The organism is Roseibium sp. (genome assembly GCF_048261595.1).
Taxonomy (GTDB): Bacteria; Pseudomonadota; Alphaproteobacteria; order Rhizobiales; family Stappiaceae; genus Roseibium.
Window position 1 is genome coordinate 53,062 of record NZ_JBLXFW010000005.1, and the last position, 113,506, is coordinate 166,567.

The following is a 113,506-nucleotide window of genomic DNA, read 5'->3' on the forward strand; positions in this document are numbered from 1 at the left end:
ACGCTTGCTGACAAGGCCATGGCTGCGCTGAAAAGACTAACCGAAACAGTAAGTTAATTGCCAGGCTCTGACATGTATTGTGGTTTTTGCGTCGAGCCGGATGCAGTTTGCGACACATCCGGCGTTGAAATTTGCGCCGCACCATCCCATTCCTAGAAAGAGACGAAGTGGGGTAACGGAATGGAACGGGCAAGACGCCGATTGGCGGCCGTCATGTGTGCTGACGTGGCGCACTACTCCCAGCTCATGGAGCGGGACGAGGACGGGACACTGGACCGGCTGAAAGCCTATCGTGCCATCATGAGCGGGCTGACGGAGCGCCACCAGGGCCGTATCGTCAATACCTGGGGCGATGCCGTCATCATCGAGTTTTCCAGCGTCATCGAAGCGGTCCAGTGTGCGGTCGATATCCAGCAGGAATTGTCCGTTCGCAACGCAGATCTCAATCCTGACGAGCGGATGGACTTCCGCATCGGGATCAATCTCGGCGACATCATGGTCGAGGGCGACGACATCTATGGGGATGGCGTCAACATCGCAGCCCGGCTTCAGGAATTGGCGCCGACAGGCGGCATCATGCTCAGCCAGTCGGTCCATGACCAGGTCCGTTCCAAGCTCGCTCTCGGCTTCGACAGTGCTGGGCTCCAGACAATCAAGAATGTCAGCGAGCCGGTCGAGGCATACCGCGTGCGGCTGGACGGCCGGAATGCACCGGAAGACCAGGTGTCGGCGGAAATTCCGCGCCGTGCCCGCAGCCACCATGGCCTTGAGGCGGACACTCATGCGGTTGCCAGCGGTTTCGAGCAGGCACGCGCCTGGCTGCGCCGTCAGCCGAGACGTATCAGGGCCTGCGTGCTTTTCATCTTCGGCTTTTTCCTGCTCAATCTTGTCACCAGCGGCCTGTCGACGCTTTGGTTCATCTGGCCTTCGTTGCCGTTTGCGATTGCGCTCGTCTGGCATCTGGTCGTCGGCTCGAACCGCACTATGGTTTCCGATCATCCGAGCGGCCCGGAATGATATGAAGAACGGGATTTCGTTGCCGAACTGATAACTCTTTTTCGCGTACAACATGCCATGGAATTTGCGACAAGCGTCCGCTTCGCATACACATGGGTGAGAACCTGCCGGCGTTGAGCCGGCGCATAGTCAATGGAGCCAATCCTGCGCATGAAAAACTATTCAACAACGGTGCCCGCCCGCCTCGACGACGAGGAAGACGAGAAAGCCAAGAGCCAGCCGTCGATCCAGGTCGACAAGCATCTGTTCGAGGCGCGCACCGTTCTGATTACCGGTCCTGTAACACAGGACATGGCCCGGGACGTCTGCGCGCGCCTGCTGGCACTTGCTCAGGTTTCCAACGATCCGATCACCGTGATCGTGTCTTCGCCGGGCGGCCACGTCGAGTCGGGCGACATGATCCACGACACGATCAAGTTCATTTCCCCGGAAGTCCGTATCCTGGGCATGGGCTGGGTCGCGAGCGCCGGCGCGCTGATCTACGTCTCGGTGCCGAAGGAAATGCGCTTTTGCACCCCGAACACCCGCTTCCTGCTGCATCAACCGTCCGGTGGCGCAGGCGGCATGGCGACCGACATCGAGATCCAGGCCAAGGAGATCATCAAGATGCGTGATCGCCTGAACAAGATCTTCGCCGATGCGACCGGCCAGCCGATCGAGCGGATCGAGAAGGACACGGACCGCGATTACTGGATGGGCCCGGCCGAGGGCATCGAGTATGGCCTGGTCGGCAAGGTCGTGACCAACGTGTCCGAGTTGGGCTGACGCTTCTCTAGGCTTCAAAATAAAAACGCCGGCGATTTCGCCGGCGTTTTTATTTGTGTGCCAGAGCTGGCGTCCTATGCGACGGCGTTTCCGTCTGCCGAACTCATGAACCTGTCCGGGTTCCTGTCGACGACGTGCGGGCGGATATGCTCCAGCATCAACCTTAGGTCCGCCTCGATGCGCACCGGGCGCTCCGTCCCGATCATCGATGTGGCCACATGGTCGACGAAATCGTCGAAGGCCTCATTGGTCGGACAAAGGGGAGAAAGCATCTTCGAGACCGGCAGTCCGTCATAGACCGGGGAACCGCCCGCCAAAAAGATGAGGAACTCAAGGAGATCTGCCCGGATCTCACTGTCCATGGACGTTGCTGCCGGCGCAAGGCTCGGGTCTGCGTTGAGGCGGCCGAAGAGGTCATCAAGAGCCCTCGTCATCGCCGGACGTCCACCAAGCTTCATGTAAATTGTCATTTTGTTGCCCCACATTGAACATGTCATTCGACAGGGTCACACTGGCGCAAGCCGGGCGCGGAGCCTGTGACGTGGGTCACGCTCCTGACGGTTTGGGCCCTAATGCAGGTTTTGCTTGACCTCTTGATGGCGTTGGCATTTCAAGTAATTGGATATGAACGTGTTTTTCATTCTATCGAAGGTCGCTTTCTTCTTCCTGCAGCCGTCCAATGCCCTGGTCTTCGGAGCTGCTGTCGGCTGTCTGCTGCTCTTTACAAGGTGGCGGGGCGCCGGGCGCTGGATGGTCCTGTCGTGCGTCGGGTTGATCGCATTGGCGGGGCTTGGTCCAGCGGCCAACTGGCTGATCCTGCCGCTGGAGGAGCGGTTTCAGCGGCCTGCGGAAATTGCCGATATCGATGGCATCATCGTTCTGGGGGGCGCACTCGACACGATTGTCATGGGCGCACGGGGCGAGCCGGCACTCACGACTGCCGCAGAACGCCTGGCAGTGGTTCCGGGACTGGCCAGGCGCTTGCCCGGGGTGCCGATTGTCCATACCGGCGGTCATGGTCTTCTCGTGCCGGGACAAACAACGGAAGCGGATGGAGCCGCGGCCCTTTTCCGGGACTTTGCCATCGAGCCTGGACGCATCACTCTGGAAGCGAAGTCACGCAATACCGTCGAGAATGCCGTCTACACCCGTCAACTTCTTGAACCACAGCCTGGGCAGCGCTGGCTTCTCATAACCTCTGCCTACCACATGCCGCGTGCAGTCGGCGTCTTCAGGCAGGCCGGTTGGGACGGTATCGTCGCCTATCCCGTCGATTGGCGCACTCGTGGCTGGAGCGATGCCGGGCTAGGCTTCTCGGGAGTGTCGCAAGGCCTCAGACGCTTTGACATTGCGGCCCGTGAGTGGATGGGTCTCTTGGCCTACTGGATGACCGGCAAGACCTCGTCGCTTTTCCCGGCGCGATCTTAGCGCCCCGGCGGCCGGCACGGCCTTTCATTTGTCTCATCGACAGCTGGACGCGAGGAAGGTCGATCCGAGACGTACCGTCCGCGCCCATTTTCCTTTGCGATGTAAAGATTGGCGTCGGCCCTGTTGATCAGGTCGCTGAGATCCTCATTCTGGCGCAATTGGCTCACGCCTGCGCTCACGGAGTAGGTAAGATCGAAGTCTTCCAGACTCATGCTTGTCGACTTCACCGTTTGGATCAGGCGGTCGATGACAATGCTGCTTTCCAGGAGATTGGTCTCCGGCATGACCACCGCGAATTCCTCGCCACCGATCCGTGCGACATAGTCTTCCTGACGTACGCTGTCCTGGCAAAGTGCTGCAAAGTGCTGAAGGACCTTGTCTCCGACTTGATGGCCATGGCGATCGTTGATGGACTTGAAGTGATCAAGGTCGAGAACGGCCATGGACATGCGGCGGCCATGGCGCCTTGCCCTTTTAAATTCACGTGACATGAGCTGTTCGAAACCGCGCCGGTTCAGAACCTGGGTCAGCGGATCGCGAATGACCATGTCCTGAAGGAAGCTCTTCTGGCTGTGATGATGCCGGGCGCGGTCTGTCATGTCGGAGAGTTCGTCATTCAGGACCGCGAATTTTGCCGCAAGTTGCAGGCGTTGATCGAAGCGTAAAAGGACGAGTTTGCCATGCCTGTCGCCGGGAAGGTCGAGCCGTGTTCCGTAAACAATGGCATCGCCAGCCGAGGGACGAATGATGCGGGTGGGAACCGGCTGGACCGTCGACAGGCAATGTCCAAGAAATTCCAACAGCTTGCCTGATGCGTCTGCGTCGAGCGCGAGGGAGTCGTGTATTGCTGTGCCGGGCGCAAGCCGGAGCATTTCTTCCGCAGCCGGGTTCAGGAGTTTCACCACGGCGCGGCGGTCGACCACGGCAATCGGATCTGGCATCAGGGCGATGATGTGGCGGACTATTCGCTCCGTCTGTGGCATCTAGCTCGATACCCTGAAGAACTCTTTGCTGACGTTGTCCGGCCGTTCGGGCGGATTGAAATAGACGATGACCTTGCACCCCTTGTCTCCGCGAGCGATCGCTTCCTCGATGTCCACACGGGCATAGCCGGTATTGTCGGCGACGATCCTGCCGAACACGTTGGCCGTCATCATGCAAAGAGATGGCCGGTCGATAACGTTGCTCCCGAATGGACAGCGACTGTTGCTCAGAACGATCTTCTCTTCATCTTCGTATTCAACCTGAAACTGTCCGCTGATCCTGCGTTTCAGGTCGACGAGAACCTGCGAGATTTGCTCCCTCGACAGCTCGGCGACCTCGAGGGCGTTTCGATAGCTCTGGTTGATCGAGACGCCTATCCGGGCTCCCACCAGAGAAATGAACCCTTCGGTCTCACGCTGGCCGACAACGTCCTGCAACGCTCCGGTCAACTCCCGGATGATGTCGTTGAAAAACGGCGTTGCCGACAACTCAAGCTCGGCTTTGCCTATCTCGGTTCGCGAATGTGGCATGTCCTTCGGCTCGGTCATCGCTGAAGTCCTCCTCGCAGGCATGCTACAGAAAATTGCGTAAAAGACCGTTACACGCAATCATTGGTATTTTGGCGGATGGTTCTGCACGTCTGTGAGCGTTTTGAGACCCTTGCGGGAGTTGAATTTCAGGACGCAGAGCGTTGGGATCCGGCCAAAGACGCCGTCAAGGGAAGGAAGTTCGGCCGTAATGATTGCCGCCTCTTTTCTAACGCGGCGGAAATACCCATATTGGAAGTATTCGCGAATTCGAGGAACCTGATCCATGGTCATGGAAGCGCCGCTGGTCGCAGCGGACATCGTTCAATGGCTCTATGCCGATGCCGTCAGCCGTGATGACAGCCTTGAGCTTATCGAGGAACTGGCGAAACGCCTGACCTCAGGGGGCGTGCCCGCTGACCGGATCACCACGGCCATCATGCTTCTTCACCCGAATGTGCGCGCTGAAGCTGCCGTCTGGGAAAGTTCCGGCACGCGCGAGCTCCGGCGCTATATGGCCAGCGACGAGGCTGACGGGCGCTACGAAAACAGCCCGCTGAAGATCGTCTACACGGAAGGCCGGGCTGTGCGTTGCAAGATCGGCCCAAAGGTGGAACCCGGCGAGTTCGGTGTTATCGATGACCTGCGCCAGGACGGCTACACCGATTACATCGCGTTGCCGATGCACTTTTCAGATGGCTCGATCAAGGCGCTGACATTCGCCACCAAGGCCCCGGATGGTTTTTCAGATGGCCACATCGGCGTTCTTGAATCGATCATCCAGCCTCTGGCACTGGTTTGCGAGATGTACACCTTGCGCCGGACCGCGGCGACGCTGCTTGACACCTATGTCGGTCCGCGCGCCGGTGGCCGGGTGCTGAACGGCACGATCAAGCGGGGCGAGGGCGAGTGGATCTCTGCTGTCGTCAGCTTTGCCGACCTGCGCGGTTTCACCAAGCTGTCAAACGAACTTCCGGCAGACAAGCTGGTGGTTTTCCTGAACAAGTACTTCGGCGCAATGACCGGTGCCGTCGAGGCTCATGGCGGCGAGGTATTGAAGTTCATCGGCGATGAAGTGATGGCGATCTTTCCGTACGAGACGGAGGACGATGCCGCAGACGCCGCACGCCGGGCGCTGATGGCAGCGCGGGAAACGACCCAGAAGATCAAGGAAATCAACGCGGTCAACATCTGTACGCAGACACCTGACATGAGCGTCGGTATCGCGTTGCATGCCGGAGACGTATTCTTCGGCAATGTCGGTAGTGACACGCGTCTGGATTTCACGGTGATCGGACCGGTCGTCAACCTTGCGGCACGTATCGCGGAATTGGCCAAGGACCTCAACGTTGAAGTTCTGGTCTCCGACGCGATTGCCGACATCATGGGCTGCCGCGCCGGTCTTTATGGCCAGTATCAGGTGAAGGGGTTCGACGAACCTGTCTCGGTGTACTCGCCTTCGCTGGCGGCAGGCGATGCATCCAAGTGGTGCCCGGAGACGGCAGCCAGGACGGCCAGCCGTGAGCGCGAGGCGAACTGACGCCTTAGCAGTACCAGAAGCACTGCAAGCGTCGTCGCGGCAAAGGCGATCGGTCCGGCGAACCAGGCCAGAAAGGCGATCGCGAAGAAGAAGGCGCGCTGTCCGCGATTGAAGTGACGTCCGGCAAGGACGTTCAGTTCCGCTGCCTTGTCGGCGATTTCAAGGATGACCCTGTCTTCCGCGCGGCCGATTTCCGGGACGCTGCCCATGATGATCGAGGCGTAGTTGAACAGCCTGTAGGCCCAACCGAACTTGAAGAAGGCATAGGCCAGGATCAACATCAGGCCAAGCACCTTGACCTCCCACAGGGCGCGTGTCTGCTCGACAGGTATCGACAGATCGCCGGCCAGCTGGAGGATCGTGTCGGTGGAGTCGAGCAGGGCAAAGCCGCCACCGATGGCAATCAACGCGGTGGAGGCGAAAAACGCCGTACCTTGCTGCAGTCCGGAGATGATGGCGGTGTCCATGATGCGCACCGGGCGGGTGGTCATGGTTCGCATCCACGCGCGCCGGTAAACCTCCATGGTAGCCGACAGGGTCTTCTTCTTCAGCGGACTGACGTCGATCAGGAAGTTGAAGCCGAACCACGCGAAAAGAAACCAGCCGACCGAAATGTAGTCATGAAGCGAGAGGGATTTCAGCAAGGGACCGGATCCTGACAGTTGCGGGAGAAATTAACCGTATCTCCCTCGACGAACGTGCTTTTCCAAGTGTTTAACCGATCCTTTTTGTAAGGGCCAGCGCTACCTAATTCGTTGGAAAACAAGGGGAGTTGTACTCCTCTGCGATTTATGCAGGGCTGGTGCATATTTTTTGCACTTGCGAAACGGTTAGTGATCCCTTAACTCCTCGCCGCAATGAGGCCACATTCTCCCTCCCGGGAGTGGTCGAACACATCAAAGGGTTTTCATGGACGAAAACGTGCAAAAGTCCTGCTGGGGTGTCACCGTCTGGACGGTGGTCGCTCTTGGAGGCGCGCTGGCGATGCTGGTTCTCTTCAACGATGTTGAAAGCGCACAACAGGCTGTTGTAGCTGCAAAGTGAGACCAGACCCGGTTTGGAACGACGGGCGCGGGAAACCGCGCCCTTTTTGTTTGTTCAAACCGATGCCGATACCCGGCAGTCGGCAGTGGGATAGCTCAGCGCCGATGCTCCGGTGAATTGTATGAGAATACGTCGTCAGCCCTGTGCCGAGGCCCAGTGAGACGATGGAACTCCATCTGGCGCACGATGGTTCTGCCTTCCGGCTTGCTGATCAGGAAGCCGCCATATGACTTCTGGCTGTAGTTGAACAGAACCATGGTCACATTGCCCATGTCCGGCCAGTCGATCTCGGCGGCCCACGCGTGTACCTGTTCAAGGCTTTCCTTGCCCGATACGTCGAGAATGTCTTCCTGATGCAGCAGGTTGGTTTCATCTGCATCCCAGCGGAAGGACGCAAGTCCGTTCTCCAATGCGAACAGTTCTATGCGGCTGCCGTTGATTTCAAGCGTCATTCCGGACTTGTCGTCAGAGATTGCCAGATCGACGGTTCCCATTGCATCGTCGACCGCCATCGGGCGCCGTTGGCCGTTTTCCTCGACGAAGCCGCCAGTGTTGACGATCTTGAAATCGCCGAGCGCGAGCGTCTCCTTCGAGTGCTCGCCGTGAGCAGCGGCCGTGCTCGACGATACAACATAGACAATCAGGCAGATAAGGGCGGTTCGAAGTCTGGACATTGGCGGCTCGCGGCGATCAAGTCGGTTGCGCCGACGATAGGCCGAAATGTTGAATAATTGCTTTGTGCACGGGCGGAAATTCGAGCCTAATCCGGCAGGCAGGGTGCACAGGGAATCCGAAACCAGGTTCAACCTGTGCAAAAACGCGCTCCTTCGCGATTACGGGCGTTGACGATCCGGGGCATCTTGCTAGGTCAGAAGGCATGACCTTGCATCTCGTAAAGCTCTGCGTCGGCGCGGACAGCGTCGAAAGTCTCCAAGCCTGGGTGGACTTTCGGGTCGAACAACAGCGTGCCGCCGGGCTGCCGGAAGAACAGATCCATACCACGCGGATGGTGCCGACACGGCGGGAAGAGCTTCTCGACGGCGGCTCGCTTTACTGGGTGATCAAGGGCCGCATCCAGGTCCGTCAGCATCTTCTGGACATCCGTCCCTTTACGGATCAGGCCGGAGTGAAACGTTGTGACCTCGTGCTGGAGCCAAGGCTCATCTTGACCCAATACCAGCCTAAGCGCCCGTTTCAGGGGTGGCGTTACCTGAAGGCGGAAGAGGCTCCGGCGGACATACGGGGAGCTGGCGGTGGCGGCTCCATGCCGGAGAGCATGCGCCGCGACCTTTCCGAGCTTTGCCTGATCTGACGGGCTATTTCACGTTCTTGAAGTCAAGATGTGCCAGAAGCGCAGGGAAGGGCGGAAGCGCCTCTCCAAGCCGTGTCGGGCGTTTCTTGTTGACCGTGGCCAGGTGAGAATAGCCGTGGATCAGGGACCAGACCAGAAGCTCGATCTCCTCCGGGTCGGATCCGGAAGGCACCAGCGGCGAACAGGTTTCGCGCAAGATCGCGTAGGCCCGGCCGGATGCCTCACCAAAGTCGTCGTTGTCGCCCGAGAACTCCTGCCCTGAGAACATGAACAGGAACAGCTCCCGGTGGCTCCTGGCAAAATCCAGGTAGCCCTCGCAGATCGCCTGCAGCTGCGCGGAAGGGGTGGCGTCGGCAGTCTTGCGCCGGTTGTCCATGGCGTCGGCAAAAAGCTTGAAGCCTTGTGCAGCAATGGCCGTGTTCAGGCCCGCCAAGTTCCTGAAGTGATAACCGGGGGCTGCATGGGACACACCGGCGCGTGCCGCGCACTCGCGCAGGCTCAGCCCCTCCATGCCTTTTTCTTTCAGAATATCGATGCCGGCAGCCACCAGGTCGCTTCGAAGTGTGCCGTCTCTTTTGCGTGTCTGTTTCGTCTGAGTCATTGGGGAACTGTAGAAAATGACTTGACGCTGTCAAGTTTTCACTTATCTTGACAATGTCAAGTTAGGGAGATTGCCATGCAAACCGTCTCACGTTTCCATCAGGTCCTGGCGGTCTTGGCTGCCATTTCCTGTCTCGCGATAGCCTTGGTCTCGTATCGGTTCGTGCCTCTTGGGGTCGCCGAGGCAATGAACTTCATGGCCCATCACCTCGGGGGCAACGAGCTGCTACTCTACGGCCATATCGCGATCGCTCCGCTCACCCTTGCCCTGTTACCTGTCCAGTTCAGCGCTCGTCTGCGAAATGCCCGCCCACGGCTCCACCGCTGGCTCGGCCGCGTCTATGTCCTGCTGATCCTCGGTTCGGGTCTTGCTTCGTTTGACCTTGCTGCCAAGACGACCGCAGGGCCGCTCGCCGGAGCAGGATTTGCGCTCCTTGCCATCTTCTGGCTGGGAACGACGCTCATGGGTCTTCTTGAAGGGTATCGGCGTAATATTCCGGCTCACAGGCGCTGGATGATCCGCTCGGCGGCGCTGACTTTTGCCGCAGTCACCTTGCGGCTCTATCTCGGAAGTTCGATGGCGGCAGGTCTTTCTTTCTCGACTGCCTATCCGGCAATCGCTTGGCTGTGCTGGGTTCCCAATCTGATCATTGCCGAATTCTACCTGCGCAGACGCGGGCGCATCCGCCAGGTGAGCGCGCGGGCCTGACCGCCATTCGTCCGGCGTCAACTTGCCAAGCGCGGTTCCACAGCCCAAGTTGAAAGAGTTACGGAACCGAGCCGGGAGAATCAGATGCCAGGGCGTGTGCCCCGAGCCAGCGAGAAGAGCGCAGGGCTGAAACCGGATGGAGCGACCCCGCAGGGCGAGGTTGCAAGCGTGTCGAATGCAGGTGATGTGGCTGCCTTCCTGCGCAATGCCGCAGTGCTGAAGCCGGCCGCGGACAGCCAGTTGCCGATCGGCCGCCTGATCTTCGGGCTCGACGCCACGATGAGCCGGCAGCCGACCTGGGACGAGGCGTGCCAGATTCAGGCGGAGATGTTCCGTGAGGCCGACAAGATTTCAGGCCTCCAGATCAAGCTGGTCTATTTCCGCGGTTTCGGCGAATGCAAGGCCTCGCGCTGGTTTGCGAACGGCAAGGAACTCGCCTCGGCCATGTCGCGGATTGCCTGTCAGGGGGGGCGAACGCAGATCCGCAAGGTGCTTGCCGCCGCCCTCAATGATGCCCGTGACAAGAAGGTTTCAGCGGTTGTCTATGTTGGCGACTGCATGGAGGAAAACGTTGATGACCTGTGCGCCCGCGCCGGTGAGCTTGGCCTTCTGGGTGTACCGGTGTTCCTGTTTCAGGAAGGGGATGACCCGGTTGCGGCACAGGCATTCCGGGAGATCGCCCGGCTGACGCGTGGCGCCTATTGCCGGTTCGACACCGGTTCGGCGCGCCAGCTTGCCGACCTTCTGAAAGCCGTCGCAGTCTTTGCCTCGGGTGGCCGGGCTGCCCTGATGGCGCTGGAAAAGACCGGTGGAGCCGGAGCGCGGCTTTTGATCGAACAGATGAAATGAGCGGATGATCTATTTTCTTGTTGGTACCGCCGTTCTTGCCTTCCTGCTGTTCGGCCTCCAGTCCTTCGTGAAGGCAAACCCCGCCGATCTGGCCCGAAAGATCAAGACAGCGAGCGGTGTCGCGCTCTTGCTGCTTGCGCTGGTTCTCGGACTGACGGGAAGGGTTGCCTTTGCGATCGGGGCAGCTGGCTTCGGCCTGACCTTGCTGGGGATGCGCGGTGGATCGGGGCGTTCGCGTCCGACGCCGGGACAGACGTCAAAGGTGCGGACGGCGCTGATCGAGATGGAACTCGACCACGACAGTGGCGCAATGCGTGGAAAGGTCCTGGCCGGGCAGTTCGACGGCAGTGAACTGGAGGACCTCGACCCGGAGCAGTTGAAGGTCCTTTGGGTCGAGGCGGGAACGGATGATCAGAGCAGGGCGCTAGTCGAAGCTTATCTCGACCGCCGGCTTGCCGGATGGCGAGAAGACTTCGAGGCGGATGGAGCAGAGCGGCATGGAAGCACGGCGAGCTCTGGCGCCATGACAGATGAGGAGGCCTACCAGGTCCTGGGGCTTTCTCCCGGCGCCGGGGACGCGGAAATCCGAGCCGCGCACCGACGGTTGATGAAGCGGTTGCATCCCGACCATGGAGGCACCGCGTTCCTGGCTGCGAAACTCAACGAGGCTAAAGACACGCTTCTCAGAAGACATTGACGACATCCGTTACGCTTTACTGGTAGATGGCATAGCAGGCGAACTTCGCCTGCTTCAGGGTCTTGCAGGCGCGCAGGGCGGCGGTCTTCGTTTCAAAGCCGACGAAACGTGCGCGGTAGAGGGTCTGGCCATTGGCCTCGACCGGTTCGGTGTAGGGAGTGCGCGAACGCAGCGCAGACCCGGTTTTGGACTTGGCGCGCTTGAGCATCTCGATCGCACCGGTTTCGCTTTCGGCCGCCGCGATCTGGACCTGCCAGCCCGGCTCCTGCTCGGAACTGTCGCTGGTGGCAACGGTAACCGTTTCCTTCTGGCTTTCCGGCATCTGGCGCGGCAGCGGAGCAACATCCACCATTGTGACGACCGGATTGGCGGAGGCCGTGACGAGGTTGTCGTTGGCCGGCGCCTCCTGAGGCACCGGAGCCAGGCCGGCGACATCGAAGGTCGCAGCCATGCGGGACTCCACCTGCTTCGGCGGGACCGGAACGGTGCCGGTCACAAGCTGGGTCGGATCGTTGGGGGATGCGTCCGGCTTTGCCATGGCCAGAACCATCTGCGGGGCAGGGGCGGTCTTGATCGTCTCCGGCTTGTCGTTTGGCAGCGGAATCTCATCGAGGGCCGCTGCGCGGAAGACAGGCGTTGTGCCACGAGAGACGAGGGCCGGTGCTGTCTTCGGGCCGCGGCTTGCCTTCTTCAGGTAGCCGTTGATGAGCTTTACCATCTGGGCATCGCGGGAGCGCCCGGTCTTGCCGCCCATGACGACAGCAACGATGTGGCGGTCGTCACGCTTGACCGAGGTCACAAGGTTGAAGCCCGAGGCGCGAATGTAGCCCGTCTTGATACCATCCACACCCTTCACGCGTCCGAGCAGCTTGTTGTGGTTGCCATAGCGGCGGCCGTTGTAGCTGTAGACCCGGGTGTCGAAGTACTCGTAGTATTTCGGGAAGCGTTCCTGGATAGCGCGGCCGAGGGTCGCCATGTCGCGCGCCGTGGTGCGCTGACCGGAGTTCGGCAGGCCGTGCGGATTGCGGAAGGTTGTCTTCGACATGCCGATCTGGCGTGCGGTGCGGGTCATGCGTTCGGCGAACCTGGCTTCCGAACCGCCGATGTTTTCCGCAACGGTCGTTGCCACGTCGTTTGCCGACTTGGTCACCAGTGCGAGGATCGCATCCTTGACGGTGATCGAAGACCCTGCCTTCAGGCCCAGCTTTGACGGCGGCCGGCCGGAGGCATACTTGGAAACCTTGAGCTTCGAGTTCAGCGACAGGCGGCCCGCTTCCAGTTCCTCGAACACCACGTAGAGCGTCATGATCTTGGTGAGCGACGCCGGGTAGCGAGGTTCGTCTGCGCTTGAGGCGTACAGGGTCTTGCCGGTCTTGGCGTCGACGACGATGCCGGCGTATTTGCTGTTCGCCATGACCGGGGTCGTCATGGATGCAGCCAGGCTCGCAGTCAGTGCTGCGACCGCAGCTGTCTTTGCCAAACCACTGAAATTTCGTGCGAAGCTGAGCAGACGCATACCAAACACAGTTACAAATCCCATTTTGGGTCACGCGATTTGCGGCTCGTAAAGCTCCATGTGGACACACAAATGCGTCGCAAATGGCACGTTTGCCGCTGATTTGCCGTCCAATCTGATGGAAACGCGGTTACGAATGAGTAAATGAAGTAGCGTCAAGTCTCAAAAAAAGTTAGGCGAAATTTAGTATTAATGAACAGTTAAATTTCTCGTGACGCGAAATGTATTTATTTTTCAAAGTATACATTGAATCTAATTTGAAATAAAATCGATGTTTCTTATTCATTATCGTTGTTGTTAAGGGTTATTGATTTTTCGTATGTATAGTTGGCTTTCTGACGTGATTTTCAGCGAAATTTTATTTGATTATATCAGATGCACTCTTCTATTTTGCACTGCAAAAAATCATTGACAGGAATTGTGCGCTGCATATAATGGGTGTCGTAAGGTCAATTCCAAGGAACGCCATCCGTATCATCAAGTGTCCCTTCCAGGCGGAGGGGGAGATACGATCGGCTGGTATGAAGGGCTCCTGTAATGCTGAACAATTTTGACGAGATCCAGAAGCTGAGCAAAGACAACATGGACATCGCCATGGAAAGCTTCGGGTCTGTTTCCAAGGGTCTTCAGGCAATCGCCGCTGAAGTGGCGGATTACCAGAAGAAGTCTTTCGAAGAGGGCTCTGCCGCGATCGAGAAGGTCGTCGCATCGAAGTCCATCGACAAGGCATTCGAGGCCCAGAGCGAATATTTCAAGTCGGCCTACGAAGGCTTCGTCGGCGAGATGACCAAGCTTGGCGAAATGTATTCGGACCTGTCCAAGGACGTCTACAAGCCTTACGAAGGCATGCTGGGCAAGATGGGCAAGTAACAGCTTTGCCCGTCAGGTGCGCCGAGACGCGCCTGCCTGAAATTTGAACCCGGTTCGCATGCGAGCCGGGTTTTTTCGTGTCCGGGTGCTTCGGACCAGTCCGGTGGCGTGCTGCCGTTTCGATGGCATCTTTCTCGGGTTGGCCGCTGCAGATGCAGTCAAACTTCTGCGATCCGGGACTTCCCTCCCTTCCGAGCCTTTAATTCGCAAACCGCCGACCTACATCAAACAGTGACAGTGTTGGAGGGCCGCCGGGTACCGGTCCGCTCGTTCCAGCAAATCACCCATCAGCCTTGGCAGGGCGGTCGCTGAAATCGGCGGGTCAGGTGTCTTTTCAATCTGATGCGGATTTTGGGCGCAATACCGGCTTCAGGCTTTTACTGAATCGCTGCGATTGGTAGACTGTGTGACGGATACGAAATCGAGGACTATAGGCTTGGAAATGGCTGGCGGCGCTGATTTTGACGATGGAGATTCCGGAACCGTCGTTGTCACCAGGACGAAGACGGTTACCAAGCGCCCGAACCTCTATCGGGTTTTGCTCCTCAACGACGACTACACTCCGATGGAATTCGTGATTCATGTCGTGGAAAGTTTCTTCCAGAAGAATAGGGAAGAGGCGACCCGGATCATGTTGCATGTCCATCATCACGGTGTCGGGGAATGCGGGATTTATTCCTACGAAGTCGCCGAGACCAAAGTGACGCAAGTCATGGATTTCGCCCGTAAGCACCAGCACCCGCTGCAGTGCGTTATGGAGAAAAAATGAAGGATATCGCACGTGCCGTCATTTTCGCGTAGTCTCGAGAAAGCTCTCCATCAGGCCCTTGCCTTCGCCAATGAGCGACAGCAGGAATACGCCACGCTCGAGCATTTGCTGCTCGCTCTGCTTGATGATCAGGATGCGGCCGCTGTCATGCGCGCCTGCAACGTCGATCTCGACACCATCCGCCGCAATCTCGTTGAATATATCGAGACCGAGCTTGAAAACCTCGTTACCGATGGCGAGGAGGATTCCAAGCCGACGGCGGGTTTCCAGCGCGTCATTCAGCGCGCGGTGATCCATGTCCAGTCGTCGGGCCGGGAGGAAGTAACCGGGGCCAATGTCCTGGTTGCCATCTTTGCCGAGCGGGAAAGCCATGCGGCCTACTTCCTGCAGGATCAGGACATGACCCGCTACGACGCGGTCAATTACATCTCCCACGGCATCGCAAAGCGCCCGGGCATGTCTGAAACCCGTCATGTCGACGGTGCGGAGGAAGAGGAAGCCATTCAGGGAAGCTCCGAGGAGCCGAAGGCGAAGTCGAAGACCGATGCCCTCGAGGCTTATTGCGTCAACCTCAACGAGAAGGCCGCCAAAGGCAAGATCGACCCGCTCATCGGCCGTGACAGCGAGATCTCGCGCACGATCCAGATCCTCTGCCGCCGCTCGAAGAACAATCCGCTCTTCGTCGGCGATCCGGGTGTGGGCAAGACCGCCATTGCCGAGGGCCTCGCGCTTCGCATTGTCGAAGGTGACGTGCCGGACGTCTTGCGCGGTGCCACGATCTTCTCGCTCGACATGGGCGCACTGCTGGCTGGAACGCGCTATCGTGGCGATTTCGAGGAGCGCCTCAAGCAGGTGGTCAAGGAAATCGAGGACTATCCGGGCGCGGTGATGTTCATTGACGAGATCCACACGGTGATCGGCGCAGGCGCGACCTCGGGCGGCGCCATGGATGCCTCGAACCTGCTCAAGCCGGCGTTGGCGTCGGGGGCAATTCGCTGCGTCGGATCAACGACCTACAAGGAATATCGTCAGTTCTTCGAGAAGGATCGTGCGTTGGTGCGCCGGTTCCAGAAGATCGACGTCAACGAGCCGTCCATCCCGGATGCCATCGACATCCTGAAGGGTCTGAAGCCCTACTTCGAGGACTTCCACAAGGTTCGCTACACCAACGATGCGATCAAGACCGCGGTCGAGCTGTCGGCGAAGTACATTGCCGACCGCAAGCTGCCGGACAAGGCGATCGACGTTCTCGACGAGACCGGCGCGTCACAGATGCTGTTGCCTGAATCCCGCCGCCGGAAGACCATCGGCGTCAAGGAAATCGAGAACACCATCGCAACGATGGCCCGCATCCCGCCGAAGACCGTTTCCAAGGACGATGCGGAGGTTCTTTCGAGCCTTGCCACCGACCTCAAGCGGGTCGTCTACGGTCAGGACAGCGCAATTGACGTCCTTTCTTCTGCTATCAAGCTGGCACGTGCGGGCCTGCGCGAACCGGACAAGCCGATCGGCAGCTACCTGTTCTCCGGCCCGACCGGTGTCGGCAAGACGGAGGTGGCGCGCCAGTTGGCCTCGTCTCTCGGCGTCGAGCTGATCCGTTTCGACATGTCGGAATACATGGAGCGGCACACGGTTTCGCGCCTGATCGGCGCGCCTCCGGGCTATGTCGGCTTCGATCAGGGCGGTCTTCTGACCGACGGCGTCGACCAGCATCCACACTGCGTGCTGCTGCTTGACGAGATCGAGAAGGCGCATCCGGATCTGTTCAACATCCTGTTGCAGGTGATGGACCACGGCAAGCTGACCGACCACAACGGCAAGCAGGTCGATTTCCGCAATGTGATCCTGATCATGACCACCAATGCCGGTGCGTCGGACATGGCCAAGGAAGCCATCGGCTTCAACCGCCTGAAGCGGGAAGGCGAGGACACCGAGGCGATCAACAAGCTGTTTACGCCGGAGTTCCGAAACCGCCTCGATGCGATCATCCCCTTCGCCAACCTGCCGAAGGAAGTGGTCTACAAGGTGGTCGAGAAGTTCGTCATGCAGCTGGAAGTTCAGCTTGCCGATCGTGGCGTTACCTTCGAACTCACCGACGCTGCGACCGAATGGCTTGCAGACAAGGGATACGACAGCCAGATGGGCGCGCGCCCGCTTGGCCGCGTGATCCAGGAACATATCAAGCGGCCGCTCGCCGACGAGGTTCTATTTGGCAAGCTGAAGAAGGGCGGCATGGTCAAGGTGTCCGTTTCCGAGGACAATGCCGGCCTGCTGCTTGAGAGCGTCGAGGAGCGGGCAACGCCGCCGAAGGTCAAGCCAAAGGCGGAAACCAAGGCCAAGCCGAAGCGCAAGCGCAAGGCACCGGCCAAGGCTGCCGCGGCTGAGACTGCTTCCAGGTCCGGCAAGGACGGTCCCGGCAAGGAAGGCCCGGCGAAGAAGAGCCTGGTCCCCAAGGTTCCACTGGCGGATTGACCAAGAGACATGAATTCGAAAGGGCGCCCATCACGGCGCCCTTTTTGTTTTGCCGATCCCGGTTGATGCTGGCTGGTGCTAGTGCACGGCAGATGAAGGGGGGAGTTGCGGCAAGGCTTGCGGCAACGAGTAAAACGCTAATACAACGCCCTTCGTCCGTATCTCATTGAAATCATTTGTCTGAATTAAACGAACGCCCGGTCCCCTGAACCTGCCGTATCCTTGGGGTGTTCTTCCCACAGCGGGTTTGCCGGTGGACCGACCGCCGGGCGAGGGGAAGAGCCGGGTTTCGAGGCGTCGTGCGGGGTAACGCACCGGGCGGGGCCGCGGCCGTGAACCGGAGTGCGCGCGTGGGGCCAAAGGGCACGTGGCGGGTCCGGAGCTGTCTTCACAACTGGCGATGCCGGCCCCCTCATGCAGCGGCCGGCTAGCAGAAAAGGCGGAAGGCCAGAACGGACGGGATAACGGAGCCCGGGCAGGCGCCAGCGCCCTTGCCATATTCCACCTAATCCAAAATCGCTAGCGGGCGAGGGTCCGCAGCGCCTGCCATCCCCGTGCCTGAGCGGGACCAAGACCAGATGAAACGCCGGAGGGAAACCTTGCGGCGGCATTCGTGCTGGTAGTATCGGTTCTGCCTGCTCAAGAGCAGTGGGTGAGCGCCTGGAGGCGCTGACATGGGCGAGCAGACGGTGTAGCTTGCGAGGTGTTTTCTTCCCCTCAGACTGAGGAAATCATGATCGATCAGGCGACACTCTGGACATATCTGGCTGTCTTGCTGGGCTTCGTTTTTATTCCGGGTCCGGCCGTTCTACTGACGCTGGCGCGGGCGGGCAAGTCCGGCACGAAGGCCGGTCTGGCGGCAGCTTTCGGCATTGGAGTCGGCGATCTGGTCCACACCTTGATGCTGGTCCTTGGTCTGTCGGCGCTGATCTATGCGTCTGCGACCTGGTTCCTTGTGATCAAGTATGTCGGCGCGGGTTATCTCGTCTACCTCGGGCTTCGGGCGTTTTTTGAACGCTCGGGTGCAGGCGAGGTCGTGCGGGTCGAAGATGTCAGCATGGGCAGGGCCTTTCGGCAGGCCGTGATTGCCGAGGTGCTCAACCCGAAATCCGCCCTGTTCTTCCTGGCGTTCCTGCCGCAGTTCGTGCGGCCCGAAAACGGATCCGTCGCAGGCCAACTTCTGATCCTCGGTGTTCTGTTCGTGATCATGGGAACGGTAAGCACGGTGACGGTTGCCTGTCTGGCCGGGCCGCTTGGCCGGATCGCCGCGCGCAGTGCCAGAAGCATCCGCTGGCAGGGCAGGGTGATCGGAACGATCTACTGCGGCCTCGGACTTCGCCTCGCGCTGCAGGATCGCTAGTCGTCGGTTCCTTCCATCCTCCGGTCGCCGGCTTCCCCGTTTGACATGGCCGGTTGCGGAGATTAGTAAGGAAGCCTTCCTAATTGCCGACCTCAAGTCCGCAGAACATGTCACAAGACGAAAACAAGGGCACGCCTGAAGCTGCCGAACCTTCGGTTCCCGCAAGGGTCTGGATGGGGCGGGGTGCGCGCGCGGCCATCTCCATTCCGGCGCTGATCCTGACGGCGGCCTTTGTCGGCTACGCCGGGCTTGCCCGCGCCAGCGGCCTGTCGCTTGGCGAAACGCTGCTGATGACCGGCCTTGTCTGGGCCTTGCCTTCGGTCGTCGTCCTCACTGGCGGGATCGCATCGGGACTCGGCCTGATACCGGCGGCGATCGCAGTTGCGCTTGCCTCGGTTCGCCTGATGCCCATGACGATGGCGCTGGTGCCGATGATGAAGGTGGAGGGCAAGACGAAGCGCTGGCAGCTTGTGCTCGCATCCCATTTTATCGCGGTCACCGCATGGGTCTATGCGATGAAGAACCTGCCGGACCTGCCGCGTGAGGGACGTCTGCCGTTTTTCGCCGGGTTCGGGGTGGCGCTCAACAGCTTCGTCGTCTGCATGACGGGCATTTCCTACATGCTGGTGGAACAGATGCCGCCGGTCATGGCCGGGGCGCTTCTCCTGCTGACGCCGGTCTACTTCCTGTGTTCGCTTTGGGGCGCCGCCCGCCTTTCGGCGGACAAGGGAGCGATGGTAGCCGGACTTCTGCTCGGTCCGGTTTTCTATGTCTATCTGCCGGGGCTTGATCTTCTCTGGACCGGTCTTGTGGGGGGAACCCTGGCCTACCTCGTGACCCGTTTCATGCGGAGGGGCCTGGCATGATCGATGCATCCTGGTGGCCCTATCTGATGATCATTGTCGCCGGCTGGCTGGCGACGGATATCTGGCGCTGGATCGGCGTTCTTGCGGGCGGCAAGCTTCGCGAGGATGGTGAGCTCCTGATCTGGGTTCGCTGCGTTGCCACGGCGCTCGTGGCCGGGGTGATTGCCAAGCTTATCCTGTTTCCGACCGGTGTGCTGGGCGAGACGCCCATGTGGCTGCGTGTTTCTGCGGCCGCCTTCGGCTTCCTCGCGTTTTTTGCAAGCCGCCAGAAGGTGGTCGTCGGTGTGGTCGCAGGTGAAATCGCACTGATCGCCGGCTGGCTGCTTCTTGGCCTGCCGGGCACTCCGCAAGGCTAAGCCCTGCGGAGTATAAAGGTTCGCGGGTCGCGTGGTGTTCAGGCGCCGAGCGCGTGACGGATCTTCTCCGCATTTGCTGCAAGGACGTCATTGTCCGCCATTTCACCGGTGTGGGGCTTCAGCGGCACGTCGTCGAAGCGCGGAATGACATGGAAGTGGGTGTGGAACACGATCTGACCCCCGGCGGGTTCGGAGAACTGCTGGATCGTCGTTCCGTCCGCGTCGAATGCCTTGACCACGGTGCGGGCCATCTTCTGAACGGTTGCGATGACGGCGGCGAGGTCTTCCGGAGCGATATCCAGGATATTGCGGGAGGGCGCCTTCGGAATAACGAGGACATGGCCGTCGCCGCGGGGCATGATGTCCATGATCACGCGCGTCTTGTCGTCTTCGTAGACCGTATGGCTCGGCAGCTCCCCGCGCAGGATCTTGGCAAAAACATTCTGGTCGTCGTAGGCGGCGCTCATGGCTGGTTCCCGTACTCGGCAAATTGCAGACGTTGATGTGAGGTCGTCGAGGTGGCGGCGCTGGCCGCCCGTGAACGCGACATTAGCCAGTCCGAATGATGAGGCCAAGGGAGAAGAGGCCGCGACCGGTACGCAGGGTCTTGCACCGATCCGCGAGCCGGTCCGGGGTGCCTTTAAGAAACTGATTCAAGAACGCGAAAAACCGTCGCGGACCCAAGGGCTTGAGGGTGACGGTTGGCGAGTTGATTCAGGTCTGGTGCGAGAAGGCTCAGTCTTGCTTCCGAAACGGCGAGTGCTCGCTCAATAGTCTGTTTTCTTCCGAGATCGCCGCGCGTTCCCGGTCGAGATAGTCGGCAACGGCATCCCTGAGGCCGGGATGTGCGATCCAGTGTGCCGAATAGGTTGTCGACGGCAGATAGCCGCGTGCCAGCTTGTGGGCGCCTTGCGCGCCGGCTTCCACTCTCGCCAGCTTTCGGGAAATGGCGAACTCGATGGCCTGGTAATAGCAAAGTTCGAAATGCAGGAACGGATGGTGTTCGGTGCATCCCCAGTTGCGGCCAAACAGGGTTTCCGAGCCGATGAAATTGAGCGCGCCGGCAATATAGCGGCCGTCGCGCTTGGCCATGACCAGCAGGATCTGCTCAGCCATGCGCTCGCCGATCAGGGAAAAGAACTGCCTGTTGAGATATGGCCGGCCCCATTTGCGGCTGCCGGTATCCATGTAGAAATCGTAGAAGGCGTCCCAATGGGTCTCGGTCAGGTCGCTGCCGGTCACCCATTCGATCTCGATGCCGGCGCTGACGGCTTGTGCGCGTTCCTTCCGGATCGCCTTGCGCTTGCGAGAAGCAAGGGCGCTCAGGAAGTCGTCGAAGCTTTCGTATCCGGGATTTTCGAAATGGAATTGCTGATCGGTCCTCTGCAGATAGCCGATCTCGCCGAGCTTTTCCCATTCCTCCCGGGTCAGGAATGTCGCGTGAACGGATGAGGCACCGGACCGTTTGCAGACTTCGACGAGCCCGGAGGCGAGGGCCTGCATGCCGCTCGTCCTGTCGACGGCTGGCGACGCCAGAAATCGCGGTCCGGTGGCGGGGGTAAAGGGCACCGAGATCTGGAGCTTCGGGTAATAGTCGCCGCCTGCCCGATAGAAAGCGTCCGCCCAGCCGTGATCAAAGACGTATTCGCCCTGGCTGTGACTTTTCAGATAGGCAGGCACTGCCCCCAGAGCTGCATTGCCTGCGCCTTCCAGAACCAGGTGCCGGGGCATCCATCCGGTTTCCGCGCTCGCGCATCCGGCTTCCTCGAGGCTTTGCAAAAAGGCGTGTGACAGGAAGGGGTTATAGGGAGCGGTTTGAGAAAATGATTCAGGCTCCTGCGAAACTGATTCAATCAGTTCACGTTGGCGTTCAAGTTCCGGATCCGGCGTGAAGCCGCCGGAGGGCGTTTGCAGCCAGCCGGGATTGGCGACACTGTCCCAGGCTTCCGGCGAAATGTCGTCGAGCGAGGACAGGATCTTGATAGATACGCTTTGGGGCGCGGTTTCGCCGTCCTGATCGTCCGGGTTCTGCATCAGGCGGTCTCGCGAAGAATGTCAGGCATGCCTTCAGTGTAATGCGCCAACGGCACCGGACAAGGGGCAAGAGCCGGAAGGGTGATCAAAAATCAGGCGTCCGGATTGAAGCCTTCGAACACGATCTGGTCGGCAAAAAGCGCTGCGCGATGACGCTGATCTTCCGTGCGCACGGTCCATGTCATCACCGGGAGGCCGAAGACAGATCGCCAGATGCGCGGGGCAATGCTGGGCAGATCCCGGATGCCGTAGGAAATGAAATGCGGGCGCGTGCGAGGAATGTGCAGCATATGACGCAGGATGAACCGCTCCATCCGGGTGAAGCGAATGTATTCCTCTTCCGGGCGGGTGGCGTCGGCGACAATGCCGCGAATGACATCCGGATTGTGGGCGCGGGCGACTGACAGCATGTCCGGGTCGAAAGACTTGATGCAGGCAGGACCTCGATAAGCGGCAACCTGATCGACCACGCGCCGGACGAAATCGGCTTGCGCGCCGGGCCTGAGCCGGGACTTGATCTCGATGACCAGCGGGACCTTGGCGTCAACAAGATCGAACAGGTCCTGGAGCAGCCAAAGGTTGTCCGTTCCGGTCTTCATCGGAATGCGGACGAGATCCGCCGATGTCATCTGGATAACGGATCCGCTCCCCTGGGCGAGGCGATCAAGCGTGTAGTCATGGAAGACCAGCGCCTCTCCGTCGGCGGTCTCCTGCACATCCACCTCGATGGCGAAGTTGTGGTCAACCGCGGCGCTGACAGCGCTTGGCGTGTTTTCGATGCGCCCTTCAGATGCGTCATGAAATCCACGATGGGCGATCGGGCGTGCGAGGAAGGAAGAGACGTCGGCCATGGAACACTCGACTGACAGGACGGGAGCGAGCGCCGTTCAGACGACTCGCCGGTTTGACGAAGGATAGGGCGCAATTCACCCGATCTGGATGAAATCTGCGTGACGCAGATCAGGCAAGTTCGAAGATAGCCTCGATTTCCACGCCTGCGCCAAAGGGCAGGGAAGCCGCACTGACGGCCGAACGTGCGTGGCGGCCCTTGTCGCCGAGAACCTCGACCATGAAATCGGACGCGCCGTTGATCACCTGCGGCTGCTGGGTGAAATCGCCGGTGGAATTGACGAAGCCGACCAGCTTGACCAGGCGGACGACCTTTTCCAGGTCGCCGGTGGCGGCCTTTGCCTGAGCCAGAAGGTTGATTGCGCAAAGCTTTGCCGCGCTCTTGCCGTCCTTCACGGAAAGGTCGGCGCCAAGCTTGCCGACATACTGCAGACCCTCGGGGCCCATCGGTAGCTGGCCGGAAATGAAGAGCTGATTGCCTGAACGTACGAAGGGCACATAGTTCGCCGCCGGCGCGGCGGGTGTCGGCAGAGTGACGCCAAGATCGGCGAGGCGGGCTTCGATGGTTTGGCTCATGGCACGACTCCTGAAAACGACAATGTCACAATCTCTTGGCGTAAATAGCCCGGTGCTGCAAGGCTAAACCCGACCTTGATCGGAGTGGCGAACAGTTCACCGGAATCTCCGCCGGCGGGTCTGGCGGCGCTGAGTTGAAAGGCCTAAACTGTCATGAATGTTTGTGGTGCCATGTCTTTGATTGGAAGACATGGGAGTGGGTGGAGATAAAAATGCTGGGCCTTCGAACTCTGGCGCGCGGCGCGGTCGTGGCTCAAGTTGCAGCACTGCTGGCAGCGAGCGGGCCGGCCCACGCCGGTCCCGGCGTCGGGCTCGTTCCTCATCGCGCGGTCTATGACATGGAGCTGATGGAGGCGGACGAGCGCTCCGGGGTTGCCGCCCTGTCCGGACGGATGGTCTATGATTTCTCCGGCAGTTCCTGCGAGGGCTACAGCATTTCATTCCGCTTCGTCACCGAGTTCGTCGGCGCAGAGGGCGGCTCGCAGATAACCGACCTGCGCACTTCTTCCTACGAGGGCGGGCAGGGCAACTCGTTCCAGTTCCTGTCCAAGACCTTCGTTGACCAGAAACAGGTTGAAGCGACCCGCGGCACTGCGAAGGACGATGGCAAGACAAAGACCGTCTCGCTACAGGATCCTGAAAATCGCGAGTTCGAGATCGACCAGTCGACACTGTTCCCCACTGTCCACCTGCGCAAGATCATCGAAGCGGCTCGTCAGGGCGAGGCTTTTCTTGCTGCCGAGGTCTTCGATGGCTCAGAGACAGGCGACAAGGTCTATTCTACCACGACGGTAATCGGGGCCGCTCATGATGGTGTGGGAGCAACGGATCCCGATTGGCAGGAGACGGATCTGTCCGAGCTTCCCGCCGTGACCCATTGGCCGGTCACGATTGCCTATTTTGATCCGGAAAACGCGGACGGCGGCGAGGAAACGCCGGCCTACCAGCTCTCCTTCCTGCTTTACGAGAACGGTATCAGCCGCCAGCTCGCGCTGGACTACGGCGACTTCTCGATCCGCGGCTCCCTCAGCGATCTGGAGCTCTACGAGGAAACGGCCTGCACCAACTGAGCTATTCGGCTCGGCGGGTCAGTTTTCCTTCGGCAGTTTTTTCAGCCGTTCCTCATGCAGCAATCCGCGTTCGACGGCGGTCTTGCCGTATTTCGCCCTTAGCTTGTCCATTGCAAGCTCAGCCTGCTTTCGCCGGCCTGCACCTTCGTCGACCAGATCCATCGGGTCGGCCTGGTCTGCGGGCGTGAGGTCACCGACACCAATGCCGACAAGGCGGAAGCGCCGGCCGTCTGTTTCCTTTTCCAGAAGCTCCACACCAGCCCTGAAAATGCGATCTGCGAGCACCGTCGGATCGGCGAGTTGCCGCGCGCGGGTGATGGTCTTGAAAGTGTCAGTCTTGAGTTTGAGGGTTACCGTTCGGCCGGCAATGTCCTTCGCCTTGAGCCGCCGGGAGACCTTTTCGGACAGATCGAGAAGGATCGGGCGAAGTTTTTCGAAGCTGGCAATATCGGTGTTGAAGGTCGTTTCCGCGCTGACGCTCTTGGCGCCGCGCGACGGCGTGACATGCCGGTCGTCATTGCCGTGGCAGAGCTTTGCCAAGCGCAGGCCCATCGAACCGTAGCGACGTGCAAGATCACCCGGGTCCATGGTCTGGAGCTGGCCGATGGTGCGGATACCGTCTGAGGCGAGTGTGTTCTGGAAGACCTTGCCGACACCCCAGATCATCCCGACCGGCTTGTCGGCGAGGAAGGTCTTTGCTTCCTCGGCGCCGATCACCGAAAAGCCGCGGGGTTTTTCCAGGTCGGAGGCAAGCTTTGCGAGAAACTTGTTGGGGGCAAGACCGACCGATGCACTGATGCCGATGTCCGCTTCCAGATCGAGGACGAAGCGGACCAGGGTTTCCGCCGCAGTCGAATGATGCAGTCGCTCGGTGCCGGTCAGGTCGAGAAAGGCCTCGTCGATGGAGATCGGCTCGACAAGCGGTGTCAGATCCTGCATCCGGCGCCGGATCTCGCGCCCGACCTCGGCGTATTTGTCCATGTTCGGCTTGATGACCACGGCATCGGGGCATGCCTCAAGCGCCTTGAACATGGGCATGGCGGAGCGCACGCCGTAGATGCGGGCAATATAGCAGCAGGTCGAGACGACGCCCCGCTGTCCGCCGCCGACGATGACCGGGAGATCCCTGAGCTCCGGATTGTCGCGTTTTTCGACGGAGGCATAAAAGGCATCGCAGTCGATATGGGCGATGGTCAGCCGGTCGAGTTCAGGATGGCGGAGCAGCCGCGGGCTGCCGCAGGAGGGGCAGCGGGTGCGTCCCGGCGCGGCGCGGCGCGCGCAATCACGGCATATCGCCGAATTGCCCGAAGCGCTTCCTTGCTGCGCTGATCCTTGCCCGTCATCCATACCTATCGCCGATTGATCCCGCGTCTGGTCCAGAGCCAGAATTGTCCGAAACTTCAGGCATTTTCCAGAAGAGAGGCGATGAAATCAGCAGTTTCCTGCCAGTCTCCTGTCAGAAGATCGATATGAGGCTCCGGCGCGACATTCGACCGAAAGCGCTCATCGGCAATGAACTGGATCAGCGATGCGGACGGAAGGCTCGCATTGACCGAGGAATGGTTCGTCGGACTGTCGTCGATGAAGACGACCGGTGCGGGCCGGCCGCCGGCAAGGGCTGCCACCGCGCCGCCCTTGGGCCCTGAATTGGTCAGCACCGGATAGGGGATGTCCATGCCGGCCAGCAGCTTTTCCCGGATCGGCTTGTTGTGGCCGCCGGGCAGGTTGGTCAGAAGTATGACCTCATGGGTCTTTGAGATCTGGCGCAGCGCCCGGTCCGCGCCGGGCACCATTTCCTGGCGATGACTTTCGGCATCGAAAAAGTCGGCCAGATGCCGGCTGACGAGCGTCTTGGGCACGACCGTGCCATCGGCCTTTTGCGCGATGTTGCCGGCGAACTTGTATTCGTGATTGAGGAAGGCCAGTCCCAGCGTGTCGAGATAGCGCTCCAGATGCGGGATCAGGTGCAGCACGACTTCATCGACGTCGCAGATCACCAGCGGACGGTCGGAGCGGGGCAGGGCCTCGATCTGGTCCAGAACGTGCCGGGAGGCCGGGTGGGGTTCAGGCATAGTCGGCAGGATCTCCGGCGAGGGCGAAACGGGCCATTGCGATCATGGTCGGGCGGATGCCGCTGTTTTCGCAGTAGGCAAGCAGCATGGCTTCGTCGGCCATGTAGAATTCCAGCACGCCGGCGAGGAAGCCGGGCTCTTCGGCCGCATCGCGAATCGACTCCGGCCCGATACCCGACACAGCGAGGAAGCGGCCGACCTGTTCCGGGTCCCTGGTCAGGTGGATCAGGGCGTCGGTGGCAATTTCCTGTGCCTTCTCAATGGGCATTGAGGATGTCGACTTTTCCAGCATTGTGAATTTTTGCCTTTCCGAAACGATTCCGCGTTAAAAGGAAAATTACTGCGGAGTGGGGGCAGGTGCCACTGTCGATTGACGGGCGTATTCCTTCATAGAACATTTTCCCGGCCGGGAGCCGGATCAAAAGGGCCGAGCAATGGCGAAAACCGTGCTTATCGTGGAAGACAACGAGCTGAACATGAAACTGTTTCATGATCTGCTCGAGGCGCACGGCTACGATACGCTGCAGACCAGAACGGGGATCGAGGCGTTGGAACTCGCCCGTCAGCACCGGCCGGATCTGATCCTGATGGACATCCAGCTGCCGGAGGTCTCCGGACTGGAAGTGACGAAGTGGATCAAGGAAGACGACGACCTGTGCACGATCCCGGTGATCGCTGTTACCGCCTTCGCCATGAAGGGGGATGAGGAACGCATTCGCCAGGGTGGATGTGAGGCCTATATTTCCAAGCCGATTTCCGTTGCCCGTTTCCTCGAGACCGTTCGAACCTATCTGGGCGATTGAAGACGATCTGAGCGGGTGTCCGCCGAGAGTTCCGGCGGTGCCATGGTTTGATTTCGGGGCTGCGTTCTGCATTGCGTCTCATTCAGCAGCCGTCCGGAAATCCGAATGCATTTCCCGGAGAAATTGCACTGTTTCGGATGTGCGTGATGGCTTGGGTGATGGGTTCTGCATGTTAAGGTTACGAATTTACTAAGAACCGATACCCTTTGTGCAAAATCCCCTGTTTGTGTTGATTTCCTGCACCGCTCTTGTAGGGTGACCCCACGTTTGAAGGGGCTTTTGCCGTTCAGGCGCATCTGCCTCAAACGACAGATTTCCCTACGGAGCGCTCAGGTCCGCCGCATCTCCTGGGTCCGTGGGGCAGGCCGGTAGGGAACCAAGCCGAAGAGTGGCCTCCTCGAATGCTTGTTTCCCACCGGCCACCTCTTCACTGGGTTCCCCAGAGTCACAATCCATTGCAGATCGCACTTTCCTAGCGGAAGCAAGCTGATGATCCGGTTCATGGCACCGGTATTCCTGACAGTTTGCCATAAAATATGACAGTAATTATCAGGTTTACCCTATTTACTGGTAATTAATAACGAAGGGGCAAAACTCGCGCAGAACCTATTCGCTGTGGGGTCCCATGACACGTTTTATTTCCAATATGAAGATCACAACTGCAATGGCAGTTGCGAGCGGAGCATTTCTGACGATATCGATGGTTGTCGTCGGCTGGATCGTCTATTCCGTCGCAAGCAATCAGGCGTCGGAGAACGCTACGGCAAAGCAAGACGTCAACCTGCGCGTCGCGGCCACGTTGCTAAACGAGCGCGTCGAAGGCGTGAAGGTTTCCTGGAGCGCCAACGGCAATGTTTCCAGGATCGAAATTGCAGGCCTGCCGGAGTTCACGTCCCATGAGCTGATCGATTCGATCGGACGCATGACTGGCGAGACTGCAACCATCTTTGCCTGGGATCCGGAGACCAAGGATTTCTGGCGCAAGACCACGAACATCATCAAGCCGGATGGAAACCGTGCCGTCGGTACGCCGCTGGGCCAGAAGGGTGCCGTCTACCCGGTCGTGACCCAAGGTAAGACTTTCCAGGGCCAGGCGACTATCCTCGGCAAGGATTACTACACGATCTACCAGCCGATCTTCACGCCCTCGAACGAGATCATCGGCATTCTTTATGCCGGGGTCGAGAAGGCTGCGATCCTGGCAAACGTGTCGGAACTGATGACCAAGTTTGCCATGCTGGTCGCTCCGGTCGTTTTGGTCGCCATTGTCGTGACGATGTTCATGATTGGCTTCCTGCTGCGCCCGATCACGCAGCTGGCCAAGATCACCGGTCGCATCGCCGAAGACGAGCTTGAGGTCGAGGTGCCCTATACCGAGCGTACCGATCAAATCGGCCAGATGGCTCAGGCGGTCAGCACGCTGAAGCTGAAGTCGCTGGAGCGCTCCGAGTTCGAGCGTCAGCAGAGCGAAACCGAGGCAGCATCGACCGTGCGTCAGCAGCGTATCGAGCAGCTGATCGGCGGCTTCCGCACGACGGTTGAAACACTGCTGGAATCTGTTGGCGAGACTGCACGTGGCCTCGACACGACCGCAGAAGCCCTCACCGGCATTGCCCGCGAAAGCTCCGGCTATGCGGAAGAAACCCAGGGCAGCTCCGTCGAGGCGACACAGAACGTTCAGACCGTTGCCAGCGCTGCGGAAGAACTGGCCGCATCCATCGGCGAGATCTCCCGCCAGGTCGAGCAGACCACGGAAGTCGTTGGCCGGGCCACGGAAGGCACGCGCATGACGAACGAGAAGGTCGAGAGCCTTGCGGCTTCCGCGACCAAGATCGGCGAAGTCGTGACGCTGATCCAGGCGATCGCCGAGCAGACCAACCTCCTGGCCCTGAACGCTACCATCGAGGCGGCACGTGCCGGCGAGGCAGGCAAGGGCTTTGCCGTCGTTGCTGCCGAGGTGAAGGAACTGGCGACCCAGACATCCAAGGCTACCGAGGAAATCGGTGCGCAGATCGCCGCGATCCAGGGCGCGACCAAGGAATCGGTTCAGGCGATTGCCGAGATCACCGAGATCATGGAAGAGGTGAACAACTACACCACCACGATCGCCGCGGCCGTCGACGAGCAGGGTGCTGCAACGACCGAGATCTCCCAGAACGTCCAGCGGGCGGCCATGGGCACCACATCCGTGTCTTCCAGCATGACCAAGCTCTCCGACGCGGTGACCCGCACCTCCACCTCCGCGGAGATGGTTCTGGCCGCCTCCGGCGAGGTGAGCTCCAAGACCGACACGCTCAAGTCCGAGGTCGAGCTCTTCCTCAACGAGGTTGCTGCCGCGTAAGGCTCCTGAGATCGCCCGGAAACGGGCAAAGAAAAAGCCCGCCGAAATTCGGCGGGCTTTTTTGTTGGTCGCTTCGGATCAAGATTACTTGATCTTGGCTTCCTTGAATTCGACGTGCTTCTTCGCAATCGGGTCGTACTTCCGCATGACCATCTTTTCGGTCATGGTGCGGGAGTTCTTCTTGGTCACGTAGAAAAAGCCCGTGTCCGCGGTGGAGAGGAGCTTGATCTTGATGGTGGTCGCCTTGGCCATGGCCTTCGATCCTGTTTTGTTTGTTCGGGCAAACAGTTCTTGTGGCCAGGGTCGCTGGCGATCAATCTGCCCCAGATTTCCGAAATCAGCGCGCAAAGTACTCATCGCGTGGCCAAAGTCAAGCGTTGCCGGTCGCAGGGGGCACAAATCCCCGGAACGCAGCGTTTGAGGCCCTAGAGATACTCGCGCTGGAAGTCACCGTTGCGGTAGTAATAGAAGGGAACCGGCGAATCCGGAGCCAACTCCGGATCATGCGCCAGGCGCTCTTCAAGGTCCTGGAGGATGCGCCGCGTGATCATCGGCAGTTCCTCCATCGCCCGCGCTTCATCGAGTGTCAGCCAGGCAATGTCCTCCAGTTCGCCGGAAGGCCCCGTGCCACCCGGCAGGCTTGCTGCAATGGCGCTGGCCGGCACGGCTAGGAAGCGGGTGTCGAAGCGGCGGGAGCGGTTCGGCGGCGTGATTGCACGGGCGATGAACCGCAAGGGGCCGAGGTCGGGCAGGACGCCATGTTCGATGAACTCCTGAAAGCCCTTGCCCAGACGCAGGTTCTCTTCAGCCTCCGCCTTGCGGCCGATGAAGAGGCCGGCTTCCTCGAAGGTCTCACGTATTGCGGCCAAGGCGAACGCACGCACACGCGCTTCGCTGCGCGGCCCTTTCAGCCGATCGGCGAGCTTTTCCTCGACAACCGGGTGATAGCCATGCGCAAGGGAAATGCGTGAATCGGACGGGTCAAGACGCCCGCCTGGAAACACGAACTTTCCGGGCATGAAGGTGTGGCGCATGTGGCGCCGCCCCATCAGGACCCGCGTGTCCTTGCCCTTGCCGTCCAGAATGAGCAGGGTGGCAGCATCCTTTGGACGGATATAGGGGTGCTTGCCCGCTTGTTCGTCCTTGCCGAGTTTAGCTGCCAGTCCTGTCTTCATGATCCTACTTGCGTCTTTGAAGTGTGTCGGCCGGATCCGGTTCTGGAAGTTCTTCGGAGAATTCCGGATCGAAGCCATGCATATAAAGGGCCCATTGCAGGCCGATGAGCGATCCCTTGATGGGGCGGAGCATGCCGAGGGATAGAATGAGCGTCAGCGGGATCCAAAGCGCCAGGTGGACCCATACCTCCGGGCGGTAAAGCACTTCCAGCGCAAGGAGCGCCGGAATGATGATGTGCCCGACAACCGTGATGGTGAAATAGGGCGGCGCATCGTCGGCCCGGTGGTGGTGAATTTCCTCGCCGCAGCTCTCACAGGTGTGCACCGATGTCAGGTAGCCGCTGAACAGCTTGCCATTGCCGCAGGATGGGCAACGGCAGAACAGCCCCCGAAGCATGGCGGGCATCACTGGCCGGGCCGGGCGCTCGCTCTTTGCTTCGGAAGCATGTGCATCAGGCGATGTGTAGGCAACGTTCATCGTTTCTTTGTCCTGGTTTTCGACTTTGTCGAAGCCCTGGATCGGCGCGAGGCAATCGTCTTGCGCGGGCCTTTGGACGTGCCCGTGCTTTTTCGACGGCTTTTTCCGGCAATGCGCCCGGGGCTCAGGAGTTCGAACCGCAAGGCGCCGGCAAAGGGAGCTGCTTCAACCAACTTGACTTCAACACTGTCCCCAAGCTGGTAGGTTTCGCCCGATTTGTCACCAATGAGAGAATGCGACCCTTCGTCATACCGGTAGTAGTCGAGGCCGATAGTCGAAGCTGGAACGAAACCATCCGCGCCTGTATCGGCAAGACGGATAAACAATCCAGACTTCACCACGCCTGCGATACGCCCTTGAAAACTCGCACCGATCTGGTCGGACATCCAAAGCGCGATCAGCCTGTCGATGGTGTCGCGCTCTGCAAGCATAGCGCGACGTTCAGCCGCGGACACCTCCGCCCCGATCGCTTCCATCTTCGACTCGATACCCTCCGGCAGACCATCGCTACCAAGGCCGAGGGCGCTGATCAGGCCACGATGAACGATCAGGTCGGCATATCGGCGGATCGGCGAGGTAAAGTGGGCGTAGCGGCGCAAATTAAGGCCGAAGTGGCCGATGTTCTGCGGATGATACTCCGCCTGCGCCTGGCTCCTGAGCACCACTTCGTTGACCACATGGGCCTGGGGCGTGTCCTTCACCTTGGCCAGGATGCCGTTGAAGATCGAAGGCCGCAGGCCGCCGGACGAGGGCAGTTTCATGTCGAGCGTCGACAGGAATTCCTTCAGGCTCTGAAGCTTTTCCGGGCTTGAGGCGTCGTGGATCCGGTAGAGCAGGGGAGACTTCTTCTTCTCCAGCGTTTCTGCCGCGGCCACATTGGCCTGGATCATGAACTCCTCGATCAGCTTGTGTGCATCGAGCCTTTCGGGCACGAAAACGTGATCGACGGTGCCGTCCGGCTTGAGCTTGATCTTGCGCTCAGGCAGGTCGAGTTCCAAAGGTTCGCGGGCGTCGCGCCCGGCCTTGAGGGCGTCGTAAGCGGCCCAAAGAGGCTTGAGGACGCCTTCGACCAGCGTTTCGGTCTTCTCGTCAGTGATGCCCTCGATGGCCTTCTGCGCCTGCGCATAGGCAAGCTTTGCGGCAGAGCGCATCATCACCCGGTGGAAGCTATGGCTGAGCTTGCGGCCCTTTTTGTCGAAGACCATGCGCACGCCCATGGCGGGCCGGTCTTCCTTCTCGCGCAGGGAGCAAAGGTCGTTGGAGATCCGCTCGGGCAGCATCGGGATCACCCGGTCGGGGAAATAGACCGAGTTGCCCCGCAGGTTGGCTTCCTTGTCGAGCGCAGAGCCGGGGCGCACGTAGTGGGCGACGTCGGCGATAGCGACATAGACGATGTGCCCGCCTTCGTTGGCCGGATCCTCGTCCGGTTCGGCAAAGACGGCGTCGTCGTGGTCCTTGGCGTCGGGTGGATCGATGGTGACCAGCGGTATCTGGCGCCAGTCCTCGCGCTTGCCCAGGGTGACGGGCGTTGCCCGCTCGGCCGCTTCCTCGACCGCGGCCGGGAAGACATGCGGAATGGCGTGGGCGTGCAGGGCGATCTCGGAGACGGCCTTTTCCGATTTCATCGAGCCGAAGCGTTCGACGATGGCCGCGCGCGGCGCGCCATAGCGGCCTGTGCGGGTCACCTGCACGGAGACAAGATCGCCGTCCACGGCGTCCTTCAGGTCGGTCGGGTCGACATCGAGTTCGCGCTGCTTGCGGTCGATCGGCTCCAGCCAGGGCAGCTTGTTGCCGGTGCGCTCCCGCAGGATGCCGAGGATCGCTCCCTGCTTCTTTTCGAGGGTCTTGATGACCCTGCCGGCATGCTCCGCCTCGGCGCCACCATCGGCCTCGCTTAGCCGGATCAGGGCGCGGTCGCCGACGCCGGGCTGGGCTGTCTTTGCCTTGCCGGTCAACACGAGGACCTTGGGCGCAGGTCCGGCTTCCTCGTCCCAGTCGACGGGTTCGCCAAGGAGTTCGCCATCGGCGTCGCGCGCGACAAGGGCGACGACGAAGACGGGCGGCAGATCACCCGGCCGGATCAGCCGTTTCTGGCGTTTTTCGACCAGACCGTCCTCGGACAGGTCCTTCAGGATTTTTTTCAGCTGGATGCGGGCCGCGCCGACGATGCCGAAGTGCTTGGCGATTTCCCGCTTGCCGGCCCTGCCGGGATTTTCCGCGATGAAAGTCAGAATGTCATCGCGGGAGGGGAATGCGCCCGGCGTCTTGGACCGGGCGCTCTTCTTTCCGCGGGCAGGCTTTTGCCCGCCTATGCGTCTTGCGTTCAAGTTGTCTCTTCCGCGACCGCCTCGTCAGCGGCCTTCTTGGACTTGGCCGTGGTCTTCTTTGCGGTCGTCTTCTTTGCAGCCGTTTTCTTGGCTGCGGGTTTCTTTGCCGTCGTTTTTTTGGCAGCGGTCTTCTTGGTGCCGCCCTTGGAAGCCTTGGCCGCGATCAGTTCGACGGCCTGTTCCATCGTGACGGCCTGCGGATCGGTGTCCTTCGGCAGGGTCGCATTGACCTTGCCGTGCTTGACGTAAGGCCCGTAGCGACCGTCATAGACGTTGACGGGACCGCCTTCCTGCGGATGCTCGCCGAGCTCCTTGAGCGGGGTGGCTGCCGCGCGTCCGCCCGACTTGGCGCGTTTCTGTGCCAGCGCGTCGACCGCACGGTTGATGCCGACGGAGAAGACTTCCTCCGGTGCCGACAGGTTGGCGTAGGTACCGTTATGGAGCACGAAGGGACCGTAGCGGCCGATGCCGGCACTGATCATCTTGCCGTCTTCGGGGTGCGGACCGACGTCGCGCGGAAGGGACAGAAGCTGCAGCGCCTTTTCGAGATCCATGTCCGGGGCAGACCAGCCGCGGGGCAGGGACGAGCGCTTGGGCTTGGCTTCCTCTCCGAGCTGGACGTAAGGGCCAAACCTGCCGGTGCGCAGGGATACGTCGAGGCCCGTCTCGGGATCCTGGCCGAGGATCTTCGGACCGTCGGCTGCCGCATCCTCTTCCCCATCGCCGCTCTTGGCAAGCTGGCGGGTGTAATTGCACTCAGGGTAGTTGGAACAGCCGATGAAGGCGCCGAAACGGCTGACTTTCAATGACAGCTGTCCATTTGAACAGGACGGACAGGCTCGCGGATTGGAGCCGTCTTCCTTTTCCGGGAAGATATGCGGCGCAAGCAGGTCGTTCAGGGCGTCGAGGACTTCCGAAACGCGCAGGTCCTTGATTTCGTCGACGGCGCCGGAGAAGTCCTTCCAGAATGCCTTGAGGACATCCTGCCAGGACAGCTCACCGGCGGAGATCTTGTCCAGCTGCTCTTCAAGGCTCGCGGTGAAGTCGAACTCAACGTAGCGATTGAAGAAGCTTTCCAGGAAGGCGATGACGATGCGGCCCTTGTCCTGGGGAACCAGCTGCTTCTTTTCCAGCTCCACGTAGTCGCGGTCGCGCAGGGTCTGCAGCGTCGAGGCATAGGTCGACGGCCGGCCGATGCCGAGCTCTTCCATCTTCTTGACGAGGCTGGCCTCGGTGTAGCGCGGAGGCGGCGTGGTGAAATGCTGGTCTGCCTCGATCGGACGTGCATCAGCATCGCCCGGAGCGAGATTCAGGGCAGCGCCCTGATCGACGGCAGGCAGACGCTTGGACGCCTCGTCTTCCTCGTCGTCGCGGCCTTCCTGGTAAAGGGCGAAAAAGCCGTCGAAGCGGACGACGGAACCGGTTGCGCGCAGCGCAGCGGTCTTGCCCGAACCCCTGGCGTCAATGTCGATGGTGGTGCGTTCCAGAACGGCGCTTTCCATCTGGCTGGCCATGGTACGCTTCCAGATCAGCTCGTAGAGCCTTGCCTGGTCCTGGTCGAGGAAGCGGGCGACATCCTTCGGGCGGCGGAACAGGTCGGTCGGGCGGATGGCCTCGTGGGCTTCCTGGGCGTTCTTGGCCTTGGAGGAGTAGACACGCGGTTTTTCGGGAACATAGTTGTCGCCGAAGTCCTGCCCGATCACATTGCGCGCTGCGGCGATGGCTTCGCCCGCGATCTGGACACCGTCCGTCCGCATGTAGGTGATGAGACCGGAGGTCTCGCCGCCGATGGCGATGCCTTCGTAGAGTTTCTGGGCCACCTGCATGGTGCGCGATGCAGAGAAGCCCAGCTTTCGTGAGGCCTCCTGTTGCAGCGTCGAAGTGGTGAAGGGCGGTGCCGGGTTGCGCTTGGCTGGCTTGGACGCAACGCTGGCGACCGAGAAGCTGGCGCTTTCCAGCATGGTGCGGATCGCGGTCGCCTCGGCTTCGCTCTTAATGTCAAGGCGACCGATCTTCTTGCCGTCGAAGCCGACGACGGAAGCGGGCAGGGCGTCCTTGTTCGGCGTCGTCAGGTTGGCAAGGATCGACCAGTATTCCTGCGGCTTGAAGACCTCGATCTCCATCTCGCGGTCGCAGATGAGGCGCAGGGCCACCGACTGCACGCGGCCGGCAGAGCGTGCGCCGGGCAGCTTGCGCCAGAGCACCGGAGACAGGGTGAAACCGACGAGATAGTCGAGGGCGCGGCGGGCGAGATAGGCATCGACCAGCGGCGTGTCGAGCTGGCGCGGGTTCTTCATCGCCTCCAGGATCGCCTGCTTGGTGATCGCGTTGAAGACCACACGCTCGACCGGCTTGTCCTTGAGAACGCGTTTTTTCTGGAGAACTTCCAGAACGTGCCAGGAAATGGCCTCACCTTCGCGATCAGGGTCAGTCGCGAGGATCAGCCGGTCGGCGTCCTTCACCGCGGCGGCGATCTCGCTCAGACGCTTCTGGGACTTGCTGTCGACCTGCCAGCTCATGGCGAAGTCTTCGTCGGGTTTTACCGAACCGTCCTTGGGCGGCAGATCCCGCACGTGACCGTAGGATGCCAGGACGTGATAGTCCTTGCCCAGGTACTTGTTGATCGTCTTGGCCTTGGCCGGCGATTCCACAATGACGATGTTCATCGGTATCCAAACACAGGTTGCTGGAGGTCGCACCCAGTCGATTTCTGGGCGGCGCGCGCGTCCGGCGGAAACGGAAGTCTCGGAATGGCGACGATCACGGATCGAAAGCCGCCTGTCAAATGGACCTTTGTGCGACATGGGTCAAGTCGAAGGTCCTTCACCTCAGTTATCCACCGTCGCCACCTCGTCGAAAATTACATTATCAGTGACACTCTTTGCCCGCGATGTCGCTCCAGCCGACCGGCGAGCTCCAGTTCAAGGAGCAGGACATTGACGGTTCGCGCGCTTTCGCCGGTGAAACGGATCAGCTCGTCGATTTCGACCGGGGCGGGACCCAGGGCGCTCAGGAGGCGATTTCGCGCGCTGTCGCTGGGCTCGGCATCAAACAGGGAGGGCGGGGCGTCGTCCGGTTCCGACATGTCCGGTGTGAAAGGCAGGGCAGGTTCGATCCGGCCGGCCAGGGCCTCGATGACATCCGCCGTGCATGTGACGAGTTGTGCGCCCTGGCGAATCAGGTTGTTGGCGCCCTCCGAGCGCGGGTCCAGCGGCGAGCCTGGAACAGCGAAGATGTCCCGGTTCTGCTCAAGGGCGAAACGGGCGGTGTGCAGGGATCCGGAACCCTTGGCCGCCTCTATGACGATGACGCCGAGGGACATGCCGGAAATCAGCCGGTTGCGGCGGGGAAAGTCGCGGCCTCGCGGCTTCCACCCGAACGGCATTTCCGAAAGCGCGTTGCCGCCATTCTCTATGATCGCCGCCAGAAGCCGGTCGTGTTCCGGCGGATAGAGCACGTCGATGCCGCCAGCGAAGACGGCTACCGTCCCGCTGCCCAACGCCGCCTCGTGGGAGGCCGCATCGATGCCGCGCGCCAGCCCGGAGGCGATGACATGGCCCTCCCGTCCGAGTTCAGCGGCAAACCGGGCGGCCAGCTTGCGCCCTGACAGGGAGGCATTGCGCGCGCCCACGATGGCGATTGTCTTCTGTGAGACGAGCGACGTACCACCCTTCACCGAGATGAGCGGAGGCGGGCCGTCGACATGACGCAGGTGTGGGGGGTAGTCGGGCTCGCCGAGCGCGACGAGGCGGGCGCCGTGGCGTTCATGGGCCGCCAGTTCCGCTTCCGCGTCCTGCAAGGGGCAGACGCGCAGCGACTTCTTGCCGCCTTTTCGGGACAGGGCGGGAAGGGCGCGCAGAGCTGCCTCTGCCGAGCCGAAATGATTGAGAAGATCGCGGAAAGTGGCGGGTCCGACGTTTTCCGACCGGATCAACCGGAGCCAGGCGAGGCGCTGAGCCTCGTTTAATATCAGGGCGTTCTTAGCGTTCGCCCCGAGATCCATCAGAGCGCGCCGTCCGGTGGTGCGTCGGCGGGTTTGGACTTGTTGCCGATCTTGGTTTCCTCGCCGTTCAGAAGGCGCCGGATATTCTCGTGATGCTTGGCCAGCAGCATGAGCGTCAGCAGGAAGAACATCTCCGCCATCTGGGTCTGGCCGGTGAAGAAGATGACCGTTGGGGTCACCAGGCTCGCGACAAAGGCGGACAGGGACGAATAGCGGAAGGTGAAGGCAATCGCGAGCCAGATGGCACAAAAGAGCAGGGCGAACGGCCAGTTGAGACCGAGCAGAATGCCGATGTAGGTGGCGACACCCTTGCCGCCCTTGAACTTCAGCCACACAGGGAAGAGGTGGCCGAGGAAGGCGCCGAGGCCCGCAATCAGCGCCATCTCGAAACCGTAGAGATGGTTCATCACCAGAACCGCGATCGTGCCCTTGAGGGCGTCGCAGGCGAGGGTCAGGGCTGCAAGCTTCTTGTTGCCGGTTCGCAGGACGTTCGTCGCGCCAATGTTGCCGGAGCCGATCTTGCGTACGTCGCCCATGCCGCCGAGGCGTGTGATGATCAGGCCGAAGGGAATTGAGCCCAGGACATATCCGGCGGCGAGAGCCAACAGGTAATACGGCCAGGCCATCGCCCAGCTTATCGGTTCAGGCATGTTTCCTCAGGCTCTCCCAGGTGGCGCCGCAATGGCACCCGAAGCAGGTTCCGACGGGCGCGCATGACGGCGCCCGTTCATTGCATCCATATCGTTTCTGCAGGGGAAAGTACAGTTGGCGAGGTTTCGTCAGCTGTGTGTGTAGACGGTCTTTCCGGCGACTACCGTTCGAAGCACGCGTCCCGAAAAGCGGGCGTCCTCGAAGGGCGAGTTCTTGGACCGCGACTTGATGGCTTCCTTTTCCAGAACCCAGGGACGGTTTGGATCAAAGACGATGACGTCCGCCGGTGCGCCCTGGCTCAGGCGTCCGCTGTCGAGGCCCAGACGGTCAGCGGGATTGCAGGTCATCTTGGCGAGCAGCGGCAGGAGGTCGATTTCCTCGTTGTGATAAAGGCGCAAGGCTGCGGCCAGCAGCGTCTCAAGGCCGATCGCGCCGTCCTCGGCTTCGGCCCAGGGATGGCGCTTCGTTTCCACGTCCTGCGGGTCGTGGTTGGAGACGATCACGTCGATGGTGCCGTCGACAACGGCCGCGATCATGGCGTGGCGGTCGTCCTCGTTGCGCAGGGGCGGCGACATCTTGAAGAAGGTCCGGTAGGGGCCGATGTCGTTCTCGTTCTGGGTCAGGTGGTTGATCGAAACCCCGGCCGTGATGTCGAGACCGCGTTTCTTGCCCGTGCGGATGACATCAGCGCTGTCCGAGGTCGAAATCAGGTTGGCGTGATAGCGGCTGCGGGCCATGCCGACGAGGCGCAGGTCGCGCTCAAGCATGATGATCTCGGCCTCGCGCGGAACGCCGGACAAGCCCTTCCAGGACGCGTTGAGGCCGGCGTTCATGGTGCCGCCGGCCAGATCCGGATCTTCCGTGTGATGGACGATCAGGGCGTCGAAATCACGGGCATAGGTCATGATCCTTCGCAGGATCTGCGGATTGCGCACCGACTTGTGGCCATTGGTGAAGGCGACAGCCCCGGCTTCCTTGAGGAGGCCGATTTCCGTCATATCGTTGCCTTGAAGACCTTTGGTGAGGGCCGCCATGGGACGGACATTGACGATGGCGGTATCGCGGGCGCGGCGCAGGATGTAGTCGACCAGCGCGGGGTCGTCGATGATCGGGTCGGTCTCGGGCATGGTGACGATGGTGGTCACGCCGCCGCTGGCAGCCGCCTGAGAGGCCGAGGCGAATGTTTCGCGGTGTTCTGCGCCCGGTTCGCCGACCGAGACGCACATGTCGATCAGGCCGGGGCAGGCGACGGCGCCGCCGCAGTCGATGATGTCCGCTCCGTAGGGCGCGCCCTGGTTGGCCGCTTCCGGACCGGCCGCCAGAATGGTGCCGTCGGCGATGATGACCGAGCCGGGGGCATCAAGGTCGCGCGCCGGATCGATGACCCTTGCGTTTGAGAGAACCAGGGGTTTGGGCGTGTCTGTCACCACGGGACTATCCTTGGCTTTCAGCGTCAGCTGGAGGGCATGTGGGCGGCAAGGGCTTCCAGAACGGCCATGCGCACGGCGACACCCATTTCAACCTGTTCGCGAATGAGGCTCTGCGGTCCGTCCGCGACCTCCGGATCGATCTCGACACCGCGGTTCATCGGACCGGGGTGCATCACCAGAGCGTCCTCATTGGCATAGGAGAGCTTCTCCTTGTCGAGGCCGTAGTAGTGGAAGTACTCGCGGACAGAGGGAATGAACGCCCCGTTCATACGCTCGCGCTGGAGGCGCAGCATCATGACGATGTCCGCGCCTTTCAGGCCCTCGCGCATGTCGCGGAAGACTTCCACGCCCATCTTCTCGATGCCGCTCGGAAGCAGCGTCGAGGGGGCGATCACCCGGACGCGGGCGCCAAGGGCGTTCAAAAGGATGATGTTGGAGCGCGCGACGCGCGAATGGGTGATGTCACCGCAGATGGCGACCGTCAGGCGGGCGATCTTGCCCTTGTGACGGCGGATCGTCAGGGCGTCCAGCAGCGCCTGCGTCGGGTGCTCATGCGGGCCGTCGCCGGCGTTGACCACCGAGCAGCCGACCTTGCGGGCCAGAAGCTGAACCGCGCCGGCAGCATGGTGGCGCACCACCAAAAGGTCCGGGTGCATGGCGTTCAGTGTCGCGGCGGTGTCGATCAGGGTTTCGCCCTTCTTCACCGACGACTGGCTGACGGCCATGTTCATCACATCCGCGCCAAGCCGTTTTCCGGCCAGTTCGAAGGATGACTGGGTTCTGGTGGATGCCTCGAAAAACAGGTTGATCTGCGTCCGGCCGCGAAGCACGGGCTTGATCTTTTCGACCTGGCGGGAGATCTCGACGGCCTCTTCCGCCCGGTCCAGGAGACCGAGAATTTCGTGGGGTTGAAGCCCTTCTATGCCCAGCAGGTGGCGATGGGGAAAAGGGATGCCTCGATGGGGATCTGGTGCGCTCATCGAGGCCATTGCATAGGCGCAAAAGGAGCAGGGGACAAGGGCAGAATTCGTCGCAGGTCAGCTGTCCACCATTCCGGCAAATCTTTGACCAATTAGCCAAAAATCAGAACGGCAAGCGGAATCGTCACTGTTGCGGCGAGGGTTTGAAGCGTGATGATCTCGGCCATCAGCTTGGCATCTCCGCCCATCTGTCTGGCAAGCAAGTAGGAATTGCTCGCGGAAGGGACGGCCGAGGCAATGATGACAATGGTCTGAGCGGGGCCGGTCACGCCGAACACTTGCGCAAATCCGAAGGCAAAGAGCGGCATCAGTAGCGGGCGCAGGAATGTGCCAAGGGTCAATGCCGGTCCTGGGCGGCGCAGGGAGGAAAGGTCCAGCCCGGCGCCAACGCAGATGATTCCTATCGGCAGGGATGCGCGGGCCAGGATCTCCAGCGTGTCGTCGACGGCGGAGGGAAAGGGGATGCCGAGCACATTGACGATGACGCCGGCACCAATCGAAAGAATGAAGGGGTTGGTATAGAGGTCGCGCGCGATCCGGGCCGCGCTCGGGGTTGTGCCGCTGGCATAGTGCGACAGCACGAGGATGCTGGCGACGTTCAGCACCGGGATCATGAAGACCATGGCGATTGCGAGGATCGCGAGACCCTGCTCACCGACGACGTTGTCGGCGATGGCCAGCGCGATCATGGCGTTCCAGCGCACAGTGCCCTGAAAAATCGAGGTAAATCTCGGCCCCTCGATGGCGAAGGCGCGTTCAAGCAACGGGCGCATGATCAGCAGCAGTACGACCATGGCAAGAATGCTGGAAAGCAGCGCTGCCCCCATGTTGAAGGTCGGAAGGCTCGAGAAGTCGACCGTCGATATGGTGCGGAACAGGACGGCGGGGAACAGAACGTAATAGGCCAGCCTTTCGACACCGCGCCATTGCTCACCGCTGATCAGACCGGTGCGGGCGACGAGATGACCCGATGCGATCACAAGGATCACGGGCAGAAGGGCGGCGAGTGTCATCAGCATGGGGGCACCGGAAACGGAGCGAATGGAATGTCGGGCAGGAAAGCCGGGACAAGGTTCGCGGCAGGGGCAGGAATGCGTAGCCTAGCGCTCAGTCCCTGTCTTCGTCAAAGCGTCCGGCAGCGGCCATATGGCCGAGGCGGTCGAGAAAACCCTGGAGGATGTAGGCGGCGGCCATCTTGTCCACGACCTCGGCGCGCTTTGCCCGGCTGGAATCGGCCTCCAGCAGCGTACGTGTCACGGCCGCGGTCGACAGGCGCTCGTCCCAATAGGTGATCGGCAGGTCGGTCTTGGGAGCGAGGTTGCGGACAAAGGCGCGGGTTGCCTGCGCGCGCGGACCTTCCGAGCCGTCCATGTTCAGTGGCAGACCGAGGACGATGCCGCCGACATCCTGCGCCGCACAGATTTTCAGAAGCTGTTCCGCGTCGAGCGTGAACTTCTTGCGCCGGATGGTTTCCATCGGGCTGGCGATGCCCCGGCCAAGGTCAGACAGCGCAAGGCCGATGGTCTTGGTGCCGAGGTCCAGTCCGATCAGGCGCTTGTGCACCGGTGCGGCCTTCAGGAAATCGTCGAGGGAAAGTGCGGGGTCATTTGCCATGTCGCGGCTTTATCAGGAGTGCGCATGGCGTACCAGCCAATCTTTTCCCTTCGCGCCCGCCGAAGGTCGCAGCTCCGGATGATTGGCTGCACCCTCAATAGTCAGAATGCCTGAATTATGAGCCCAATTCGTATTCAATCGTCCATTTAAAGTTCTATTTTGTATACAAAATTTAGCGAAGTAATGCGATAATTCATTGAAAAACAACGAAATCGATAATTGGCATCGTTCTTGAAAGTGAGTTCGAGACGCCGCAAGGCGCTCCAATCCCTCCCGATTGCACAAGGACACTCACGACATGGAACGTCGCAATTTTCTGAAAGCCGGCATGCTGGCCGCTGCAGCCGCCCCCTTTGCTGCCCCGTCTATCGCCCGTGCCCAGGACAGCTTTTCCTGGAAGATGACCAATGCCTATGGTCCGGGCTCGCCGTTCTACGTCGAAGGGCCGGGAAGCCCGACGGATTTCTGCAAGAAGGTTGAGGCCATGTCCGGCGGTCGGCTGAAGATCCAGCATTTCGCCGCCGGCGAACTGATCCCGGCTCTGGAAGGCTTCGATGCCGTGCGTTCCGGAACTGTGGAGATGAATGCGGCGAACGCCTATTTCTGGGCCGGTAAAATTCCTGCCGCACAGTATTTCACCACCGTTCCCTTCGGCCTCAACTTTCAGGGCATGAATGCCTGGCTCTATCATGGCGGCGGTCAGGCCCTTTGGGATGAACTCTACGCTCCGCTCGGCATGAAGGCTCTGCCGATGGGCAATACCGGCGTGCAGATGACCGGCTGGTTCCGCGAGCCGATCACCTCGGTTGATGACTTCAAGGACCTGAAGATGCGTATTCCGGGGCTTGCCGGAAAGGTCTACGCAGAACTCGGGGTCGACGTGAAGCTGCTTCCGGGCGGCGAGATCTTCCCGGCGCTCGAGCGTGGCGTGATCGATGCAGCCGAGTTCGTCGGGCCGTATCAGGACCGCCGCCTCGGTCTCCAGAATGCCGCCAAATACTATTACACCACCGGCTGGCACGAACCGTCGAATGCGACGGAGCTGCTGATCAACAAGGCCGCCTGGGACAGCCTTCCGGCAGATCTTCAGGCGATTGTTTCGGCCGCAGCAATGGCGTGCAATCTGGAAAGCCACACCTGGTGCGAAGCCAACAATGCCGCGGCAATGACCGATCTTGTCGAGAATTTCGGCGTCAAGGCTGACGTTCTGCCAAAGGATGTCGTTGCCAAGTTGAAGGCAGTGACCGACGAGGTGCTCGCCGCAGGCGCCGAGGCCGATCCGACGACCAAGAAGATCCATGACGCCTTCATGGCCTTCAAGAAGGAGCACGATCTCTGGGCGTCGATTTCCGAAAAGCCCTATCACAACCTGATCGGCTAAGCGGACATGCTGAGATTTCTCACTCTTGCTTCGGGCGGCGCGTCGTGCGCCGTCCGGATCATCGGCTCCCTGGCTGCCTGGACCGGGTTGGCGCTTGTGCTGCTCGTCGCTTTCAACGTGCTTTCGCGCTATCTCCTGTCCTATTCATCCGTGGCCCTTCAGGAAGCGGAATGGCATCTTATGGCGGTCGCAGCGCTGTTCGGGATGTCCTACGGTCTCAATCAGGGCGGCGAGGTGCGGGTCGATATCCTTTACGCCCGTCTCTCTCCACGGGCGAAGGCGATCATCGACCTGGTCGGAAACGCGGCCCTGACCCTGGTTGCGATCTACGTCGTCTATCTGTCGATCAACTATGTGCGTAGCAGCTACCAGATCATGGAGGGTTCTCCTGATCCCGGCGGCCTGCCGATGCGCTACCTCCTGAAAGCCGCCATTCCTTCAGCTTTCGTGCTTCTTGCCCTTCAGGCCTTCGCGATGACGGTCGAGGCGCTGGAAAAGCTCGTCACCGGTCCGTTTCACCGCGGCGCGTAAGACGCCGGCGCAATCAAAAGATCCTCATCATGCCCATTCCTGAACTGTTGCCGCTTTTGATGATCGGTGCGTTTTTCGTGCTGCTTCTTGGCGGTATTCCGGTCGCCATCTGCCTGGCGGTCACCGGCTTCGTCTTTGGTTACATCGGCTTCGGGCCGGTGCTCTTCAATCTTATCCCCGCCCGGATCTTCGGCGTCGTCACCAATTACACCCTGCTTGCCCTGCCGCTGTTCATCTTCATGGGCATCATGCTCGAGAAGTCGAAGATCGCCGAGCAACTCCTCGATGTCATCGGTCTCGCCATGGGGGGCTTGCGCGGCGGAATGGCTCTGGCGATCATTCTTGTCGGGGTTCTGATGGGCGCTGCCTCGGGCGTCGTCGGCGCAACCGTGGTGACCATGGGACTGATTGCCCTCGGCCCGTTTCTCAATCGCGGCTACAACAGGGCGGTCGCCTCCGGTGTCATCTGTGCGTCGGGAACGCTCGGCCAGATCATTCCACCCAGCCTCGTCTTGATTCTGCTCGCCGACATCATGGGCGAAAGCGTCGGGACGCTATTTGCCGCCGCTCTGATACCCGGACTTGTGCTGTCGGGGCTCTTCGTCCTGTTCATTCTGGCGCTGGGCGTGTTCCGGCCCGCGATGGTGCCGGCGTTTCCGCCCGAGGAGAGGGCGAAATACTCCGGGCGCGACATCGCCCTGATGCTTCTCAAGGTCGTTGCACCGCCCCTGGCGCTGATCTTCCTGGTCCTGGGATCGATCATCGGCGGGATTGCAGCGCCAACGGAAGCGGCCTCCATGGGGGCCTTCGGCTCGATCGTCCTGGCTCTGGTCTATGGCCGGCTCAGTTTCCCAGTTCTCAAGGAAACCGTGAAGTCGGCCTTTGTCACCAGTGCCATGGTGTTCTTCATTCTGATCATGGCGCAGCCGTTCGGACTTGCGTTCCGTGGCCTTGGCGGCGAACGACTGGTTCAGGACGCCTTCGCTCTGGTGCCGGGTGGTATCAACGGACAGCTTCTTTTCCTGATGCTGATCCTTTTCGTGCTCGGCTTCTTCCTGGAGTGGATCGAGATTTCCTACATCGCTCTGCCGCTGTTCCTGCCGATCTTCCATGCCGCCGGTGTGGACATGGCCTGGGTCGCCATTCTGGTTGCGGTAAACCTTCAGACATCGTTCCTGACGCCGCCCTTCGGCTGGGCGTTGTTCTTCCTGAAGGGGGTTGCGCCGCCGGAGCTGAAGACCGGTGACATCTACAAGGGCGTCATTCCCTTCATCGGGCTACAGCTTGTCGGCCTGGCGCTGGTGTTCTTCTTTCCGGCGCTCGCCACCTGGCTGCCGAATGCCATCGGCTGGTGAGCCGCGGTGAAGTGAAAAACGAAAGCGCCGGAGTCTCTTCCGGCGCTTTTTTGTTTCAGAATCTCAGCTCATGCCGGCGAGGGTGGCCCGCGCCGCACTTAGGAGGTGGCGGCGCAATGTCTTGCCTGCCTGATTGGCATTGCGGTCGAGAATGGCGGTGACGATGGCCGTGTGTTCCTCGTTCGACTTCTTCATCCTCTCCGCCCGCTTCAACTGCGACTTGCGGAAGGGAGCCAGCTTGAGGCGCAGGCTGTTGGCAAGTTCGATCAGCTCGTCATTGTGGGTGCCGGTAAAGATGGCGGTGTGGAACGCAGTGTTCGCCTTCTCGTAATCGTCATAGCGTTCTTGTTCGACCATTTCCGCCATGGACAGATGCAGCTCCTCAAGGGCGGAGCGCTCGCTCATGGTCATCCGCTCAGCCGCCAGGCGGCCGCAGGTCGCCTCGATTTCGCCCATGGCCTCGAACAGGTTGTCGATGCGCTCGCGGGTGATGTTTGCAACGACAACGCCGCGATAGGGCACGCGTTCGGCAAGCGAACGGCTGACCAGAACGAGCAGGGCCTCGCGCACCGGCGTGCGGGAAACGCCGAAGCGTTCGGTCAGGGCAATCTCGTCCAGCTTGCTTCCGGCTGGAATTTCACCGGCGATGATTTCCGCCTCGAGACGGTCGGCGATCACGGCGCTGTGCAGCCGTTTGGGTGCAAGGGGCTGCGAGGTCGGTTCGGAAGCTTTGGAAACGGCCATGTCAGCCACGTCTGCCTGCTGGTTCTTCGATCAATGGAAGTGGCATGATTTCAGCAAGTTTGCCGGACGCGGGCAAGGCAAAAAAGCTTCTGGTTCAAGGTTTTGAAAGAAAATTCCATCCGGGCGTTCGAGCCCGGCATTGCGGTTCGCGAAATCCGCCCTACAAGTTGTCCGTGTGGCCATGCTCGGCTATGACCATTGGCACCCGTCATTCATTTCCATGGGAGCAATTGCGATGAAACTGACATGGTACGGCCATGCCGCCTTCAAGGTCGAAATCAAGGACGCATCCATCCTGATCGACCCGTTCCTGACCGGAAACCCGAGTTTCCCGGGTAATCTGAGTGTCGATCAGGTGGCCGAAGGCGTCACCCACGTCATTCTGACCCATGGCCACGACGATCATATCGGCGACAGCATCGATATTCTGAAGAAGACCGGTGCCCAGCTGACCTCCAATGCAGAGATCTGCGGCTGGGCCGCTTCCAAGAGCATTGAAAACGTCAACCCGATGAACTCGGGTGGCAGGGTTGATGTCGGTCCCTTCAAGGTCGCGCTGACGGTTGCGCATCATTCATCGTCATCAAGCGCCGATGGCGGGCGCACTTATCTTGGCAACCCGCATGGCATCGTCATCGAGGCCGAGGGCGAAAAGACGTTCTATCACATGGGCGACACGGATATTTTCTCCGACATGGCCCTGATCAACGAGATCTACCAGCCCAAGATCGGGGTCGTGCCGATCGGCGACCGCTTCACCATGGGCGGCAAGCTCGCGGCCCTGGCCTGCAAGCGGTTCTTTGATTTCGAGACCATCGTCCCTTGCCATTTCGGGTCCTTCCCGATCATCGACCAGACGCCGGACCTTTTCGTGTCCGAACTCGGCGATCAGGCAGGGCGGGTGAGGGTTGCGGTGCCAGGTGTCTCCTTCGACGCCTGACCTGAAGGGCTTTTCCGTTTGAAGAGAAAGGGCCGGGTGTGATCATCCGGCCCTTTGTCATTCGGGCGTCGAACAGGTCAACCTGCGACCGGATGGCACGTGCTGTGTCGTACGGGTGTCATTTGCCGCTTATATCGGGTCGTCATCGATTTTGGAGCCAGCCAATGGAGAGCAAGCTGATGACCGATCAAACCACCGCCGACCTGTCCTGGGACGAATGGGACGAACTGCAGCGCCCTGCACCGGAAACGACCGGGTTTGACGCCGTCGTCGAGGCCGCCATTTCCCGCCGTGGCTTTCTTGGGGCGATCGCTTTCGGCTCGGGTGCCGCCGCAATGGGCCTTGGCACTGCCGCCAGCTTCCTGAACTCTTCCTCCGCGATGGCACAGGAAGCAGGCCGCTTCGCCTTCTCCCCCGTCGGTATCGCAACCGATGCAACGGTTCATGTGCCGGAAGGTTACACTTGGGATATCCTGGTGAAGTGGGGCGACAAGCTCTTCTCCGATGCTGCCGACTTCAGCCACGAAACGGCCATCCCGGTGGAATCTTCCGACCGGGTTTTTGGTGAGAACACGGACGGCATGGAGCTGTTCGTGATCGGCGGCAAGCAGGTCATCGCGGTCAACAGCGAATATGTGAACCCGAAGATCAACCTGCCGCACACCGAAGACGGCAAGCCGCAGACCGCCGACGACGTGACGATCCTGCAGAACTTCCAGGGTGTCACGGTGATGGAAGTGGAAGAAGGCGAAGACGGCTGGAAGGTGGTTGTCGACAGCCCGCTAAATCGCCGTATCACCCACAATACGGAAATGCGGATTTCGGGCCCGGCCGCCGGCCATGATCTTCTGAAGACCGACGCAGATCCCTCCGGCACCAAGTCTTTCGGCACGTTCAACAACTGCGGCGCCGGCAAGACCCCGTGGGGTACGTATCTGACCTGCGAGGAGAACTTCAACGGCTACTTCGGCTCGACCGATGAAGGCTTTGCGCTGCCGGACGACTACAAGCGCTACGGTATCGGTCTTGAAAGCCGCTACGATTACGAAAAGTTCGACGAGCGCTTCGACGTTTCGAAGAACGTCAACGAACCGCGCCGCGCGGGCTACATTGTCGAGATCGATCCGGCCAACCCGGATGCCACTCCGGTGAAGCGGACGGCGCTCGGCCGTTTCAAGCATGAGAATGCAGCCTGCACCCTCGCACCGAACGGCCAGGTCGTGGTCTACATGGGCGACGACGAGCGGGGCGAGTTTCTCTACAAATTCGTGTCCAACGGCACCTATACACCCGGCGCTTCGACGGACGGTCTGCTCGATGAAGGCACCCTCTACGTCGCAAAATTCGCCGAGGACGGTACCGGCGAGTGGCTTGCGCTAACTCCCGAGACGACCGGCATGTCCATCCAGGAAATCTGCGTCTTCTCGCGCATGGCCGCTTCAAAGGTCGGAGCAACCACCATGGACCGCCCGGAATGGGTTGCGGTGAACCCGGTTGCCGTAGAGGCCTACTGCGCGCTGACCAACAACAAGAACCGGGGCATCAAGCCGAATGCTGGCGGAGATGACACTGCGGTCAATGGTCCCAACCCGCGCGAGGGCAACAACTACGGCCAGATCGTTCGCTGGTATCCGGCTGATGACGACCATGGCGCGTCCACGTTCAACTGGGACCTCTATGCCATGGCCGGTAACCCGGAAGTTCACGCAGGGACGCCTTATGCGGGATCTGAGAACATCAATTCCGGCAACATGTTCAATGCGCCGGACGGCATGATGTTCGACAGCTCCGGCCTGCTGTGGATCCAGACCGATGGCGACTACAAGAACGAGGGCGACTTTGCCGGCATGGGCAACAACCAGATGCTGGTCGGCGACCCTGTGAGCGGACGGATCGAACGCTTCATGACGGTGCCCTACGGCGCCGAGGTAACCGGCATCACATGGTCCGCAGACAAGCGCACTGTTTTCGTCGGCATTCAGCACCCCAAGGCTCCGTTCCCGGACGGTGAAGGCAAGCTGGCGCGCTCCGCCATCGTCGCGGTCAAGCGCAAGGACAATGCGCTCATCGGCTAACCGCCAAGGTGTCTGGCCAGCCAGGCCGGAAATCGTCAGAAAGAGAAAAGCCCGCCGGTTGGCGGGCTTTTGCGGTCTTGTCTGCCGACGAAGGCCTAACGGATGATCGGTTCCTTCAGGTCTTCCGGCTTCTTGTCCTTGATGATTTCCCAGTTCAATGTCGCATCGTGAATGATGCCCTTGGTGTCTGCCTCGAAGCGCGCCTGAACCGATTTGCTGTTGTTCAGGTAAAGCTTGCCATCGACAATCTTCCAGGCATCGGGGATGACAGGAACCTTGAAGCCCTTGCTGGCGCCAAACGCACAGAAGCCGCCATATTGCGGGGCATATTTGACCGGATCCGCCTGAAACTTGTCCCGGTTCTCGGCCGAGGAGAATTTCCAGGTAACGTCATCATAGACAGCGGTGAACTCGTCGGAGCCTTTGACCGGCTTGCCTTGGGTGAAATAGGCGACCGGATCGGTGCCTCCGATGGCAGCATCGTTCTTGACGAATGTGGTGATCTCATCTGCCTGTGCCGGTAGAGCCAGGCAAGAGGCGGCCAGGATCATGGCGGCCGAGACGGACTTGAGAAGCGTCATGTTAAGTCTCCGAAGCGTTTCAAGGGCGGCCGTTTTCGGCTCTTTCCTGCCATTTGAAGATGCTTCTTCGCGGCAGGTTTCGCCAATCAAGCCTGATCACGGAAACGGCACAGGCACGCGAGCGGGATCACGCGGCGGGGTCAGGCCAAGAACAAGCTGGATTGCGGTGTCGATGTCGTTGGTAGTTATCGTCTGGTTGCGGATCAGGAGCCGGAAATAAACGAGGCCGATAAGCAGGTCGATCCGGGTTTCCATGTCCTGTTCGAATGGCGTTGCGATCAGGATCTGGCGCATGACGAGACGGCGGTCCTCCTCCACCTCCTTCAAGACCTGCTCGAGTTCCGGCCTTGACCGGTAGGGGAAGAGCGCCCGAATGGCGCCGCCCAGGGGTGTGTCCTGAAGCGCGTCGCAGGTGTTGGTCAGGCAGACGTGCAGGTCCTGGAAGACGCTGCCGCGCTGTGGCGAGGGCAGATGGACCTCATCGAGCGCAGCGCGGATCGCGGCTGCGATCAAGGTGCCCTTGTCGGGCCAGCGCCGGTAGACGGCCTGCTTGCTTGTGCGCGCAGTTGCTGCAAGCCCGGCAATCGTCGTCGCCTCGTAGCCATTTTCGGCAAGCGAGGCGAGTGTGGTCGTCAGCAATACCTTGGTGAGACGGGGCTCACGGGGGCGTCCGGTGCGAGCAGGTTGATCGTTTGGCATCAAGTAATTTTCCGGTTACGCTTGGTACCGTATTTGGCTGGAAAGCGGTTTGCAATCCGGGGATTTGCTTGTCTGTCGGGATGTTTTGGGGGAAATAGGTGCCAACTTCCGCGTTCTGCCGGACGCGGACCAGGTTTCAACAAGCGAGAGGCTTTCATGTCCGTCGATATCGATACGGTCAAGCGCGTCGCCCGTCTGGCGCGCATCAAGGTGGGGGACGCCGATGCGGAACGCATGACTGGCGAACTCAATGCAATTCTGGGCTTTGTCGAGCAGCTCGACGAAGTCAACATCGACGGTGTCGAGCCGCTGACTTCGGTGGTCGAGCAGACCATGAAGAAGCGCACCGATGGCGTCACCGACGGCGGCTATGCAGCCGACATCACCCGGAACGCCCCGGTCAGTGAAGACAACTTCTTCATGGTGCCGAAGGTCGTCGAGTAAGCCGGTCACGCCATGTCTGCCACGATTACAGTCGAAACACCGCTGAGCCCGGACATGCGGGCGATGGTTCAGGAGCTGAGCGATCTTCTTCTCAGCCTGACACCGGCGGAGGCTTGCCATCATCTGACTGCAGAGCAGATGGCCGGCGAGCGGACGACCGTTTTCGTTGCGCGCGTCGCTGGCGAGATAGCCGCTTGCGGGGCCCTGCATCGCCACGATGGCGGTGTGGCTGAAGTCAAGCGCATGTACACCCGTCCTGCCTTTCAGGGGCAGGGCCTTGGCGCGATGATCCTCGACAGGATCATCGAAGAAGCAAAGAGCGAGGGTGTGCGGCAGCTTGTGCTGGAAACCGGCTGGAATTACGAGGCCGCGCGCAAGCTTTACGAGCGCCGTGGCTTCACGCTCTGCGGCCCCGTACTCGATTATCCGGAGCATCCGGAATCCGTTTTCTATTCCCGGCCCTTGATGGCCGAAACCGAGATCTGAGATATGACCGATCTGACGAAACTGACGATCGCCGAAGCGCGCGAAAAGCTGGCGAAGAAGGAATTCACCTCGCTCGAGCTGACCGATGCCTTCCTGAAGAACATCGAAGTGGCCAACGGCCAGATCAACGCCTATGTTGCGGTGACCGCCGACCAGGCCCGCGACATGGCCAAGGCGTCCGACGACAAGCTCGCCAAGGGCGAAGGCGGCGCGCTGGAAGGCATTCCGCTCGGCATCAAGGACCTGTTCGCGACCAAGGGCGTCCACACCCAGGCCTGTTCCCACATTCTGGACGGCTTCAAGCCGGTCTATGAATCCACGGTGACGTCGAACCTATGGGCCGACGGCGCAGTCATGCTGGGCAAGCTCAACATGGACGAGTTCGCCATGGGCTCGTCCAATGAGACCTCCTACTACGGCAATGTGGTCAACCCTTACCGCAAGAACGGCTCCGACGAAGCCCTCGTTCCGGGTGGATCTTCCGGCGGGTCTGCGGCGGCTGTCGCCGCCCGCATGTGCATGGGTGCGACGGCAACCGATACCGGCGGATCCATTCGCCAGCCGGCCGCGCTGACGGGCACCGTCGGCATCAAGCCGACCTATGGCCGCTGCTCGCGTTGGGGTGTCGTTGCCTTTGCATCATCGCTGGACCAGGCAGGCCCGATCGCCCATACCGTTCGTGACAGCGCGATCCTCCTGAAGTCCATGGCCTCGGTCGATGCCAAGGACACGACGTCGGTCGATATCGAGGTGCCGGACTATGAGGCTGCCATCGGCAAGTCGGTGAAGGGCCTGAAGATCGGTATTCCGGCTGAATATCGCGTCGATGGCATGTCTTCGGAAATCGACGAACTGTGGCAGAAGGGCATTCAGTGGCTGAAGGACGCCGGCGCCGAGATCGTCGATATCTCGCTGCCGCATACCAAATACGCCCTGCCGGCCTATTACATCGTCGCTCCGGCGGAAGCCTCGTCCAACCTTGCCCGCTACGACGGCGTTCGCTACGGCCTGCGTGTTCCCGGCAAGGACATCGTCGACATGTACGAGAACACGCGGGCCGAAGGTTTCGGCGAAGAGGTCAAGCGCCGTATCCTGATCGGCACCTATGTTCTTTCCGCCGGCTATTACGACGCCTATTACCTCAAGGCCCAGAAGGTGCGTACGCTGATCAAGCGCGACTTCGACCTGGCCTGGGCCAATGGTGTCGATGCGATCCTGACGCCGGCGACCCCGTCCGCTGCCTTCGGCATCGGCGACAAGGAAATGCATTCAGACCCGGTCAAGATGTACATGCAGGATATCTTCACCGTGACCGTCAACATGGCGGGTCTTCCGGGCATTTCGGTTCCCGCGGGTCTCAGCAGTGAAGGCCTGCCGCTCGGCCTGCAGCTGATCGGAAAGCCCTTCGATGAGAGCACGCTGTTCCAGATCGGTTCCGTGATCGAGAACCAGGCTGGTTCCTTCGAGCCGGCCAACTGGTGGGGCTGAGGCCCTTCGGGTTCATGATCTTGCCGCCCCGGCCTTGAGCCGGGGCCACTGACACGAGTGCAGGTCCCGGCTCAAGGCCGGGACTGCAGCCGAAAACAAATACACCATCATTTTTGGGGGCATGTCCGAGGTAGCTCTGTTTCCAGAGCCTCATCCTGAGGAGAGCCGACAGGCTCGTCTCGAAGGATGTGCCACATCTTCCGGAATTGCCGCCCATCCTTCGAGACAGCGCCAAGGCGCTTCCTCTGGATGAGGTTGGTTCTAAGATAGCGTGAGATCTGCCATGCACGACATTGAGACCATCGTCATCGGAGCAGGGGCCGTGGGGATGGCGAGTGCGCGCGCGCTGGCACTCGGTGGCCGGGAAGTCATGGTTCTCGAGCAGCATGATCTGATCGGCTCGGAAACGAGTGCCCGCAATTCGGAAGTCATTCACGCCGGGATCTATTATCCGAGGGGCAGCCTCAAGGCCCGCGCCTGCGTCAGGGGCAAGGAGCTGCTCTACGATTTCTGCGCTGCCAACGGCGTTGCGTGCAAGCGCATCGGCAAACTGATCGTTGCGACGACGGATGCCCAGGTCGGAGAGCTTGCGAACATCCGGGCGCGGGCGGCCGCCAATGGCGTTGACGATCTTGTGTTCATGGATGCGTCCGAAGCCGGGGTCCTCGAACCCGAGCTCGTCTGCAAGGGCGCGCTGATGTCGCCCTCCACGGGTATCATCGACAGCCACGGCTACATGCTGGCGCTTCAGGGCGAACTCGAAGCCAACGGTGGACAGGTTGTTCTGAATACCAGGGTTCTGTGGGTTTCCCGGATGGATGGTGGTGGCTTCCGGATCGAGGTGCTGGCCGAAGGTGATGAGACATACGCCATCACTTCAAGGGAACTCGTGATTTCGGCTGGCCATGGTGCCCCGGGACTTGCAGCAGGTATCGACGGAACCGACGCTCCGAAGGCCTATCTTGCCAAGGGCAACTACTTCAAGATCGACGGCAAGGCGCCGTTCTCGCGCCTGATCTATCCGGTCCCGACCAAGAATACGGGAGAGCTCGGCGTTCACGTCACACTGGACCTGCAGGGACGCGTCCGCTTTGGTCCTGATCTGCAATGGGTCGATGAATTCGAATACTCGGTCGATCCGGCGCGGGGGGAGGTCTTCCATGATGCGATCCGCCGCTATTGGCCGGGCCTCAAGGACGGGATGCTTCAGGCGGATTATTCAGGCATCCGCCCCAAGATCCATGGGCCTGGCGAGCCCGCACCGGATTTCCGTATCGATGGCAGCAACGCCCATGGCATCGAGGGGCTGGTGGCGCTGTATGGGATCGAATCTCCCGGCCTGACATCGTCCCTGGCGCTCGCCGAAGAGGTCGCTCGCCTGCTTTCCTGAAAGCAAAGAACCCGGCACGGGTGGTGCCGGGTTCTAAGGTTTTTACCGGTTGTCCGGCTGCGCACGGACGCGCCGCAGGCCCAGTTCGGTGATCCGGTAGGGGCCGCCGCCGCGTGAAGCGATATAGCGGCGCCGTTTCAGCTTCTTGAAAAGCGGCAGATTGCAGCCTGACCAGCTCCAGCCGTCGCGTGTGACGGTCGTGCTGTCGATGATCTGGCCGTTGTCGTTCTTCTCGACGCGAATGCAGCCGCCTTGAGCCAGCAGGTGGAGGACCCGCTGTTCAGGTTTCGAAATGTCCATTGTCTTTGAGATCTTGATGCAGAGGATCGATCACGCTCGGCAGCAGGCGCATGCTGGCGTGTTGTTCCTTCGTTGCCTGGCTTTGGGAGTCAGGCCTTACCGGGCCTCTCGGCGGGTTTGCATCAAATCTCCATAGGTATGCAGAGACACTCTTGCTCGACAAAAGTGTCAATAATCGGACGCGTCGAAATCCGTCACGTGTGCAGGCTTGCCGAGGCTGACCCTCAGCTGCTTTCCGCTGGCCAGTAGCCACTGGCCTCGTGCCGGGCAACTGCGAAGGTTTCGATCTCGGTCGATCCGCAGCGCGCGCATGTCAGACTCTCGGAAATCGCGGAAACGACGGTTTCGGCTTCAAAACGCCGGTCGGCCATGTACCGGAAACGGCTGCAATGGTCACACCGGAAACCCAGGCGAAGTCCCCGCTGGCGCATGTCTTCGATCGTTGTGCAGGATATGTTCTTCAATGCGGTGGTCGTCATGCAGAAATTACTTACCTGAAAAGTCATTCTTATAATAACGAAGCCATCCTACGGTGCATCACCAATGCGCGCAACAAGAATGCCATGAATACATTATTTAGATCAAATATATGTGGGGTTGTACTTTCTGGGGTTTCTTGACTGTTTTTGTCTGGTTTCACGCTCAATGTTCGGGAAGCGTCACGGCGTCGCTGCGCTGTAAATGAGGCTCGCAAATGCATCTCTGCCACGCTAGACAAGGAGAATGATGACACTTTCCGATACATGGCTCGACCTTTTCGGCCTGGCCGGCCTTTTGAACCCGATCTCCCTTGCGATCGGAGCATACCTTGGCTGGAAGGCCGATCAGGCTGCAAAAATCGCCATTGCCGGTTTCGCCGGAGCGATTCTCTCTCTGATTTTCGAGGCGGGCTGGGGCCTTCTCGGCTTGCCGGCATTGTTCCCGCATGATGCAGGTGCTCTTGCGACGATCCCGTTCCGTTTTGTCGGGGCTTCGGCCGTTGCCATTGCAGCCTATGTGATTGCGCGCCGCCGCCGAACTTGATCAGGCCTTCGGGCCGATGGGCTCGTAGGCTCTGACCAGGAAGCATCAGGTTGCGGTGTTCAGGTTTTCAGCCAGTTGCTGAAAACCTCCGCATTCGGGCAATTGCTCATGGGGGCGTCTGCGCCTTCGCAATTATCCTCAAGCCAGCGGGCACATGCCTTTGTGTGTGAGCAGGTGAGGCAGCGAGACGCTGCCAGACGCAGGTCGCTCTCAAGTGACAATCCTGCGGGCATCTTGTCCATGGCTCCGATCGTTTGGATCATTCTGCCCATGAGATCGGCCCGTTCATTCATTCGATCAATCCAGCGCATCACGGCTTCTCCGGAAGGTTACTCTTGCTTTTGTCTTTGTTCGTCCGTTGCCCCACATTCTCGATACGTTGACGACGGATGGATTGCGTTGATCCGTGTCAATCCGGAGTGCCTGCCTATCTTGTGCTTTCCATTGGGTTAGGAAACTCTGTTAGTTTACGCAGGTGCGCATCCTGCGAGACTGCGCGAAATGCGTTGAGGAAGCTACATGGTCGGTCACATCGCTGCCCTACAGATGACGCAGGCATCGCGCCAGACTTCGGGCACGCTGAAGCTTGAGCCGGGCATGGAAGTGCAGGCCCGGGTGGTTGAAAGCGGACGCGACAATGTTCTGCGCCTTGCGGTCGGGAAACAGACGGTCGATGTGAAAGCGAGTGAGGCGCTACCCAAGGGAACCGAGGTGACGATCAAGGTTTCCGGCGATACGGCTCAACCGCAAATCAGAATCATTCCGGTGCAGACGGGAGCAACTCCCTCCGGCACGCCTGCCACGCCTTCTGCGCCATCCTCGCCATCGGCAGCGGGTGCCACTCTTCCGCAGGTTCCGCCCGCCCAAGGCCAATCCCCCCAAAATCAGGCTCCGCAGGTTCAGGCTCCTCAAGTGAAGGTGCAACTGACCGGATCGCTTCCGCTCCAAATGGCGAGTGCTCCCGCCGCCCTGCCTTCAGGCGCATCCGCAAATGTCTTGTCGTCTCCTGGCGTGTTGTCAGGCCTGACGGGACAAGGTGCGCCGGGAGGCCAGCCGGTCCCGGCAGCGAGTGCGGGAAGTGGACCGGTGACCTCTGCAGGAACATCGCCCGCGGCAACAGCGTCGGGAGCTGCGCAGGCGGTGCCCAATCCGGCCGCGGGAGGCAAAATTTCACCCGCCGCCACGTCGGTGACTTCACCCGTGGTGGCGCAGACGGGCGCGCAAGGGGGTGTTCCTTCCCCATCGGTAGCGAACACAAAAGCGCCTTCCGGCTTATCTCAGACGGCAAATGTCACCAGCGCTGGGTCCGGTCCGGCGCCTTCGCCATCAACCGGTGTCCAAGGACCCGGACCTGCAAGCGGATCACCCGTTGGAGCGGCAAACGCGCAGACGGGTCTTGCAGGGAGCGCTCCGCCCGCCGGATCTCAAGCAACTGGTGGCCTTGCGACATCCGCGGCTCCAACCGCCTCTCCAACAGCGGGCGGTTCCCAATCGGTCGCAGCTCAACCCGTTCCGCCAGGCTCCCCAGCTCCAGGTTCTCAAGCTGTTGTCTCTACATCCGAGATGCTGCCTGCCGGGAATCCTTCCTCGGGAGGAGGTGCCTCCGGAACGCCAGTGGCCGGAAAGGCGGCTGCTGCGCCAGCGGTAGCGAGTGCCTCATCACCTGCAGGACCGGCAACGCGCACCGGTGCGGGGCAGCGGGTCGCTCAACCGGGGGCGGCGGCGGGAGGACAAGCACCAATCCCAAATTCGCCTTCAGGGCCGGCCCCGAGCACATCTATCCCAAGTGCTCCCGCTGCTTCGGCCGCTCCGTCAAATGCCGGGGCTCCGCCAATGGATCCGGGCGCGCGGCTCGTCACGGGAGGGCAGGGTATCCCCCTACAATCATCGCCCGGCTCAGGCGGACAGGCGCAAGCCGCGCCGACGTCAAACCTCGCCGGTTCGACAGGCAATCCCGGCGCAGGGGCGACGCCCAGCTCCAATATATCAGCAGCTGCAAATGCCGTGTCCGGCGCGCAAGGTCAATCGACAGCCGAACGGGTACAGAGCCAGGTGACGGGGCGTCTTGTGGCGTCCTATCCGCAGGCGTCCGGCTATAGCGCGGCAACGTCGCCCGTTGCATCAGCTACAACCTCCGGGGCCAGGACGCCGGTTTCGCAGCAGCTTGTCGATGCGGCTGCCCAGCTGAGACCGGCGCTTGATGCCCAGCAGAGTTCGCTTTCCGGGGTCTTCTCCCAGGTGCAGACGGTCAGCGCGGCAGCCGCCGCAGGCACAATCACTGTCAGCGAGCCGGTCAAGCAGGTCATGCAGCAGATCCTCGGTCTGCGTCTCGGCGGCTCCTCCGCGCCAAGCGCTGGTGACATTGGGGCGGCAGTCAGAAGCTCCGGTGTGTTCGCGGAGGCGGGCCAGGCGGCAGGAAAGGCTGACAGCGAAGATCTCAAGATGCTTCTGGGGCAGTTGAAGGGCCTGTTGGCCGGACTTGGGGTCAAGGCTCAGATTCCGCGCCCCATGGTGCAGCCGCCCGTGCCTAACCTTCACGCAGGTCCGCGCGGACAGGCGCAATCCCGATCGTCGTCAGCTTCCGAAGGCGCAGCCAAGGCTTTGAACGCACAGGAGCTTCTCGGCAAACTGATGCAGGACACAGACAGCGCCCTTGCCCGGATCCGGCTGACACAGATGGTCAACCGTGGCCTCGGGGACGACGACGGTCCTGTCTCCCGGGCATCGCAAGGCCGGGCCATGGATCTGGTCATGGAGCTTCCGATCGCGGTCGGGCAGGAAACGGCGGTCATGCAGATGCAGGTCGGACGCGATCCCGATCATGACACCGGCGAGGGAGACGAGGGGCGCGCCTGGCGGCTGCGGTTCGGGATGGACCTGACCGCTACCGGACCATTCGAGGCGGCCATCAGCCTACGCGGTGGCGGGACTTTCGTCAGCCTCTGGATCGAGCGTGAGGAAACCTATCAGGGACTGGGAGGCCAGCGCGAGACCATCGAGGCCGCCTTTGCCGATGCGGGCCTCGACCTGCAGGAACTGCGCTTCATTCGCGGCCTGCCCATGCGGGTACAGGCTTCCGCAGGCGCCAAGGTGGACCGGCAGTCATGAGCGAGACGAAGTCCAAGGGCTCTGAAAAGAAACTTGCCGTCGCGCTTTCCTATGACGGCGACACTGCGCCCACCGTTACCGCCAAGGGCACCGGCTCGGTTGCCGAGAGGATCGAGGAACTGGCCCGCGAAGCCGGGGTGCCGATCGAAAACAATCCTATGATGGCCGAAGCGCTTTCGCAGATTGAAATCGATCACGAGATCCCGGTCGAACTCTACCAGGCGGTTGCCGTCCTAATTGGCTTCATCATGCGCACGGGCAAGACTCAAAATCCGCCGCAATAGTCGCGGATTAATTGCAGGTCAGTGCTCCTGCGGCCATGAAACGCTTGCGGCGTGCAAAATTCCCGATTAGGCATCTGCGCAACGGATTGTAATGCCCGTGGGCTGGTTTTATACGGAAAGCCGAGGCCCGCAGCGGCAAGTTACCAGCGAACAGGATTTGAGACGCATGACGATTGTCGACGCACGCACGCCCGATCCGAAGAAATTCATCAAGGGCGCGACCGGCGACTGGGAAATCGTGATCGGTATGGAAGTCCATGCCCAGGTCACGTCGGAAGCCAAGCTTTTCTCCGGTGCTTCGACGGAATTCGGCAAGGATCCCAACGACAACGTCAGCCTCGTCGACGCGGCCATGCCCGGCATGCTTCCCGTCATCAACGAGGAATGCGTGCGCCAGGCGATCCGAACCGGCCTTGGCCTCAAGGCGGCGATCAACCTGAAGTCCGTGTTCGACCGCAAGAACTATTTCTATCCGGACCTGCCGCAGGGCTACCAGATCTCCCAGTTCAAGCAGCCGATCGTCGGCGAGGGCAAGATCATCCTCGACATGCCCGACGAACGGGTCGAGATCGGTGTCGAGCGCCTGCACCTTGAGCAGGATGCGGGCAAGTCGCTGCACGACCAGCATCCGTCCATGTCCTTCGTGGACCTGAACCGCTCCGGCGTTGCGCTGATGGAGATTGTTTCCAAGCCGGACCTGCGCTCGGCGGATGAAGCCAAGGCCTATCTGACCAAGCTGCGCACCATTCTGCGCTACCTCGGAACCTGCGACGGCAACATGGACCAGGGCTCCATGCGCGCCGACGTAAACGTCTCCGTGCGCCGTCCGGGTGGTGAGTTCGGCACCCGCTGCGAGATCAAGAACGTCAACTCGATCCGCTTCGTCGGTCAGGCGATCGAATATGAAGCCCGCCGCCAGATGGCGATCCTGGAAGACGGTGGTTCCATCGACCAGGAAACCCGTCTGTTCGATGCTGTGAAGGGCGAGACCCGCTCCATGCGCTCCAAGGAAGAAGCGCATGACTACCGCTATTTTCCGGACCCGGACCTGTTGCCGCTGGAGTTCACGCAGGAATTCGTGGACGAACTGGCCAAGGACCTGCCGGAACTGCCGGACGAGAAGAAGGCCCGCTTCGTCAAGGATTGGGGCCTGACGCCATATGATGCCGATGTTCTGGTCATGGAGCAGGTGTCTGCTGCGTTCTTCGAGGACGTTGCCAAGGGACGCGACGCGAAACTCGCTGCCAACTGGGTGATCAACGAACTCTTCGGCCGCCTGAACAAGGAAGGCCTGGATGTTTCGAGCAGCCCGGTTTCCGCGGCCCAGCTTGGCGGCATCATCGACCTGATCAAGGAAGGCACGATTTCGGGCAAGATCGCCAAGGACCTGTTCGAGATCGTCTGGACCGAGGGCGGTGACCCGGCCGAGATCGTCGAGAGCCGCGGCATGAAGCAGGTCACCGACACCGGCGCCATCGAGGCCGTTGTCGAGGAGATCATGGCTGCCAACCCGGACAAGGTCGAGCAGGCCAGGGAAAAGCCGAACCTCGTCGGCTGGTTCGTTGGCCAGGTGATGAAGGCCAGCCAGGGCAAGGCCAACCCGCAGGCCGTAAACGACATCCTGAAAAAGAAGATCGGCATCGAGTGACCGTCTTCGGAAAAGCGGCCGCTTCCGGTCCGCTTTGAAATTTCAACGCCTCGCAGCCTTCTGCGGGGCGTTTTGTTTTTGGGGCACTGCAGCCACCGTCCTGGCAAAATCCGGTTTGCGGCTGTGTTTTCCGGCGGCAATGGGATAAACCGGGACCATATTCAAAGAGCCTCGATTCCAGATGCACTCCGCCGCCGATACCTCGCCAAGTCGTCCTTCCTTCTTCGCCACGCCGCTTGGCGTGTGGGGCATCGTTGCTCTCTGGGGCCTTGCGCACATGCTGCTGCGGGCGCTCATGTCGCCGGTGCTCGGAACGGATGACATGTTCGAGAATATTCTCGTGCAGGAACTCCACGCCGGCTATGTGTTGCGCCAGCCGCCGCTTTACGAGTGGCTGCTCTGGTCGATCCAGCAGGTCACCGGCCCGACGATCTGGAGCTTTCTCAGCCTGAAATACGGCCTGATCTCGCTGTCGGCCCTGTTCCTGTTCCTGATTGCCCGCCGTGCCATTCCGGACGTGCGTCTCGCCGCGCTTTGCGTCTTTTCCTATTCGCTGTTCTATCAGTTCGGCTGGAACCTTCATGAAGGGGTGACCCACACGGTCGTGCTGGTGACGGCCTGTTCCGCAAGTGCCTGGGGTTTCATCCGGGCGCTGGAAACGCGATCTTTCAGTGCCTACGCGATCTTCGGCGTGGCCATTGGCGCGGGGCTTCTTGCCAAGCATTCCTATCCGCTCTTCGTTCTGGCACTGCTGCTGACCGCCCTCAGCGACCGGCAATGGCGCGGGCGGCTGCGACCGTCCGGCCTGATCGTGTCTCTGCTGTCGGCTGCGGTGGTCTATAGCCCATATCTCTACTGGGTTCTCAGTGAGGGGCTTGCGCTGATGAACGAGGTCGCGGTGACGATGGGCGTCCGGGATGCGAGTTCGCATGCCTTCCGGGCCATCTCGGGCCTTGGAAAGCTCGGTTTCGGGCTTCTCGGCTTCTCCGTTCCGTTGGTGCCATTGGTGCTTGCTCTTTTCTGGCAACGCTACGCCGGGCGGCTCGAGCCCAGGTCCGAGGCGGTCAACGGTGTTGCGCGGCTGTGCGGGCGCACGGTGCTTGTCATGATCGCGCTGACCGCTCTCCTGATCGTTGTCACCGGCGCGACATACGTGAAGGAGCGGCACATGCATCCGCTCCTGATCCTGTTGCCAATCTGGCTTTTCGCCGATCTTGCCCGTTTCGAAGCAGGGCGCCGCTGGCGGTGGCTGACGATTGTCGTGATTGGCTTTGCTCTTGTCGCCTTGCTTGCCCGGGTTCCCGGACTGGTGGTACCGGACAAAACCATGTGCGGCGGCAAATGCCGGCACATGAAGCCCTATGCCGGTATCCAGGGTGAGCTTGCCGCGCTTGGGGCCGCGCGTGCGACCCTTGTCGCCGACGACGAGTACACGGGCGGAAACCTTCGTGTTCTGTTCCCGCAGGCTCGTATCCTCGCACGCGGTCGTCTGACACCGGGCAGTGCGCGCGAGCTTTGCTTCTATATATGGGAGGCAGGCGAGGGCGCCCCGGCAGGGGGCGCGTCGCAGGATTTTGCAAAGCGTTTGGAGCGCGAAACGGCGCCGGCTCAACCGGGCCGCTATCTGAAGGCTGACTGGCCGCACCTATGGAAGGAGGAAGGCTGGCGCACCACCTGGTGGGGCGTACAACCGCTTGAGGTCTCCGATCCGCTATGCCGCTAGAAGATCCCGATCTGAGGAGAAGAATTTGACGATCGACATTTCCATCGAAAAGGCACGGCCTGAACATCTGGCGCCTATCCTGTCGATCCTGATTGCGGGCGCGGCCGGTGCCCGGATCGGACAGGAAAGCGACAATGTCGAGGAGTACCGGGCGGCCTTCGATGCCATGCTGGCGGCGCCGGAGATGGATGTCTATGTCGCGCTTTCCCCCGAAGGCGAGGTTCTGGGGACGTACCAGATCCATTTCCTCAAAGGGCTGGCATTCCGCGGCCGCTCCCGCGTCGAGCTTGAGAGCGTCCACACCCGCGAGGACATGCGCGGCAAGGGCATCGGTGCGCTGATGATGGCCCACGCGGAAGCATTGGCGCGGGAGGCCGGAGCCGGACTGATGCAGCTCACCTCCAACAAGGTGCGGGTCGATGCGCACCGCTTCTACGACCGCCTCGGATTTGCCCAGAGCCATCTCGGCTTCAAGAAGATGTTATGACGGTCTGACTTTTTCCCTGCTGCAGCGCTTGCGGGGGCAATGAGGACGACCTAAATCATCGGTATTCAACGATGAATATTCATCTCTCTGAATTTACCGAATTTCCAAGCAGGAGCGCCACATGGCCGTCACCCAAGAAAAGCCGATTGAACTTTACTACTGGCCGACGCCGAACGGCTGGAAGATCTCCATCATGCTGGAGGAACTCGGCGTTCCCTATGACCTGAAACTGATCAATATCGGCGCCGGTGACCAGTTCGCTCCCGATTTTCTAAAGATTGCTCCCAACAACCGCATGCCGGCCATCATCGATCCGGAAGGCCCGGACGGCGAGCCGGTGTCTGTCTTCGAATCCGGTGCGATCCTGCAGTATCTCGGCCGCAAGTTCGGCCAGTTCTATCCCACGGATGAGCGCAAGCGCATCGAGACCGAGGAATGGCTGATGTGGCAGATGGGTGGATTTGGCCCGATGCTGGGCCAGAACCATCACTTCCGCATCTATGCGCCGGAAAAGCTTCCTTATGCAATGGATCGCTATCTCAACGAGACCCATCGCCTCTACGGTGTCTTGAACAAGAGGCTGGAAGGCCGCGACTATGTCGCCGCCGGTGAATACACGATTGCGGACATGGCCATCATTGGCTGGTCGCAAGGCTGGGAACGTCAGGGCATGGACCTTGAGGAATTCCCGAACGTGAAGGCCTGGAAGGCGCGGCTCGACGCCCGTGATGCGGTTCAGAAAGGTCTGGCCGTGGGCAAGGAAGAGCGTGAGAAGGTCAACCTTGCCGCCGACAAGGGCGCGCAGTCGGTGCTCTTCGGTCAGCGCGCCAAGTAAGACAACTGTCTTTTGAAATCCGGTTTGGTATCGGAAATCTGATAACGAGAAAGGCGCGTCACCCGGGTGGTGGCGCGCCTTTTTCTTTTGCCCGCGCCTTTTGACGCTGGCGCCGGTTTGGACGGGTTACTTGACGCGCGTCCAGGTCTCGCCCTTGCAGATCAGTCCGCCCATCACGCAGCCTTCCAGCTTCATCTTGTTGCCCGACGGCATCTGGATGAAGCCGGTATAGGTCTTGCCGTCCTCGGCGTTATAGACCGTGCCCTTCCACTGGCCCTGCTTGCCGGTCGGTTTCATTGCGTTGACGATCTGGACCCCAAGCAGAGGGCGGGTGCGCTTCGCCGGATCCGGGTTGGCCGTATCGTTGCGCGGCTCCTTCAGCCAGATCAGCTTGCCGCAGATGGCGCCGCCGCATTGCGCGATCCGGATCTTGGACGAGCCGCTCGGGCGAGCCCATTCGCCGGTCGGATCGTTCGCGAAAGCTGCGCTGCCGCCTGCCGTCAGCAGGGAGGCTGCAAGAAGCAGCCGGGTAACATGTTTCCTCGCCATGGTTTCCTCCCAAGGTCATTCCGTTAACGGAAGGTTCAATCTACCGGGTGCGAGGAAAGCTGGAAAGCCGTCACCTTACGTCATGGGCGCGGATTTTCTTGCCCGGCCATGAAGCCGATCGAGAGCGCGTCTCAGCGCCCCTTCGCCTGCCGGGAACGAGAGAAATGGCTTCCGCACGCACAGAAGAGCGGCAGGCAATCTGAGTCATGGTAAGCAAATCCTTGCGATGACTTGTTCAGTTTGAATCGAACTGTAATGAAAAATCGGGCTTTTTTGCCCGGTCATGCTTACCTGTTTGTAAAATTCACGCCCGCTTAAGTCTTTGTTCGGTCTCTGTTAAGTTAGAACTTTAACGGTGCTTTTAACCGCTTTTCCCAAGATGAGCTCAAGAAACGCAGCGTCACTCGGCGCTCCGTTTCGGGGATGCCTCAGGGCAGCAATTAATGGGGAGAGCATCATGGCTCGTTTTGAAATCTATTCGGCCGACATGGCCATCATGGGCGAACAGCCCGCCAGCGCCGACATCCTGTTCCAGATGGGTCTGGACAGCGCTTGCGGCCGCCACGGCTGCACCGATCTGATCAGTGCCCACAAGTGGTTCAACATTGCCGCGCTCAAGGGCAACTCGGAAGCTGCTCGCTATCGCAAGGAAATCTCCGGCGAAATGAGTGCGTCCGAAATTGCCGAGGCACAGCGTTCGGCCCGCGAATGGCTGTCGATGCATTGATCGCCCGGTGCCGTCATGACGGCTACCGCATCGCGGATGCAAGGTGATCATGGCGTTCGACCTCCCGTCGCCATGATCCCGCCCGCTTCGGGCCTTCATGATTTTTGAATTTCTCACCGCCAGGGCACCGTTTATTTTGCTGTTGGCGTAGCTTGCTTTTTCTCTTTGCGCCGCTTGCAGGGATTTGCAGCGCGCGAACGCCCGCATCGTCAGGGGCATTGACCGGGCATCGTTTTCCAGCGTTCAGGCATTGGTCACGGACGATCCACAATCTTGTCTGACCAAAGCTCTTGCAATCCCTGTCATATCAGGTATCAGAGGCCTACCGGAGAGGTGGCCGAGTGGTCGAAGGCGCTCCCCTGCTAAGGGAGTAGACGGGCAACCGTCTCGAGGGTTCGAATCCCTTCCTCTCCGCCATATTTAAGTTATTGATTTTATTGGATGTTGAGCTCTTCTGGGCGGGGTTGTACCCACTTTTGTACCCGGAATTGCAATATGCGTTACCTGACACGACGCCAAAGCGGATTCCGCTTCCAGATCCGGATTCCTTGTGATCTGGAAGGCATTTATGGCAAAACACCAATCCGGATTGCGCTTGGTCCGATTCCTACCATGAAAGCCAGGAGCCTAAGCAGGCTGCTTGCAGGACGGGCTGAGCAGATTTTTTCGTCCATTCGGTTGAGCGGCACAATGAACTCTCCTGACACCAAACAAAGCGATGAGCGTGATCAGATCATCGAAAAGCTACAGGAGATGCTGTTAGAGGCGTTATCGGACGCTGAAGTTTTACAGGCACAAACGGAAGAGAAGCACAAAATTGAGCTACAAACGCTCAAGCTGAGGATGACAACCGCTGAGTATGTCAGGCAACAGGCGATGACCGAGCGCCTTAAGGTCTTAGGCGAAAAGTTGGTATCCGTTGAAAATACAGTCAGAAATACGGTTAGTCGCGCAAAAGAACGGTTGAAGCAACAAACGGATCAACAGTCTGTCAGAGACCTGTCTGCCGAGATCCAAGAAATGAAATCGTTGCTTGCTCAAACTCTGAGTGGAGGGCCGCCAAAGCCTCTCCTGTCCGAAGTTTTGGACAGATGGAGAAAGGCGAAGTTAAAGCAGGGTGTCGCCGCGAAGAACGTCAATGGCCAAATAAATCGGATAAGAAATTTTATCGACTATTGCGGTGACCGACCGCTGAACACATACAAGTTTCTCGATTTTCAGGAGTACGCAAACCTACTTGTTCATGTTCCAGCGAACTGGCATCGACGGCCGGAAATGCGTGACGGCACTCTGCGGGAGGCCGCTGAATACAACGACGGACTGCCGCCTAAGCGAAAGCACGAGACATTCACGGAAACCACAATTTCAGAAAAATATCTTAGCCCGCTTAAAAGCATATTCCGGGACATGGCTGGTCAGCACGATTTTCCAAATCCGTTCGTCGGTGTCGCAGTGCGCATTTCGACCGACGCCCGAGAATCTGTTGAACGACAACCCCTTTCCACCGATGAGTTGAACATCTGGTTCCGGAGCGCAGCTCGGGAAAAACGCCCGGACCTGAAATGGCTACCACTACTCGCAACACTGACAGGTGCTCGTCTCGCCGAACTGGTGTTTCTACAAGGCAAAGACATAATCGAGGTGACGCCTGGTCGTTGGGCGGCGGACTTGACGAAACCGCTGGAAAATGAAGATGGCGAGGAGGAAGACCGTAGGACCAAGAACCGGGGGAGCAAGCGGCTGTTTGCGCTCCACAGTGCGCTCATTGAAGCTGGGTTCATGCGCTATGTCGCCACGCGTCGTGATGAGGAATGGCTGTTTCCACACGCCCATGGAAAGGGTGAAGATGCAGTCCAGCACCCCGCAGATGCGGCTTCTAAGAGATTGAACCGCCGCCTGAAACAGGCGGGAATTCACAAGCCTTATGAAGTCACGTTTCATTCGACTCGTCATTCCGCCAAAGACTTTTTCCGGGATGGCAAGGTGCCGGAGCATACGCACGACATGCAAACGGGACATGTTACGAAGACTGTCGCGCGCGGCTACGGTGCGAAAAAACTCCGGAATATGGATGTGGAATTGTTAGCAGCCCTCCCACTACCGGAGGGGTTAGACCTGTCACCCTACCTGGAGGCAGAAAGGAGGCGACAGGATGCGTATCGTAAGGGCCATATGGCCAATTTGGACTGACCAGAGACGAAGATCTAACCAGCTATTTTATTTGAAAGTTGAGATGCCACACTCCTATTGACTACTAAGGGTAGCAGTTGGAAGGTGCCTACTTGATCTCTATCAAGTTGCCCAATCACATGCCACCTACCACCTCACTTGCCTACGAAGCGGATCTCTGCGGAAATATCGAGCAGGCGCTCAAGGCCTTACAAGGCTACGGCGTAATGGCGCTGGAGCTAATACAGAATGCAGATGATGCACACGCGAAGACGCTGTCGTTTGACGTTCGTTCTGATGCTCTGTTTGTCAACAACGACGCAAATTTCACCAAATGTGATCTGACTGAGAGAAAATGTCCTTGGGAAAGCAAAGGTGACCCGGACGGACAGAAACGCTCATGTAATTTTCATGCCATATCCAAAATGGGAGGGCGCAGCAAGATCGGCGTCACGGAACAAATTGGGCGTTTCGGAATAGGATTTGTTTCTGTCTATCAGATCACTGACACGCCAATCGTGCGCTCGTCCGGTTGGCAAATGCGCCTTAATCCCTATACCGGTCATGCGGATCTGCAATCGATAGAAGAGAAACCTGGGACAGTCTTCGAATTACCTTGGGCTTCGTCTCGTTCAGCTGTTCGCAATGCGCTCAACGCGTCACCGACACCGACTGACGTTGCGGAAAAGTTCGTTGCAGAAGTCGAAAGAGTCTTGAGGAGCAGTCTTCTGTTTCTTCGCCATCTTGAACGCGTTGAGGTTCTCAAGAATGGCATTCGACTCTTGTCGGTGAAGATCGAGCGCATCCCAGATGGCGTTGAACTTGTTTTTCAGCCAGATGGTCGAACTGAAAAATGGATGCTGCTTACCAGAGATGCTCAGGACTTGATTACTGAGCGCAAACTGGAGGCCAATTACGAAATACTCCAGACATTGGATAGGTCGACGCAGGTAAACATCGCGATACCCGTTGATACCGAGCCTTCTGATGGGCTGCTTTATGCGTATTTGCCAACTCGTCATCATACTAACATGCCTTTTCACATCAACGGAGACTTCTTTCCTCACGCTAGCCGACAAGAAATAGTGCTTTCTGGCGAAGGGCATGAACGTTATTGGAATGAAACGCTATTGGAAGCCGCAGCGGCTATAATCGCTGACAATTTTCTACTAATCCGTGACACTCTTGGCCCCGAACGACTTTGGCGACTAGCTGAGGCGACATTTAAGCTTAGGAGTGAAGGTCCCTTTCGAGATTTCTGGAATACCTTCAGCTCCGCAGCCGAAGCAAACGAGTCAATCTGGATTGTAGGCGAGAAATGGAGCGCACCCAAAGCGGTGCGTATGGCACCGGAACAGCTGGACCAATTTGAACTGTCAGCGTTCTCCACCATCGGACTTAGGGTCCTGCATCCCTGCCTTCGACCTCATCATAATTGCTTATCGACGCTAGGAGTATCCCGCCTCCGCCTTTCCATGATCGCTGACGCTATTGAGGAGAAAGGTGACGAAGTCATGAACGCGGATGATCCGAACATAGCACCTTTATGGACGGCAATTGCGGCGGTCATCGATCAGTCTCGTGATCATTCAAGTTTCATATCAGATACGAAAAAGCTGAAGTCATCCATTTTTCTCCTTGATGTCGAAGGAAATGCATGTAGCCCAAATGAGCTTTGGCGGATGCCCGCAGCGATATCGCCAGACTTAGTCCGACAGTACATTGCTGATTGCCCAATCGTTCACACGGATGTGCTGCGTCACCAAGCATTGGCTGAATTGATCGATTTGTATGAACTGGACAGTTTCGCGGCTGAGTTGGCCGCCAAGATATCTGACCCGATTGAAGCAGAGGCGGTTATTGATAGAGCGTCGCATGGAGTTCGGGGCATATACGAACTGTTAGTAGCCTTCCCATTCGACGAGACCGATACAGAAATAGCAACGATCTTGGCTGATACGCCTTTCCTTAAGACATCGAAAGGTTACGTCAGCCCCTCTCGAGGTCAACTACCCGGCGGTTTTAACGATCCGATTGGGCATTTCGAATTTGTCGATTCCTCCCACTTCCCGATGGGTATGACAAACTTCGCGCGCGATGTCCTTAAGGTGAATCTTCTTAGTTTTCGGGAGTATATAGAGGATCACCTGGAGGAAATTCTTGCAACTGAACCAAGCGTTGAAGATTACCGCGCCTTGTTGGCGGAAATTATTGACCACCGCAATGAGTTGTTGGTCGATGGAAACGTAGAGTTTATCGCGCGGAAGCGATTTGTTCGCACAAGAGCAGGGACCTACGTTCGACCGGAAGAGTGCTATTATTGGGCAGCCATACTCGAGAAACTTCTGGGCAATCATGCCGAAAGGTGGGTTGACGAAACCTGGATGCTTGCTGGCTCTTCTGGTGGGAGGCTTCGAGATTTCCTGGAAGGCGCGCTAGGTATGCCGACGACGGTGTCGATGCGTCACATCGTTGATCATATCGAAGAGATCGCTGATGAAGGTACACCATACGAGGTAGCAGAAGCTCTCAACCCAATCATTAGGCATTTGCTTGATGGGTGGAACCGTTATGGTGAAGACGATCTTGAAATTCTTGAAGAGTTGCAACACCTGCACTTCCTCCCCGCTCAAGTGAGCGGAACTCGGGATGCAGACAACCTATATCCACCTTATGAAATATATAGAGCCACTCGAGCCGCGGGTTTCTTGTCGCAGGTGCCAGTGGTCGACATTACTCCCCTTCGTCAAGCAAGCGCTGTCGTAAATACTTTTCTCGACCATCTTGATATGCCTTCTGAGCCTCCCACAGAAGTGGTTGTCGAGCATCTCATACATTGCATTGAGACTAATACACCTCCCTCAGACGTCGTATACGCCATTCTCAGTGAAAGAATTGAGAAGGAGGATGGCGTCGATGACATCGGAAAACTTCGAGGGACGTCATTTATATATGACGGCGTTCTCAAAGTATTTCTGCCAGCAGATCGAATATTCTGGCGCACGCCCCCGTTCGGCCAGTACTGGTATGCGGCAAGCGAACGTATGCGGCTTCGCGAGCCACTATACCGACATCTTGGCGTTGTAGATGTTCCTACTCCGAGCAACTACGCCATGTTGTTGAAAGAGATTGCTGCTAAGCCGTTGCTCGACGAGAATGACCCAAAAATTCATTCTCAATGTCTTGAAGCCATTGCGCTCGCCTTCGACAATAATGAATCGAAGGCCTTTGAAGCCATAGAAGAGCTGGAAGATTACGAGTGCCTTCTCAATGTCGAACTTGAGCCGCTCTTTCCGAACGAGGCTATTTGGATTGATTCCGAGCAACTCGCCGCGCCCTTCGGGGACGAACTAAACGGGCGGCTCATTAGAGCGCCGCTCACCGATCGTACTATTGCCGCACGGTTTTTTCGAAAAATTGGGACAGATGCCATTTCAGACATCGCGCACATGCGATTGGCGGCCAAACCGGACAATACTCCGGCTCATGAGGAGACTGAACGACTTAAATCACGTCGCGACCTTCTTCTCTGGCTTGCTCCGAACCCGAATTCGCGAACGGAATTAACACGCATTCTCGACAAGATTGAAATCCGTCTTACCCGTTCGCTTCATGTGCAGGTTGAGATCACAGAGTCTGATCCGACAGTCCGGTCTCCATCCAGCCAGGTCCCAGCATTCTACGACCCCGAAGATGCAGTTTTGCATTTGCGTGGCGAGAGTGTCTCCTCCAATGAATGGACGGCGGCCTTCAGAGCGATCTTTTCGGAAATCGAGAAGTTTTGCCCATCTTCGGACCTGAAGCCCATAGCTCCGACTGCATCGTTTGTGATTATGCTTCCTTCTTATACAGAAGCGGAGGAAATGCTCTTAAGTGCTGATTATCAACCCCCCGAGGAAGACGCGTATCATATTCCATTCGGCGATGTACTCGACGACATTCCGGCCGAGTCTGAAGACGCCACTGCTTCGCCAGGAGGGGACCACACCGATGAGGACGAGCTCGATACCTACGGTTCGGTACAGCAGCACGACAGAGGAGATGCCGCTGCCTCAGCGAAACCGAGAGACGAACTAGATTTGGAGAATGGAGATAATGCCTCGCCCGGAACTGCTTCCGGCACTCCAACCGCTTCAAGAGGCGATCTGAACCCATCTGGAGCATACCAGTCAAAAGCTAGCGGTACTCCAATCGCCTCCGGTGCCGGCAACCCAGACAAAGAGCGTACCGCTGCGGGAAATGGTTCCGGTAGTTCGAGCGCTGGAAAATCATGGGCAGGGGCCGGAAAAGGTGAGAAAGAGGCTGGTCGAAGCCGAACCGGACGAGAGGTTAGGCGGTCTCGGATGCTCGCATATGTAGCCAGAGAGGGAATGCGTGGCGAGGACGACGCGCAAGCGGGAAGGATCGCCGAGGATATATCGTACCAAATTGATGACGCTGCTATTTCTGCGGTTCTGAAATATGAGCAAAGTCATGGTCGAACTCCTGAGGAGCAGCCCCATGGCAATCCTGGGTATGACATCATTTCGATGTCGCCGAATGGCCAGCGCAGACTTATCGAAGTGAAAGGCTTGGAGAGTACCTGGACTGAGCGAGGTATCAAACTGTCGCATGTCCAATACCAAATGGCTGAGGATTACCCTGACGAGTACTGGATATATATTGTCGAGAGTGCCCGGGATCATGAGAAACAGCGGGTAAGTGCCCTTAATAATCCTTTCGGCAAAGTGCAGGAATATTGGTTCGATCACAATTGGCGCGAGATCCGCGAAGAAACAGCTATTGGCCAAGACTACAACGTCCTGCCCGGAACAAAAGTCAGGCATCAAATTTGGGGGGTAGGCACAATCTTAGAAACCGAGAAGAAGGGACTCCAGAGGTATGTGAAGGTCGATTTCGGTTTTGAGGGCCGCAAATACGTACCTTTCAATGCAAGCTTGAAAATTGTCGATGGCTAAATGTTACCCACCCGCGGCGAACGCGATGTCTAATTCCGACGCTGAACTCCGCCTCTTGTCAGCACTTGAGAAGCAACTCGCAGATGATTTTTCGGTCCTTCATTCAGTGGCATGGATCGGGCGGCCCAATCGCTCTGTGCCGCTCGACGGAGAAATTGACCTCCTTGTTTGCCATCCACGCTTCGGCATACTCGTGATTGAAGTTAAAGGAGGGCGGATATCGCTGGACTATCGAAGTGGGAAATGGACGTCCACCGATCGTTTTGGAAATAGTCACGATATCAAGAATCCCTTTGAGCAAGCGAAAAAGGGCAAGTTTGGCATTCTCGAAAAATTGAAAGAGTGCCCCGCATGGCAGAAACTTGGCATTAGATATTTCAACATTGGCCATGCCGCCTTCTTTCCAGACATCGGTAATGCAAATCAACTTCGAGGACCGGATGCACCGCCTGAGTTGATTGGCGATCGTAATGACATGGGTACTCTGGGCGATTGGGTAAAAGGGGCATTCCAATATTGGCGAGGTGAAACAGGTGGCCGATTGGAAAATATTGGAGAAAGTGGCGTCACCACAGTTGTACGGCTGTTCGCCCGAGTAACGTCGACACGGGCTCTGTTGTCTGCACGTATTGAAGACGAAGAAGTGCAAAGGATAGAACTAACTCGCAAGCAAGCAGCTATTCTCGACTTTCTGAGGCGTCAGAGGCGCGTTTTGATCACCGGAGGCGCTGGAACGGGCAAAACTCTTATCGCGATGGAGAAGGCAATCAGAAATTCGGATGAAGGCATTCGAACGCTTCTAGTTTGCTTCAATCGGGGGCTGGCGGATCATCTTCGCGAACAGTGCGAGAATGTTCCCAATCTAGACGTGGCTTCATTTCATCAGGTTTGCCATCGTTGGATCGAAAAGGTGCGGAACGTAACCCACCGTGACCTATTGGTTGAAGCCCGGCAGGAGTATCCTGGTGCCGATGAATTCGGGCAACTGATGCCAATCGCGCTTGCTAATGCGATCGATCTACTCGGACCGAAATATGACGCCGTTATTGTCGATGAAGGGCAGGATTTTGGCGATGAATTCTGGTTGCCAATTGAAATGCTTCTTGTCCGTCCTGAGGAGGGAATGCTGTATGTGTTTCTCGACGAGAACCAAGACATTTACGGCAGATCGGCTGAGATCCCGATCGCGGGAGAGCCGATGGTTCTTGACCGGAATTGCCGCAATACCGATGTGATCCATGCTGGAGCCTATAGGTATTACCGTGGCAGTCTTGTCGAGCCTCCGGAAATTCGCGGTGTGCCAATTGAAACGCTTTGTGCAAATGGCCCTCAGAAACAGGCCCGCTTGGTGGCGAAGTTGCTCACTCGACTTGTTGCAGAGGAAGGCGTTCGTCCGCACGACATAGCAGTATTGCTTGGAGAGCGTCGTTCCAAGGCCGTTTTTGAGCGTGAACTGAGGGCTATGCCTTTGCCTGCTATCGCCCGCCTTGGCCGACTGGAGGATTATGGGCCAGGCGTGATCACCTTGGAGACTATTGCGCGGTTCAAGGGGTTGGAACGGCCAATCATTGTGCTTTGGGCTATTGACGATCTGTCCGTTGATCGCGACAGAGAGAGTTATTACGTTGGCATGTCTCGAGCAAAGTCAGCCCTTTATTTGTGTGGTTCTCGCGAAACCTGTGAGCGAATATTACAAAGTGACGTTCTTAAGTAGAGAGCTGCACTAGGTGGAACTCTAGGCTGTTTGGTTCAGGCAGAAACAGTCGCGCGCGACGAAATGGTGCAAATAGCACATCCAAAACATGTAAGTTGAATTCCCTATGAAACAGTCGCCTTATTTAAGTGGGGGGCGAAAGTAAAGAGTCAAATTATAAGTACAAAATAAAGTAACAAACAAATAGTTGCGTAACTATTTCTTGGGGGTGGGGAATTTACTGATGTGAACGTATGAGGCACTGATGTACTATTTGTCTGGCCACCAAAATTCTTCGGGTGGATACCTGTTGTTTACAATGTCCTGAGTTTTATCAACTAACTTCGAGTCGGGTGGCTTATCCTCCTTTGCCTCGAGGCCACCCCGAATTTGTCGCAGCGCTGAGTATACCTTCTTATCTGAGTCTTCTAATGCTTTTGATGATTTAATGTTGTTCACAATGTCTTTTAATATATGAGCTATGCTTGCATATGTTCCTTGAATAGATGATAGCCTCTCCAAATCATCCTCGAGCCTAAGATACGGCTTTGCTAATCCAAGCATCAATGCTATGCCGGCAAGAAAGCCAAATGCTATTTGCCCTATTTGTACTCCAAATATTGAGTAGTTCCATAGACCAAAACCTGCAACCCCGGAACCCGCAGCAAACAGCGCCAAATAGATATCAATATTTCTTAATTTCTTTCGTGTTCTCGATATTCGTTGGGAATAATATTCTTTACTAAGTTCAGTTGTTCTGAACTCATCGTATATAATGGAAACTTGATCTTTGAGATTATCCATCACTTAGGCCTCGGCCAAGGTTTATTTGGATCTACCCTAGTTTCACTAGCTGATTCTAAGTCAGATTGGTTAACACTTTTTGCGTGACGGTCCGCTCTTCCTCCCCTTCGGTCGTCACGATCACGCTTTTGCATCATTGCCGAGGGCTCTTCATCAAGCTCATCGACACGGAATGTCATGTATCGCAGTACGTCTTCATTTAGGCCCATTTGGCGCTCCATCTCTGCAACCGCAGAATGTGGCGCTTCCAAATTCATCAGCGTGTAATGTGCCTTACGATTTTTTTTGATCTGGTAGGCGAGTGAGCGCAGACCCCAATTTTCGATCTTCCCGACTTTCCCCCCAGAAGCCTCGATCAGAGACCTATATTGTTCGACTAATCGCTCGACTTCTTGCGCAGAAACATCCTGCCGGGCCAAAAAAACGTGTTCATATAGCGGCATTATATTTCTCTAGAAAATGTGCAGTTGTTTAGCGTTGGCAAGGATCCTAGGCAATTTGTTTTATATACTCAAGATTGTTTTAGTGCAGCCATATACCCTTAGTCGGTGAGGGTGTTCTGCGAAACAAACTCCTTGTCATAAGGACACCAATTACCAAGATCAGAAACTCAGAAAAATTGATGTAGATGCTTTCATTCTTTGGCCTACTTACCGTTATGCGAATGAGTATTAATTGGTGTCGCCGCTTCAAGTATTAGTCAAAAAGCACTCCGGGCTCGTACTGCTCCCATCCCTTTTCACCCAAGAAACCGTCAAATTGCTCGGCGGTCACAAGCGCGTATTCGAAGACATTTCCTTCCGCCAGCCGTTCGGCAGCCTCTTTCTTGGCCAGGACGACTGGGTCTTCCTTTTTCCAGTTTGCCTTGATCTCGATGAGATGGGCTTTGCCATCGTCGCGATAGACCAGGAAGTCCGGATGATAGCTGCACACGGTGTGGGACTCGGGGTGGATATAATAGACCTGAAACCCGGACTGCCCGTGGACAAGCATCCCGGTGAAATAGATCTTCTCGGTCTTCCCGTCCTTCAGGACACGCTTGAAAAAGTCGACTTCCGGATTGCTGTCGAAGCAATAGGCGTCGAGGTGGAAGGATTTGGCGCGCAACCCGTCGAACTCCGGATAATCGCGACGGGCGACAAGGTGTTCCTGCGCCTTCATGGTGAAAGTCGGCAGCTTGTTCGAGGACGCGTTGTATCCGCGGATTAGCTCGACCTCCTCGTCGACGGACCGTTGGAATTTCTCCACCTCAAAAAACGCATGGAATAGCCGAGGCACGAGGATGTCATAGATGACGTCGTTGTACTTGTTCACGGCGTCCACGAGGGCGTCCAAGCCGCCGTCGATCTCTTCAAGGGCTTCCTCGATGTCGAACGGCGATATGCCGTCCCCTGAGAAGTACCGCGCCAGTTCACCGACCAAGGTGAGGCGACTATAGGTCTTGTGCGACTGGCGGTCGGTAATGTCCTCCACTGACGTCGGTCTCTCACGGAGGTGCGTTCTGCGCTCCAGAGTGACACGGAACTGTTCCATCGCATGGTCGGATAGATCCACGGCAACCGGTTCCGGAGTGTCTTTCTTGACCGTCCGATAAAGCTCCTGATGCCGTTTCATCTTGATGATCACCGGGGGTGGAACGGCGGTGATTTCCACCGTGGACGAGGTGTCCGTTTTCTTCGGGCCGATTTCGTCAGTCGTGACGCGGAAGTTCTGCTGCAACTCGTCATCCAGGATATCCTGATTTTCTCGGGACAAATAGATGAATCCGGTTTCCTGATCCGGACCGATGGACCGGAGGCAGCGCATTGTCGACTGGAGAACGAAAATCCGGGACTTCGGCTTGCGGTAGAGGGCGACGCCAAAGAGGGAGCGGCAATTCCAGCCTTCACCGCCCTTGCCGACGAGCAGGATGAATTGTTTTTCTGATTCAGGCGTGTCCAGTCGATTGAACTCACGAATATCCTCGTTGGTCGTGAGCTTCTCGTCGCCGACATTGACCAGTATGCGGCTGGTCGGAATGCCGAGTTCACCTAGTACCTTTTCGATTGCCGGCCGGAGGTCGTTTTGAAGGTCGTCGATCGTGGCTGCAAAGAGGGCGAGCTTCGGAAGCATTCCCTCGTGCCGCTTTTCGCCGACGTCATTCCAGAAGCTCGTAATGACCTCCCGGACGAAATCCTCTGACTTGATGTTGCCTGTGTAGGTCAGAAATTCGGGTTGCTTGAGGTACTTGTTGTCGATGGCGGCCTTGAGCCCATAGGCGTAGACCACCTCCGGCATGATCCGGTCTTTGACATAGGGCGTGCCGGTGAAATTGTAGCAGCCGACAACACTTGTTTTTCTGGTTTCCAGAGCCTTCGCCAATTCGTCAATGGTCGTTCTGAGCGCCGAGCTTTGTTTTGCCTGTCCAAGATCTTTTTCCAGCGAGGCCCCCATGGAATGGTGGGCCTCATCGACGTAGATGCCGAGCTGAGGCAGCCGGGCGATGCGTTGAAAGCGGGCATTGACCGCGAGATCGGCGTCTGTTTCCGGAGCATCCGCACCGATCAACTCGTAAAGCTCACCATAGACCTCGGACAGGGTTCCGGTCTTTTCGGCAAACAGCTTGTCTGTTGCCGACGGTTGAGCCTGCTTTCGCTTCAGAATGATCTTCTGGGTGTTAGAGATGATGATGTTGAAGGATGAGCCGTCCTGCGCGCCGATCGTCGATGCGGTGTCGTCAAGGAAGTGGAATTTCAGGTTCGTCCGGAGGAAGTTCGCGTATTCCGGAGGAACAACCTGAGCAAGATCGAATGTCTGGATCTCCCGAAGCGACTGAAGCACCGTTTTGTCCGGAGCAAACACGAGCGCATTCCGGCAATATTTCGTGTCCTTGCCGAATTTGTTCGCCAGCAGGAACTCATAGAATATGCAGGTCGCCATGAGGATGGTTTTGCCCAAGCCCATGGTCAGCGCGAAAATGTAGTTCGGATAGCTGCGCGAGCGTTCGCTCATCTTGGCGAAAATCGCCTCGTACTGATCATCGCCTTCAAGGTCCAGGAAGCCTAGGAGCGTCCCCTGACCGGTCTTGTCTGCGCCCGTCGTCTGGTAGCCTTCAAAGACGCCTTCGTTTTTCGCCCACTCCTTGAAAAGCTCGTGGACGTGACGGTTCTCGCCAAATTCCTTCAGGAAGACATACATTTCCAGCGCCTCAAACTGCGGGCGCCGCAAATAGGCATTGGTGTTCAGATCCGGATCGTTGAAGTCGAGAAGATGCTTTGACAGCTTCCGGAATCTCGTCCTGATCTTCGCTTTGTTGATCTGAAAAAAGTTATGTAGGGAAATAAAAAAAGCGAAGTCCTGATTGATCGTCTTTTTCTTAGCCATTTTCGATTTCCCCCTCCCAGGATTCCGAGAGGAGATCGGTGATTTTCACGCGGATCGTGGCTGCGTCCTTCGGGACAGGATATCGGCCGGAAACCAGTTTATCCTTGCTCGGAGCGTCGATGAGTTCCGGGCTGAGGACGGCGCCGTCGTAGTTCCAGTCGACTTTTAGGGTTTCCACAAGCTGCCGCCAATCCTCGACCGCATCGGCATCCATGGATAGCTTCTGGAGTAGATTGAGCGGATAAAATCCTACGATCTCAAGATGCCCGTCCTTGATCTTCAGCTTGGCATCAGACTGGCGCTTGAAGTGCAGATTGGACTTGTCGCGTATCAGGTCAACGACCTCGACTTCGATATTGTAAGGCTTGGCTGCCCTCACAAGTTCCGGTCCGAGGTCAGGCTCATGGCCCATGCATATCAGCATGATCCGTTCTACGACTTTGGATGGTGCCTCCGCTTGACGGCGATCAAAGGCTTTGAAGTCCATGCCATTTATGACTTCATTCAGGTCGGCGCGTGTGGAGATGCGGTTCACCGGCATGATTTTCACAAGGTACTGATCGCGCTGACCGTCAAACACGCCGCCCGCTGGCAACGGCTGGAGCTCCATGGCCTCCTTGATCAGTTCCTTGGCTTCAACTGGATTTCGGAAGATGTCGTAGTTATTGACGTTGTAAACTTCGAACCCAGGGATTCGCGCTGGCACATTTTGTTCGTCAAATAATGCCGTCGGCCAAGCTTTTGCTTCACTCAAGACCGTGTTTAGTCGGCACACGGTTGTTTCTATCGCGCCCAAGTTAATATCAGCGCCAAGAAATCGACGGCCAGTTTTTAACGCCGCAATTTGAGTAGTTCCGGAACCCATAAAGCAATCAAAGACTAAATCACCTTCATCAGTTCCCAGTGTCAGTATTCGTTTTAACAACGCTTCGGGTTTTTGAGTCGGATAGCCGACCCGCTCATTCGACTGCGAATTTATCAACGAAATATCATTCCAAAAGTTGCCGATTGGTTTTCCTTTGTCGTCATCCGGCCGCAGTTTACGAAACGGCTTTCCGTTGCTCGTCCAGCCTAGATCCCCCGCTCGATCCAATTCAACGAGTCGTTCTTTTTTCAGTCTCCATCCGGAACTTGGAGGAGTATACCCCTTGTACTCGTATACTAAATTGGGCCTATCACCCATTCCCGAGGTTGAAACTATTGGCCCGTCATAGAAACGTCCTTTTTCATCAGAGCGAAAGTATTTTTCCTCAATTTCCGCGGCCGTCAAAGGTATCCTTATTCTGTCCGGATATAATTTTGACGAAGATGTTTTTCCATAGCAAAATATAGTGTCTGTAAATACGCTAAGTCGCGGAGATTCGTGCTGAGATCCCTTCGGATTCGTGGATCGTACCCAAATAATCTCATTGATGAAGTTCGCGGGGCCGAAAACCTCATCCATGAGGCAGCGTATTCTATGTGACTGATGCTGATCGCAATGCAAAAAAACTGTGCCGTCATCGGTCAGCAGCTCTCGCATTAAAATTAATCGATCTAATATAAACTGATTGTAACCGTCGGCATTCCAGACATCCGCATACTGTTTTTCTTCAAAGGTACTATGGTCATTCTGTGCAGATTTACCCTTTAAAGCGACGGATTTCTTATAGTCAGCCTTACTATCAAAGGGAGGGTCAATGTAGATTAACTTTATTTTCCCTCGGTATTGCCTGAGGAGGTGAGACATTACCTGAAGATTGTCGCCCCAAAAAACTTTGTTCAGCCAGTTGTCAACGGGGTCTCCATAATTTTCCTTGAGTTGAGCAGGATAAAACGCCGTTGATGAAAATGATTTCTTTCCTGTCCATCTCAGTTCTGGAAAGCCTCGAATTGGCTGAAGGTCGAAATCGAAAGTCTCGAAAGCTTCTTGTTGTTTATCGCTCATAGGATGCTCAGTTTTCTTGAGTTCAAGCTTTGCAGAAAGTCATATCGCAAAACGCCTGAAAGTCGCAGTTCTTGCAAAGCTTTTCCGGGCGTTCCGACAGGGCATAGTTTTTCTGGACGATCTTGTGAATGACCCCGTCAACCTTGGCGATTGTGCCTTCGACGTCGGTGGTTTCACGATTGAAGGTGATCCGCGGGTTACCTGCTTCTTCGCCCGTGTAATAGAGGGTCATTCGGCTGACGTCGACGCCTCGTTTCCCCTCCAGAAGATGGGCGTAGATTTGGAGCTGGCGACGATAACGGCTGAGTTTGTCCGCATCGTCAATCAGGTCTGGTTTCTTTTCGGACTTGAAATCGATGATCTCGTAGGACCCGTCATCTGCCTGAACAAGGTCGACAGTTCCGGTCAGAATGTAGTCCTCTTTCAACAATGACAGCTCCACCTCGGCGTCCCGGAGCCGATGCCAGTGCGCCCGTTCCCGGTCGACATAGCTGGTCACATGGCGCTTGGCGATCTTCAGAACCGGGTCTGCCAGATAAACCCGCTCTTTCTTTGTCAGGTTGTTGTAGTTGAGGTCAAACCAGCGATCGATCTGATCTCCCGTGACCTTGCTTTCCTCGCCCCGCAAGACCGCCTTGTGGATGTCCTCGATGGTCTGGTGCACCAAGGTACCGAACAGGATCGCGTTCGTCCGTACCGGTGCAAACTCCAGGTCCTTGAACAGCCGATATTGCTGTGGACAGGCCTCAAACACGAGCACGTCCGATGTGAAGGAATAGCTCTGTTTGATGTCGACCTCTTTGACCTCGGCCAGTTCGATGGCGTCGGCGTCAAAAGTCAACTCCCGCCAGGGCTTCAAGTCCCTATAAACAGGCCGAAAATAGGCGGAAGGAACGTTGCGCTGCCCGCGGCCTTTGGGCGTGTTTTCCTGACAGGTCAACACCAGCATGTTCTGCGCCCGGGAGAAGGCGGTGTAGAACAGCCGCCAGAAATCAAAGGTCTTGATCCGGTCGAGTGGTTCGAACGGGGCCCGGCCGCCAAACTCCTGTTCGAGCAGGACTTCCATGTCCGTGACTTGCTTGCGCGGGACCGCATCCAGCGAGCCGACAATCACGATAGGAAACTCCAGCCCCTTGGACTGGTGGATCGTCATGAAAGATACGCATCCGGAAGGAGCGTACTCGCTTTCATCTTCATATTCCTCAATGCCGCCATCCCACAGGAAGCGCAGGAAGTAATTGAAGAGCATCAACAGGTCCCGTTCCAACCGATCGGGCCGGATGACGATGACGTTGTAGAGGTACTCATATTTGTTCAGGAGCCGGGAGATCTTTGAAAGGTTCCGGGCTGCCCGGCTGTCGCGGACGCCGCCATGGGCGACGCCTTCATCCAGAAAGCCGCTGAAAGTCGGGAACTGCAACAGGTCATAGAACAGACCGGAAAACTGATAGTTGGTGTTCTCCGACAAGGTGAGGTGCTGTTTTGCCTTTGCGGTGGCCCAGGCGGCGATCTGCGGATCGCTCCCGCTCTTGAGATGGTCAATGAATGCCCGGAGGCAGTCGTCATAGTATGCCCAGACGCCGAGGTTCATTCCCTCCCGCGTTTGACGGATGGTTCCATATTGCGGAAACAGGAAGAGAAGAGCGCCAAGCAACAACCGGACTTCGGTCCGTTCAAAGAACATGTTGGAACGGGGCGCGTAGATGGGAATGCCAGCCGCTTCCAACTTGTTCGCGAAGGTCACTACCTTCGGGTTCCGGACAGACCTGAAGAGAAAGGCGACCTGGTTCCAGTCCTTGACGATGCCCTTGGACCTCAGGTCCTTCAAAAACGCGACCGTCTCTTCGGCCCAGTTGTCGGCGCCATCTTCTCCGGAAACCTTGAAGACGGTTGGGTAACGCGGCGGCTTTGAGGAAGCAGGCTGAATAGTTTTGTCAAAACGGAAGGTGGTTTCGTCCTGTTCCCACTCCGTCGTTTCCATCCAGTTGTTGTAGAAATCGATAATGGGTGGTTCGGATCGATAGTTCTGCGTCAATCGTACCTGATGACATTCGCCCGCCGGAAATCGTTCGGGGAATTCGAGGATGTTTCGAATGGATGCGCCCCGGAACCGATAAAGCGCCTGATCGTCGTCGCCAACAACGCAGATATTCTTATGCTCTTCGGCGAGCTTCAGGAGGATTTTTTCCTGAATCGTATTCGTGTCCTGGTACTCGTCGATCATCAAGAAATCGAAACGTTTCTGGAGTTCCGCGCATACTTCCGGAGTGTCTAGAAGACGCAGCATTTCGACCTGAATGGTGGAGAAATCCAGATAGTTGTATTCGCCAAGGAGGCGCTGGTAGGCCAAATAGGCCTGTCCGGAGGCAACCATTTCAGGGGTAGAACTGGAAAGCAGATCCTCTCCGGGAATGCCTTCCTCGCTGATTTTATTGAGCCATGTGGTTAGTGCTCCGGCTCGTCGCCACGAGGACTGCGGACCATTCAGTCTGAGCGCAGCATCAAGCCCGTCGATTTCTTGAAACTCACTGATCTGCTGAAAAATGAAGTACTGCTGATCGAACTGGTCCAGGACCGTGTAATTTTTCTGGATACGCGTATGTGCCCTGAATTCTTCCAGCAGCTTCAGGAAAATCGAATGCAGCGTGCCGACGGTAAGATCCAGCGGGTTTCCGATCGATTCAATACCGCCTAGCCGTTGGGTGATCCGGGTGACCAGTTCCTTCGCGGCCTTTTCGGTGAAGGTGGACACCAGGATGCGCTCAGGCTCGATTTTTTTGGATCGCAGAATGTTGGCGACCCTTTCCACCAGGCAGAAGGTTTTTCCGGAACCTGGCCCGGCGACCACAAGCAGCGGGCCATTCAGGCAAGAAATGACTTCAGACTGAGATTTGTTTGGGGCGGAAATCAATGTCCCATGCTTTCCCGAAATGCCGATTGGACCAGGCGTTTGCTCAAGCATGTTCGGGACTTTCCCAAACTACCGATCCGGTTGTAGCAAACGCCAGTCTTTAACTTTGAGTATCAGAATTTTCCGCTGATTTTGAAGAAAATGCATTGGGGAAATAAATTCCGGGCTCTCGGTGACGCGGGAAGTCCGGATGGGCTGGCTCGACGCCGACGCCGTCAAAATGTAGGTGCGACTGCACCGCCATCTCCGCCATCCTCAGTCGGTCCTTCCGGCGGCGGCGTGTAATCCGGGTTCAAGTCCGGATGATCCCGATCGCGCTTTGCGCGCCAAATTTCAAAGAAACCTTTGTCCGACCGGTCTTTCGGCCCGCACCTCAGCGCGAGCGGGTCCTCCTGTTCGAACATCACTCTCGCGAACCAACGCAGCAAGTCGGGAGGCAAGCGGTGGAATATCTCGGCCGTTGCCGGATGGCTCATGTAACCCTCCCGGCTGTATCTCGCTGCTGTGCAGTCTTTCACGAGCTTGGTCATCGAACTCGTGGTGTAATCGCGTGGCATCTCTGACCCTCCGTGGCTTCAGTGCGAAATTCGGGATTGGCATTCCGGATAGAATGCTCATCACCAAGATCGTAAACCAAAGAGTAGTCCGCCGCTCTCGCCGGCGGCGGCGGCGCGCGAGAGTCATCAAGGCATCGCGCCTCAAACGGTCGAAGCATGTGCGACGTCGCTTTCGTCGTCGACGATCCAGGGCTGTCTTTGTCCGGATCTCAGCATCGACAGTCTCTTCTTCCTTCATATGAGTCTCCTCCATCTTGTCGAACATTCACCCTAGATCCGCCGGCTGATCATGCTGATGCTTGGGGTCCCCATTTAAGGCATTCGATAATAGCGGCGAGGGGGCTTGATCCCGGGTAAGGCCGAGAAGCTTATGGCTTTGGGTCTGTTGACTGCGTCTCTTCCGGAACATCGCGATGTTCAGCTACTTGATGCTCGGCCCGCCTTTGTCTTGCCGCCGCTGCAAGTGCTTTTCCTCCACCGAGCGCGATCCTCGGATTCTCGGCAAGCGCCAATCGCGCGGCAGGAATCAACTCCAGTTGGCTCTTCAAGCGATCGAAATCGCGGCGTCGGGAGGCGTCGTGCTGAGCTTGCCGTGTCTCCTGAACCGTCTTGAGTATCCGGACGCAACGACGAGCATGACTGACAGCGTTCTTGAGCGGTTCGCGTTGTTCGTAGAAAACAGCGAGCTGGCGGTTTGCGGCATCGTATCTTGCGGTTGCGCCTAACACCCAGGCAATGAACCCCACGGGACGGCTTCTGTCAGTCTGAATTCGGAGTTTGGCAATGGAGGCATAGTTCAATCCATCCCATTCAGCGAGTTCCTGAGCCAAATCGGAAAGCTTGTCTTGGGCTTCAATTATTTCGTTCGGATCGGGAAGGGAATGCGGAAGGGTGAGTTCGGCAATTCGCTCATGCAAATCGGCTTCCCGACGGTCAAGGAAGCCGTGTGCCGCCTTGACTGCCGCCCTCAATGAATGCCCTACACGGCGATTTCTGGATGACGGATCATCCATGGCACCTTGAGAACGACGCTGTACGGGCTTCTCAGGAGGTTGACTGGATGTATTTTTACTCTCATCACGCGAATTTGCTGCTTTTTCGATACCTCCCCTCGGAACTGTATCCGGATTGGGGGGCTTGTCCGGACGCGGTCCAAGTCGCAATCCCGTGGCATTCTGAGCACTTGCGACGTTCAGACCGTTAGATACGCCAAGCAGGTCGGATAGCGGATTGAGCCCGATTTCCTCGTGGCCCGTCGCACGCTCGGCATATCGTCGTCTTGCAGCACCCATCAATACGGCTTCTCCTCCGAGAGCCAGTTCCGGATCCTCAGTCAAGATGGTCGCTGCGGTAACGAGGACAGCCAACTCATGGCGCATCCGGGCGACGTCGCGATATCCCTCAGTGCAGTCAGGTGCGGCGGAAACGATCCGGGCCTTCAGTTCTGCCTGACGGAGTCTGAGCCACCGTCGGGCACAAGAGACAGTGAGCGCATTGTCCAATCTCGCTGTAATCGCAGCGGTCCATTTCCGGGCAGCCGCCGCGATCTCGTCAAAGGCTGTTTTCTTGCCTATCAACGGTTGACGAACACCGATCGAGGAGAGACGTCTCGGCTGGAAATTCGCAGGTTTTCTGGACGATGGATCACCCTCGGCACTTTCAGAACGGCGCTGTACGGGCTTCCTAATGCGTTGAGTGTTCTTCAACTTACTCGTTTTGCGCGAAGTCGGGTTCGGAACTGCTTCCATGGCCGATCGGATGGTGGCGCGCTTCTCTCCGACGAGCCGATCCAAAGAGCCGATCTCAACGCCATCACGGCCGACAACCCACACACCGGACTTTCGTCCGGGCGTGATCTCGTAGCCCGCCGCGCGAATGGCCTCTGCGCCGCTTGCTGTCCAGGCATCCCGGATCTCGGATCGAACTGCCGAAAGATTGATGCCTTGGCGGGCAAGACCTTGACGGCTGGCGGGAGACGCCGGTGACAGCGGCTTGTCAGGGGCTGCGCCATAAGCAACCTCAAGCCAGTCAGCCACGTCACTGCGGCCGTTGCTCCAGAGCCATTTGACCGCGGATCTGTGGTGCCGCCCGAGGGTTGGGAGTTCTCCAAGCTCATGCTCAATCAGGCGCGCGGCAGTTTCGAGTTTTATTTTTTCATAGCCAGCTTCGAGCACGCGCCCATCCGGTGCCACGCGACCAAGTACAAGGTGGCCGTGCCGGTCCCCGTCGCCGCCGTTCCGCATCTTTTCATGCACGATTAGAACTGCCGGATGACCCACCGCTCCAAAGTGTTGGATTACAATCTCTGCCGCGCGCGAGAGCTCTTGGTCCGACATTGCACGAGACGGACTGAGGTGAATATGAAGCGCAGCTGCATCTGCCGACGTGGAGTCTCGCAAACGTTGCATGTCGGCGAGCGCTCCGGCAAGGTCGGTCGCGAGCGAACCGGCGAGCACCCGAACACTGGGGGAATTCTCGGGACGCATGAGATGCGCTTGGAGCGCCCGGGCATCGCGCGAGGTTCGGGCATGCCTGACGACGCCGGCAATCATTCCAGCCTCGCTTTGTTGCCCCCGTCGACTTCATAGGCGGTGACGGCAGCGTGAAGATCCCGGATAGCGGCCGTCAGGCCGTTGAGAGCAGTGGAATCGACACGGCCACCCTGGTGGGCATTGCGGCTCAGCTGATTCAGATTGTTTCCGAGCTTGCCCACCTCGCCGGTCCATCTGCCGACAGCTCTAGCGAGATCGGTACGTGCGGCCTGACGGGCAGGAACCGGTTGACCGGCGGCGCGGGTCAGGACTTCCCTCGACCACGTTCCTACCCCGCATCCAGCTGCTTCGGCGCATGCCTCGATCGCCGCCCGCTCGGACGGGAGTAGTCGAGCTGAAACCGAAGACGTCCGCCTGCGTACTTCGGATCGGCGACGGCGCGTATTCGATTTGACGGGTTCGGCATGGTCGGTCACGGCATCTCCTTTTTCAGCGGCCAACGGACGCGTCGGTGGGGGTCAACGGGGGCAGGCGAAGCCTCACCCTTGCCAGGTCGGGTTGGTGGCGGAGCCGCCGCCCGCTGCTGGCTCCCCGTAAGGGGTGAACTCATTTCCACATGGACAAGATTGTTCCGGAGGAACTCTGTCTAGGCAAACCGCCGGCGGAAATTCCACACGACCCATTACCGTAAGGATGACTGATCCTCCGCCCAACCATGCTCATTGAGGAAACTTCCGACGAGAGATCGAACATCCCTTTGCGCGAGAGGGCATGAGCAAGCGGCACCGTAGTCATTCCAATCTCATTTTTATTTTTATTTTGAGGGTTGCCGTCGGGGGCAAGCCCCCGGCCCCCAGTGGTAGGGCACGGCCACCATTCACCGTGACGAAACGCGGGCAGGCTCAATTTTCCTAGGTTTTCTGGCTGTTACGATATTCAGTAAGGGCTTTGCTGATCGTTCCTTTGGACACGCCGAGTTCGACCGCTACCTCTCTTTGCGAGAGGCCGTCTTTGGCGATCATCCAGGCTGCCTTGAGCCCGATCTTGATCCGATCCAGCCGTAACTCTTCCCGGGATCGGGCGCCGTTCCGTTGCCGCGATATCCGCGCCCGTTCCGTGGCGAGTTCCCGTCTTCGGTCACGGTCGACCAGGACTCGGAGCCCGGCCGCCCTCATCTCGGAGGCCTCGATCTCCAGCCAGTCGATGATGGTTCCCGCCTTGAAGCGGTACCGCGGATCGATCTCCTGCCCCGAAACATCGATCAGTTTCGACCCCGCTGCTGCCTGCTTTGCTCGGGCCAGAACGGTCGACACCCGCTGACGGGTATGTCTTACGGTCCACCCAGCGGCCTCGTCCGCGAGACTTGCAATCTCCCTTTCCAGAACGGCAGGCGGACAGATCCATGACATTGCGTTCGCCGCGAGGAACAGCCAGGCATCTCGTTGACCAGATGGGAGGGCGCCTTCCGGGAACCTATGCGCACGGAGTGCCTGGAGGTCTGTCAGGACCGCTTCCCAGTATGTCGCAGCTGTGAGACGTCGCACGGGCAAGACTCGTTCCTGTCCGGATCGCTCTGCTCGCCGTTTTGCCCGCTCTGCCCGGAGCGAGACAAGTTCGCCCCGGGTAAGTGGCAGGACATCGTCCGCAAGGCTGTCGAATGCGTACCTGAAGGGGGCATCCGAGTTACCCTGACACCAGACCATCCGGACGAACCTTCGATCCCAATCCGCTTTCGAATTCTCGCTACCTGCCAGCCTGAATACGCGGGCAGCATCGAGGGCCCGTTTGTCTGCGCCAAAGCCCGTTAGGCTGTCTGCCAGAACCTTTTGGACGGCGTTCCATCTGGGAATGGCTGTGCGGGGCAACAGTTCAGTCAGCCAGACCGCGACGAGCCCCCGACCGGTCGACAGGACGTAGGAGGGGAGCGGAACGAGTTCATCGCGCAGATGCATTAGAACGGCAGCGGCGACATTCTCCGGCCGCTGCCGTTGCCAACGGGTGCGGGTGATGAAGTCGAGATCGACGTAACACGCCCCGAGTGCCGCGAGCTGGGCAATGCGACGCCGGCCGAAGAAGGTGTGTTGAGAAACGTAGATGTCACGAACATCTTCGCTACGGATCAGACGTTCCGCTTCCTCGTAAGCAGGACGTCCAGCAGGCACCGACCATTCTTCCCAATGCCTGTCGTACTCCCGTAGAGCCCTTGCAAACGATATGTTGCCGTTCCGAGGGGCTCCGGATCTCTGGTCCAGAGGATGAAGAACGCGTAGGTGCGTTTCAGCGCCAAATGCTTCGAATTTCGAAAGATTTTGTCCGCCGTCCGCGTTGTCAACAATTTGAGGAGAAGTCAGGGCTGATGGATGACCCGGCGTTATGCCGAGCCGGACGCTCAAACGGTGTCAACCCGAGGCAGGTTGACGGAGCACCAATCGTGCCTGATCATGAAACCCGTCCTTGATGAAAACCCCCGGGAGCGGTTGCCGCCGCCATGATCGGGGGTTTGTCGTATCAGGCTGATTGTCGGCGGAGCAGCCGTCAAGCCAAACAGCGATAAATGGGAAAAAGGGTAAATAGCCGGGCGACAGAAGTCTGCCCGGCTCAATTGTGTAGACGGGGCTTTACGCCACCCAGGATATGACTTTCCGGGCCCTGTGCAGCGTATAGTATTTCGCTTCCTGTTCCGTCTGGAACTCATCTGCGAAGTCCCGGTTGCCGAAACGGAATGTACCTTCAAAGACTCCGTCCGGAAGTGGGGTGACCGTGCAGACGACAGGCTCTTCCCTTGTCGGTAATTCGAACTCCCACTCGTAGTCCTTGATCACCTTGACCCAACCTTGTTGATCTTTGGTCAGGCGGGCAAGTTCGGCAGACGTCCGCCCCATTTCGACCATCGTGTCTTGGTCGAGCTTTTTGGGCTGTTGTCCAGAATTCTGATCAAGGGGAAGTCCGAGCTTTTTGATTTTTTTCAGTATCCCGGAACGTGCTGCAAGCGCGTACTTGTAAGTTCCTTCTGCGAGTACCTTGTCAGAACGTTCGTCGACAATGGAGTACTCACACTTTCCTTTGATCTTTTCGATCCAAAGAACGGTATTCGCATCTATGCGATGCTCGGCGAAGTGACCATCTTCGGCCCGTAAATCCTGTAGGATATCCACCATACGTGATCTTCCCTGAGTTGGAGTTGGGTAACCGAATGAGCGGCGGTCGCTTGGATCATCCGGCTGTTGTTCAAATTCCAGTCTGCTTCCGCAGACGCTTGAATATCTATTGAGTGTCATTCCTCCTTACGGGCAGATGTTAAGTCTAGATGCGAGAGCTATCTCTCTTTGTTCGCGAAATTGGAATTAAGCGATGAGGAAACATAAGCACAAGCAAGAAGAATGAGCAATACCTTCAGAATTTAATGGAAAGTAATCATGATTTACTGAATCCTTGCGTTTAAAAAATCTTGAAGGATTCGTATGGTTACATGTTTATTACTTAAAGGATTGAATCCTTGCGCGTAGGATTCGTCGCAAGGATTCAGTCCGAGACGCTGAAAATCGTGTCACGGAAGTGTGATCAAATCTCACGGTTCTGTGAGTTCTTTTGGGGCAAAAAGCTCGTCCTAGTCTGGTTCCGAGGTGCGGTTCAGTGTCGAGCCATGGGCGCTTGGATGTTGGTGCCAGCTAATACTAATCGGGAGGATCCACCATGCATCCGAGATTTGGACAAATTATCGAAAGCCTTCATCCCTCCTATGAACGGCTGATGGCCATGGAGCCGGTTTCAGGCAGGGCACCAAGAGATAGAGCCAGTGGCATCTATCTGTTCTCAGAGGGCGACAGGCACCTCTACGTTGGGCGCGCCAAGAACATCACCAAGCGTTACAATTGGCACTGCGCTCCCGCGTCTGACCATAACCGAGCAAGTTTCGCGTTTAAATTGGCTCGTGAAGAAACTGGCAACTTGAAGCCGAGTTATCAGAAAGGCGATAAGAGTCGGGCCGGATTAATGCTCAATCCGGAGTTCGTAGCTGCTTTCATCGAATCTAAAGCTCGCATCCGGCGGATGAGTTTTCGCTATGTCTCCGAGCCTAACCCTACGCGCCAGGCGTTGCTTGAAGCGTATGTCTGCATAGTTCTCCAGACGCCTTACAATGACTTCGATACGCATTGAGAACTTGTCCGTTTTCAACCTCAGCGCAGAATCTCTGTTTCAAGCTTGAAATGAGGATTGCCCAAATCCAAAGCGCACTCGAATGCCCCTGAACCCATTGGCAGCGGGAAACGCCTAGAAGAGGCTCAAGGCTTCTTAATCGCTTTTTCAAGGTGAAATACGGCCCGCTTACTCTTAAGGAGCGCCAACTTCGGATATGTACGGTACCGGTTCTCCCAAAGGGGAAAATGTTGACATCTGGAGTACAAAATCGTACCCAAGTGAGTACCCGTGCGGAAGAATAGTAAGTCTATAAATCAATAACTTATGAGGGAAATGGGTGAGAGTCCCTTCCTCTCCGCCACTACCCAAGCCGTTGATTTGTCGAAGCCGAACTTGCCCATGTACACGGTCAAGTACACATGCGCCCGGCTTCCTATCTCTGGCGACGCGGTACGCGTTGGTATTTCCAAATTCGTCCCCCAAAGCACCTTCACCCCCTGTTAGGGGTGTCCCCGATACGAATACCTCTCAGTGTCAGAACTGCCAGTGATGCCAGGCGTGTAGCCAGCTTTGCAGCAGGAGAGGCCGTAGGGAGGTTCTTCATGGCGTCAAAACTCGCAGCGATACCCGCCAGCAGCTATTGCCCTGAGGGTGAAATCCACGACGCGGAAAATGAACCGCCAGAAACGCTAGGCCTCGAAGAGATACCGCGCCACCGTCAGTTGCGTGACGAGCTCGAGGAAGACCTCAAAATCAAGATCGCCGAGTTTGAAAACCTGTTTTCCGAATTTCGGCAAAACATCCAGATCGTATCTCCCGATGTTGTCGCCAAAATTGATCCGGTCTTCGATCAGCTAGCCCAGGGCGCAGCGGCACAGTACCGCCATATGACGGCGGATTACCTCGATGCAAAGCACGAGGATTTCAAGAACGAGTATTATTGGGAGAGATATGACAGTTGGGTGGGAGAGCATATTGCCGAACTGCGGGATGATGTTGAAGGTCTCGTGGACGAGGCAAGCTGACCTGAGACCCAGAAACTCCTCCAGGTTGGTGTAGAGTCCGTCGCAATCAGGAGACGGACGGAATGAAGCGTTCACGATTCACGGAAGAACAGATCATCGGCATCTTGCGGGAGCAGGAAAGCGGTCAGAAGACTGCCGATGTTTGCAGGCGTCACGGCATCTCGGAAGCTACCTTCTACAAATACAAGGCCAAGTTTGGCGGTATGGACGTTTCAGATGCCCGCAAGCTGAAGGCGCTTGAAGAGGAGAACGCCAAGCTGAAGAAGCTGCTGGCGGAAGCGATGCTCGACAACGCCATGCTGAAGGATGTCGCTTCAAAAAAATGGTAACGCCCGGTGCAAAACGGGAAGCTGCGGCTCACCTGTGCGGAGCGCACGGGGTAAGCCAGCGTCGGGCGTGTGCGGTCTTGGCAATTGACCGGTCAAGTGTTCGGTATCGAAGCCTTCGACCGGATGATGCCGATCTGCGTGAGGCCATGAGACGAGTTGCCGGTGAACGCCGGCGCTTCGGCTACAGGCGCATTCACCTGATGCTGGAGCGTCAGGGCATTACCATGAACCAGAAGAAGCTGCGGCGCCTCTATCGCGAGGAGAAGCTGCAAGTCCGCAAACGTGGGGGCCGGAAGCGGGCTTTGGGCACCAGAAGGCCAATGGTGTTGCCAAGCAGAACAAGTGAGCGGTGGAGCTTGGACTTCGTATCTGATGCCTTCACGGACGGTCGTCGCTTCCGAGTTCTGGCCGTGGTCGATGACTACAGCCGCGAGTGCCTGGCGCTTACTGCTTGCGCACCCATGCGAGGCGGAAAGACGTCGGAGCGCGCTCCGCCTGAATCAACCGGACGCTGTTCGTCGGTGACACCGCGCGCCCGCACGATCAGTTGGCCATTTGGCGCTTCGCTCTCGATTAATCCAGGTTGAACAGAGCCTTGAACCGGTCGAGGTTCTCCGTCGAGGGGCGCATCGGATCGTAGCCGGGTTCGGGATGCGGCTGCACCACGTCCCAGTGTTCGGCCATCTGGCCCTTGTCGTTGAACCGCACGAAATCCGCGAATACATGGGTGCCGCTGATCTTGTGCAGGATCACCATGTCGCCTTGCGAGAAGATCTGGATCGGCCGCCATTCATGGCGCCCCGGACGGCGGTGGCCGACCTCCTCGATGTATTTGCGCACGCCCTCGCGCCCCTGGCCGATGCCGGGCGTGTGCTGGACATAATCCTCCGCGACAAGCTCATCGAGCAGGGACAGGTTGTCGCCATGCATGATTTCGCCCATGAACCGCAAGACAGTCTTTTCGTTGTCGGTCAGGTCGTCCCGCAACCAAGGATCGTACGGATTGGGTTCCATCAGTCTATGTCTCCGCTCGTGTCTACGGCCCCCGAATGAGTAACCGCCCCGCGTTCGGCGCCCTGGACAGAGGCCGCATATTTCTCCAAAAGCCCGCCATGACGTGGCATCCGTTGCTCTCCGCGAGACGCACGCCGCTGCTCCAGCGTCCCTGCATCGACCTCCAACGTGATGCTGGCGACATCCGGGCTTGCGTCTATGCTGATGATATCGCCGTCCTCGACCAGCGAGATCGGTCCTCCCACCGCCGCCTCGGGCGACGCGTAGCCGATGCACATACCCCGGGACGCGCCCGAGAACCGGCCATCGGTCAAGAGCGCCGTCTTCGCGCCCATACCCTGCCCATATAGCAGGGCGGTGATCCCCAGCATTTCCTTCATCCCCGGCGCGCCCTTGGGGCCTTCGCCGCGTACCACCAGGACGTCGCCTTCATCATAGGCGCGGGTCTCGACCGCCTCTTGCGCCGCAGCTTCGCCATCAAAGACCCGGGCACGGCCTCGAAACGCGAGTGAAGGCAGGCCGGCGACCTTCAGAAGTGCACCCTTGGGGCAGAGATTGCCGGTCAGGACCACCACCCCGCCGGTCGGCGCGATCGGGTTCGCAAATGGGCGAACGACATCCCCGTCCGGCGCCAGAGCCCCCGAAACGGCTTCTGACAGTGTTTGGCCGGTTACCGTCAGCGCGGATCCGTCGATATATCCACCCGCGATCAGTTCCTTGATGATGACAGGCGTTCCGCCGATGGCGTGAACATGGGCGGCGAGATACTTGCCGCCGGGGGACAGATTGCCGATCAGCGGAGTGCGCTGGAAGACCCGTGCCGCATCCTCGATCCCGAAATCGATCCCGGCCTCATGGGCGATCGCTGGAATATGCAGGGCAGCGTTGGTCGAACCGCCGGTTGCCGCGACGATGGCGCAAGCGTTCTCGATGGCGGCCCGGGTGACGATATCGCGCGGCAAGGGGCCGTCACCATCGATGGCGGCGACAACGGTACGGGCCGCTGCGGCCATCAGTTGTTCACGGGAGGGATCACCGGCTGGCACCATCGATACCCCGACCGGCGACAGGCCCAATGCCTCGGACACCATTCCCATCGTATTCGCCGTGAACTGGCCCGCGCAGGCGCCGGGGCCGGGAATGGCATGGCGCTGATAGTCTTCCAGCTCGGCCCGGTCGGCTTCGCCCGCGATCATCCTCCCTACCGTTTCGAATGCATCAAGAGCCGAAACCTCGCGTCCCCGCACACGCCCTGGCAGTGTCGCCCCGCCATGCAGGAACACCCCCGGCGCGTTGACCCGGACCAGTCCCATCATCAGCCCCGGCAGGTTCTTGTCGCAGGCGCCGATGGCGATCAATCCGTCCCAGCAATGGGCACGCATCGTCGCCTCGACACTGTCGGCGATCAGCTCGCGCGAAATCAGCGAGAACCTCATGCCCGGATGGGCCATGGTCAGCCCGTCGGAAACCGAAACCACCGGCGTCTCGTGAGGGTATCCGCCCGCCGCCCGAACCCCCGCGGCCGCCTGTGCGGCCTGCTGGGCAAGGTTCATGTTGCACGGGCTCATGCCACCGCCGGTATGCGCCACCGCGACCTGCGGCTTGGCGATGTCCGCGTCGCTCATCCCCATGCCATAGAGGAATGCCTTGGCATTCTCGCGCATCAGCGTCGAATAGATGGTCGGAAACCGCCTCATCTCATCGTCTCGGGCAGCCAGAGCACCAGTGCCGGGAAGAGCACCAGCAGGATCAGCCGCAGGATGTCGGCACCGACGAAAGGCAGCACGCCGCGGAAGATCGTCCCCAGCGAGATATCGCGCGCTATGGAATTGATGACGAAGACATTCATGCCCACGGGGGGCGTGATCAACCCCAATTCCACCGTCATGACGATGATGACCCCGAACCAGATGGGGTCGAAGCCGAGCTGTATGATGATGGGATAGACGATCGGCACCAGGAGGATGATCATCGCCATCGCGTCGAGGATGCAGCCCATGACGACGAAGAACACCAGGATCAGCGCCAGCGTGCCGTAGGCCCCAAGGTCAAGTCCGACGAGCCAGGTGGTGATCTTCTGCGGGCTTTGGGTGATGGCGAGGAAATAACCGAACAGGATCGCGCCGATCAGGATCGTGTAGATCGCAACTGAGGTGCGAAGCGCCTCGACAAGACTGTCGAGCAGCAGCCGTGAATTCAACCGACCCCTGAGGATGCCGATCAGCGCGGTCAGGAATGAGCCGACGGCAGCGGCCTCGGTGGCCGTGGTAAATCCGAAATAAATCGATCCGATGATCAGGATGAACAGCAGCATGACCGCCCAGACGCCCGAGAGCGAGCGGATCGCCTCGCCGAGCCGAAACCTCTCGCCCGCGGGCAGACGCCTGCCATAGGCGATCCGGACGGCGAGCATGTACATGATGATGGCAATGGTTCCGGGCACGATCCCGGCGATGAAAAGCACGCCGACATCCTGCTCGGTGATATAGCCGTAGACCGCGAGGACCACCGAAGGCGGGATCAGAATGCCGAGCGTGCCTCCGGCGGCGATGACACCGGTCGAAACGTCGTCGGGATAGCCGGCCTGTTTCATCTCGGGCAGCGCGATCTTGGTCATCGTCGCAGCTGTGGCGACAGACGAGCCGCAGATCGCGGCAAATCCCGCACAGGCCCCGACGGTCGAGATCGCCATCCCGCCCCGCATGAATCCGAACCAGTACCGCCCAGTGCGGAACAGTTCTCGCGACATGCCGGAATTGGTGGCCAGCACGCCCATCAGCACGAAAAACGGGATCAGCGTCAGGTTGAAATCGGTGATGGTCCGGATCGGTGATTGCGCCAGCAGGTTCAGCGCAGGCTTCCAGCCCGTAACCGCTGCGAACCCGCCAACGCCGACCAACCCCATGGCAATGCCGATGGGTACGCGCAGGATCATCATCGCGAAAAGCGCGGCGAATCCTGAAATTGCGATCAGATCGCCGCTCATAATTCGTCTTTCACGTCTAGGCTTTCATAATGGTCAAGTGTGCCGCGTCCCGACACGATCAGGATCAACCGCGCGAGTATGGCCGGAATGCTTACGGCAACGCCCATCCAGATCAGTCCCATCATCGGCCAGGCCCGCAGGCGCAGGTCCATGGTGGATTCGTTGCTCGCTGCGGCACTCGACACCCGGCCAAACATTTTCCAGGCGAGCAGCAGCGTGAAGATCAGGAGGACCATCCAGGCAAACGCGTCGATCCAGCGTCGAGGCGTTTTGGGCAGTTGTTCGGCCAAAAGGTCGACCTTGATGTGCGAGCCCCGGTAACCGACGCTTGCAAATCCCCACATGATCGCCGCGCCCAGCAGCAGTCGAGACATGTCGAAGGCGTCCGGCAGCGGATAGGCGAAAAGGTAACGCCCTAACGCGGAGGCCACGACAAGGACCGTGACAAGACCCATGATCAGCCCGGCAACGATTTCGATGCCGTGCGCGATCCGTTCGAGAATGCGTTGAAGTTTCATCATTGGCAGTTCGGCGGGCGCTTTTGGCGCCCGCCGGGACGGATCAGAACCGGGCATCGTGACGCTCGAGCGCCGCGACATAACCATCATAGATCTCTTGCGCCCCGTCGCCGACCTCTTCCTTCCACTGGTCGATCAGCGGAGCGGCGGCATCGCGCCACATCTGCACTTCGTCAGCCGTGGGGACGTAGAGCGTGTGCTCGCCACTGTCGATCATCTTCTGGCGACCGGAAGCCTCATTCTCGACCCAGCCTTCGGAGAAACGGCGCGACCATTCCGGCGTGCAGTGATCGTCCAGGATCGCCTTCAGATCGTCCGGCATGCCGTTGTAGGTGTCCTTGTTGATCAGCAGAAGCTGCGCCGAGATGTAGAACGGCATATCCAGGTGATAAGGCGTCTCGCTGTCGATGCCGAAGATGTAGATCGAGTTCCACGGGAAGGTGATCGCATCCGCCGTGCCGTTGGCGATGGCTTCGCGTGCCTCAGGCGCCGGGACCTGAACAGGGCCTCCGCCGAGCGCACTGACGAAGCGGGCCATGGTGGCGTGGGCGGGACGAACGTTCAGACCGTTCACATCGGCCGGCACCTTGATCGGGTTCTTCGAATGGAAGGTTCCGGGATCATGCGGGTTGGCGAGGCAGAACTTGACGTCGGACATCTCCGTCTCGGCAATCGGCGCGTACCATTCATGCAAGGCCTGCGCACCGCCGGTGGAATTGTTGGCGTGGAAGGGGATCTCGATCAGGCTGTATTTCGGAAAACGGCCGGCCTGATATCCGGGATTGGTGTAGGTGATGTCCGCGATGCCGTCGCGCGCCATGTCATAGTGGTCAGGTGCAGCACCCAGCTGCTGGGCCGGAAAAATCGTGACCGCGATACGTCCGTTGGACGCTTCGGTCAGGCTTTTCACCCAGGGTTCGATACCCATTGTCTGGATCGGATGTGTTGGCGGCACCCAATGTGACAGCCTGAGTGTCACTTCCTGAGCTGCTGCCGTACCTGCTGCTACGGCAGCAAGCATTACACCGCTTACCAGTGTTCCGATTCTCATTGTAATTCCTCCCTAGTGGTGCTTCCGAACTCTTGATGGCCAGATTGCGCTCAGACAATGACCCATGCAAGGTAAGACGGCAAGCTCGTTGAAGGAATCGGGCTGCAGGGAGGGTAAGATCATGACCATCACGCTGGACGGAACGAGCCTGTCGCTGTCGGATATCGATGCGGTGGCCAAAGGCCATACGAAGGTTGCCATCACCCAAGACAAGGCTGTTCTGGCGCGCGTCCGGGGGTCGCGGGAGGTGATCGTTGGCGCCCTGGAACGGAACGAGCAGATCTATGGGATCACAACGTTGTTCGGCGGGATGGCGGACGTGCATGTCACCCGCGACCAGTTGATCGACGTGCAAAGGATCGCGCTGTGGCAGCATAAATCTTCAACGGGCCCGCGTCTCCCCAAGGCAGATGTACGCGCTGCCATGCTCTTGCGCGCGAACTCGCTGTTGCGCGGTGCGTCCGGCGTACGGCTGGAGCTCATCGAGCGCCTCGTGGCCTTCCTGAATGCCGATGCCGCGCCCCATGTCTATCAGCGCGGGTCGATCGGTGCATCAGGTGACCTTGTGCCGCTGAGCTATATCGGCGGATCTATTCTCGGTCTTTCGACTGAGTTCCTCGTCGATCTTGGGGACGAGACGCTGGATTGTCACACCGCGCTGGCGCGTCTGGGATATGCGCCCATCGATCCGGAGCCTAAAGAGGGGCTGGCGCTGAACAACGGCACCGGCGCCTGTACCGGTGTCGCTGCCAACGTGATGACCCGGGCGCTCGATGCCGCGACGATGGCCCTGGGCGTGCATGCCCTGTTCGCACAGGCGATCCTCGCCACCGACCAGAGCTTTGATCCCTATATTCATGCCTTGAAGCCCCATCCGGGACAAATCTGGACCGCAGAGCGGATGGTGCAGCTGCTGTCAGGCAGCCAGACCATTCGCTCTGAAGCAGGCGGCGACCGGGCGAAACGCAAGGATGAGCTGATCCAGGACCGCTACGGGATCCGCTGCCTGCCGCAGTTCTTCGGTCCCATCATCGATGGACTGGTCACCGCGGCCCGTCAGATCGAAACCGAGGCCAACACCGCCAATGACAACCCGCTGATCGATCCCGATACGGGCGAAACCTTCCATACCGGAAATTTCCTTGCCCAGTACACCGCCGTCGCCATGGACAGCACCCGGTATCTGATCGGGCTGATGTGCAAGCATATCGACAGCCAGATCGCGCTGATGATCACGCCGGCGTTCTCGAATGGCCTGACACCGGCGCTGGTTGGCAATATGGACACCGGCGTCAATGTCGGCCTGAAATCGCTCCATATCGGCATGAACCAGATGTCGACGCAGATTTCCTACCTGGGGCAGAGCGTTGCGGACAAGTTTCCGACCCATGCCGAAATGTACAACCAGAACATAAACAGCCAGGCGATGAATGCGGCCAATTTTGCACGCGACCAGATGGACGTGACCGAACATTTCCTCGCCGCGGCGCTTCTGACCGGTGTTCAGGCGGTTGAGATACGTGCGCGCATCGAAACAGGCTCGTGCGATGCCCGCGGCATCCTGTCAGCGGCAACCCTGCCTCTGTACGAGGCCGCACGAGCTGCTGCTTCAGGGGCACCGGACAAGGCGGAAACCATCGTCTGGGATGACATGGACGGGTTCCTGCAGCCCAAGGTCGAGGGGTTGCTTGCCGAGATCAACGCGCGTGGTGCGCTCCACACGGCACTGAAGCCGCTGCGTGACGCACTCGATATGTTTCGCACCTGATAATTTTCCAAACTTTGCGATGCGGCGAAATGGTCGGGCAAAAGAATAAGGGAGTGGCGAGGGTCGGACCTTTTGCCCTGATCGCCGGTGATGGAGTTGGAGCACTGGCGACAGCCCTGACGCTGCTCCGGATCGGCATATTGGCCGTCGGCGTCAAAGCGGGACTGTTCTCGGCGGCTGAAGTCGGCGCGGCCCTCATCCGGAAGAGGCTCTTCATTCTGGCCACGCCGACGACAAGCCTTTACTGCTGCCGGACGGACATTTTGATCAAGGAGGGCGCCCTACGGTTCAGAACGGCGACCGACCAGAAAGGGAGCCAGCACGCGATCGGCAATGCGGCCCGGATCTGGACGACGTTCTGGCTAACCGTGAAGGGGATGGGTTTGAAGCATCTTAAAAGTCCGATTTACCGATCTTCGCGCCTGCTCCATGTGACCTTGAAGCCTGGGACACGCACTTGTCCAGGCGACTGGACCTTCAACCCGAATTTCCCGGACTGGCTGATGGGCTGGCCTATCGGGTGGAGCGATCCCGCGCAGCCGGCAACGGAGTTGTCCCGCTGGCTGCGGCACATGCGTGGCAAACTCTCAAGGCTGCTTATTTTGTAGCGTAGTAGACGTATGCTGTCTCGTCCGGCAACAAGTGCATGCTCCATTTGCGACCAAGCCCTTGGCTAATTGCGCAAGGGAATATGTGAAACAAGTTCTTTTTCTTCCGGATCAGAGACTCCTGCAGAGGTGAGCACCGAGATGAACGCATCTCGAATTTCCCAGGGGTGTTGCTGGGGCCTATAATTATCCGATCCAAGAGCTCAGGAGTTTCTATTTCTGTGAGGCCCTCGTCAGAAACATTTTTTAGCGGGATTTCACGAACAGCTTGAGGGGTGTGTCTGGCTCGTCCCCGAGCGACTTCCGGCACTTCGAAGTCCGACTGGAACCGAAATCGCCAATGCATGCCTGCAGCCAAATGGGGACAGGCAATCCGCATTGCGCCAAGTTGGACACGGCGACAGGCCGGAGGTCGCTTGGGCGTCGGTATGATCACGGCGGCACAAATGCTTTGCCGGGTAATCGGCGTCGCAGGGTTTATTCATATCAGAAAAGCTGATATTCATCAATTTTGATCTTCATAATCTGGTTCCCGAATGAGTGCAAAAGTCCTGGTTGTCGACCCAAGCGAACGCCCCGAAGTCATTCGAGGCCTCGCCAGTGACGTCCGCGTTTCGATCCTCAAACTCCTCAGGGGAGGCGACGAGAAGAACGTCAATCAGATCGCCGAGGAATTGGGCCTGCCTCAGTCGACCGTGTCGTCCAATCTTCAGATCCTCGAGGATGCCGGGCTGATCACGACCCACACGACCAAGGCGCGCAAGGGCAGCCAGAAGGTTTGCCGGACCGCATTCACCCAGATTCTGGTCGGCTTCAGAGATGAGATCGCAGACGCCGATGACAACGCCATCGAAGTCGCCATGCCGCTGGGACTATACACTGGGTGCGAAGTCAGCAGCCCTTGCGGCCTTTGTTCGGTCGATGGGGTTATTGGTCTTCTGGATGTGCCCGATACCTTCCTTGAACCCGATCGCATGCGGGCCGGGTTGTTGTGGTTCACCCGCGGTTACGTCGAGTACCAGTTTCCCAACAATACCAAGATCAGCCGGTCCCGTCCGAGTGCCATCGAGTTCTCGATGGAGCTCAGCTCCGAGGTTCCCGGCACTGCCGCAGACTGGCCATCCGACATCTTCCTTGAAGTCAACGGAGTCGATGTCGGTACATGGACGTCGCCGGGTGATTTCGGCGACAAGCGCGGTGTTTACACCCCTGACTGGTGGAAGCTTTCCGGCTCGCAATATGGCAAGCTCAAGAACTGGCGTATCAACGATGAGGGCAGTTTTGTCGATGGTGTGCGCATCTCCGATGTCAAACTTGACGACCTGCTTATCGACGAACACCGGTCGATACGTTTGCGTATCGGGGTCAAGGATGACGCTGCACACCCCGGTGGCATCAACATATTCGGTCGCGGGTTTGGAAATTACGACCAGGACATAATCCTGCGCATCATCTCCTGACATTCGAAAAACGGACTTGACGTTCGGCCGTTCCTTGCGCGACTGTAGCGGAAAATCCGGTTTGAACCGGAATGTCTGTTATTAATGGAGGGCAGGGTGGAAGCTCACGTCGTTGCGCATGTGCGGTTTACGATCGCGGATATCGACAAGCGGATGTACGGCTCGTTTCTTGAGCATCTCGGGCGCGCCATCTACACCGGCATTTACGAGCCCGGCCATCCCACGGCGGATGAGCATGGCATGCGCCGCGATGTCATCGATCTGGTGCGCGAACTCGATACGCCGGTTTGCCGGTATCCGGGTGGCAATTTCGTTTCAGCCTACAATTGGGAGGACGGTATCGGCCCCAAGGAAGATCGTCCTACCCGGCTCGATCTTGCCTGGCATACCTCGGAATCCAATCAGGTCGGCATTCATGAATTCGCCGAATGGGCGAAGTCGGCCAACACTGAAATGATGCTTGCAGTAAATCTCGGGTCCCGCGGTCTGGATGATGCGCGTAATTTCGTCGAGTATGTCAATCATCCGGGCGGGAGCTACTGGTCCGATCTGCGAAAGAAGAACGGGCAGGCGGACCCTTGGGACGTTAGGCTTTGGTGTCTCGGCAACGAGATGGACGGTCCCTGGCAGGTGGGGCACAAGAGTGCCGCCGAATATGGTCACCTCGCCAATGAAACCGCAAAGGCGATCCGCGCATTTGATGACAAGCTTGAGCTGATCGTCTGCGGTTCCTCGCACTCCAACATGCCGACCTATCCGCAATGGGAGGCGACGGTCCTGGAGCAGACCTATGAGCAGGTGAACTACATCTCCCTGCACATGTATTTCGAGAACTACGAGAAAAACACGCGAGAATACCTTGCCCTGCCGGAAAAGCTCGATCGCTACATCGGTACGGTCAGCGGGGTTATCGACTATGTAAAGGCAAAGAAACGCGCCAAGAACGACGTCAGGATTTCCTTCGACGAATGGAATGTCTGGTACCACGAGCGCAAGCAGGATTCCGTGCGCATGAAGGAATGGGGCTGGCCTCACGCCCCGCTGCTTCTCGAGGACATCTACAATTTCGAGGATGTGCTGCAGGTTGGATGTATCCTGAACACCTTCATTCGCAGGTCCGACGTTGTGCGCATCGCCTGTATCGCTCAGCTCGTCAACGTTATTGCCCCGATCATGACCGAGCCCGGCGGCGCTGCCTGGAAGCAAACGATCTACTACCCGTTCCAGTTCGCTTCTCTCTACGGCCGTGGCACCGCGCTCCAGCTCGACGTCGACTGTCCCTCTTACGATGCGGACATTGCCGCGGGCGTCAGCTATCTCGATATCGCCGGGGTTCATGACAGCGAAAACGGCACGCTCACGTTCTTCGCGGTCAACCGCAACGGAGATGAGCCGATGGAGATCTCGTTCTCGCTTGAAGGCTTCGGCGAAGCGAAATCCGTTCGGCACACACTGATCAAGCACGACGACCTGGAAGCCAAGAACACAAGGGAAAACCCCAATAACGTCGCTCCGCAGGAGGGCGCCGGGGCTTCGGTTGAAGCGGGGAGGCTGAAGATAACGGTCCCGGCGTATTCCTACTCGATGATCAGAATTCAGCTTTAGGTGAGCGCGGCAGGAGCTGCGCGAACAGGAAGGGGAGGAAGTTTAAATGTTCACGTTGAAAGGATTGGCGGCAGGCGCCTGTGTCGCCGCAGCAATGGCCGTGTCTGGGGCACAGGCTGCGGAAACCATCGTGTGGTGGGATTTCCTGGGCGGTGGTGACGGTGCCCGGATGAAGCAGATGATCGATGATTTCAACAAGGCCCACGAGGGCGAAATCACGATTGATGCGACGACCCTGGAATGGGGCGTTCCGTTCTACTCCAAAGTGCAGACATCGGTCGCAGTCGGCGAAGCTCCGGATATCATGACCTATCACGCAAGCCGTATACCGCTGGCCGTGGATCAGGGTGTCCTCACCGAGATTACCGCGGACGACTGGAGCAAGATGGGGCTAGGCAAGGGCGACTATGCCGATTCCACCTGGGACGCGGTGACTGTCGACGGCAAGCAGTATGCCGTACCGCTCGATACCCATCCCATCGTGCTCTACTACAACAAGGACCTTCTGTCGGCCGCGGGTATGCTGACAGAAGACGGGCGGCCCAAGGGCATGGACTCGCGTGAGGGGTTCACCGCGACGCTTCAGGCTCTCAAGGAAAACGGTGTCGCGTTTCCGCTGGCCAGCGTGACTGCAGACGGCAACTTCATGTTCCGCACCATCTACTCTCTCATGGGGCAGCAGGATGGTGAACTGATGAGCGACGGCGAATTCCTTGCCGGCGACAATGCCGAAAAGCTTCAGAATTCGCTCGCGGTTCTCGCCGAATGGACAAAGGAAGGGCTGCAGTCAACCTATACCGACTATCCGGCGACCGTTGCTCTGTTCACTTCCGGCGAAGCGGCCATGATGATCAACGGCGTGTGGGAAGTGCCCACCATGACCGACGCACACAAGAACGGCACCTTGTTCGAGTGGGGCGCTGTCGAATTGCCCGTAATTTTCGATCATCCTTCCACTTATGCCGACAGTCATTCCTTCGCCATACCGGCCAACAAGGGCGTGGAAATGAGCGAAGCCAAGCGTGATGCGGTCCTAAAGGCCATTGGCTGGATATCCAGGAACTCGCTCTTCTGGGCGACCGCAGGTCATATCCCGGCTTACGGCCCCGTCACTGCGAGTGCCGAATACAAGGCCATGGAGCCGAACGCGACATACTCGTCGCTGACGGACAACATGATCTTCGATCCGAAATCGGCGCTTGCCGGGATCGCGGGACCAATCTTCGATGTCATGTCGACCTATTTCGTTCCAACGTTGAACGGCGAAATGGATCCGGCAGAAGCCGTGGAAGAAATCAAGATCGAGCTTAACGACCTTTGATCCGGATGGGGCCGCCTTCATGGGGTGGCCCCGAACCGGGACTGCATTTGAAGGGCACGTGATGCTCAAGAACAAGAACAACGAGGCGTTGGTGGCGCTGGTGCTGATCGCGCCTTTCCTGGCGATCTACGGTCTCGTCTTTGCCTATCCGACGATCAAGATGTTCATGCTCAGCTTCACCGATGCGCCTCTGATCGGCGCGGGGGAGTGGGTTGGTTCGGAAAACTATGAACGCCTGCCGAGAGACCGGCGCTTTCACACGGCCGCCTGGAACACATTCTACTTCATCGTTCTGACCGTCATCCCGGGGACTCTGATCGCCATGGCGATTGCGCTCGGGGTCAGCCGTCTCAAGGGCTGGCTGCAATCCGTGATGCTGGCCATGTTCTTCCTGCCATACATTCTGCCGGTCTCGGTGGTTTATCTGATCTGGGACTGGACGCTGAATTTTCAGTTCGGCATAGCGATGCATGTTCTGGACTGGATAGGGCTCGAGCGAGTGCCGGTGACAAAGTCTACCGAGTGGTTCATGCCCGCGGTCGCGGTGGTGACCATCTGGTGGACGGCCGGGTTCTCGATCCTGCTGTTTCTCGCCGGCATCCGCGCCATTCCGCAGGAGATCTACGAGGCGGCCTCGCTTGATAATGCCAGCAGGTATTCGACTTTCCGGCGTATCACCTGGCCCCTGTTATGGCCGGTCACCGCGCTGGTCTTCACCATTCAGCTCATTTCGCAAATGAAGATCTTCGATCAGGTTTACCTGTTCTCCCAGGGAGGGCGCCCGAACGACAACCTGGTTATGGTCTATTATGTCTTCCAGCGCGCCTTCCAGTCCAATCAGGGCGGCCGCGCGGCTGCGGTGGCCGTGGTTCTCTTCGTCATCGTCATCATCGTATCGGTGATGAACTTCCAGCTCACGCGGCTGTCGGGAGCACGGGGCAAATGACACCCGAGACAGTCCAACGGCTCAATATCGCCGGCTTGGTCATCACCCTTCTTACGGTGATCGGCGCCGTCATCTGGGCGTTTCCGCTTTATTGGGGGGTCGTGTCTTCTCTGAAGCCGGAGGACGAAGTCGTCCGGCCCTACATCGAACTCTGGCCGGAGACGCTGACGTTCGCACACTACGCTCACGCGCTGACCAAGACACAGATTGGGGTCTGGTATCTCAACTCTGTGGCGACGGCAGTCGGCGTCACGGTCCTGACTGTCAGCTCGTCGCTGCTGTGCGGGTATGCAATCTCCCAGCTGGATTTTCCGCTGCGCAAGCCCTTGTGGTGGCTCATTCTCGCCAGCTTCATGGTGCCCACTCAGACATTGATCATCAATCACTTCGAGCTCATCGCCGGAATGAAGCTTCTGAACACATGGTCCGGTATCATCCTGCCGCAGCTGATCCACCCGGTGATCATCATCGTCTACAAGCAATTCTTCGACAATGTGCCCAAGGATTTCCGCGAGGCGGCAGTAATGGATAACGCGTCGGAATGGCGTATCCTGACAAGGGTCTATGCGCCCATGAACTGGGGTGTGACGACCGCACTCTCGATCGTCGTCTTCATCTGGTCGTGGAACGCTTTTCTGTGGCCATTCCTTGCGGTGACCAAGACCGAGATGATGACGATCACGGTGGGCATTACCCAGGTCAATGACGCCTTTGGCGTCTACTATGCACGCGAACTCGCCGCCGCCGTCCTTGCCGGCCTGCCGGTGGCTTTGGCGTACCTTGTCTTCCAGCGCAAGGTCACACAGGCGATCACCTTGTCTGCCGGTATCAAGGGCTGAAAATCTAGTCTCGGGGCAGATCCGGATCTGTGCAAAAGGGAGCCCGTGTGTCAAACACGGTGTCCCGCGCTGCCATCAGTCCGCGTGGTAAGCTTGACCGAAGTGGTCGAACAGATGAACTGCGGAGGCATCGAATTCCAGGCTGACCTTGTCGCCCGGGGTGATACCCGAACGACCGCTGTCCTGCGCAATCAGTTCAGTGCCGTCCTCAAGTGTACAATATACCAGTGTTCGCTCTCCTAGCCGCTCGACAACACCTGCCTTGGCATGGGAAGTGGAGGGGCTGTCTGGCGTGCCAAGAACCCGGACACCTTCCGGTCGTATGCCGAGTTCGTAAGTTCCCGGACCGGGAACTTTGAAGTCGAGGGGAAGTGCTGCACCGTCGCCAAGGCGTGCAAGCGGCTGGCTGGCGACATCAATGTTGGCCGTCATGAAGTTCATGCCGGGACTGCCGACGAAACCGGCGACAAAGCGCGAACTGGGGCGAAGATACACCTCCATAGGTGTGCCGATCTGCTCGATCTTCCGATTGTTGAGGACAACGATCCGATCGGCAAGTGTCATCGCCTCAGTCTGGTCGTGCGTAACATAGATCATCGTAGCCTGAAGCCGCTGGTGAAGCTCTGCCAGTTCGACACGCGTGCGTACGCGCAATGCGGCGTCGAGGTTGGAGAGCGGTTCGTCAAACAGAAAAGCCTTCGGTTCCTTGACGATGGCACGTCCGATCGCGACACGCTGGCGCTGCCCGCCGGAGAGTTGTGAGGGGCGCCGGTCCAGCAGGTTGTCCATCTCGAGTATTTTCGCCGCTTCCTGAACGCGTTCTTCGATTTTATCTGAGCTCATGCCGATGTTCTGAAGGCCGAAGGCCATATTCTGGCGAACCGTCATGTGCGGATAGAGCGCGTAGTTCTGGAATACCATGGCAACACCGCGCTTGCCGGGAGGCAGGTGTTCGCTGGCCTTGCCGTCGATCAGGAGAGACCCCGCGTCGATGGTTTCCAGGCCTGCGATCATGCGCAGCAACGTGGACTTTCCCGAGCCTGAGGGTCCGAGGAAGACAACGAGTTCACCGGACCGTATGCTCAGAGAAAGATCATCTATGATCTTCAAGGCGCCAAAACTCTTGGACACATTGGCTAGCTCGATTCCCGCCATTCTTCCTCCTCCCAAAGGCTTTTGTTCATAATCTCGGGTATAAACCCAAAGTCAAGATATATAAGCGGAATCTTGCGTCTTGAACGTGGCCTTTGTTCTCGTGAGGCGCGGATCCTTGATTAGCACGAACGCCAGATATGGAATGGGGGCAGTTTTGACGCCACGGCAGGAAATCGCTATGAAACGCCCCTAGATTTGTAGACGCCTTCTTCCCTTAATTTGAGGCAAGGAGGTCTTCATGGGCACGAACAATTGCACTGAAGATTTCAAACGTGGCGCGGTGTGTCAGATCACGGAGCGAGGCTATCCGGTTGCGGAAGTGTCGCAGCGCCTGGGTGTGAGCGCCCATTCTCTCTATGCGTGGCGGAAGAAGTACGCGTCCGAGGCCTCCAAAGGCGGTGATGGCGTTGGATGGCTGGTGAGGGCCCCAACGCGGTGCGCGAGTGGTATGGTCCGGGCGTCAACGACCTTCACGCGGTCGGCATCATGGAAAACGATGATGGACTTTGGCTGTTGTGCAGAAGCTGTCCGACGCCGATGAAAGCGTTCCAGGGCCGACTTGAAACTGATAGGTACGGTGGCCGGATTTCTGCGGGGAGCGAAGCCGGGGCACTCAGGCGAGATTCTTGATGGAAGTGCGCTCCACGAGTGTACATTCCGCCTTTATCTGCGCCGGTCCGCCCTGCAGGCCACTCGCTGCATCGATCAGTTGTTCCGCCGCGATCTCTCCCATTTCGTAATGGGGCAGGGTGACAGTGGTCAGCGGCGGATGAATGTTCTTGGCAATGTCCCGATTGTCGAAACCGATCACCGACACGTCGTGCGGAACGCGTTTTCCCAGTTCGGAAAGGGCCTCGTAGCAGCCAATGGCCATAAGGTCGTTGGCGCAGAAGATTGCCGTTGGGGGATTGTCCTGCGCCATCAGCACCTTCGTGTGCTCATAGCCTGATACGGGTTCCCAGTTGCCGGGCCGTACGAGTGCGGGCTCAAAGGGAATGTCGTTGCTGGAGAGAGCCTGTCGGTAGCCTTTCAGGCGGTCGCGCGAGGCATCGATGCCCTGCTGGCCATTGATGAAACCAATGCGCCTGTGGCCGGACTTGATCAGGCGTTCGGTGGCCGTGCGGCCTCCCAGAAGGTCACCGGGAACCACCGAGGGCAGCGAACGCTTGGCATCATAGCAGTTGACGAGGACTGTCCGCTGATCGGCGAACGCCGGGGCGAGATCGACCCGGCGGGTCAGGATCGTGCCGTAGATGAAGCCGACCAAGGGCAATTGCCCCATCTGCTCGACGATCATCTGTTCGATGCCTGCATCGCCGTGACTGATGCACAGGCAGACATTGATGCCCGATTCGAGTGCCTTGTCGCGTGCTCCCTCAAAGGCAAGCGCCATCCAGGGGTCCGTTGTCACCTCATCGGCAACGAAGACGATGTTGGACCGACCTTCGGGGGCCGCCTGGGCGGTGCGGCGGACCAACGTGTATCCGAGCTCCTGGGCTGCGTCGTGAACGCGCTTGCGGGTGGAATCGCTGAGTTTGGCGCCAAGGCTTCCGTTGAGGACCAGCGATACGGTGGCCTGAGAAACGCCGGCAACCGCGGCAACATCCATCATCGTGGGACGTCGACGGTCTCCGCTTGCTCGAGGTCTTCTCGCCATTATCGTTCAGGTACCCTTTTATGCCGGACAATCGATGCGCACGTCTTCGTTGCCTAGCTGGAAAAGGCAGGAATTGCAACTTTCAATGCCGTGCAAGTTTCAAACATGCCCTTGGATGCATTCATGTTTTAATCCATCGACCTCAGGTTTCTCAGGCGGTCAAAAGCAACCGCGATGATGATGAAGCTGCCAATGAACGTTCCCTGCCAGAATGTCGATATGCCGAGCAGGATGAGCGAATTGCGGATCACCTCGATCAGCAGGGCGCCGATGGCTGCGCCGAGCGCCGTGCCGCTGCCGCCCGCAAGATTGGCCCCGCCGATGACGGCCGCCGCGATCACCGTCAGCTCCATGGCCTGGCCGAGGTTTGTCGTGACGCTGCCGAGCCAGCCGGCCATGAGAATGCCGGCAGCTCCGGCGGTCAACGCCGAGAACATGTAGATGGAAACCTTGATGCGCTTGACCGGGATGCCGGTGAGCACCGCTGCCTGTTCGTTGCCGCCAATGGCAAAGACATATTGCCCCCATTGGGTCCAGCGGAACACGATCGTCATCACGACGGTCAGGATCGCAAGGAAGTAGATCGGATGGGGCAGGCCGAGAGTTGAGCCTCCGCCGATCCAGAGCAACATATCGTGGTCGGGTCCGAACTCCCAAATCATCTTGTTGTTCGACAGCACCATGGCCAGCGAACGGGCGGCTGACAGCATGCCCAGCGTCACAACGAAGGCGGGCATTCCGAGATAGGCGATCAGAAGGCCATTGACGAGGCCGACCGAAAGGGCGGTCGCCAGCGCCACCAGGGCGGAGACCCAGAACGGATTGCCTTCGGACATCATGACGCTGATCACCATGGCGGTGAGCACGACCGTCGAGCCGACGGAAAGGTCGATGCCGCCAGAGGCGATCACGGACGTCATGCCGATCGCGACCAGGCCGACGAAGGCGAAATTCCGGGCGACGTTGAACAGGTTTCTCTGAGTGGCGAATGTGTCGGTCATGAGGGTAAGGGCCAAACAGGCCAGAACGGCTGCCACGAAAACCCAGAAGACTTGTGTGCCCATCAGTCGGGACAGGGTGTTGCGGTGCTGGCTCAGGTCGATCGCTTGTTCCAGTGTCGTCATGGTCGTCATACGTTTGCTTCCCCTCAAGCCGTTTCGATTGCGCCGGTAATCAGGCCGGTGATTTCTTCAGGCGAGCTGTCGAGCGCCGCCTTGCTTGCAACGAGCTGCCCTCGGCGCAGGACCGCGATGCTGTCGCAAACGGCGAAGACGTCGGGCATGCGGTGACTGATCAGGATCACGCTGATGCCATGGTTGCTGAGCCTGCGGATCAGGTCGAGCACCTCGGCGACCTGGCGCACGGAGATCGCGGCTGTCGGCTCGTCCATCAGAACGATTTTTGGATTGGACAGGAGTGTGCGCGCGATTGCGACTGCCTGCCGCTGGCCACCGGACATGCGGTGAACCAGGTCACGCGGCCGCGTCTCGGACTTCAGGGAGGCAAAGAGTTCGGCGGAACGCCGATACATGTAAGGGTAGTCAATCACCTTGATGCCGGCGAAGGTGCGTTTGGGTTCGCGGCCCAGGAAGACGTTGGACGCAGCCGACAGGTTGTTGCAGAGGGCGAGGTCCTGGTAGACGATCTCGATGCCCTGCTGCTGTGCGTCCAACGGCTTGTGGAAGTCGACCGGAACGCCGTCGACGGCAATTGTGCCGTGCGAAGGCCTGAAGTTCCCGCCGACAAGCTTTACCAGGGTCGATTTTCCCGCGCCATTGTCCCCCATCAGGCCTACGACTTCGCCCGGAGCGATGTCGAGCGAGACTTCATTCAACGCCTGAATTGCGCCGAAGTTCTTGGAAATTCCCGATAATTTCAACCGAGACGTCATATTTCCTCCCTCTAGGAAACCATTCCCGTCGTTTTATTTTCGTTCAGCGCCTCAATCCAAACCGCGGCTGCGTAATGACGCCTTGATAACGCATCTTTACTTGACTAATAATTATTAGTAAATATTATTAATAAAAATTGGGAGGGTGGCATGAAGCTTCTGGTGACCGGAGCGGCCGGTAAGGTCGGGCAGGTGTTCCTGCCGAAGTTTCTCGCCTCGGGTGCGTTTCGCGGCTGGAGCCTTGTTGCCCTTTGCAACAACCGCATGATCGAGGGTGGGGCACGGGTCGACGTTCTGCGCGGCTCGATTGCTGATGAGAGCGTCATCGACCGGGCAATGGACGGGGTGACCCACGTACTTCACATGGCGGCGGTCAAGGAGAGTCCGGGCATGGCGATCGATGTCTCCATCAAGGGGATGTTCGTCATGCTGGAGCGGTTCCGCCGACTTGAAACGGCGCGCCAGTTTGTCCTGGTCGGGGGGGATTGCTCTGTAGGTCACATGTTTCAGGATTATCCCGCGCCGATCACGGAAGAGGCTCCCAGAAAGGCCTATCCGGGGTGCTATGCGCTGACCAAGATCCTCGAGGAGGTGATGCTGGAGCAGTATCAGTTCCAGTACGGGGTGAACGGCTGCGTCCTGCGGGCGCCGTGGATCATGGACAAGGATGACCTGAAATATGCCTTGTCCTTCGGTCTGGACCAGTTCGGCGGGCCGTCATGGGGTGAGCTGATCGGTGACGAGGACCTGCAGACCTTTCGGAAGGGCAACCATGTGCCGCTCATGCGGGATGTGACGGGTGCGCCGTTGCGTCGGAACTTCGTGCATGTGGATGATCTGGTTGCCGCAATCCTGGCTGCGCTCGACAATCCGAAGGCTCATCAGGCGCTATTCAACATCTCGATGAACGAACCGGTCTGCTATGGCCGGCTGGCGCACTATCTGGCGGTGTCCCGGGGCTGTGCCGTGGCCGATATCCCGACACCCTTTCATAGCAACTGGCTGGACAATTCGAAGGCGCGCCATCTGCTCGGATGGGCGCCGGAAGTCGATCTCGAGGCTCTGGTCGACAGAGCCTGGGACTACAGAAGGGACGCCAAAGATCCCCGCACAGTCTGGTACCCAGGGTAGTCGCTCCGGGGCCTTCATAACTTTCCAAAGGGAGTGAGTTGAATGAGAAACAGAATTCTATTGCTCGGGGCTGCAATGGTCATGGCCTTGCAGGCGACAGCAGGTCAGGCGGCGGACAAGAAGACCCTGGCCATCGTTGTGAAGGGTCTCGACAATCCGTTCTTCGAGCAGATCAATCTGGGTTGCAAGAAGTGGATGTCCGAGAATGCGGACAGCGAATACGAATGCCTCTACACCGGTCCGGCTTCCTCTGCCGATGAGGCGGGCGAAGTCCAGATCGTCGATGATCTGCTGACCCGCGGCGTTGCCGCGATCGCGATCTCGCCGTCAAATGCACCTGCGATGGCAAACCGCGTGCGCCAGATTGCGCCGAGCGTTCCGGTGATGACCGTTGACGCCGATTTCCTTGAGGCGGATCGCGATATTCGGGCGACCTATCTCGGCACCGACAATTACCTGATGGGTGTCAAGATGGCGGAGGAGGCTGCCATCTTGAAGCCAAATGGCGGTTCGGTCTGCCTGCAGCTCGGCAACGTTGCGGCCGACAACATCAATGCCCGGGCCCAGGGCTTCCGCGATACGGCGGCCGGGGCGAAAGGTGTTGACCGGCTGACCGGCCAGAACGGCTGGTCCGAGATCGAGGGATGTCCGGTCTTCACGAACGACCAGGCCGATCTTGCCAACCAGCAGATGGCGGATACCTTCATTGCCAATCCGGATCTCGATGCGTTCATCCTGATCGGGGGATGGGCCCAGTTTGCGCCTCAGGCCTATACCCAGGTGACGGATCAGGTGATGGACAAGCTGAAGTCAAAGGATCTGATCATCATCGCAGGGGACACGCTTCCTCCTCAGACCAAAGCCTTTCGGGAAGGTCGCAGCCATGCGCAGGTCGGCCAACGGCCGTTCGAGATGGGTTACAAGGCTCCTGATGTCATGATCCAGCTCATCAACGGCGAGAAGGTTGATGACCCGCTCTACACGGGGCTGGATGTTTGTAATCAGGAAGATCCGGGTTTCTGCGCCAACAACTGATCAGATGTTCCTCCTGCCGCCGGGCGCGTCTTGGCCCGGCGGATTTTTTGTGGCCCAAGCGATCTTGCGTTCGGTCCAGCGGGGAACTCGTTAAACTGAAGATCCCGTAGAGGAAGTATGTCAATAATTCGATTTTTTTGGAATAAAGCACCTTATTTTCGTTGATTGATAGTATTAATAATATTACTAATAAATTGTAAGCGGGCGACGGGGAGCGCCTGCGAAATGGGAGGAAGGCATGACATTCAGACTGACAATATGCGCCGTGGCATTGTCGACGTTTGCGCTGGGGGTTGCGCAGGCGGAAGACAAGCCGTCCCTTGCGTTCGTTGTGAACGCGGCTTCCGACTTCTGGAAACTGTCGGAAGCAGGGGTCAAGGCCGCACAGGCGGAGTTGCCGGGCTATGACCTGCAGTTCCGCTATCCCGCCCAGGGCACGGCCGCACTGCAAAACGCGCTGATGGATGACCTTGTGGCGGCCGGCACTGACGCCATCATGATCTCGTCGGTCGATCCGAAAACGTCGATTGGCGCATTCAACCGGATCGCAGCTCAGGTGCCGTTGTTCACCACGGACAGTGATGCGCCCGAGAGTGACCGAATTGCCTATCTCGGTTCGTCCAATACCGCGGCTGGAATTCAGGCGGGCGAAATCGCGGTCAAGGCCCTGCCGGATGGCGGCAAATGCATGGGCTTTGTCGGGTTCCTCGGAGCGGACAATGCCAAGGGACGTATCGCCGGCTTCCGCCAGGCGGTTGAGGGCAAGGGTATCGAGCTCGTTGACGTGCGCGGCGACGATGTGGATTTCCCGCGGGCGCGCTCGAATGTCGATGACGTTCTGGTCGCCAATCCGGAAATCAACTGCATGGTCGGGTTCTATTCCTACAACCCGCCGAAAATCTATGAAGCGCTTCAGGCTGCCGGCAAGCTGGGCGAGATCACCGTCATCGCGTTCGACGAGGATCCGATCACGCTTGGCGCCGTCCGTGAAGGCAGCTTTGCCGGGACTGTCGTCCAGGACCCCTACCAGTGGGGATACCAGGGCATGCACCTGATGGCGAAATTCCTTGAGGGCGACAAGTCGGGCATCCCGGCTGATGGCCTGATCATTGTTCCGACCAAGGTCATCGATGCTTCCAACGTCGATGTGTTCCAGGCGGAGCTGACCGCCCGGATCAAGGGATAGTTGGCCCTCCCGAGCTGACCGTGAGGTTGCACGGGCCGATACACCGGCCCGTGCAACCGATCGTCCATCCTGTCGTGACCTGTGT

The 113,506-nt window shown here is 58.6% G+C and carries 103 protein-coding genes, 1 tRNA gene and 3 pseudogenes (1 of these 107 cut by a window edge); 54 read left to right on the plus strand and 53 right to left on the minus strand.

The genetic code is table 11. The features are described from left to right. From ACN0SY_RS16020 to ACN0SY_RS16030, 3 genes are all read left to right on the plus strand, one after another. Positions 1-57 carry the 3' end of an ACT domain-containing protein gene (locus ACN0SY_RS16020; protein WP_417688860.1) on the plus strand. It extends 351 nt beyond the left edge of the window, so 57 of the gene's 408 nt are visible here — the last part of the coding sequence; the start codon falls outside the window, past its left edge; the stop codon is at positions 55-57. Between the two features lie 123 nt (positions 58-180). After that, positions 181-1,017, plus strand: coding sequence for an adenylate/guanylate cyclase domain-containing protein (locus ACN0SY_RS16025; protein WP_417688862.1), 837 nt, complete (start codon positions 181-183; stop codon positions 1,015-1,017). A 150-nt stretch (positions 1,018-1,167) separates the two neighbouring features. Continuing rightward, on the plus strand, positions 1,168-1,782 hold the full coding sequence (locus ACN0SY_RS16030) for an ATP-dependent Clp protease proteolytic subunit (RefSeq protein WP_417688864.1): 615 nt from the start codon (positions 1,168-1,170) through the stop codon (positions 1,780-1,782). A 74-nt stretch (positions 1,783-1,856) separates the two neighbouring features. On the opposite strand, the gene ACN0SY_RS16035 is transcribed toward ACN0SY_RS16030, so the two are convergent. Then, on the minus strand, positions 1,857-2,252 hold the full coding sequence (locus tag ACN0SY_RS16035) for a Clp protease ClpP (protein ID WP_417688866.1): 396 nt from the start codon (positions 2,250-2,252) through the stop codon (positions 1,857-1,859). A 154-nt stretch (positions 2,253-2,406) separates the two neighbouring features. Between ACN0SY_RS16035 and ACN0SY_RS16040 the strand changes: the two genes are divergently transcribed. Then, positions 2,407-3,210, plus strand: coding sequence for a YdcF family protein (locus ACN0SY_RS16040; protein WP_417688868.1), 804 nt, complete (start codon positions 2,407-2,409; stop codon positions 3,208-3,210). Here ACN0SY_RS16040 and ACN0SY_RS16045 read toward each other — a convergent pair. The 3 genes from ACN0SY_RS16045 to ACN0SY_RS16055 are packed head-to-tail and all read right to left on the minus strand — an operon-like array spanning position 3,207 to position 5,015. Then, positions 3,207-4,193, minus strand: coding sequence for a diguanylate cyclase (locus ACN0SY_RS16045; protein WP_417688870.1), 987 nt, complete (start codon positions 4,191-4,193; stop codon positions 3,207-3,209). The genes ACN0SY_RS16040 and ACN0SY_RS16045 overlap by 4 nt on opposite strands. Further along, a complete protein-coding gene (locus ACN0SY_RS16050; RefSeq protein WP_417688872.1) occupies positions 4,194-4,742 on the minus strand; it encodes a methanogen output domain 1-containing protein in 549 nt (182 codons plus the stop codon). A 60-nt stretch (positions 4,743-4,802) separates the two neighbouring features. Continuing rightward, positions 4,803-5,015, minus strand: coding sequence for a hypothetical protein (locus ACN0SY_RS16055; protein ID WP_417688874.1), 213 nt, complete (start codon positions 5,013-5,015; stop codon positions 4,803-4,805). A 511-nt stretch (positions 5,016-5,526) separates the two neighbouring features. Between ACN0SY_RS16055 and ACN0SY_RS16060 the strand changes: the two are divergent. Continuing rightward, positions 5,527-6,090 (plus strand): annotated as a pseudogene (locus ACN0SY_RS16060) (adenylate/guanylate cyclase domain-containing protein); the annotation flags it as partial. A 47-nt stretch (positions 6,091-6,137) separates the two neighbouring features. Here the strand turns inward: ACN0SY_RS16060 and ACN0SY_RS16065 are convergent. Then, positions 6,138-6,905: a DUF599 domain-containing protein gene (locus ACN0SY_RS16065; RefSeq protein WP_417688876.1), complete on the minus strand. Its 768-nt coding sequence runs from the start codon at positions 6,903-6,905 to the stop codon at positions 6,138-6,140. A 277-nt stretch (positions 6,906-7,182) separates the two neighbouring features. Here ACN0SY_RS16065 and ACN0SY_RS16070 point away from each other — a divergent pair, with 277 nt between their 5' ends. Beyond that, positions 7,183-7,305, plus strand: coding sequence for a hypothetical protein (locus ACN0SY_RS16070; protein ID WP_417688877.1), 123 nt, complete (start codon positions 7,183-7,185; stop codon positions 7,303-7,305). A 95-nt stretch (positions 7,306-7,400) separates the two neighbouring features. Here ACN0SY_RS16070 and ACN0SY_RS16075 read toward each other — a convergent pair whose 3' ends face one another. Continuing rightward, positions 7,401-7,979 (minus strand): hypothetical protein, encoded by a 579-nt coding sequence (locus ACN0SY_RS16075; RefSeq protein WP_417688879.1) that lies wholly within the window; start codon positions 7,977-7,979, stop codon positions 7,401-7,403. Positions 7,980-8,182: 203 nt separating this feature from the next. Here ACN0SY_RS16075 and ACN0SY_RS16080 point away from each other — a divergent pair, with 203 nt between their 5' ends. Beyond that, entirely contained in the window at positions 8,183-8,617 is a 435-nt protein-coding gene (locus ACN0SY_RS16080) for a DUF1489 family protein (protein WP_417688881.1), read from the plus strand. A gap of 4 nt (positions 8,618-8,621) precedes the next feature. On the opposite strand, the gene ACN0SY_RS16085 is transcribed toward ACN0SY_RS16080, so the two are convergent. Beyond that, positions 8,622-9,218 carry a TetR/AcrR family transcriptional regulator gene (locus tag ACN0SY_RS16085; protein WP_417688883.1) on the minus strand — a complete coding sequence of 199 codons (597 nt, stop codon included), beginning with the start codon at positions 9,216-9,218 and terminating at the stop codon, positions 8,622-8,624. Positions 9,219-9,293: 75 nt separating this feature from the next. On the opposite strand from ACN0SY_RS16085, the gene ACN0SY_RS16090 reads away from it, so the two are divergent. The 3 genes from ACN0SY_RS16090 (at position 9,294) to ACN0SY_RS16100 (ending at position 11,472) form a co-directional block, all read left to right on the plus strand. Continuing rightward, positions 9,294-9,926 carry a DUF2306 domain-containing protein gene (locus ACN0SY_RS16090; RefSeq protein WP_417688885.1) on the plus strand — a complete coding sequence of 211 codons (633 nt, stop codon included), beginning with the start codon at positions 9,294-9,296 and terminating at the stop codon, positions 9,924-9,926. 84 nt (positions 9,927-10,010) lie between these two features. Beyond that, positions 10,011-10,775: a VWA domain-containing protein gene (locus ACN0SY_RS16095; RefSeq protein WP_417688887.1), complete on the plus strand. Its 765-nt coding sequence runs from the start codon at positions 10,011-10,013 to the stop codon at positions 10,773-10,775. 4 nt (positions 10,776-10,779) lie between these two features. Next, entirely contained in the window at positions 10,780-11,472 is a 693-nt protein-coding gene (locus ACN0SY_RS16100) for a DnaJ domain-containing protein (protein WP_417688889.1), read from the plus strand. 16 nt (positions 11,473-11,488) lie between these two features. On the opposite strand, the gene ACN0SY_RS16105 is transcribed toward ACN0SY_RS16100, so the two are convergent. Next, a complete protein-coding gene (locus ACN0SY_RS16105) occupies positions 11,489-12,901 on the minus strand; it encodes a serine hydrolase (RefSeq protein ID WP_417689327.1) in 1,413 nt (470 codons plus the stop codon). Positions 12,902-13,525: 624 nt separating this feature from the next. Between ACN0SY_RS16105 and ACN0SY_RS16110 the strand changes: the two genes are divergently transcribed. The 6 genes from ACN0SY_RS16110 to ACN0SY_RS16135 all read left to right on the plus strand — a co-directional run bounded on the left by ACN0SY_RS16110 (position 13,526) and on the right by ACN0SY_RS16135 (position 19,681). After that, the gene (locus ACN0SY_RS16110) at positions 13,526-13,858 is read left to right on the plus strand and encodes a phasin family protein (protein WP_417688891.1); all 333 of its coding nucleotides are present in this window, start codon (positions 13,526-13,528) and stop codon (positions 13,856-13,858) included. A 442-nt stretch (positions 13,859-14,300) separates the two neighbouring features. Next, entirely contained in the window at positions 14,301-14,627 is a 327-nt protein-coding gene (clpS, locus tag ACN0SY_RS16115) for an ATP-dependent Clp protease adapter ClpS (RefSeq protein ID WP_417689329.1), read from the plus strand. Positions 14,628-14,639: 12 nt separating this feature from the next. Then, positions 14,640-17,099, plus strand: a complete 2,460-nt coding sequence (clpA, locus tag ACN0SY_RS16120; RefSeq protein WP_417688893.1) for an ATP-dependent Clp protease ATP-binding subunit ClpA — start codon at positions 14,640-14,642, stop codon at positions 17,097-17,099. A gap of 733 nt (positions 17,100-17,832) precedes the next feature. Next, the gene (locus tag ACN0SY_RS16125; RefSeq protein WP_417688895.1) at positions 17,833-18,459 is read left to right on the plus strand and encodes a LysE family translocator; all 627 of its coding nucleotides are present in this window, start codon (positions 17,833-17,835) and stop codon (positions 18,457-18,459) included. Between the two features lie 107 nt (positions 18,460-18,566). Further along, positions 18,567-19,325 (plus strand): AzlC family ABC transporter permease, encoded by a 759-nt coding sequence (locus tag ACN0SY_RS16130; RefSeq protein WP_417688897.1) that lies wholly within the window; start codon positions 18,567-18,569, stop codon positions 19,323-19,325. Continuing rightward, a complete protein-coding gene (locus tag ACN0SY_RS16135; RefSeq protein WP_417688899.1) occupies positions 19,322-19,681 on the plus strand; it encodes an AzlD domain-containing protein in 360 nt (119 codons plus the stop codon). Before ACN0SY_RS16130 ends, ACN0SY_RS16135 begins: the two co-directional genes overlap by 4 nt. Before the next feature lie 38 nt (positions 19,682-19,719). Here ACN0SY_RS16135 and ACN0SY_RS16140 read toward each other — a convergent pair whose 3' ends face one another. The 4 genes from ACN0SY_RS16140 to ACN0SY_RS16155 form a co-directional block, all read right to left on the minus strand. Beyond that, positions 19,720-20,148: an HIT family protein gene (locus tag ACN0SY_RS16140; protein WP_417688901.1), complete on the minus strand. Its 429-nt coding sequence runs from the start codon at positions 20,146-20,148 to the stop codon at positions 19,720-19,722. Between the two features lie 268 nt (positions 20,149-20,416). Next, positions 20,417-21,715, minus strand: a complete 1,299-nt coding sequence (locus ACN0SY_RS16145; RefSeq protein ID WP_417688903.1) for a GNAT family N-acetyltransferase — start codon at positions 21,713-21,715, stop codon at positions 20,417-20,419. Between the two features lie 92 nt (positions 21,716-21,807). Then, positions 21,808-22,566: a glycerophosphodiester phosphodiesterase family protein gene (locus ACN0SY_RS16150; RefSeq protein ID WP_417688905.1), complete on the minus strand. Its 759-nt coding sequence runs from the start codon at positions 22,564-22,566 to the stop codon at positions 21,808-21,810. Between the two features lie 109 nt (positions 22,567-22,675). Then, positions 22,676-23,140 carry a RidA family protein gene (locus ACN0SY_RS16155; protein ID WP_417688907.1) on the minus strand — a complete coding sequence of 155 codons (465 nt, stop codon included), beginning with the start codon at positions 23,138-23,140 and terminating at the stop codon, positions 22,676-22,678. Between the two features lie 212 nt (positions 23,141-23,352). Between ACN0SY_RS16155 and ACN0SY_RS16160 the strand changes: the two genes are divergently transcribed. Next, positions 23,353-24,210, plus strand: coding sequence for a cell envelope integrity EipB family protein (locus ACN0SY_RS16160; RefSeq protein ID WP_417688909.1), 858 nt, complete (start codon positions 23,353-23,355; stop codon positions 24,208-24,210). Between the two features lie 18 nt (positions 24,211-24,228). Here the strand turns inward: ACN0SY_RS16160 and ACN0SY_RS16165 are convergent, their stop codons facing one another. The 3 genes from ACN0SY_RS16165 to ACN0SY_RS16175 are packed head-to-tail and all read right to left on the minus strand — an operon-like array spanning position 24,229 to position 26,550. Next, positions 24,229-25,557 (minus strand): DNA polymerase IV, encoded by a 1,329-nt coding sequence (locus ACN0SY_RS16165; protein WP_417688911.1) that lies wholly within the window; start codon positions 25,555-25,557, stop codon positions 24,229-24,231. Positions 25,558-25,610: 53 nt separating this feature from the next. Next, positions 25,611-26,282, minus strand: coding sequence for a hypothetical protein (locus ACN0SY_RS16170; RefSeq protein ID WP_417688913.1), 672 nt, complete (start codon positions 26,280-26,282; stop codon positions 25,611-25,613). Next, complete coding sequence (locus ACN0SY_RS16175; protein WP_417688915.1) at positions 26,275-26,550, minus strand: DUF3572 domain-containing protein; 276 nt, start codon at positions 26,548-26,550, stop codon at positions 26,275-26,277. The genes ACN0SY_RS16170 and ACN0SY_RS16175 overlap by 8 nt, the downstream gene beginning before the upstream one ends. A gap of 166 nt (positions 26,551-26,716) precedes the next feature. Between ACN0SY_RS16175 and ACN0SY_RS16180 the strand changes: the two genes are divergently transcribed. Both ACN0SY_RS16180 and ACN0SY_RS16185 read left to right on the plus strand, forming a co-directional pair. After that, positions 26,717-27,085: a response regulator gene (locus tag ACN0SY_RS16180; protein WP_417688917.1), complete on the plus strand. Its 369-nt coding sequence runs from the start codon at positions 26,717-26,719 to the stop codon at positions 27,083-27,085. 625 nt (positions 27,086-27,710) lie between these two features. Further along, positions 27,711-29,426, plus strand: a complete 1,716-nt coding sequence (locus ACN0SY_RS16185; RefSeq protein ID WP_417688919.1) for a methyl-accepting chemotaxis protein — start codon at positions 27,711-27,713, stop codon at positions 29,424-29,426. A gap of 84 nt (positions 29,427-29,510) precedes the next feature. Here ACN0SY_RS16185 and rpmG read toward each other — a convergent pair whose 3' ends face one another. The 11 genes from rpmG to ruvX all read right to left on the minus strand — a co-directional run bounded on the left by rpmG (position 29,511) and on the right by ruvX (position 42,084). Further along, entirely contained in the window at positions 29,511-29,678 is a 168-nt protein-coding gene (gene rpmG, locus ACN0SY_RS16190; protein ID WP_417688921.1) for a 50S ribosomal protein L33, read from the minus strand. 173 nt (positions 29,679-29,851) lie between these two features. Continuing rightward, the gene (locus ACN0SY_RS16195; protein WP_417688925.1) at positions 29,852-30,601 is read right to left on the minus strand and encodes an NUDIX hydrolase; all 750 of its coding nucleotides are present in this window, start codon (positions 30,599-30,601) and stop codon (positions 29,852-29,854) included. 4 nt (positions 30,602-30,605) lie between these two features. After that, positions 30,606-31,079, minus strand: a complete 474-nt coding sequence (locus tag ACN0SY_RS16200) for a DUF983 domain-containing protein (protein WP_417688927.1) — start codon at positions 31,077-31,079, stop codon at positions 30,606-30,608. After that, complete coding sequence (rnr, locus tag ACN0SY_RS16205) at positions 31,076-33,406, minus strand: ribonuclease R (RefSeq protein ID WP_417688929.1); 2,331 nt, start codon at positions 33,404-33,406, stop codon at positions 31,076-31,078. The genes ACN0SY_RS16200 and rnr overlap by 4 nt, the downstream gene beginning before the upstream one ends. Next, positions 33,403-36,072: a type I DNA topoisomerase gene (gene topA / locus ACN0SY_RS16210; RefSeq protein WP_417688931.1), complete on the minus strand. Its 2,670-nt coding sequence runs from the start codon at positions 36,070-36,072 to the stop codon at positions 33,403-33,405. The genes rnr and topA overlap by 4 nt, the downstream gene beginning before the upstream one ends. A gap of 194 nt (positions 36,073-36,266) precedes the next feature. Next, a complete protein-coding gene (gene dprA / locus ACN0SY_RS16215; RefSeq protein WP_417688933.1) occupies positions 36,267-37,409 on the minus strand; it encodes a DNA-processing protein DprA in 1,143 nt (380 codons plus the stop codon). After that, positions 37,409-38,059 carry a glycerol-3-phosphate 1-O-acyltransferase PlsY gene (gene plsY / locus ACN0SY_RS16220; RefSeq protein WP_417688935.1) on the minus strand — a complete coding sequence of 217 codons (651 nt, stop codon included), beginning with the start codon at positions 38,057-38,059 and terminating at the stop codon, positions 37,409-37,411. The genes dprA and plsY overlap by 1 nt, the downstream gene beginning before the upstream one ends. A gap of 129 nt (positions 38,060-38,188) precedes the next feature. Next, complete coding sequence (locus ACN0SY_RS16225) at positions 38,189-39,490, minus strand: dihydroorotase (protein ID WP_417688937.1); 1,302 nt, start codon at positions 39,488-39,490, stop codon at positions 38,189-38,191. A 23-nt stretch (positions 39,491-39,513) separates the two neighbouring features. Beyond that, a complete protein-coding gene (locus tag ACN0SY_RS16230; RefSeq protein WP_417688939.1) occupies positions 39,514-40,470 on the minus strand; it encodes an aspartate carbamoyltransferase catalytic subunit in 957 nt (318 codons plus the stop codon). Positions 40,471-40,562: 92 nt separating this feature from the next. Next, the gene (locus ACN0SY_RS16235; RefSeq protein ID WP_417688941.1) at positions 40,563-41,489 is read right to left on the minus strand and encodes an AEC family transporter; all 927 of its coding nucleotides are present in this window, start codon (positions 41,487-41,489) and stop codon (positions 40,563-40,565) included. 88 nt (positions 41,490-41,577) lie between these two features. Beyond that, a complete protein-coding gene (ruvX, locus tag ACN0SY_RS16240) occupies positions 41,578-42,084 on the minus strand; it encodes a Holliday junction resolvase RuvX (RefSeq protein WP_417688943.1) in 507 nt (168 codons plus the stop codon). Between the two features lie 298 nt (positions 42,085-42,382). On the opposite strand from ruvX, the gene ACN0SY_RS16245 reads away from it, so the two are divergent. From ACN0SY_RS16245 to ACN0SY_RS16255, 3 genes are read left to right on the plus strand one after another with little or no spacing between them, the layout of a single operon-like run. Continuing rightward, complete coding sequence (locus ACN0SY_RS16245) at positions 42,383-43,465, plus strand: TRAP transporter substrate-binding protein (protein ID WP_417688945.1); 1,083 nt, start codon at positions 42,383-42,385, stop codon at positions 43,463-43,465. A 6-nt stretch (positions 43,466-43,471) separates the two neighbouring features. After that, the gene (locus ACN0SY_RS16250) at positions 43,472-43,996 is read left to right on the plus strand and encodes a TRAP transporter small permease subunit (protein WP_417688947.1); all 525 of its coding nucleotides are present in this window, start codon (positions 43,472-43,474) and stop codon (positions 43,994-43,996) included. Between the two features lie 29 nt (positions 43,997-44,025). Continuing rightward, positions 44,026-45,351 carry a TRAP transporter large permease gene (locus ACN0SY_RS16255; RefSeq protein WP_417688949.1) on the plus strand — a complete coding sequence of 442 codons (1,326 nt, stop codon included), beginning with the start codon at positions 44,026-44,028 and terminating at the stop codon, positions 45,349-45,351. Positions 45,352-45,414: 63 nt separating this feature from the next. Here ACN0SY_RS16255 and ACN0SY_RS16260 read toward each other — a convergent pair whose 3' ends face one another. Beyond that, the gene (locus tag ACN0SY_RS16260) at positions 45,415-46,095 is read right to left on the minus strand and encodes a GntR family transcriptional regulator (RefSeq protein WP_417688951.1); all 681 of its coding nucleotides are present in this window, start codon (positions 46,093-46,095) and stop codon (positions 45,415-45,417) included. A 235-nt stretch (positions 46,096-46,330) separates the two neighbouring features. Between ACN0SY_RS16260 and ACN0SY_RS16265 the strand changes: the two genes are divergently transcribed. Together ACN0SY_RS16265 and ACN0SY_RS16270 are read left to right on the plus strand one after the other, a co-directional pair. After that, positions 46,331-47,035 carry a metal-dependent hydrolase gene (locus ACN0SY_RS16265; protein WP_417688953.1) on the plus strand — a complete coding sequence of 235 codons (705 nt, stop codon included), beginning with the start codon at positions 46,331-46,333 and terminating at the stop codon, positions 47,033-47,035. Positions 47,036-47,214: 179 nt separating this feature from the next. Then, entirely contained in the window at positions 47,215-49,110 is a 1,896-nt protein-coding gene (locus ACN0SY_RS16270) for a PhoX family protein (protein ID WP_417688955.1), read from the plus strand. Between the two features lie 95 nt (positions 49,111-49,205). Here the strand turns inward: ACN0SY_RS16270 and ACN0SY_RS16275 are convergent, their stop codons facing one another. Next, entirely contained in the window at positions 49,206-49,691 is a 486-nt protein-coding gene (locus ACN0SY_RS16275) for a YHS domain-containing (seleno)protein (RefSeq protein ID WP_417688957.1), read from the minus strand. A 96-nt stretch (positions 49,692-49,787) separates the two neighbouring features. After that, a complete protein-coding gene (locus ACN0SY_RS16280; protein WP_417688959.1) occupies positions 49,788-50,390 on the minus strand; it encodes a TetR/AcrR family transcriptional regulator in 603 nt (200 codons plus the stop codon). A gap of 156 nt (positions 50,391-50,546) precedes the next feature. On the opposite strand from ACN0SY_RS16280, the gene gatC reads away from it, so the two are divergent. The 4 genes from gatC (at position 50,547) to ACN0SY_RS16300 (ending at position 54,198) form a co-directional block, all read left to right on the plus strand. After that, positions 50,547-50,834 (plus strand): Asp-tRNA(Asn)/Glu-tRNA(Gln) amidotransferase subunit GatC, encoded by a 288-nt coding sequence (gatC, locus tag ACN0SY_RS16285; protein WP_417688961.1) that lies wholly within the window; start codon positions 50,547-50,549, stop codon positions 50,832-50,834. A gap of 12 nt (positions 50,835-50,846) precedes the next feature. Next, on the plus strand, positions 50,847-51,320 hold the full coding sequence (locus ACN0SY_RS16290) for a GNAT family N-acetyltransferase (RefSeq protein ID WP_417688963.1): 474 nt from the start codon (positions 50,847-50,849) through the stop codon (positions 51,318-51,320). Between the two features lie 3 nt (positions 51,321-51,323). Continuing rightward, entirely contained in the window at positions 51,324-52,808 is a 1,485-nt protein-coding gene (gene gatA / locus ACN0SY_RS16295) for an Asp-tRNA(Asn)/Glu-tRNA(Gln) amidotransferase subunit GatA (protein WP_417688965.1), read from the plus strand. Between the two features lie 283 nt (positions 52,809-53,091). Continuing rightward, on the plus strand, positions 53,092-54,198 hold the full coding sequence (locus tag ACN0SY_RS16300) for an NAD(P)/FAD-dependent oxidoreductase (RefSeq protein ID WP_417688967.1): 1,107 nt from the start codon (positions 53,092-53,094) through the stop codon (positions 54,196-54,198). Positions 54,199-54,240: 42 nt separating this feature from the next. Here the strand turns inward: ACN0SY_RS16300 and ACN0SY_RS16305 are convergent, their stop codons facing one another. Both ACN0SY_RS16305 and ACN0SY_RS16310 read right to left on the minus strand, forming a co-directional pair. Beyond that, positions 54,241-54,498: a YjhX family toxin gene (locus ACN0SY_RS16305; RefSeq protein WP_417688969.1), complete on the minus strand. Its 258-nt coding sequence runs from the start codon at positions 54,496-54,498 to the stop codon at positions 54,241-54,243. A 224-nt stretch (positions 54,499-54,722) separates the two neighbouring features. Further along, positions 54,723-54,977, minus strand: coding sequence for a hypothetical protein (locus tag ACN0SY_RS16310; RefSeq protein WP_417688971.1), 255 nt, complete (start codon positions 54,975-54,977; stop codon positions 54,723-54,725). 244 nt (positions 54,978-55,221) lie between these two features. On the opposite strand from ACN0SY_RS16310, the gene ACN0SY_RS16315 reads away from it, so the two are divergent. After that, entirely contained in the window at positions 55,222-55,521 is a 300-nt protein-coding gene (locus ACN0SY_RS16315) for a phosphatidylglycerophosphatase (protein WP_417688973.1), read from the plus strand. Positions 55,522-55,580: 59 nt separating this feature from the next. On the opposite strand, the gene ACN0SY_RS16320 is transcribed toward ACN0SY_RS16315, so the two are convergent. Beyond that, on the minus strand, positions 55,581-55,832 hold the full coding sequence (locus ACN0SY_RS16320) for a DUF6455 family protein (protein WP_417688975.1): 252 nt from the start codon (positions 55,830-55,832) through the stop codon (positions 55,581-55,583). 980 nt (positions 55,833-56,812) lie between these two features. Continuing rightward, complete coding sequence (locus tag ACN0SY_RS16325; protein ID WP_417688977.1) at positions 56,813-56,971, minus strand: hypothetical protein; 159 nt, start codon at positions 56,969-56,971, stop codon at positions 56,813-56,815. A gap of 554 nt (positions 56,972-57,525) precedes the next feature. Between ACN0SY_RS16325 and ACN0SY_RS16330 the strand changes: the two genes are divergently transcribed. From ACN0SY_RS16330 to ACN0SY_RS16355, 6 genes are all read left to right on the plus strand, one after another. Then, positions 57,526-58,629: a flagellar hook-length control protein FliK gene (locus tag ACN0SY_RS16330; protein ID WP_417688979.1), complete on the plus strand. Its 1,104-nt coding sequence runs from the start codon at positions 57,526-57,528 to the stop codon at positions 58,627-58,629. After that, entirely contained in the window at positions 58,626-58,913 is a 288-nt protein-coding gene (locus ACN0SY_RS16335) for an EscU/YscU/HrcU family type III secretion system export apparatus switch protein (RefSeq protein WP_417688980.1), read from the plus strand. The genes ACN0SY_RS16330 and ACN0SY_RS16335 overlap by 4 nt, the downstream gene beginning before the upstream one ends. Before the next feature lie 166 nt (positions 58,914-59,079). Next, positions 59,080-60,561: an Asp-tRNA(Asn)/Glu-tRNA(Gln) amidotransferase subunit GatB gene (gatB, locus tag ACN0SY_RS16340; protein ID WP_417688982.1), complete on the plus strand. Its 1,482-nt coding sequence runs from the start codon at positions 59,080-59,082 to the stop codon at positions 60,559-60,561. 181 nt (positions 60,562-60,742) lie between these two features. Further along, on the plus strand, positions 60,743-62,284 hold the full coding sequence (locus tag ACN0SY_RS16345; protein WP_417688984.1) for an ArnT family glycosyltransferase: 1,542 nt from the start codon (positions 60,743-60,745) through the stop codon (positions 62,282-62,284). 25 nt (positions 62,285-62,309) lie between these two features. After that, the gene (locus tag ACN0SY_RS16350; RefSeq protein WP_417688986.1) at positions 62,310-62,771 is read left to right on the plus strand and encodes a GNAT family N-acetyltransferase; all 462 of its coding nucleotides are present in this window, start codon (positions 62,310-62,312) and stop codon (positions 62,769-62,771) included. A 121-nt stretch (positions 62,772-62,892) separates the two neighbouring features. Beyond that, complete coding sequence (locus ACN0SY_RS16355; protein ID WP_417688988.1) at positions 62,893-63,606, plus strand: glutathione S-transferase N-terminal domain-containing protein; 714 nt, start codon at positions 62,893-62,895, stop codon at positions 63,604-63,606. A gap of 126 nt (positions 63,607-63,732) precedes the next feature. On the opposite strand, the gene ACN0SY_RS16360 is transcribed toward ACN0SY_RS16355, so the two are convergent. Continuing rightward, entirely contained in the window at positions 63,733-64,155 is a 423-nt protein-coding gene (locus tag ACN0SY_RS16360; protein ID WP_417688990.1) for a DUF2147 domain-containing protein, read from the minus strand. A 457-nt stretch (positions 64,156-64,612) separates the two neighbouring features. On the opposite strand from ACN0SY_RS16360, the gene ACN0SY_RS16365 reads away from it, so the two are divergent. From ACN0SY_RS16365 to ACN0SY_RS16385, 5 genes are all read left to right on the plus strand, one after another. Further along, on the plus strand, positions 64,613-64,882 hold the full coding sequence (locus ACN0SY_RS16365) for a hypothetical protein (RefSeq protein WP_417688992.1): 270 nt from the start codon (positions 64,613-64,615) through the stop codon (positions 64,880-64,882). A 327-nt stretch (positions 64,883-65,209) separates the two neighbouring features. Next, positions 65,210-65,299: transfer RNA gene (locus tag ACN0SY_RS16370), tRNA-Ser, on the plus strand. Positions 65,300-65,377: 78 nt separating this feature from the next. Then, entirely contained in the window at positions 65,378-67,072 is a 1,695-nt protein-coding gene (locus ACN0SY_RS16375) for a DUF6538 domain-containing protein (protein WP_417688994.1), read from the plus strand. Between the two features lie 92 nt (positions 67,073-67,164). Beyond that, positions 67,165-72,009: a DUF3883 domain-containing protein gene (locus ACN0SY_RS16380; RefSeq protein WP_417688996.1), complete on the plus strand. Its 4,845-nt coding sequence runs from the start codon at positions 67,165-67,167 to the stop codon at positions 72,007-72,009. Between the two features lie 25 nt (positions 72,010-72,034). Then, positions 72,035-73,723: an NERD domain-containing protein gene (locus tag ACN0SY_RS16385; RefSeq protein ID WP_417688998.1), complete on the plus strand. Its 1,689-nt coding sequence runs from the start codon at positions 72,035-72,037 to the stop codon at positions 73,721-73,723. Between the two features lie 249 nt (positions 73,724-73,972). Here the strand turns inward: ACN0SY_RS16385 and ACN0SY_RS16390 are convergent, their stop codons facing one another. From ACN0SY_RS16390 to ACN0SY_RS16435, 10 genes are all read right to left on the minus strand, one after another. After that, on the minus strand, positions 73,973-74,506 hold the full coding sequence (locus ACN0SY_RS16390; protein ID WP_417689000.1) for a hypothetical protein: 534 nt from the start codon (positions 74,504-74,506) through the stop codon (positions 73,973-73,975). Then, positions 74,506-74,949, minus strand: coding sequence for a 30S ribosomal protein S6 (gene rpsF, locus ACN0SY_RS16395; protein ID WP_417689002.1), 444 nt, complete (start codon positions 74,947-74,949; stop codon positions 74,506-74,508). The genes ACN0SY_RS16390 and rpsF overlap by 1 nt, the downstream gene beginning before the upstream one ends. Before the next feature lie 253 nt (positions 74,950-75,202). Continuing rightward, a complete protein-coding gene (locus ACN0SY_RS16400) occupies positions 75,203-77,869 on the minus strand; it encodes a type III restriction endonuclease (protein WP_417689004.1) in 2,667 nt (888 codons plus the stop codon). Continuing rightward, complete coding sequence (locus ACN0SY_RS16405) at positions 77,862-79,796, minus strand: site-specific DNA-methyltransferase (RefSeq protein ID WP_417689006.1); 1,935 nt, start codon at positions 79,794-79,796, stop codon at positions 77,862-77,864. The genes ACN0SY_RS16400 and ACN0SY_RS16405 overlap by 8 nt, the downstream gene beginning before the upstream one ends. 22 nt (positions 79,797-79,818) lie before the next feature. Next, positions 79,819-82,758 carry an ATP-dependent helicase gene (locus ACN0SY_RS16410; protein WP_417689008.1) on the minus strand — a complete coding sequence of 980 codons (2,940 nt, stop codon included), beginning with the start codon at positions 82,756-82,758 and terminating at the stop codon, positions 79,819-79,821. Positions 82,759-82,922: 164 nt separating this feature from the next. Continuing rightward, positions 82,923-83,237, minus strand: coding sequence for a hypothetical protein (locus ACN0SY_RS16415; protein ID WP_417689010.1), 315 nt, complete (start codon positions 83,235-83,237; stop codon positions 82,923-82,925). A gap of 395 nt (positions 83,238-83,632) precedes the next feature. Then, the gene (locus ACN0SY_RS16420) at positions 83,633-85,816 is read right to left on the minus strand and encodes a relaxase/mobilization nuclease domain-containing protein (protein ID WP_417689012.1); all 2,184 of its coding nucleotides are present in this window, start codon (positions 85,814-85,816) and stop codon (positions 83,633-83,635) included. Beyond that, positions 85,813-86,232 carry a plasmid mobilization protein gene (locus ACN0SY_RS16425; protein WP_417689014.1) on the minus strand — a complete coding sequence of 140 codons (420 nt, stop codon included), beginning with the start codon at positions 86,230-86,232 and terminating at the stop codon, positions 85,813-85,815. The genes ACN0SY_RS16420 and ACN0SY_RS16425 overlap by 4 nt, the downstream gene beginning before the upstream one ends. A 435-nt stretch (positions 86,233-86,667) precedes the next feature. Then, on the minus strand, positions 86,668-87,918 hold the full coding sequence (locus ACN0SY_RS16430; protein WP_417689016.1) for a hypothetical protein: 1,251 nt from the start codon (positions 87,916-87,918) through the stop codon (positions 86,668-86,670). A gap of 456 nt (positions 87,919-88,374) precedes the next feature. After that, positions 88,375-88,914 carry a hypothetical protein gene (locus ACN0SY_RS16435; RefSeq protein WP_417689018.1) on the minus strand — a complete coding sequence of 180 codons (540 nt, stop codon included), beginning with the start codon at positions 88,912-88,914 and terminating at the stop codon, positions 88,375-88,377. A gap of 535 nt (positions 88,915-89,449) precedes the next feature. Between ACN0SY_RS16435 and ACN0SY_RS16440 the strand changes: the two genes are divergently transcribed. From ACN0SY_RS16440 to ACN0SY_RS16450, 3 genes and pseudogenes are all read left to right on the plus strand, one after another. Beyond that, the gene (locus ACN0SY_RS16440; protein ID WP_417689020.1) at positions 89,450-89,914 is read left to right on the plus strand and encodes a hypothetical protein; all 465 of its coding nucleotides are present in this window, start codon (positions 89,450-89,452) and stop codon (positions 89,912-89,914) included. Between the two features lie 584 nt (positions 89,915-90,498). After that, positions 90,499-90,921: a hypothetical protein gene (locus ACN0SY_RS16445; RefSeq protein WP_417689022.1), complete on the plus strand. Its 423-nt coding sequence runs from the start codon at positions 90,499-90,501 to the stop codon at positions 90,919-90,921. Between the two features lie 62 nt (positions 90,922-90,983). Further along, positions 90,984-91,720 (plus strand): annotated as a pseudogene (locus ACN0SY_RS16450) (IS3 family transposase); the annotation flags it as partial. A gap of 103 nt (positions 91,721-91,823) precedes the next feature. On the opposite strand, the gene ACN0SY_RS16455 reads toward ACN0SY_RS16450, so the two are convergent. Genes ACN0SY_RS16455 through ACN0SY_RS16475 form a run of 5 tightly spaced genes read right to left on the minus strand, consistent with a single transcriptional unit; the run spans position 91,824 to position 96,819 of the window. Then, positions 91,824-92,264 (minus strand): nuclear transport factor 2 family protein, encoded by a 441-nt coding sequence (locus ACN0SY_RS16455; RefSeq protein ID WP_417689024.1) that lies wholly within the window; start codon positions 92,262-92,264, stop codon positions 91,824-91,826. Next, positions 92,264-93,961 (minus strand): dihydroxy-acid dehydratase, encoded by a 1,698-nt coding sequence (locus tag ACN0SY_RS16460; RefSeq protein WP_417689026.1) that lies wholly within the window; start codon positions 93,959-93,961, stop codon positions 92,264-92,266. The genes ACN0SY_RS16455 and ACN0SY_RS16460 overlap by 1 nt, the downstream gene beginning before the upstream one ends. Beyond that, positions 93,958-95,250: a TRAP transporter large permease gene (locus ACN0SY_RS16465; protein WP_417689028.1), complete on the minus strand. Its 1,293-nt coding sequence runs from the start codon at positions 95,248-95,250 to the stop codon at positions 93,958-93,960. The genes ACN0SY_RS16460 and ACN0SY_RS16465 overlap by 4 nt, the downstream gene beginning before the upstream one ends. Further along, on the minus strand, positions 95,247-95,771 hold the full coding sequence (locus ACN0SY_RS16470; RefSeq protein WP_417689030.1) for a TRAP transporter small permease: 525 nt from the start codon (positions 95,769-95,771) through the stop codon (positions 95,247-95,249). The genes ACN0SY_RS16465 and ACN0SY_RS16470 overlap by 4 nt, the downstream gene beginning before the upstream one ends. A 40-nt stretch (positions 95,772-95,811) precedes the next feature. Further along, positions 95,812-96,819: a TRAP transporter substrate-binding protein gene (locus ACN0SY_RS16475; RefSeq protein WP_417689032.1), complete on the minus strand. Its 1,008-nt coding sequence runs from the start codon at positions 96,817-96,819 to the stop codon at positions 95,812-95,814. A 121-nt stretch (positions 96,820-96,940) separates the two neighbouring features. On the opposite strand from ACN0SY_RS16475, the gene ACN0SY_RS16480 reads away from it, so the two are divergent. From ACN0SY_RS16480 to ACN0SY_RS16510, 7 genes are all read left to right on the plus strand, one after another. Further along, a complete protein-coding gene (locus tag ACN0SY_RS16480; RefSeq protein WP_417689034.1) occupies positions 96,941-98,587 on the plus strand; it encodes an HAL/PAL/TAL family ammonia-lyase in 1,647 nt (548 codons plus the stop codon). A 53-nt stretch (positions 98,588-98,640) separates the two neighbouring features. Then, positions 98,641-99,195: a hypothetical protein gene (locus ACN0SY_RS16485; protein ID WP_417689036.1), complete on the plus strand. Its 555-nt coding sequence runs from the start codon at positions 98,641-98,643 to the stop codon at positions 99,193-99,195. A gap of 536 nt (positions 99,196-99,731) precedes the next feature. Continuing rightward, a complete protein-coding gene (locus ACN0SY_RS16490) occupies positions 99,732-100,655 on the plus strand; it encodes an ArsR/SmtB family transcription factor (RefSeq protein ID WP_417689038.1) in 924 nt (307 codons plus the stop codon). Positions 100,656-100,751: 96 nt separating this feature from the next. Continuing rightward, positions 100,752-102,260 carry an alpha-N-arabinofuranosidase gene (locus ACN0SY_RS16495; RefSeq protein ID WP_417689040.1) on the plus strand — a complete coding sequence of 503 codons (1,509 nt, stop codon included), beginning with the start codon at positions 100,752-100,754 and terminating at the stop codon, positions 102,258-102,260. A gap of 46 nt (positions 102,261-102,306) precedes the next feature. Continuing rightward, positions 102,307-103,581 carry an extracellular solute-binding protein gene (locus ACN0SY_RS16500; RefSeq protein WP_417689042.1) on the plus strand — a complete coding sequence of 425 codons (1,275 nt, stop codon included), beginning with the start codon at positions 102,307-102,309 and terminating at the stop codon, positions 103,579-103,581. A 61-nt stretch (positions 103,582-103,642) separates the two neighbouring features. Next, the gene (locus ACN0SY_RS16505; RefSeq protein ID WP_417689044.1) at positions 103,643-104,527 is read left to right on the plus strand and encodes a carbohydrate ABC transporter permease; all 885 of its coding nucleotides are present in this window, start codon (positions 103,643-103,645) and stop codon (positions 104,525-104,527) included. Beyond that, positions 104,524-105,366 carry a carbohydrate ABC transporter permease gene (locus tag ACN0SY_RS16510; RefSeq protein WP_417689046.1) on the plus strand — a complete coding sequence of 281 codons (843 nt, stop codon included), beginning with the start codon at positions 104,524-104,526 and terminating at the stop codon, positions 105,364-105,366. Before ACN0SY_RS16505 ends, ACN0SY_RS16510 begins: the two co-directional genes overlap by 4 nt. Before the next feature lie 75 nt (positions 105,367-105,441). Here ACN0SY_RS16510 and ACN0SY_RS16515 read toward each other — a convergent pair whose 3' ends face one another. Further along, positions 105,442-106,521 (minus strand): ABC transporter ATP-binding protein, encoded by a 1,080-nt coding sequence (locus ACN0SY_RS16515; protein ID WP_417689048.1) that lies wholly within the window; start codon positions 106,519-106,521, stop codon positions 105,442-105,444. Between the two features lie 238 nt (positions 106,522-106,759). Here ACN0SY_RS16515 and ACN0SY_RS16520 point away from each other — a divergent pair. After that, positions 106,760-106,909, plus strand: a pseudogene (locus tag ACN0SY_RS16520) (transposase); the annotation flags it as partial. 225 nt (positions 106,910-107,134) lie between these two features. Here ACN0SY_RS16520 and ACN0SY_RS16525 read toward each other — a convergent pair. From ACN0SY_RS16525 to ACN0SY_RS16535, 3 genes are all read right to left on the minus strand, one after another. Next, positions 107,135-108,133 (minus strand): LacI family DNA-binding transcriptional regulator, encoded by a 999-nt coding sequence (locus tag ACN0SY_RS16525; protein ID WP_417689050.1) that lies wholly within the window; start codon positions 108,131-108,133, stop codon positions 107,135-107,137. A 173-nt stretch (positions 108,134-108,306) separates the two neighbouring features. After that, positions 108,307-109,302 carry an ABC transporter permease gene (locus ACN0SY_RS16530; protein WP_417689331.1) on the minus strand — a complete coding sequence of 332 codons (996 nt, stop codon included), beginning with the start codon at positions 109,300-109,302 and terminating at the stop codon, positions 108,307-108,309. A gap of 23 nt (positions 109,303-109,325) precedes the next feature. Then, entirely contained in the window at positions 109,326-110,069 is a 744-nt protein-coding gene (locus tag ACN0SY_RS16535) for an ATP-binding cassette domain-containing protein (RefSeq protein ID WP_417689052.1), read from the minus strand. A gap of 150 nt (positions 110,070-110,219) precedes the next feature. On the opposite strand from ACN0SY_RS16535, the gene ACN0SY_RS16540 reads away from it, so the two are divergent. The 3 genes from ACN0SY_RS16540 (at position 110,220) to ACN0SY_RS16550 (ending at position 113,421) form a co-directional block, all read left to right on the plus strand. After that, entirely contained in the window at positions 110,220-111,200 is a 981-nt protein-coding gene (locus ACN0SY_RS16540; RefSeq protein WP_417689054.1) for an NAD-dependent epimerase/dehydratase family protein, read from the plus strand. A gap of 42 nt (positions 111,201-111,242) precedes the next feature. Continuing rightward, positions 111,243-112,235, plus strand: a complete 993-nt coding sequence (locus ACN0SY_RS16545; protein ID WP_417689056.1) for a substrate-binding domain-containing protein — start codon at positions 111,243-111,245, stop codon at positions 112,233-112,235. A 238-nt stretch (positions 112,236-112,473) separates the two neighbouring features. Continuing rightward, entirely contained in the window at positions 112,474-113,421 is a 948-nt protein-coding gene (locus tag ACN0SY_RS16550) for a sugar-binding protein (protein WP_417689058.1), read from the plus strand. The last annotated feature ends 85 nt before the right edge of the window (positions 113,422-113,506 follow it).

Bases quoted from the DNA above. Each gene is read 5' to 3' on its own strand.
- ACN0SY_RS16280 (WP_417688959.1), bottom strand. From the start codon at position 50,390: ATGCCAAACGATCAACCTGCTCGCACCGGACGCCCCCGTGAGCCCCGT.
- rpsF (WP_417689002.1), bottom strand. From the start codon at position 74,949: ATGCCGCTATATGAACACGTTTTTTTGGCCCGGCAGGATGTTTCTGCG.
- ACN0SY_RS16235 (WP_417688941.1), bottom strand. From the start codon at position 41,489: ATGCTGATGACACTCGCCGCCCTTCTGCCCGTGATCCTTGTGATCGCA.
- ACN0SY_RS16150 (WP_417688905.1), bottom strand. From the start codon at position 22,566: ATGGCCGACGTCTCTTCCTTCCTCGCACGCCCGATCGCCCATCGTGGA.
- ACN0SY_RS16455 (WP_417689024.1), bottom strand. From the start codon at position 92,264: ATGGAACCCAATCCGTACGATCCTTGGTTGCGGGACGACCTGACCGAC.
- ACN0SY_RS16335 (WP_417688980.1), top strand. From the start codon at position 58,626: ATGAGCGAGACGAAGTCCAAGGGCTCTGAAAAGAAACTTGCCGTCGCG.
- ACN0SY_RS16090 (WP_417688885.1), top strand. From the start codon at position 9,294: ATGCAAACCGTCTCACGTTTCCATCAGGTCCTGGCGGTCTTGGCTGCC.
- ACN0SY_RS16440 (WP_417689020.1), top strand. From the start codon at position 89,450: ATGCATCCGAGATTTGGACAAATTATCGAAAGCCTTCATCCCTCCTAT.
- ACN0SY_RS16275 (WP_417688957.1), bottom strand. From the start codon at position 49,691: ATGACGCTTCTCAAGTCCGTCTCGGCCGCCATGATCCTGGCCGCCTCT.
- clpS (WP_417689329.1), top strand. From the start codon at position 14,301: ATGGCTGGCGGCGCTGATTTTGACGATGGAGATTCCGGAACCGTCGTT.
- ACN0SY_RS16185 (WP_417688919.1), top strand. From the start codon at position 27,711: ATGACACGTTTTATTTCCAATATGAAGATCACAACTGCAATGGCAGTT.
- ACN0SY_RS16255 (WP_417688949.1), top strand. From the start codon at position 44,026: ATGCCCATTCCTGAACTGTTGCCGCTTTTGATGATCGGTGCGTTTTTC.
- ACN0SY_RS16130 (WP_417688897.1), top strand. From the start codon at position 18,567: ATGTCACAAGACGAAAACAAGGGCACGCCTGAAGCTGCCGAACCTTCG.
- ACN0SY_RS16510 (WP_417689046.1), top strand. From the start codon at position 104,524: ATGACACCCGAGACAGTCCAACGGCTCAATATCGCCGGCTTGGTCATC.
- ACN0SY_RS16320 (WP_417688975.1), bottom strand. From the start codon at position 55,832: ATGCGCTGGATTGATCGAATGAATGAACGGGCCGATCTCATGGGCAGA.
- ACN0SY_RS16105 (WP_417689327.1), bottom strand. From the start codon at position 12,901: ATGACGACCCCGGTCATGGCGAACAGCAAATACGCCGGCATCGTCGTC.
- rpmG (WP_417688921.1), bottom strand. From the start codon at position 29,678: ATGGCCAAGGCGACCACCATCAAGATCAAGCTCCTCTCCACCGCGGAC.
- ACN0SY_RS16165 (WP_417688911.1), bottom strand. From the start codon at position 25,557: ATGGATGACGGGCAAGGATCAGCGCAGCAAGGAAGCGCTTCGGGCAAT.
- ACN0SY_RS16160 (WP_417688909.1), top strand. From the start codon at position 23,353: ATGCTGGGCCTTCGAACTCTGGCGCGCGGCGCGGTCGTGGCTCAAGTT.
- ACN0SY_RS16050 (WP_417688872.1), bottom strand. From the start codon at position 4,742: ATGACCGAGCCGAAGGACATGCCACATTCGCGAACCGAGATAGGCAAA.
- ACN0SY_RS16170 (WP_417688913.1), bottom strand. From the start codon at position 26,282: ATGCCTGAACCCCACCCGGCCTCCCGGCACGTTCTGGACCAGATCGAG.
- ACN0SY_RS16500 (WP_417689042.1), top strand. From the start codon at position 102,307: ATGTTCACGTTGAAAGGATTGGCGGCAGGCGCCTGTGTCGCCGCAGCA.
- ACN0SY_RS16345 (WP_417688984.1), top strand. From the start codon at position 60,743: ATGCACTCCGCCGCCGATACCTCGCCAAGTCGTCCTTCCTTCTTCGCC.
- ACN0SY_RS16385 (WP_417688998.1), top strand. From the start codon at position 72,035: ATGTCTAATTCCGACGCTGAACTCCGCCTCTTGTCAGCACTTGAGAAG.
- ACN0SY_RS16230 (WP_417688939.1), bottom strand. From the start codon at position 40,470: ATGAGCGCACCAGATCCCCATCGAGGCATCCCTTTTCCCCATCGCCAC.
- ACN0SY_RS16195 (WP_417688925.1), bottom strand. From the start codon at position 30,601: ATGAAGACAGGACTGGCAGCTAAACTCGGCAAGGACGAACAAGCGGGC.
- ACN0SY_RS16490 (WP_417689038.1), top strand. From the start codon at position 99,732: ATGAGTGCAAAAGTCCTGGTTGTCGACCCAAGCGAACGCCCCGAAGTC.
- ACN0SY_RS16545 (WP_417689056.1), top strand. From the start codon at position 111,243: ATGAGAAACAGAATTCTATTGCTCGGGGCTGCAATGGTCATGGCCTTG.
- ACN0SY_RS16305 (WP_417688969.1), bottom strand. From the start codon at position 54,498: ATGGACATTTCGAAACCTGAACAGCGGGTCCTCCACCTGCTGGCTCAA.
- ACN0SY_RS16315 (WP_417688973.1), top strand. From the start codon at position 55,222: ATGATGACACTTTCCGATACATGGCTCGACCTTTTCGGCCTGGCCGGC.
- gatB (WP_417688982.1), top strand. From the start codon at position 59,080: ATGACGATTGTCGACGCACGCACGCCCGATCCGAAGAAATTCATCAAG.
- ACN0SY_RS16245 (WP_417688945.1), top strand. From the start codon at position 42,383: ATGGAACGTCGCAATTTTCTGAAAGCCGGCATGCTGGCCGCTGCAGCC.
- ruvX (WP_417688943.1), bottom strand. From the start codon at position 42,084: ATGGCAAATGACCCCGCACTTTCCCTCGACGATTTCCTGAAGGCCGCA.
- ACN0SY_RS16270 (WP_417688955.1), top strand. From the start codon at position 47,215: ATGACCGATCAAACCACCGCCGACCTGTCCTGGGACGAATGGGACGAA.
- ACN0SY_RS16100 (WP_417688889.1), top strand. From the start codon at position 10,780: ATGATCTATTTTCTTGTTGGTACCGCCGTTCTTGCCTTCCTGCTGTTC.
- ACN0SY_RS16505 (WP_417689044.1), top strand. From the start codon at position 103,643: ATGCTCAAGAACAAGAACAACGAGGCGTTGGTGGCGCTGGTGCTGATC.
- ACN0SY_RS16250 (WP_417688947.1), top strand. From the start codon at position 43,472: ATGCTGAGATTTCTCACTCTTGCTTCGGGCGGCGCGTCGTGCGCCGTC.
- ACN0SY_RS16525 (WP_417689050.1), bottom strand. From the start codon at position 108,133: ATGATGGATGTTGCCGCGGTTGCCGGCGTTTCTCAGGCCACCGTATCG.
- ACN0SY_RS16155 (WP_417688907.1), bottom strand. From the start codon at position 23,140: ATGAGCCAAACCATCGAAGCCCGCCTCGCCGATCTTGGCGTCACTCTG.
- ACN0SY_RS16035 (WP_417688866.1), bottom strand. From the start codon at position 2,252: ATGACAATTTACATGAAGCTTGGTGGACGTCCGGCGATGACGAGGGCT.
- ACN0SY_RS16470 (WP_417689030.1), bottom strand. From the start codon at position 95,771: ATGATGAAACTTCAACGCATTCTCGAACGGATCGCGCACGGCATCGAA.
- ACN0SY_RS16290 (WP_417688963.1), top strand. From the start codon at position 50,847: ATGTCTGCCACGATTACAGTCGAAACACCGCTGAGCCCGGACATGCGG.
- ACN0SY_RS16300 (WP_417688967.1), top strand. From the start codon at position 53,092: ATGCACGACATTGAGACCATCGTCATCGGAGCAGGGGCCGTGGGGATG.
- ACN0SY_RS16025 (WP_417688862.1), top strand. From the start codon at position 181: ATGGAACGGGCAAGACGCCGATTGGCGGCCGTCATGTGTGCTGACGTG.
- ACN0SY_RS16515 (WP_417689048.1), bottom strand. From the start codon at position 106,521: ATGGCGGGAATCGAGCTAGCCAATGTGTCCAAGAGTTTTGGCGCCTTG.
- ACN0SY_RS16175 (WP_417688915.1), bottom strand. From the start codon at position 26,550: ATGCCCATTGAGAAGGCACAGGAAATTGCCACCGACGCCCTGATCCAC.
- ACN0SY_RS16390 (WP_417689000.1), bottom strand. From the start codon at position 74,506: ATGGATAATCTCAAAGATCAAGTTTCCATTATATACGATGAGTTCAGA.
- ACN0SY_RS16415 (WP_417689010.1), bottom strand. From the start codon at position 83,237: ATGACCAAGCTCGTGAAAGACTGCACAGCAGCGAGATACAGCCGGGAG.
- ACN0SY_RS16075 (WP_417688879.1), bottom strand. From the start codon at position 7,979: ATGTCCAGACTTCGAACCGCCCTTATCTGCCTGATTGTCTATGTTGTA.
- topA (WP_417688931.1), bottom strand. From the start codon at position 36,072: ATGAACATCGTCATTGTGGAATCGCCGGCCAAGGCCAAGACGATCAAC.
- ACN0SY_RS16260 (WP_417688951.1), bottom strand. From the start codon at position 46,095: ATGGCCGTTTCCAAAGCTTCCGAACCGACCTCGCAGCCCCTTGCACCC.
- ACN0SY_RS16180 (WP_417688917.1), top strand. From the start codon at position 26,717: ATGGCGAAAACCGTGCTTATCGTGGAAGACAACGAGCTGAACATGAAA.
- ACN0SY_RS16040 (WP_417688868.1), top strand. From the start codon at position 2,407: ATGAACGTGTTTTTCATTCTATCGAAGGTCGCTTTCTTCTTCCTGCAG.
- ACN0SY_RS16145 (WP_417688903.1), bottom strand. From the start codon at position 21,715: ATGCAGAACCCGGACGATCAGGACGGCGAAACCGCGCCCCAAAGCGTA.
- ACN0SY_RS16410 (WP_417689008.1), bottom strand. From the start codon at position 82,758: ATGCTTGAGCAAACGCCTGGTCCAATCGGCATTTCGGGAAAGCATGGG.
- ACN0SY_RS16080 (WP_417688881.1), top strand. From the start codon at position 8,183: ATGACCTTGCATCTCGTAAAGCTCTGCGTCGGCGCGGACAGCGTCGAA.
- ACN0SY_RS16055 (WP_417688874.1), bottom strand. From the start codon at position 5,015: ATGACCATGGATCAGGTTCCTCGAATTCGCGAATACTTCCAATATGGG.
- ACN0SY_RS16140 (WP_417688901.1), bottom strand. From the start codon at position 20,148: ATGAGCGCCGCCTACGACGACCAGAATGTTTTTGCCAAGATCCTGCGC.
- plsY (WP_417688935.1), bottom strand. From the start codon at position 38,059: ATGCCTGAACCGATAAGCTGGGCGATGGCCTGGCCGTATTACCTGTTG.
- ACN0SY_RS16550 (WP_417689058.1), top strand. From the start codon at position 112,474: ATGACATTCAGACTGACAATATGCGCCGTGGCATTGTCGACGTTTGCG.
- ACN0SY_RS16420 (WP_417689012.1), bottom strand. From the start codon at position 85,816: ATGATTGCCGGCGTCGTCAGGCATGCCCGAACCTCGCGCGATGCCCGG.
- ACN0SY_RS16355 (WP_417688988.1), top strand. From the start codon at position 62,893: ATGGCCGTCACCCAAGAAAAGCCGATTGAACTTTACTACTGGCCGACG.
- ACN0SY_RS16465 (WP_417689028.1), bottom strand. From the start codon at position 95,250: ATGAGCGGCGATCTGATCGCAATTTCAGGATTCGCCGCGCTTTTCGCG.
- ACN0SY_RS16445 (WP_417689022.1), top strand. From the start codon at position 90,499: ATGGCGTCAAAACTCGCAGCGATACCCGCCAGCAGCTATTGCCCTGAG.
- dprA (WP_417688933.1), bottom strand. From the start codon at position 37,409: ATGGATCTCGGGGCGAACGCTAAGAACGCCCTGATATTAAACGAGGCT.
- ACN0SY_RS16030 (WP_417688864.1), top strand. From the start codon at position 1,168: ATGAAAAACTATTCAACAACGGTGCCCGCCCGCCTCGACGACGAGGAA.
- ACN0SY_RS16200 (WP_417688927.1), bottom strand. From the start codon at position 31,079: ATGAACGTTGCCTACACATCGCCTGATGCACATGCTTCCGAAGCAAAG.
- ACN0SY_RS16530 (WP_417689331.1), bottom strand. From the start codon at position 109,302: ATGACGACACTGGAACAAGCGATCGACCTGAGCCAGCACCGCAACACC.
- gatC (WP_417688961.1), top strand. From the start codon at position 50,547: ATGTCCGTCGATATCGATACGGTCAAGCGCGTCGCCCGTCTGGCGCGC.
- ACN0SY_RS16265 (WP_417688953.1), top strand. From the start codon at position 46,331: ATGAAACTGACATGGTACGGCCATGCCGCCTTCAAGGTCGAAATCAAG.
- ACN0SY_RS16365 (WP_417688992.1), top strand. From the start codon at position 64,613: ATGGCTCGTTTTGAAATCTATTCGGCCGACATGGCCATCATGGGCGAA.
- ACN0SY_RS16375 (WP_417688994.1), top strand. From the start codon at position 65,378: ATGCGTTACCTGACACGACGCCAAAGCGGATTCCGCTTCCAGATCCGG.
- ACN0SY_RS16110 (WP_417688891.1), top strand. From the start codon at position 13,526: ATGCTGAACAATTTTGACGAGATCCAGAAGCTGAGCAAAGACAACATG.
- ACN0SY_RS16405 (WP_417689006.1), bottom strand. From the start codon at position 79,796: ATGAGCGATAAACAACAAGAAGCTTTCGAGACTTTCGATTTCGACCTT.
- ACN0SY_RS16045 (WP_417688870.1), bottom strand. From the start codon at position 4,193: ATGCCACAGACGGAGCGAATAGTCCGCCACATCATCGCCCTGATGCCA.
- ACN0SY_RS16085 (WP_417688883.1), bottom strand. From the start codon at position 9,218: ATGACTCAGACGAAACAGACACGCAAAAGAGACGGCACACTTCGAAGC.
- ACN0SY_RS16400 (WP_417689004.1), bottom strand. From the start codon at position 77,869: ATGGCTAAGAAAAAGACGATCAATCAGGACTTCGCTTTTTTTATTTCC.
- ACN0SY_RS16095 (WP_417688887.1), top strand. From the start codon at position 10,011: ATGCCAGGGCGTGTGCCCCGAGCCAGCGAGAAGAGCGCAGGGCTGAAA.
- ACN0SY_RS16535 (WP_417689052.1), bottom strand. From the start codon at position 110,069: ATGACGTCTCGGTTGAAATTATCGGGAATTTCCAAGAACTTCGGCGCA.
- ACN0SY_RS16435 (WP_417689018.1), bottom strand. From the start codon at position 88,914: ATGGTGGATATCCTACAGGATTTACGGGCCGAAGATGGTCACTTCGCC.
- ACN0SY_RS16540 (WP_417689054.1), top strand. From the start codon at position 110,220: ATGAAGCTTCTGGTGACCGGAGCGGCCGGTAAGGTCGGGCAGGTGTTC.
- ACN0SY_RS16125 (WP_417688895.1), top strand. From the start codon at position 17,833: ATGATCGATCAGGCGACACTCTGGACATATCTGGCTGTCTTGCTGGGC.
- ACN0SY_RS16325 (WP_417688977.1), bottom strand. From the start codon at position 56,971: ATGTCGCAAGGCCACCAGTTGCTTGAGATCCGGCGGGCGGAGCGCTCC.
- ACN0SY_RS16360 (WP_417688990.1), bottom strand. From the start codon at position 64,155: ATGGCGAGGAAACATGTTACCCGGCTGCTTCTTGCAGCCTCCCTGCTG.
- ACN0SY_RS16460 (WP_417689026.1), bottom strand. From the start codon at position 93,961: ATGAGGCGGTTTCCGACCATCTATTCGACGCTGATGCGCGAGAATGCC.
- ACN0SY_RS16310 (WP_417688971.1), bottom strand. From the start codon at position 54,977: ATGACGACCACCGCATTGAAGAACATATCCTGCACAACGATCGAAGAC.
- ACN0SY_RS16480 (WP_417689034.1), top strand. From the start codon at position 96,941: ATGACCATCACGCTGGACGGAACGAGCCTGTCGCTGTCGGATATCGAT.
- ACN0SY_RS16475 (WP_417689032.1), bottom strand. From the start codon at position 96,819: ATGAGAATCGGAACACTGGTAAGCGGTGTAATGCTTGCTGCCGTAGCA.
- ACN0SY_RS16135 (WP_417688899.1), top strand. From the start codon at position 19,322: ATGATCGATGCATCCTGGTGGCCCTATCTGATGATCATTGTCGCCGGC.
- gatA (WP_417688965.1), top strand. From the start codon at position 51,324: ATGACCGATCTGACGAAACTGACGATCGCCGAAGCGCGCGAAAAGCTG.